Annotated in this window: 112 protein-coding genes and 3 tRNA genes (2 of these 115 cut by a window edge); 55 read left to right on the top strand and 60 right to left on the bottom strand. The window is 69.7% G+C overall.

Annotated elements, in window-relative coordinates:
• Nucleotides 1–139: the 3' end of a TetR/AcrR family transcriptional regulator gene (locus tag AB0L64_RS02290; RefSeq protein WP_363706848.1), read on the top strand. It extends 473 nt beyond the left edge of the window; 139 of the gene's 612 nt are visible here — the last part of the coding sequence; the start codon falls outside the window, past its left edge; its stop codon occupies nt 137–139.
• On the opposite strand, the gene AB0L64_RS02285 is transcribed toward AB0L64_RS02290, so the two are convergent.
• Entirely contained in the window at nt 112–876 is a 765-nt protein-coding gene (locus tag AB0L64_RS02285) for a helix-turn-helix transcriptional regulator (protein ID WP_363706846.1), read from the bottom strand. The genes AB0L64_RS02290 and AB0L64_RS02285 overlap by 28 nt on opposite strands.
• Nucleotides 877–930: 54 nt before the next feature.
• Between AB0L64_RS02285 and AB0L64_RS02280 the strand changes: the two genes are divergently transcribed.
• Nucleotides 931–2,049 carry an MFS transporter gene (locus AB0L64_RS02280; protein WP_363706844.1) on the top strand — a complete coding sequence of 373 codons (1,119 nt, stop codon included), beginning with the start codon at nt 931–933 and terminating at the stop codon, nt 2,047–2,049.
• Nucleotide 2,050: 1 nt separating this feature from the next.
• On the opposite strand, the gene AB0L64_RS02275 is transcribed toward AB0L64_RS02280, so the two are convergent.
• Nucleotides 2,051–2,416 carry a hypothetical protein gene (locus AB0L64_RS02275; protein ID WP_359934739.1) on the bottom strand — a complete coding sequence of 122 codons (366 nt, stop codon included), beginning with the start codon at nt 2,414–2,416 and terminating at the stop codon, nt 2,051–2,053.
• A gap of 145 nt (nt 2,417–2,561) precedes the next feature.
• Between AB0L64_RS02275 and AB0L64_RS02270 the strand changes: the two genes are divergently transcribed.
• Both AB0L64_RS02270 and AB0L64_RS02265 read left to right on the top strand, forming a co-directional pair.
• Nucleotides 2,562–4,013 (top strand): MDR family MFS transporter, encoded by a 1,452-nt coding sequence (locus AB0L64_RS02270; RefSeq protein WP_363706842.1) that lies wholly within the window; start codon nt 2,562–2,564, stop codon nt 4,011–4,013.
• 10 nt (nt 4,014–4,023) lie between these two features.
• Nucleotides 4,024–5,031 (top strand): GNAT family N-acetyltransferase, encoded by a 1,008-nt coding sequence (locus AB0L64_RS02265; RefSeq protein ID WP_363706840.1) that lies wholly within the window; start codon nt 4,024–4,026, stop codon nt 5,029–5,031.
• A gap of 133 nt (nt 5,032–5,164) precedes the next feature.
• On the opposite strand, the gene AB0L64_RS02260 is transcribed toward AB0L64_RS02265, so the two are convergent.
• On the bottom strand, nt 5,165–5,596 hold the full coding sequence (locus tag AB0L64_RS02260) for a MarR family winged helix-turn-helix transcriptional regulator (protein ID WP_363706838.1): 432 nt from the start codon (nt 5,594–5,596) through the stop codon (nt 5,165–5,167).
• Between AB0L64_RS02260 and AB0L64_RS02255 the strand changes: the two genes are divergently transcribed.
• Nucleotides 5,595–6,134 carry a hypothetical protein gene (locus tag AB0L64_RS02255; protein ID WP_363706836.1) on the top strand — a complete coding sequence of 180 codons (540 nt, stop codon included), beginning with the start codon at nt 5,595–5,597 and terminating at the stop codon, nt 6,132–6,134. The two genes, AB0L64_RS02260 and AB0L64_RS02255, sit on opposite strands and share 2 nt — an antisense overlap.
• Nucleotides 6,135–6,510: 376 nt before the next feature.
• Here AB0L64_RS02255 and AB0L64_RS02250 read toward each other — a convergent pair whose 3' ends face one another.
• Nucleotides 6,511–6,684: a hypothetical protein gene (locus AB0L64_RS02250; protein ID WP_355475507.1), complete on the bottom strand. Its 174-nt coding sequence runs from the start codon at nt 6,682–6,684 to the stop codon at nt 6,511–6,513.
• Nucleotides 6,685–6,912: 228 nt separating this feature from the next.
• On the opposite strand from AB0L64_RS02250, the gene AB0L64_RS02245 reads away from it, so the two are divergent.
• Genes AB0L64_RS02245 through AB0L64_RS02230 form a run of 4 tightly spaced genes read left to right on the top strand, consistent with a single transcriptional unit; the run spans nt 6,913 to nt 10,865 of the window.
• On the top strand, nt 6,913–8,208 hold the full coding sequence (locus tag AB0L64_RS02245; protein WP_363706834.1) for an XRE family transcriptional regulator: 1,296 nt from the start codon (nt 6,913–6,915) through the stop codon (nt 8,206–8,208).
• Nucleotides 8,209–8,212: 4 nt separating this feature from the next.
• On the top strand, nt 8,213–8,746 hold the full coding sequence (locus AB0L64_RS02240) for a GNAT family protein (RefSeq protein ID WP_359934749.1): 534 nt from the start codon (nt 8,213–8,215) through the stop codon (nt 8,744–8,746).
• 14 nt (nt 8,747–8,760) lie between these two features.
• Nucleotides 8,761–9,645, top strand: coding sequence for an oxygenase MpaB family protein (locus tag AB0L64_RS02235; RefSeq protein WP_363706831.1), 885 nt, complete (start codon nt 8,761–8,763; stop codon nt 9,643–9,645).
• A gap of 50 nt (nt 9,646–9,695) precedes the next feature.
• On the top strand, nt 9,696–10,865 hold the full coding sequence (locus AB0L64_RS02230) for an ROK family transcriptional regulator (protein WP_363706829.1): 1,170 nt from the start codon (nt 9,696–9,698) through the stop codon (nt 10,863–10,865).
• 37 nt (nt 10,866–10,902) lie between these two features.
• On the opposite strand, the gene AB0L64_RS02225 is transcribed toward AB0L64_RS02230, so the two are convergent.
• Nucleotides 10,903–11,499: a ParA family protein gene (locus AB0L64_RS02225; RefSeq protein ID WP_363706827.1), complete on the bottom strand. Its 597-nt coding sequence runs from the start codon at nt 11,497–11,499 to the stop codon at nt 10,903–10,905.
• A gap of 258 nt (nt 11,500–11,757) precedes the next feature.
• On the opposite strand from AB0L64_RS02225, the gene AB0L64_RS02220 reads away from it, so the two are divergent.
• Nucleotides 11,758–12,279, top strand: a complete 522-nt coding sequence (locus tag AB0L64_RS02220; RefSeq protein WP_359934757.1) for an RNA polymerase sigma factor — start codon at nt 11,758–11,760, stop codon at nt 12,277–12,279.
• The gene (locus AB0L64_RS02215; RefSeq protein ID WP_363706825.1) at nt 12,276–12,524 is read left to right on the top strand and encodes a hypothetical protein; all 249 of its coding nucleotides are present in this window, start codon (nt 12,276–12,278) and stop codon (nt 12,522–12,524) included. The genes AB0L64_RS02220 and AB0L64_RS02215 overlap by 4 nt, the downstream gene beginning before the upstream one ends.
• On the opposite strand, the gene AB0L64_RS02210 is transcribed toward AB0L64_RS02215, so the two are convergent.
• Nucleotides 12,521–13,378: an NAD(P)-binding domain-containing protein gene (locus AB0L64_RS02210; RefSeq protein WP_363706823.1), complete on the bottom strand. Its 858-nt coding sequence runs from the start codon at nt 13,376–13,378 to the stop codon at nt 12,521–12,523. The two genes, AB0L64_RS02215 and AB0L64_RS02210, sit on opposite strands and share 4 nt — an antisense overlap.
• 42 nt (nt 13,379–13,420) lie before the next feature.
• On the opposite strand from AB0L64_RS02210, the gene AB0L64_RS02205 reads away from it, so the two are divergent.
• The gene (locus AB0L64_RS02205; protein ID WP_363706821.1) at nt 13,421–16,255 is read left to right on the top strand and encodes a BTAD domain-containing putative transcriptional regulator; all 2,835 of its coding nucleotides are present in this window, start codon (nt 13,421–13,423) and stop codon (nt 16,253–16,255) included.
• A gap of 525 nt (nt 16,256–16,780) precedes the next feature.
• On the opposite strand, the gene AB0L64_RS02200 is transcribed toward AB0L64_RS02205, so the two are convergent.
• From AB0L64_RS02200 to AB0L64_RS02175, 6 genes are all read right to left on the bottom strand, one after another.
• Nucleotides 16,781–18,367, bottom strand: coding sequence for a DUF222 domain-containing protein (locus tag AB0L64_RS02200; RefSeq protein ID WP_363706819.1), 1,587 nt, complete (start codon nt 18,365–18,367; stop codon nt 16,781–16,783).
• Between the two features lie 417 nt (nt 18,368–18,784).
• A complete protein-coding gene (locus AB0L64_RS02195) occupies nt 18,785–19,738 on the bottom strand; it encodes an ABC transporter substrate-binding protein (protein ID WP_359934767.1) in 954 nt (317 codons plus the stop codon).
• Entirely contained in the window at nt 19,735–21,687 is a 1,953-nt protein-coding gene (locus tag AB0L64_RS02190) for an ABC transporter permease subunit (RefSeq protein WP_363706817.1), read from the bottom strand. Before AB0L64_RS02190 ends, AB0L64_RS02195 begins: the two co-directional genes overlap by 4 nt.
• Nucleotides 21,687–22,742, bottom strand: a complete 1,056-nt coding sequence (locus tag AB0L64_RS02185) for a glycine betaine/L-proline ABC transporter ATP-binding protein (protein WP_359934771.1) — start codon at nt 22,740–22,742, stop codon at nt 21,687–21,689. The genes AB0L64_RS02190 and AB0L64_RS02185 overlap by 1 nt, the downstream gene beginning before the upstream one ends.
• Nucleotides 22,743–22,819: 77 nt before the next feature.
• Entirely contained in the window at nt 22,820–23,278 is a 459-nt protein-coding gene (locus tag AB0L64_RS02180; protein WP_363706814.1) for a group II truncated hemoglobin, read from the bottom strand.
• A 12-nt stretch (nt 23,279–23,290) separates the two neighbouring features.
• Nucleotides 23,291–24,181, bottom strand: a complete 891-nt coding sequence (locus tag AB0L64_RS02175) for an aminoglycoside phosphotransferase family protein (protein WP_363706812.1) — start codon at nt 24,179–24,181, stop codon at nt 23,291–23,293.
• A 46-nt stretch (nt 24,182–24,227) separates the two neighbouring features.
• On the opposite strand from AB0L64_RS02175, the gene AB0L64_RS02170 reads away from it, so the two are divergent.
• The 3 genes from AB0L64_RS02170 (at nt 24,228) to AB0L64_RS02160 (ending at nt 26,015) form a co-directional block, all read left to right on the top strand.
• Nucleotides 24,228–24,935, top strand: a complete 708-nt coding sequence (locus AB0L64_RS02170) for a hypothetical protein (protein WP_363706810.1) — start codon at nt 24,228–24,230, stop codon at nt 24,933–24,935.
• A gap of 61 nt (nt 24,936–24,996) precedes the next feature.
• Complete coding sequence (locus tag AB0L64_RS02165) at nt 24,997–25,230, top strand: hypothetical protein (RefSeq protein ID WP_363706808.1); 234 nt, start codon at nt 24,997–24,999, stop codon at nt 25,228–25,230.
• A 5-nt stretch (nt 25,231–25,235) separates the two neighbouring features.
• Nucleotides 25,236–26,015: a Fic family protein gene (locus AB0L64_RS02160; protein WP_363706806.1), complete on the top strand. Its 780-nt coding sequence runs from the start codon at nt 25,236–25,238 to the stop codon at nt 26,013–26,015.
• 3 nt (nt 26,016–26,018) lie between these two features.
• Here the strand turns inward: AB0L64_RS02160 and AB0L64_RS02155 are convergent, their stop codons facing one another.
• The 3 genes from AB0L64_RS02155 to AB0L64_RS02145 form a co-directional block, all read right to left on the bottom strand.
• Nucleotides 26,019–26,843 (bottom strand): siderophore-interacting protein, encoded by an 825-nt coding sequence (locus tag AB0L64_RS02155; RefSeq protein WP_363706804.1) that lies wholly within the window; start codon nt 26,841–26,843, stop codon nt 26,019–26,021.
• Nucleotides 26,844–26,915: 72 nt separating this feature from the next.
• Nucleotides 26,916–27,947, bottom strand: coding sequence for a hypothetical protein (locus AB0L64_RS02150; RefSeq protein ID WP_363706802.1), 1,032 nt, complete (start codon nt 27,945–27,947; stop codon nt 26,916–26,918).
• A 3-nt stretch (nt 27,948–27,950) separates the two neighbouring features.
• Nucleotides 27,951–29,003 carry a hypothetical protein gene (locus AB0L64_RS02145; protein WP_363706800.1) on the bottom strand — a complete coding sequence of 351 codons (1,053 nt, stop codon included), beginning with the start codon at nt 29,001–29,003 and terminating at the stop codon, nt 27,951–27,953.
• A gap of 182 nt (nt 29,004–29,185) precedes the next feature.
• Between AB0L64_RS02145 and AB0L64_RS02140 the strand changes: the two genes are divergently transcribed.
• Nucleotides 29,186–31,801 (top strand): hypothetical protein, encoded by a 2,616-nt coding sequence (locus AB0L64_RS02140; protein WP_363706798.1) that lies wholly within the window; start codon nt 29,186–29,188, stop codon nt 31,799–31,801.
• Nucleotides 31,802–31,911: 110 nt separating this feature from the next.
• Here the strand turns inward: AB0L64_RS02140 and AB0L64_RS02135 are convergent, their stop codons facing one another.
• Nucleotides 31,912–33,036 carry an endonuclease gene (locus AB0L64_RS02135; RefSeq protein WP_363706796.1) on the bottom strand — a complete coding sequence of 375 codons (1,125 nt, stop codon included), beginning with the start codon at nt 33,034–33,036 and terminating at the stop codon, nt 31,912–31,914.
• Between the two features lie 335 nt (nt 33,037–33,371).
• On the opposite strand from AB0L64_RS02135, the gene cysS reads away from it, so the two are divergent.
• Nucleotides 33,372–34,826 (top strand): cysteine--tRNA ligase, encoded by a 1,455-nt coding sequence (gene cysS, locus AB0L64_RS02130; RefSeq protein ID WP_363706794.1) that lies wholly within the window; start codon nt 33,372–33,374, stop codon nt 34,824–34,826.
• Here cysS and AB0L64_RS02125 read toward each other — a convergent pair.
• Nucleotides 34,823–35,938, bottom strand: coding sequence for an aminotransferase class I/II-fold pyridoxal phosphate-dependent enzyme (locus AB0L64_RS02125; RefSeq protein WP_363706792.1), 1,116 nt, complete (start codon nt 35,936–35,938; stop codon nt 34,823–34,825). The two genes, cysS and AB0L64_RS02125, sit on opposite strands and share 4 nt — an antisense overlap.
• Complete coding sequence (locus AB0L64_RS02120) at nt 35,922–36,731, bottom strand: PrsW family intramembrane metalloprotease (protein ID WP_359934794.1); 810 nt, start codon at nt 36,729–36,731, stop codon at nt 35,922–35,924. Before AB0L64_RS02120 ends, AB0L64_RS02125 begins: the two co-directional genes overlap by 17 nt.
• Before the next feature lie 147 nt (nt 36,732–36,878).
• Between AB0L64_RS02120 and AB0L64_RS02115 the strand changes: the two genes are divergently transcribed.
• Complete coding sequence (locus tag AB0L64_RS02115; RefSeq protein ID WP_363706789.1) at nt 36,879–40,511, top strand: S8 family serine peptidase; 3,633 nt, start codon at nt 36,879–36,881, stop codon at nt 40,509–40,511.
• A 48-nt stretch (nt 40,512–40,559) separates the two neighbouring features.
• On the opposite strand, the gene AB0L64_RS02110 is transcribed toward AB0L64_RS02115, so the two are convergent.
• From AB0L64_RS02110 to AB0L64_RS02100, 3 genes are all read right to left on the bottom strand, one after another.
• Nucleotides 40,560–41,537 carry a helix-turn-helix domain-containing protein gene (locus AB0L64_RS02110; protein ID WP_363706787.1) on the bottom strand — a complete coding sequence of 326 codons (978 nt, stop codon included), beginning with the start codon at nt 41,535–41,537 and terminating at the stop codon, nt 40,560–40,562.
• Nucleotides 41,538–41,837: 300 nt separating this feature from the next.
• Nucleotides 41,838–43,673: a hypothetical protein gene (locus tag AB0L64_RS02105; protein WP_363706785.1), complete on the bottom strand. Its 1,836-nt coding sequence runs from the start codon at nt 43,671–43,673 to the stop codon at nt 41,838–41,840.
• Entirely contained in the window at nt 43,658–44,413 is a 756-nt protein-coding gene (locus tag AB0L64_RS02100) for an ABC transporter ATP-binding protein (protein WP_363706783.1), read from the bottom strand. The genes AB0L64_RS02105 and AB0L64_RS02100 overlap by 16 nt, the downstream gene beginning before the upstream one ends.
• Before the next feature lie 192 nt (nt 44,414–44,605).
• Here AB0L64_RS02100 and AB0L64_RS02095 point away from each other — a divergent pair, with 192 nt between their 5' ends.
• On the top strand, nt 44,606–46,354 hold the full coding sequence (locus tag AB0L64_RS02095; protein WP_363706781.1) for a GAF domain-containing protein: 1,749 nt from the start codon (nt 44,606–44,608) through the stop codon (nt 46,352–46,354).
• Between the two features lie 65 nt (nt 46,355–46,419).
• On the opposite strand, the gene AB0L64_RS02090 is transcribed toward AB0L64_RS02095, so the two are convergent.
• Nucleotides 46,420–46,503 (bottom strand) — tRNA-Leu (locus AB0L64_RS02090).
• 170 nt (nt 46,504–46,673) lie between these two features.
• Here AB0L64_RS02090 and AB0L64_RS02085 point away from each other — a divergent pair.
• The 6 genes from AB0L64_RS02085 to pknB all read left to right on the top strand — a co-directional run bounded on the left by AB0L64_RS02085 (nt 46,674) and on the right by pknB (nt 54,331).
• Nucleotides 46,674–47,516 (top strand): DUF3662 and FHA domain-containing protein, encoded by an 843-nt coding sequence (locus AB0L64_RS02085; protein WP_359934806.1) that lies wholly within the window; start codon nt 46,674–46,676, stop codon nt 47,514–47,516.
• Nucleotides 47,517–47,526: 10 nt separating this feature from the next.
• Complete coding sequence (locus AB0L64_RS02080; RefSeq protein WP_359934808.1) at nt 47,527–48,009, top strand: FHA domain-containing protein; 483 nt, start codon at nt 47,527–47,529, stop codon at nt 48,007–48,009.
• 10 nt (nt 48,010–48,019) lie between these two features.
• Complete coding sequence (locus AB0L64_RS02075; RefSeq protein ID WP_363706778.1) at nt 48,020–49,435, top strand: protein phosphatase 2C domain-containing protein; 1,416 nt, start codon at nt 48,020–48,022, stop codon at nt 49,433–49,435.
• 76 nt (nt 49,436–49,511) lie between these two features.
• Nucleotides 49,512–50,909 (top strand): FtsW/RodA/SpoVE family cell cycle protein, encoded by a 1,398-nt coding sequence (locus tag AB0L64_RS02070; protein WP_363706776.1) that lies wholly within the window; start codon nt 49,512–49,514, stop codon nt 50,907–50,909.
• The gene (locus tag AB0L64_RS02065; protein WP_363706774.1) at nt 50,906–52,360 is read left to right on the top strand and encodes a penicillin-binding transpeptidase domain-containing protein; all 1,455 of its coding nucleotides are present in this window, start codon (nt 50,906–50,908) and stop codon (nt 52,358–52,360) included. The genes AB0L64_RS02070 and AB0L64_RS02065 overlap by 4 nt, the downstream gene beginning before the upstream one ends.
• 126 nt (nt 52,361–52,486) lie before the next feature.
• Complete coding sequence (pknB, locus tag AB0L64_RS02060; RefSeq protein WP_363706772.1) at nt 52,487–54,331, top strand: Stk1 family PASTA domain-containing Ser/Thr kinase; 1,845 nt, start codon at nt 52,487–52,489, stop codon at nt 54,329–54,331.
• Nucleotides 54,332–54,391: 60 nt separating this feature from the next.
• Here the strand turns inward: pknB and AB0L64_RS02055 are convergent, their stop codons facing one another.
• Complete coding sequence (locus tag AB0L64_RS02055; protein WP_359934818.1) at nt 54,392–55,009, bottom strand: aminodeoxychorismate/anthranilate synthase component II; 618 nt, start codon at nt 55,007–55,009, stop codon at nt 54,392–54,394.
• Nucleotides 55,010–55,026: 17 nt separating this feature from the next.
• Nucleotides 55,027–55,797: a DUF881 domain-containing protein gene (locus AB0L64_RS02050; RefSeq protein WP_359934820.1), complete on the bottom strand. Its 771-nt coding sequence runs from the start codon at nt 55,795–55,797 to the stop codon at nt 55,027–55,029.
• Between the two features lie 99 nt (nt 55,798–55,896).
• Here AB0L64_RS02050 and AB0L64_RS02045 point away from each other — a divergent pair, with 99 nt between their 5' ends.
• From AB0L64_RS02045 to AB0L64_RS02025, 5 genes are all read left to right on the top strand, one after another.
• On the top strand, nt 55,897–56,157 hold the full coding sequence (locus AB0L64_RS02045; protein WP_355475546.1) for a cell division protein CrgA: 261 nt from the start codon (nt 55,897–55,899) through the stop codon (nt 56,155–56,157).
• Nucleotides 56,158–56,534: 377 nt separating this feature from the next.
• Complete coding sequence (locus AB0L64_RS02040) at nt 56,535–57,146, top strand: hypothetical protein (RefSeq protein WP_363706769.1); 612 nt, start codon at nt 56,535–56,537, stop codon at nt 57,144–57,146.
• 115 nt (nt 57,147–57,261) lie between these two features.
• A complete protein-coding gene (locus AB0L64_RS02035; RefSeq protein WP_363706767.1) occupies nt 57,262–57,786 on the top strand; it encodes an EXLDI protein in 525 nt (174 codons plus the stop codon).
• Nucleotides 57,787–57,919: 133 nt separating this feature from the next.
• A complete protein-coding gene (locus AB0L64_RS02030) occupies nt 57,920–58,864 on the top strand; it encodes an ATP-binding cassette domain-containing protein (RefSeq protein WP_363706765.1) in 945 nt (314 codons plus the stop codon).
• Nucleotides 58,861–59,646 carry an ABC transporter permease gene (locus AB0L64_RS02025; protein WP_363706763.1) on the top strand — a complete coding sequence of 262 codons (786 nt, stop codon included), beginning with the start codon at nt 58,861–58,863 and terminating at the stop codon, nt 59,644–59,646. The genes AB0L64_RS02030 and AB0L64_RS02025 overlap by 4 nt, the downstream gene beginning before the upstream one ends.
• On the opposite strand, the gene AB0L64_RS02020 is transcribed toward AB0L64_RS02025, so the two are convergent.
• From AB0L64_RS02020 to sigJ, 3 genes are all read right to left on the bottom strand, one after another.
• A complete protein-coding gene (locus AB0L64_RS02020; protein WP_355693602.1) occupies nt 59,643–60,317 on the bottom strand; it encodes a pyridoxamine 5'-phosphate oxidase family protein in 675 nt (224 codons plus the stop codon). The genes AB0L64_RS02025 and AB0L64_RS02020 overlap by 4 nt on opposite strands.
• A gap of 53 nt (nt 60,318–60,370) precedes the next feature.
• Nucleotides 60,371–61,546: an FAD-dependent oxidoreductase gene (locus AB0L64_RS02015; RefSeq protein ID WP_363706761.1), complete on the bottom strand. Its 1,176-nt coding sequence runs from the start codon at nt 61,544–61,546 to the stop codon at nt 60,371–60,373.
• 82 nt (nt 61,547–61,628) lie between these two features.
• Nucleotides 61,629–62,573, bottom strand: a complete 945-nt coding sequence (gene sigJ / locus AB0L64_RS02010; RefSeq protein WP_363706759.1) for an RNA polymerase sigma factor SigJ — start codon at nt 62,571–62,573, stop codon at nt 61,629–61,631.
• 18 nt (nt 62,574–62,591) lie between these two features.
• Here sigJ and AB0L64_RS02005 point away from each other — a divergent pair, with 18 nt between their 5' ends.
• A complete protein-coding gene (locus tag AB0L64_RS02005; protein WP_363706757.1) occupies nt 62,592–63,959 on the top strand; it encodes a PLP-dependent aminotransferase family protein in 1,368 nt (455 codons plus the stop codon).
• On the opposite strand, the gene AB0L64_RS02000 is transcribed toward AB0L64_RS02005, so the two are convergent.
• From AB0L64_RS02000 to AB0L64_RS01975, 6 genes are all read right to left on the bottom strand, one after another.
• A complete protein-coding gene (locus AB0L64_RS02000; RefSeq protein WP_363706755.1) occupies nt 63,946–64,833 on the bottom strand; it encodes a hypothetical protein in 888 nt (295 codons plus the stop codon). The two genes, AB0L64_RS02005 and AB0L64_RS02000, sit on opposite strands and share 14 nt — an antisense overlap.
• 1 nt (nt 64,834) lies before the next feature.
• The gene (locus AB0L64_RS01995) at nt 64,835–65,698 is read right to left on the bottom strand and encodes a hypothetical protein (protein ID WP_363706753.1); all 864 of its coding nucleotides are present in this window, start codon (nt 65,696–65,698) and stop codon (nt 64,835–64,837) included.
• 1 nt (nt 65,699) lies between these two features.
• Nucleotides 65,700–66,593, bottom strand: coding sequence for a hypothetical protein (locus AB0L64_RS01990; RefSeq protein ID WP_363706751.1), 894 nt, complete (start codon nt 66,591–66,593; stop codon nt 65,700–65,702).
• A 56-nt stretch (nt 66,594–66,649) separates the two neighbouring features.
• Nucleotides 66,650–67,531, bottom strand: coding sequence for a glycoside hydrolase family 43 protein (locus tag AB0L64_RS01985; RefSeq protein WP_363706749.1), 882 nt, complete (start codon nt 67,529–67,531; stop codon nt 66,650–66,652).
• Nucleotides 67,532–69,658: a family 43 glycosylhydrolase gene (locus tag AB0L64_RS01980; RefSeq protein ID WP_363706747.1), complete on the bottom strand. Its 2,127-nt coding sequence runs from the start codon at nt 69,656–69,658 to the stop codon at nt 67,532–67,534. It lies immediately after the preceding gene.
• 115 nt (nt 69,659–69,773) lie between these two features.
• Complete coding sequence (locus AB0L64_RS01975) at nt 69,774–71,261, bottom strand: alpha-N-arabinofuranosidase (RefSeq protein WP_363706744.1); 1,488 nt, start codon at nt 71,259–71,261, stop codon at nt 69,774–69,776.
• A 119-nt stretch (nt 71,262–71,380) separates the two neighbouring features.
• Between AB0L64_RS01975 and AB0L64_RS01970 the strand changes: the two genes are divergently transcribed.
• Nucleotides 71,381–72,379 carry a LacI family DNA-binding transcriptional regulator gene (locus AB0L64_RS01970; protein WP_359934839.1) on the top strand — a complete coding sequence of 333 codons (999 nt, stop codon included), beginning with the start codon at nt 71,381–71,383 and terminating at the stop codon, nt 72,377–72,379.
• Here the strand turns inward: AB0L64_RS01970 and AB0L64_RS01965 are convergent.
• Entirely contained in the window at nt 72,376–73,518 is a 1,143-nt protein-coding gene (locus AB0L64_RS01965; RefSeq protein WP_363706742.1) for an NAD(P)/FAD-dependent oxidoreductase, read from the bottom strand. The two genes, AB0L64_RS01970 and AB0L64_RS01965, sit on opposite strands and share 4 nt — an antisense overlap.
• Before the next feature lie 88 nt (nt 73,519–73,606).
• Between AB0L64_RS01965 and AB0L64_RS01960 the strand changes: the two genes are divergently transcribed.
• Nucleotides 73,607–74,167 carry a TetR family transcriptional regulator gene (locus AB0L64_RS01960; protein WP_359934842.1) on the top strand — a complete coding sequence of 187 codons (561 nt, stop codon included), beginning with the start codon at nt 73,607–73,609 and terminating at the stop codon, nt 74,165–74,167.
• On the opposite strand, the gene AB0L64_RS01955 is transcribed toward AB0L64_RS01960, so the two are convergent.
• From AB0L64_RS01955 to AB0L64_RS01945, 3 genes are all read right to left on the bottom strand, one after another.
• Nucleotides 74,134–74,928: a sugar phosphate isomerase/epimerase gene (locus AB0L64_RS01955; RefSeq protein ID WP_363706739.1), complete on the bottom strand. Its 795-nt coding sequence runs from the start codon at nt 74,926–74,928 to the stop codon at nt 74,134–74,136. The genes AB0L64_RS01960 and AB0L64_RS01955 overlap by 34 nt on opposite strands.
• 12 nt (nt 74,929–74,940) lie before the next feature.
• A complete protein-coding gene (locus AB0L64_RS01950) occupies nt 74,941–77,061 on the bottom strand; it encodes a DUF4328 domain-containing protein (RefSeq protein ID WP_363706737.1) in 2,121 nt (706 codons plus the stop codon).
• Between the two features lie 229 nt (nt 77,062–77,290).
• A complete protein-coding gene (locus tag AB0L64_RS01945; protein ID WP_363706735.1) occupies nt 77,291–78,016 on the bottom strand; it encodes a DUF4328 domain-containing protein in 726 nt (241 codons plus the stop codon).
• A gap of 109 nt (nt 78,017–78,125) precedes the next feature.
• Here AB0L64_RS01945 and AB0L64_RS01940 point away from each other — a divergent pair, with 109 nt between their 5' ends.
• Nucleotides 78,126–78,599, top strand: coding sequence for a methylated-DNA--[protein]-cysteine S-methyltransferase (locus AB0L64_RS01940; RefSeq protein WP_363706733.1), 474 nt, complete (start codon nt 78,126–78,128; stop codon nt 78,597–78,599).
• 176 nt (nt 78,600–78,775) lie between these two features.
• Entirely contained in the window at nt 78,776–79,039 is a 264-nt protein-coding gene (locus AB0L64_RS01935; protein ID WP_363706731.1) for a hypothetical protein, read from the top strand.
• A gap of 87 nt (nt 79,040–79,126) precedes the next feature.
• Here the strand turns inward: AB0L64_RS01935 and AB0L64_RS01930 are convergent, their stop codons facing one another.
• On the bottom strand, nt 79,127–79,987 hold the full coding sequence (locus AB0L64_RS01930; RefSeq protein ID WP_363706729.1) for a hypothetical protein: 861 nt from the start codon (nt 79,985–79,987) through the stop codon (nt 79,127–79,129).
• A 277-nt stretch (nt 79,988–80,264) separates the two neighbouring features.
• Here AB0L64_RS01930 and AB0L64_RS01925 point away from each other — a divergent pair, with 277 nt between their 5' ends.
• The gene (locus AB0L64_RS01925; RefSeq protein ID WP_355694291.1) at nt 80,265–80,795 is read left to right on the top strand and encodes a peptidylprolyl isomerase; all 531 of its coding nucleotides are present in this window, start codon (nt 80,265–80,267) and stop codon (nt 80,793–80,795) included.
• 60 nt (nt 80,796–80,855) lie between these two features.
• Nucleotides 80,856–81,602 (top strand): rhomboid family intramembrane serine protease, encoded by a 747-nt coding sequence (locus AB0L64_RS01920; RefSeq protein ID WP_363706727.1) that lies wholly within the window; start codon nt 80,856–80,858, stop codon nt 81,600–81,602.
• Between the two features lie 2 nt (nt 81,603–81,604).
• Here AB0L64_RS01920 and AB0L64_RS01915 read toward each other — a convergent pair whose 3' ends face one another.
• The 4 genes from AB0L64_RS01915 to AB0L64_RS01900 all read right to left on the bottom strand — a co-directional run bounded on the left by AB0L64_RS01915 (nt 81,605) and on the right by AB0L64_RS01900 (nt 85,226).
• Nucleotides 81,605–81,766, bottom strand: a complete 162-nt coding sequence (locus tag AB0L64_RS01915; protein ID WP_363706725.1) for a hypothetical protein — start codon at nt 81,764–81,766, stop codon at nt 81,605–81,607.
• A gap of 139 nt (nt 81,767–81,905) precedes the next feature.
• Complete coding sequence (locus AB0L64_RS01910; protein WP_363706723.1) at nt 81,906–82,907, bottom strand: S-adenosylmethionine:tRNA ribosyltransferase-isomerase; 1,002 nt, start codon at nt 82,905–82,907, stop codon at nt 81,906–81,908.
• A complete protein-coding gene (locus AB0L64_RS01905; protein WP_363706721.1) occupies nt 82,904–83,623 on the bottom strand; it encodes an SDR family oxidoreductase in 720 nt (239 codons plus the stop codon). The genes AB0L64_RS01910 and AB0L64_RS01905 overlap by 4 nt, the downstream gene beginning before the upstream one ends.
• A gap of 22 nt (nt 83,624–83,645) precedes the next feature.
• Nucleotides 83,646–85,226, bottom strand: coding sequence for an FAD-binding oxidoreductase (locus AB0L64_RS01900; protein ID WP_363706719.1), 1,581 nt, complete (start codon nt 85,224–85,226; stop codon nt 83,646–83,648).
• Nucleotides 85,227–85,345: 119 nt separating this feature from the next.
• Here AB0L64_RS01900 and AB0L64_RS01895 point away from each other — a divergent pair, with 119 nt between their 5' ends.
• The 3 genes from AB0L64_RS01895 to AB0L64_RS01885 are packed head-to-tail and all read left to right on the top strand — an operon-like array spanning nt 85,346 to nt 88,477.
• Complete coding sequence (locus tag AB0L64_RS01895; protein ID WP_363708077.1) at nt 85,346–85,966, top strand: helix-turn-helix domain-containing protein; 621 nt, start codon at nt 85,346–85,348, stop codon at nt 85,964–85,966.
• Nucleotides 85,963–87,495 carry a glycerol-3-phosphate dehydrogenase/oxidase gene (locus tag AB0L64_RS01890; protein WP_363706717.1) on the top strand — a complete coding sequence of 511 codons (1,533 nt, stop codon included), beginning with the start codon at nt 85,963–85,965 and terminating at the stop codon, nt 87,493–87,495. The genes AB0L64_RS01895 and AB0L64_RS01890 overlap by 4 nt, the downstream gene beginning before the upstream one ends.
• Before the next feature lie 40 nt (nt 87,496–87,535).
• The gene (locus AB0L64_RS01885; protein WP_363706715.1) at nt 87,536–88,477 is read left to right on the top strand and encodes a DUF4328 domain-containing protein; all 942 of its coding nucleotides are present in this window, start codon (nt 87,536–87,538) and stop codon (nt 88,475–88,477) included.
• On the opposite strand, the gene AB0L64_RS01880 is transcribed toward AB0L64_RS01885, so the two are convergent.
• Both AB0L64_RS01880 and AB0L64_RS01875 read right to left on the bottom strand, forming a co-directional pair.
• Complete coding sequence (locus tag AB0L64_RS01880) at nt 88,465–89,220, bottom strand: protein phosphatase 2C domain-containing protein (protein WP_363706713.1); 756 nt, start codon at nt 89,218–89,220, stop codon at nt 88,465–88,467. The genes AB0L64_RS01885 and AB0L64_RS01880 overlap by 13 nt on opposite strands.
• A gap of 4 nt (nt 89,221–89,224) precedes the next feature.
• A complete protein-coding gene (locus AB0L64_RS01875; RefSeq protein WP_363706711.1) occupies nt 89,225–90,115 on the bottom strand; it encodes an NAD(P)-dependent oxidoreductase in 891 nt (296 codons plus the stop codon).
• 104 nt (nt 90,116–90,219) lie between these two features.
• On the opposite strand from AB0L64_RS01875, the gene AB0L64_RS01870 reads away from it, so the two are divergent.
• Nucleotides 90,220–90,831 carry a pentapeptide repeat-containing protein gene (locus AB0L64_RS01870; protein ID WP_363706709.1) on the top strand — a complete coding sequence of 204 codons (612 nt, stop codon included), beginning with the start codon at nt 90,220–90,222 and terminating at the stop codon, nt 90,829–90,831.
• A 63-nt stretch (nt 90,832–90,894) separates the two neighbouring features.
• Here the strand turns inward: AB0L64_RS01870 and AB0L64_RS01865 are convergent, their stop codons facing one another.
• Nucleotides 90,895–91,533, bottom strand: a complete 639-nt coding sequence (locus AB0L64_RS01865; protein ID WP_363706707.1) for a VanZ family protein — start codon at nt 91,531–91,533, stop codon at nt 90,895–90,897.
• Nucleotides 91,534–91,804: 271 nt separating this feature from the next.
• Here AB0L64_RS01865 and AB0L64_RS01860 point away from each other — a divergent pair, with 271 nt between their 5' ends.
• Both AB0L64_RS01860 and AB0L64_RS01855 read left to right on the top strand, forming a co-directional pair.
• A complete protein-coding gene (locus tag AB0L64_RS01860; protein ID WP_363706705.1) occupies nt 91,805–92,620 on the top strand; it encodes an endonuclease/exonuclease/phosphatase family protein in 816 nt (271 codons plus the stop codon).
• A gap of 58 nt (nt 92,621–92,678) precedes the next feature.
• Nucleotides 92,679–93,092: a hypothetical protein gene (locus AB0L64_RS01855; protein ID WP_363706703.1), complete on the top strand. Its 414-nt coding sequence runs from the start codon at nt 92,679–92,681 to the stop codon at nt 93,090–93,092.
• A gap of 34 nt (nt 93,093–93,126) precedes the next feature.
• On the opposite strand, the gene AB0L64_RS01850 is transcribed toward AB0L64_RS01855, so the two are convergent.
• The 5 genes from AB0L64_RS01850 to AB0L64_RS01830 form a co-directional block, all read right to left on the bottom strand.
• Nucleotides 93,127–93,906, bottom strand: a complete 780-nt coding sequence (locus AB0L64_RS01850; protein ID WP_363706701.1) for a putative hydro-lyase — start codon at nt 93,904–93,906, stop codon at nt 93,127–93,129.
• 56 nt (nt 93,907–93,962) lie between these two features.
• Nucleotides 93,963–94,601 carry an SDR family NAD(P)-dependent oxidoreductase gene (locus tag AB0L64_RS01845; protein WP_363706699.1) on the bottom strand — a complete coding sequence of 213 codons (639 nt, stop codon included), beginning with the start codon at nt 94,599–94,601 and terminating at the stop codon, nt 93,963–93,965.
• Between the two features lie 35 nt (nt 94,602–94,636).
• The gene (locus tag AB0L64_RS01840) at nt 94,637–95,251 is read right to left on the bottom strand and encodes an FMN-binding negative transcriptional regulator (RefSeq protein ID WP_363706697.1); all 615 of its coding nucleotides are present in this window, start codon (nt 95,249–95,251) and stop codon (nt 94,637–94,639) included.
• 66 nt (nt 95,252–95,317) lie between these two features.
• Nucleotides 95,318–96,094 (bottom strand): LLM class flavin-dependent oxidoreductase, encoded by a 777-nt coding sequence (locus AB0L64_RS01835; protein ID WP_363706695.1) that lies wholly within the window; start codon nt 96,092–96,094, stop codon nt 95,318–95,320.
• 146 nt (nt 96,095–96,240) lie between these two features.
• Complete coding sequence (locus AB0L64_RS01830; protein ID WP_359934891.1) at nt 96,241–96,894, bottom strand: cutinase family protein; 654 nt, start codon at nt 96,892–96,894, stop codon at nt 96,241–96,243.
• 176 nt (nt 96,895–97,070) lie between these two features.
• Here AB0L64_RS01830 and AB0L64_RS01825 point away from each other — a divergent pair, with 176 nt between their 5' ends.
• The gene (locus AB0L64_RS01825; RefSeq protein WP_363706692.1) at nt 97,071–97,547 is read left to right on the top strand and encodes an NUDIX hydrolase; all 477 of its coding nucleotides are present in this window, start codon (nt 97,071–97,073) and stop codon (nt 97,545–97,547) included.
• A 19-nt stretch (nt 97,548–97,566) separates the two neighbouring features.
• On the opposite strand, the gene AB0L64_RS01820 is transcribed toward AB0L64_RS01825, so the two are convergent.
• Complete coding sequence (locus AB0L64_RS01820; protein WP_363706690.1) at nt 97,567–97,914, bottom strand: nucleoside triphosphate pyrophosphohydrolase family protein; 348 nt, start codon at nt 97,912–97,914, stop codon at nt 97,567–97,569.
• Between the two features lie 19 nt (nt 97,915–97,933).
• Between AB0L64_RS01820 and AB0L64_RS01815 the strand changes: the two genes are divergently transcribed.
• Nucleotides 97,934–98,599, top strand: coding sequence for an alpha/beta hydrolase-fold protein (locus tag AB0L64_RS01815; protein ID WP_363706688.1), 666 nt, complete (start codon nt 97,934–97,936; stop codon nt 98,597–98,599).
• On the opposite strand, the gene AB0L64_RS01810 is transcribed toward AB0L64_RS01815, so the two are convergent.
• Entirely contained in the window at nt 98,596–98,958 is a 363-nt protein-coding gene (locus AB0L64_RS01810; protein ID WP_363706686.1) for a VOC family protein, read from the bottom strand. The genes AB0L64_RS01815 and AB0L64_RS01810 overlap by 4 nt on opposite strands.
• A gap of 92 nt (nt 98,959–99,050) precedes the next feature.
• Nucleotides 99,051–99,416: a YciI family protein gene (locus tag AB0L64_RS01805; protein ID WP_363706684.1), complete on the bottom strand. Its 366-nt coding sequence runs from the start codon at nt 99,414–99,416 to the stop codon at nt 99,051–99,053.
• Nucleotides 99,417–99,582: 166 nt separating this feature from the next.
• On the opposite strand from AB0L64_RS01805, the gene AB0L64_RS01800 reads away from it, so the two are divergent.
• The 3 genes from AB0L64_RS01800 to AB0L64_RS01790 all read left to right on the top strand — a co-directional run bounded on the left by AB0L64_RS01800 (nt 99,583) and on the right by AB0L64_RS01790 (nt 101,873).
• On the top strand, nt 99,583–99,942 hold the full coding sequence (locus AB0L64_RS01800) for a YciI family protein (RefSeq protein WP_363706682.1): 360 nt from the start codon (nt 99,583–99,585) through the stop codon (nt 99,940–99,942).
• A 289-nt stretch (nt 99,943–100,231) separates the two neighbouring features.
• The gene (locus AB0L64_RS01795) at nt 100,232–100,687 is read left to right on the top strand and encodes a hypothetical protein (RefSeq protein ID WP_363706680.1); all 456 of its coding nucleotides are present in this window, start codon (nt 100,232–100,234) and stop codon (nt 100,685–100,687) included.
• Between the two features lie 472 nt (nt 100,688–101,159).
• Complete coding sequence (locus AB0L64_RS01790) at nt 101,160–101,873, top strand: 2-phosphosulfolactate phosphatase (protein WP_363706678.1); 714 nt, start codon at nt 101,160–101,162, stop codon at nt 101,871–101,873.
• A gap of 318 nt (nt 101,874–102,191) precedes the next feature.
• On the opposite strand, the gene AB0L64_RS01785 is transcribed toward AB0L64_RS01790, so the two are convergent.
• Both AB0L64_RS01785 and AB0L64_RS01780 read right to left on the bottom strand, forming a co-directional pair.
• Complete coding sequence (locus AB0L64_RS01785) at nt 102,192–102,878, bottom strand: HAD family phosphatase (RefSeq protein ID WP_363706676.1); 687 nt, start codon at nt 102,876–102,878, stop codon at nt 102,192–102,194.
• Nucleotides 102,875–103,720: a winged helix-turn-helix domain-containing protein gene (locus tag AB0L64_RS01780; protein ID WP_363706674.1), complete on the bottom strand. Its 846-nt coding sequence runs from the start codon at nt 103,718–103,720 to the stop codon at nt 102,875–102,877. Before AB0L64_RS01780 ends, AB0L64_RS01785 begins: the two co-directional genes overlap by 4 nt.
• Before the next feature lie 137 nt (nt 103,721–103,857).
• On the opposite strand from AB0L64_RS01780, the gene AB0L64_RS01775 reads away from it, so the two are divergent.
• From AB0L64_RS01775 to AB0L64_RS01745, 7 genes are read left to right on the top strand one after another with little or no spacing between them, the layout of a single operon-like run.
• Nucleotides 103,858–104,268, top strand: a complete 411-nt coding sequence (locus AB0L64_RS01775) for a plasmid replication, integration and excision activator (RefSeq protein WP_363706672.1) — start codon at nt 103,858–103,860, stop codon at nt 104,266–104,268.
• A gap of 15 nt (nt 104,269–104,283) precedes the next feature.
• A complete protein-coding gene (locus tag AB0L64_RS01770) occupies nt 104,284–105,759 on the top strand; it encodes an FtsK/SpoIIIE domain-containing protein (RefSeq protein WP_363706670.1) in 1,476 nt (491 codons plus the stop codon).
• Nucleotides 105,756–106,145: a WhiB family transcriptional regulator gene (locus AB0L64_RS01765; RefSeq protein WP_363706668.1), complete on the top strand. Its 390-nt coding sequence runs from the start codon at nt 105,756–105,758 to the stop codon at nt 106,143–106,145. Before AB0L64_RS01770 ends, AB0L64_RS01765 begins: the two co-directional genes overlap by 4 nt.
• A complete protein-coding gene (locus tag AB0L64_RS01760) occupies nt 106,142–106,342 on the top strand; it encodes a hypothetical protein (protein WP_363706666.1) in 201 nt (66 codons plus the stop codon). The genes AB0L64_RS01765 and AB0L64_RS01760 overlap by 4 nt, the downstream gene beginning before the upstream one ends.
• Nucleotides 106,339–107,922: a replication initiator gene (locus tag AB0L64_RS01755; protein ID WP_363706664.1), complete on the top strand. Its 1,584-nt coding sequence runs from the start codon at nt 106,339–106,341 to the stop codon at nt 107,920–107,922. The genes AB0L64_RS01760 and AB0L64_RS01755 overlap by 4 nt, the downstream gene beginning before the upstream one ends.
• Before the next feature lie 14 nt (nt 107,923–107,936).
• A complete protein-coding gene (locus tag AB0L64_RS01750) occupies nt 107,937–108,146 on the top strand; it encodes an excisionase family DNA-binding protein (RefSeq protein ID WP_363706662.1) in 210 nt (69 codons plus the stop codon).
• Nucleotides 108,146–109,375, top strand: coding sequence for a tyrosine-type recombinase/integrase (locus tag AB0L64_RS01745; RefSeq protein ID WP_363706660.1), 1,230 nt, complete (start codon nt 108,146–108,148; stop codon nt 109,373–109,375). Before AB0L64_RS01750 ends, AB0L64_RS01745 begins: the two co-directional genes overlap by 1 nt.
• Here AB0L64_RS01745 and AB0L64_RS01740 read toward each other — a convergent pair.
• The 5 genes from AB0L64_RS01740 to gyrA form a co-directional block, all read right to left on the bottom strand.
• Nucleotides 109,354–109,429, bottom strand: a tRNA-Ala gene (locus AB0L64_RS01740). The two genes, AB0L64_RS01745 and AB0L64_RS01740, sit on opposite strands and share 22 nt — an antisense overlap.
• A 9-nt stretch (nt 109,430–109,438) precedes the next feature.
• Complete coding sequence (locus tag AB0L64_RS01735; RefSeq protein WP_311136380.1) at nt 109,439–109,567, bottom strand: DLW-39 family protein; 129 nt, start codon at nt 109,565–109,567, stop codon at nt 109,439–109,441.
• Between the two features lie 34 nt (nt 109,568–109,601).
• Nucleotides 109,602–109,675 (bottom strand) — tRNA-Ile (locus AB0L64_RS01730).
• Between the two features lie 97 nt (nt 109,676–109,772).
• Complete coding sequence (locus AB0L64_RS01725) at nt 109,773–110,624, bottom strand: DUF3566 domain-containing protein (protein ID WP_363706658.1); 852 nt, start codon at nt 110,622–110,624, stop codon at nt 109,773–109,775.
• Nucleotides 110,624–111,131, bottom strand: the 3' end of a protein-coding gene (gene gyrA / locus AB0L64_RS01720) for a DNA gyrase subunit A (protein ID WP_359934921.1). It continues 2,150 nt past the right edge of the window; 508 of the gene's 2,658 nt are visible here — the last part of the coding sequence; its start codon lies off the right edge, out of view; it ends in the stop codon at nt 110,624–110,626. The genes AB0L64_RS01725 and gyrA overlap by 1 nt, the downstream gene beginning before the upstream one ends.

Genomic DNA, 111,131 nt, shown 5'->3' with positions numbered 1-111,131 from the left:
GACCGTGCAGGGTGTGCTGGACATGGCGCGCGGTCTGGGGCTGGCTGATCTGTTGACCGACGACAGTGTGCGGCGGCGGGGCATCGTGCGCCAGTGGAGCCGCATCCTCGATCAGGCTCTGCGCGACCCGGGGGTGTGACCGAAGGCGCTCTTGAAGGTGTCGATGAACGCACTCGTCGACGCCCAGCCTGTCGCGTGCGCCACCCGAGTCACGGACTCCCCGTCCGCCAACAGCACCAGCGCCTCGTGCAACCGCAACTGCGTCCGCCACTGCGGAAAGCTCATCCCCAGCTCAGCACGGCACAGCCGACTCAATGTCCGCTCACTTGCACCCACCTCCCGCCCTAGCTGAGTCAGAGTCCGCCCATCCGCGGGCTCCGCCCGCAACACCTCACAAACCGCCACAAGCCGCGCGTCCCGCGGCGCAGGCAAGTAGGTCGGCCGCTGAGCCGACCGCCGCAACTGGTCCAACAACACACGCCGCAACCGCCCACGCTCACCAGCCTCAAGGCCCTCCGAGCCATGACCAGATCCACCGGCTTCTTCTTCTGCTGCTGTGTAGGTGAGGATGAGTTCTCGCAGGAGGGGGCTGACCACCAGGGCTGAGGGGGTGGTCAGGGCGAGCGGGTTTTCGGTGAGGCCGACTGTGTGGAGGGTTGTTTCGCCGTAGGCGCGGTGTTGGTGGAGGGTGGCGGCGGGGATCCAGATGGCTCGGGTGGCGGGGGCTACCCACGTGCCGGCGTCGGTGGTGACGGAGAGGACGCCGCGGCCGGCGTACACGATCTGGTTGCGGTCGTGCCAGTGCGGCTCGATGCCGCCGCCGGACTCGATCGGGCGTCGGCCGGTGGTCGCGGGACGTTGGCGGGTTTCCGGCATCAGTTGGCACTTTATCGGAAGCCGGACACGCCTCCCGGCGGTGACGATCGACGGGTGAAGAGACCGATCGGACTGATGGCCACCGGCCACGCGTGCGTGGACATCTACCAGGGCTGCGTGCCGGCGCTCGTACCGTTCCTGGTCGCCGAGCGCGGCCTCGGGTACGTCGCGGTCTCCGGCATCACGCTCGCCGCAACCCTGTTGTCCTCGGTCGTGCAGCCGGTCTTCGGCGTCCTCACCGATCGCCGTCCGCTGACCTGGCTGATCCCGGTCGCGATGACCACCGCGGGTCTCGGCATCGCCCTGATCGGCGTCGGGCACGACTACTGGCCGACCTGGCTGGCGGCGGCGCTGTCGGGCCTCGGCGTCGCGGCGTACCACCCAGAGGCAGCCCGCCTGGCCCGGATCGTGAGCGGCGGCAGCCACGTCGGGATGAGCTGGTTCTCGGTCGGCGGGAACGTCGGCTTCGCGCTGGCGCCGGTGCTGGTCACACCGATCATCGCCGCCGGCGGGCTGTCGCTGACGCCGCTGCTCGTCGTACCAGCTGTCCTCGGCGCCACGATCACCTCATGGGCGATCCGCTCGCGTGTCGCCGCCACGGCAGCCCGCAGCCAGACCCAGGGAACGGACGACTGGCCGTCGTTCCTGCGGCTGTCGTTGATCATGATCTGCCGCTCGATCGTGTTCGTCGGCCTCGGCACGTTCATCGCGCTGTACGCCGGCCAGCGGGTCGGCGGCGGTACGACGACCGGCGGCGTCGCGCTGTTCGTGCTCTTCGCCGCCGGCGCGCTCGGCACCCTCCTCGGCGGCCGGCTCGCCACGCGCTACGGGCGGATCCGCACACTGCGCACGTCGTACGCCGTCGCCGTCCCCGCGATCGCCTGCCTGGTGTTCGTTCCGGGACCGGCGTTCTTCGGGTTCCTCGCCGCGACCGCGATCGCGATGTCGATCCCGTTCTCGCTGCACGTGACACTCGGCCAGGACTTCCTGCCCGGACGCGTCGGTACGGCGGGCGGCATGACACTCGGCCTGGCAGTCAGCATCGGCGGCGTGGCCACGCCGGTCCTCGGCGCTATCGCGGAACACACCTCGCTGCGGCTGGCGCTCAGCACGCTGATCGCGCTGGTCCTGTGCAGCACCTTGATCGGCTACGCCATCAACGAACCCGCCTGAGCTAGCGGTCGAACTTCCGGTACGAGGCGTCGAGCTCGCGCACCTCGGCGGAGGCGTGCAGCGTGACGCCGTCCTGCGGCGGGATGAACTTGCCCAGCAGCTCCAGCGTGGCCTCGGTCAGCCGCACCTTCACCTCGTCGGTGCGACCGGGCAACAGGCCGATCGTCACCTGCACCAGAGCGTGCCCTTCGTCCGCGCGGTCTTCGTACCCGAAGGCCGAGAGATTGTCGTACCTGATCATGGTCTTGCAGGCCTCGGGTTTGGCGGCCGCGATCTCGACGACGGCCTCGTGCAGTGCGCGGGTGAACCCGTCGACGTCGAAGGCGTCCTCGACCGGGTGCGAGTAGTCGACGGTGATCGCTGGCATGAGCACTCCTGTTCCACGGCGGACAACCAGAACCCTAACCTCCGGGCCTTGCAGTCGCCCCCGCTGCTTCGTCGTACGGACGGACGTCCAGTGGGCGGTCCACAGGTGGGGAACAGTTGTCGGTTCACATACATTGGTTGGTGATATGACTACCGAGCGGATCGACCGGACGAGCGTGGGGCTCCGGTCGGAACGAGGCCCGATCCTGCTCGCGGTGATGCTGAGCATCGGACTGGTCGCGATCGACGCGACGATCCTGGCCACCGCCGTACCGTCCGTGGTCGCCGACCTCGGTGGATTCACCCAGTTCCCCTGGCTGTTCTCGATCTACCTGCTCGCCCAGGCCGTGTCGGTGCCGATCTACGGCAAGCTCGCGGACCAGCGCGGCCGGAAGCCGATCATGCTGCTCGGCGTCGGGCTGTTCGTGCTCGGGTCGGTGCTGTGCGGGTTCGCCTGGAGCATGCCGGCGCTGATCGCGTTCCGGCTCGTGCAGGGGCTCGGCGCGGGTGCGATCCAGCCGATCGGCATGACGATCGTCGGCGACATCTACACGGTCGCGGAGCGGGCCAAGGTGCAGGGCTACATCGCCAGCGTCTGGGGGATCTCGTCATTCGTCGGCCCGACGCTCGGCGGTGTGTTCTCGGACTTCATCTCCTGGCGGTGGATCTTCTTCGTGAACATCCCGCTCGGGATCGCGGCCGCCTGGGTGCTGGTCCGCCGGTTCGAGGAGAAGGTCGCGGACAAGACCAGCCACCGGATCGACTACAGCGGCGCGATCCTGCTCGCGGTCGGCGGTTCGCTGCTGCTGCTCGGGTTGCTCGAGGGCGGCGTGATGTGGGACTGGGACTCGCCGGCGAGCATCGTGATCCTGGCCGCGGCCGTCGTCCTGCTGGTGGGGTTCGTGTTCGTCGAGCGGCGGGCGGCCGAGCCGATCCTGCCGCTGTGGGTGCTGCGTCAGCGGGTGCTGAACTCGGCCAACTCGGCCGCGCTGCTGATCGGCCTGCTGATGATCGGCCTGTCGACGTACGTGCCGCTGTTCGCGCAGAGCGTCCTCGGTACGTCGGCCCTCGTCGCCGGGTTCGCGCTCGCCGCGATGACGCTCGGCTGGCCGATCGCGGCGTCGTTCGCCGGGCGGATCTACCTGCGGGTCGGGTTCCGCACGACGATGCTGATGGGCTCGTTGATCGTCGTCCTCGGGTCCGGCGTACTGCTCACCGTCGGGTCCGGGAGTTCGGTCCCGCACCTCGCCGCGGCGTGCTTCGTGATCGGGGTCGGGCTCGGCTTCTCCGCGTCGCCGTCGGTCGTGGCCGCGCAGTCGTCGGTGGAGTGGCAGACGCGGGGTGTGGTCACGGGCGCGAACATGTTCGCCCGGTCGGTGGGCAGCGCGGTCGGGGTCGCGGTCTTCGGCGCGGTGGCGAACGGCGTGGTCGCCGCGCGCCTCGGCGACGACCACGCCGACCTGGAGAAGGTGCCGGCCGAGATCCTCGCGCCCGCTGTCCACGACGTGTACTACGGCGCCGCCGCGGCCGCACTCCTCCTCGTCGTCGCCGTGCTCTTCATGCCGAACCGCATCACCGAGCGCCCGCTGCGGGACTAGGTTGGGCTGTATGCGCGCGGTCGACTGTGTGGGGGCTTTGATCCGGGACGAGCAGCATTGCGTCTATCTGCAACGGCGTACGGCGGACCGGCGGTTGCTGCCGGGGATCTGGGACATCGTCGGCGGGCACCTGGAGGCTGGTGAGACTCCGGAGCAGGCGCTGGCGCGCGAGGTCGAGGAGGAGACCGGCTGGAAGGTCCGCGACATCGTCTGGACCGTCGCGGACTGGGAGTGGGAGTGGCAGGGCCGGGTACGGCGGGAGGTCGACTACCTCGTCACCGTCGACGGAGACCTCGGCCGGCCGCGCCTCGAAGCCGGCAAGCACGACGCGTCCGCCTGGGCGGGACCGTACGACCTGGACCTGCTGATGGTGAACCGGACCGACGGCGACCGGCGACTTCGGGACCTGGTCGCGCACACGGTCCGGACACGGTTCACGGACCGCCTGCGGCTCGAGCCGATCACCGGTCCGAACGGGGTGGTTCCCGGACATGCGGCGGACCTTCAGCGGATCTACGAGGACCCGTGGGTGGCCCGCTGGTACGACGAGACGCTGACGCCGGAGCAGGCGGCCGTGCGGGTCGCCGAGCACCAGGCGGGCTGGGAACGAGACGCTGCCGGCAAGTGGATCGCCTACGAGCGGGCGACCGGCGAGGCGGTCGGACGCGGTGGTCTGTCCCGTATTCCGGCCGATGCGCCGGTGGCCGCGGCGATCGCTGAACTGGTCGGCGCGGGCTGGGCCACCGACCGGCTCGAGCTCGGCTGGGCCCTGACCGAGTCGGCCCGCGGACGTGGCCTCGCGACCGAGCTCGGCCGCGCCGGTCTGGAGTACGCATTCGACACCTTGAACGCCTCGTCCGTCATAGCTTTCACCGAGCGGGTGAACGCGGCCTCCCAGGCAGTGATGCAGCGGCTGGGCATGAAGTACGCCGGAGAGGTCCGCGCCGAGGGCTGGGCTGCCGACGCCTCCGCCATCGTGCCCGACGCCCCGTTCGCGGTGTACGCCGCCGGTCGGTGACCCGTCTCGCGGTGGCGTTGCTCGGACCTGAGACAAGCAACGGTGACCTGGGACATGCAATACCAGGTCTCCGCAGACCATTTCTTGTCTCAGGTTTCGCGGACAGGCGGCGCGGCGGACCGGGGGCGGACATTTAGCGGTCCAGGGCGGTCACGAAGCGGGTCAGGAGGGTGGCGAAGTCGTTTCGTTCGTTGTGCGTCCAGTCTTCCATCGCGGCGGCGAAGCGGTCCCGGCGGAAGGCGTGGACGGTGTCCAGCTGGGCTCTCCCGGCCGCGGTGAGGACGAGGTTGGTACGGCGGCCATCCGCCTGATCGGCCTCGCGGCGTACGAGGTCCGCCGAGACCGCGGCGGCGACGAGTTTGCTCGCGCGGGGCTGGTCGACGCCGAGGGCCGCGGCGACGCCGTTGACGCCGAGCGGGCCGGGTTCGGCCGCCTCGATCGCGTCGAGGACCTCTTGGACCGGGTCGGGTCCGCCGGACTGGACGGCGAACGTACGCCGGGTCTGCCGCCGGCGGATCGCGATCATCGCCGCCTCGATCGTGGCGACTGGATCGGTCTTGTCCATGCCTGACTCCAACTATATGCTCATTGACATGTATATGTCGGATGACAACAAGCCTATCGGCTGGTGGCTGAAGGAGGTCGACCGGCTACTGGAGGCGTCGTTCGAACAACTCCTCGCCGCCGACAACCTCACCCGCCGCCAATGGCAGGCCCTCAACGCCGCAGCCACACACCGCCGGCCGCCGGAGGCAAACGCACAGAGCAACACGGCGGAGCCCTTCGCCACCGCGGAAGAGACGCCGGCATCCGCGGCGCAGGGGCTCGGATTGCCTGGGCCCGCGGCGCCTGGGTCGGGGATCGCGGAGGCGCTTGCGCCGTTTCTGAGTCGGGATCCGGCGGAGGTGGTGGCGGTCACGGGGCCGTTGGTTGCGCGTGGCTGGTTGGTTGGGGAGGCGCTCACGGCGGACGGTGCGCGGGCGTTGGAGGCGCTGAGCGTGAAGGTTCGGGCTCAGCGGCGGCGGGTGGTGGCCGGGATCTCGGACGAGGAGTACCTGGCGACGGTTGACGTGCTTCGGCGGATGGCCGGCAATCTGACGTGAGGAGGCTCCGGGTGTGACCGCCCAGGCGCGACGGTCACACTCGGAGCCGACCACCTCAAGGGGGAGGTTCCCGGTGAGGTGTCGGGAGCCTCCGGTGTCCTACCGCCCAGGACACTCGGCCCTGCCTGGCCCGAGGTGTCGGCCAGGAGGTGGGTTGGAACGGCTGGGCGGCGGCGATACAGGGAAATCAGCCGCCAGGCCCAGCCGGGTCAGGTGGGCGGTGCGGTCCGGAGCTGAGGAGTGCTCCGGACCGCACCTCGGGTTTCGTCCGGAGCTGAGGAGTGCTCCGGACCTTCCAAGCGCTGCCCCTGAACGTGAGGAGACTCCAGGGCGCAGCGGACCGGGTCTGAGGAGGACCCGGAAGCGATCAGGAGCTTCAGTCGAGCGGGTCGGCCGGGCCGAGCAGGTCGTTGGTCACCTTGAGACCGGCGAAACGGCGCCGCATCGCCTGTTCGTAGCGGGCTGCCAGCGGCGCCTCCGCGACGTACTGCGCGATCACGTGCTCGCCGAACCAGACCCGGACTCTGCGCCGGTGCTGCCTCGACGTCATTTCCGCGATGGTCACAACCTCTCACCCCGTAACTCTCAGCCCTTGCAACCAGTTGGACTTACTGGTTGTCATGGCAGTAATGGTGCACGAGCCCAACGTGACCGCTCTAGGACCTGGACCGGACCTTTGCCGGACCTCTTCCGGTCCTCTCGCGGACATCTGGGGGACAGCACCTTGTCGTGGGGCACAAGTCGAGACAACGTCTGACTGACGTGAACGGGAGGAACGATGGCGGGTAGGTACGCGCCAAAGACGGTCCTGGCGCATCTGATCCAGCGCCGGAACCAGACCTACTCCGAGATCGTCGCCGAGTTCGTCGAGCTGGGTGGAACCATCACCGAGCGGCACCTGCGTCGCCTCGCATCGGGCGAGCGTGCGGGGACCACTCCGCAGACCCGACGCACCCTGCAACGCATGTTCGGCAAGCCGGTCGAGGAGCTCCTCGCACCGTTTGCGCCGGAACAGGCCGCCCAGGTGGTGCCGGCACCTGCCGCGAGTGGACGGATCACGACAGGTAATGAGATGGAGGTTCTCGACATGGCTGCCAGCCGCGCGAGGGCGTTTGCCCTCGCGGCCCAGTCCGGTCTCGGAAGCGAGGCCATGGAACAGGTGTACGCCGACGTACGCCACGCCGCCCAGGCGTACCCGCAGCGTCCACTGCCGGAGATCCTCGGCCAGCTGGTCGAGACGCAGGACCTGGTCTTCGGTCTGCTGGAGAGCCGGCAGCGTCCGGACCACCACCGTCAGCTCTACTTCCTGGCCGGCGTCACCGGCGGCCTGCTCGCCAAGGCGTCCCACGACCTCGGCAACCCGCACGCCGCGCTGACCCAGGCGCGGACCGCGTTCATGTGCGCCGACAACGCCGACCACCACGGCCTGCGCGCCTGGGTGCGCGGCCTGCAGTCCCTCGTCTCGTACTGGGCCGGCAACCCGCACGACTCGGTGCGGTATGCACAGCTCGGCGCCGGATACGCCGAGCAGGCCAACAGCACCACCAGCGTCTGGCTGCCGGTCAGCGAGGCCCGCGCCTGGGCCGCGCTCGGCAACCCGGAGGCCACCCGGGCCGCGCTGGAGCGCGCCGAGGAGGCGTGGAACTCGGTCCACAACGACGACCTGGACGACATGGGCGGCCTGTGCACCTTCGGCCGCAACCGCCAGCTGTACTACGCCGCGGACGCGCTCGCCTGGCTGCCCGGTGAGGTCGAGCAGGCCGAGCGGTACTCGAGCCAGGCCGTCGACGCCTACACCGACCAGAACCACCCGGAGTGGGCCTTCGGCGACGCCGCCGGCAGCCACGCGGCGATGGCGATCACCCGGATCGCGAGCGGTGAGCTGGACGGCGCGGCGGACGCGCTGGCCCCGGTGCTGACGCTGCCGACCGAGCGCCGGATCAACGGCGTCGTGCACTCGGCGCGCCGGGTCCACCAGGCGCTGCGGCAGTCCGGTCGCGCCGACGACGCGCGGGAGCTGCAGGAGGAGATCGAGACCTTCACCCGGACCCCGATGCAGACCTACCCCCGTTAGCCGGATGGATCCACTCACCGGCGAACGGACCGTACTGCGCGAATTCCGGACAACCGACCTCGACGACTACCTGGCCGTCGCCGGTGACGACCGGGTCACCACCTGGATGGCCTTCGACAGCTACGACCGGGCCAAGGCCGAGCAGAACCTGGCCGGCATCCTCCAGCGGTCCGCCCAGGAGGATCGCCCCGATTACATGCTCGCCGTGACCCGGCCGGACGACGACCGCGTGATCGGGTTCGCCCGGATCGCGCCGAGCGGGGCCTGGACGGCGAAGCTCGGCTACGCGATCGGCGCCGACCACTGGGGCCGCGGCTACGCCACGGACGCGGCCCGGGTGCTGTTGCGCTTCGCCTTCGGCCCGCTCGGCCGGCACCGCGTCACCGCCGCGATCGGCCCCGAGAACGAGGCCTCGATCGCGGTGGTCAAACGCCTCGGCTTCACCTACGAAGGCCACCTCCGCGACCACGTCTTCACCAATGGCGCCTGGCGCGACTCCCTGCTGTACTCGCTGCTCGAGCAGGAGCACACCGTCTGAGCAACACTGGGGGCATGGCCGCCACCACCATCACCACGCCGCTGCGGGACAGCCTTGCCCGGATGATCCTGACCAAGGTCGCCGGGCCCGACCCGCAGACCGAGCGCACGCGGGTACACGGGACACCTGGGCCGCGCTGGTTCGCGCCGGACCGGCCGATCCGACGGGTCCACGGGGACGCGTCGATGTTCACCGGCGGGCTGCGGGCGCTGCTGCTGCAGTCGCTGCATCCACTGGCCATGGCCGCGGTCGCCGCGCACTCCGGATATCGGGGTGACCCGTGGGGACGTCTGCGGCGGACCAGCTACTTCCTGGCGATCACGACGTACGGCTCGATCCCGGACGCGGAGGAGGCGATCGCCCACGTCCAAGCCGTGCACGAGCGCGTCCGCGGGACCAGTCCGGACGGCGTGAGGTACCGGGCGTCGGACCCGCACCTGCTCAAGTGGGTGCATCTGGCCGAGGTGGACAGCTTCCTCGCCGCGCACCAGCGGTACGGCGCGCAGCCGCTCAACGCCGTGGAACAGGACCAGTACGTCGAGGACGCGGCGCTCGTGGCCGCCAAACTCGGGGTCATCGACCCGCCGACCACGGTGGCCGAGCTGCGGCAACTGCTGAAGGAATACCAGCCCGAGCTTCGCGGGACGACGGAAGCGCGTCAGGCCGCCCGCTTCATGCTGGTGCATCCGCCGGTGCCGTTCGCCGCCCGGCCCGCGTACGGCGTCCTGGCGGCTGCCGCGGTCGGTCTGTTGCCGTGGTGGACCAGGCTGCCGCTGCGTCTCCCGTACCTCCCGCTGGCCGAGCGAACCGTCGTCCGGGCGGCCGGCGACGGCCTCACCAGGACGATCCGGTGGGCGCTGACCTCGCCAACACTGGCAGAAACCGGCGCGGAGGCATGACGCGCCGGTAGGTTGTCCTCGTGCCGCTCCGTCCACATCGTCCACTCCCGATGGCCACTCCAGCGGGAGTCGAGGTGCTGACCAAGATCCTGACCCAGGGGCCGATCCCGCGGGTGGAGATCGCGCGCCGGACCGGGCTGTCCCAGGCGGCCGTCACGAAGGCGGTCGCACCGCTGATGGAGAGCGGGTTCGTCACCGACCAGGCCGCCCCGGCGGACGGGGAAGGCCAGCTCGGGATCGGGCGGCCGGTGAGCCCGCTGACCGTCGTACCGAGCAGCGTCTCGGTGATCGGCGTCAAGGTCACGCCGACCAGCCTGATCGGTGTCACCACCGACTTCACCGCCGGGATCCTGAACGTCCGGCACGACCCACTGGACGGCACCGATCCGGAGGCGGTGATCGACCAGCTCGCCGAGCACGTGAAGGCGCTGATCGCCGCGCTCAAGTCCGGGACGGCGGTCGCGGGGCCGCTCGCCGGCATCGGGATCGCGGTGTCGGGTGACGTCGACGCGGTGCACGGCGTGGTGCGGGACTCACCGCTGATGGGCTGGCGTGGCGTTCCGGTCGCGGAGCTGCTCGGCAAGCAGGTCCGGGTGCCGATCGTGGTGTCGAACGACGTCCGCGCGCTGACCGTGGCCGAGCACTGGTTCGGGGTCGGTGTGAACGCGGACTCGTTCGCGGTGGTGACGATCGGCTCCGGCATCGGCTGCGGGCTCTACATCAACGGCGAGGTGGTGTCCGGCGCGTACGGCGTGTCCGGCGAGCTGGGGCACCTGCCGCTCGCGCCCGGCGACCTGGTGTGCACCTGCGGCCGGCGGGGGTGTGTGGAGACCGTGGCGTCGTCGGACGCGATCCTGGCCCGGACGCGGGAGACGACCGGGCGGGCCGATCTGGATCTGGCCGGCGCGATCAAGCTGGCGCACGAGGGCGACAAGCACGCGCGTGAGGCGTTCGACCGGGCCGGCGAGGTGATCGGTTCGGCGCTGGCCGCGATGGTGAACCTGGTCGGTCCGGAGCTGGTGATGATCGCCGGCGAGGGCGTCGCCGAGTACGACCTGTACGAGGAGCGGATGCGGCGCGCCTTCGCCGAGCACGCGTTCGGCGCCGCCGGCGACTGCCGCCTGATGCTCCGCTCGCACACCTTCGACGACTGGGCGCGGGGAGCGGCGGCCACCGTGATCCGCTCGTACGTACGAGGCGAACCGCCGCTCCAGCGCTGAGCTAGGTCCTGTCTGGTAATTCAGCGCCAGACGGGGCCTAACTGCGGGCCGCGGCCAGGATCTTGCGCCAGACCTTCTTGTAGGACTCCAGGCCGTCGGTCGCCAGCGGGCCGGTGGGGCCGGCGGTGATCGAGACGCGCTCCGGGATGGTGCCCCAGACCGGGATGTTCTCCTGCGCGTACTGCTGCATGGCCTCCTGGTACGAGCGCGTGTAGGTCCGCGCCGAGCAGATCACCAGGCCGGCCGGGACGCCGTCCGGCACGAGCTCCAGGACGGCCTTGACGCGTGGCGTCTCGACGCCGCCGACGCGGGTCGGGATGATCACGATGCGGGCCCGTTCGAGGGCCTTGTTGAGCAGCCGCTCGTGGGACGGCGGCATGTCCACGATGCCGATGCCCTCCGGCGGGACCTTGTCCAGTGCCTTGTTCAGTAGGCGCTCGGTCGGCGCCTCCGCGATCTCGATCCGGTTCAGTTGGCCGTCCTCGGACTCCGCGATCCAGTCCGCGGCGCTGCCCTGCGGATCGGCGTCGATCAGAGTGGATGTGCGACGGTTGGAAGATGCCAGCGCGGCCAAGTACACCGACGTGGTTGTCTTACCGACCCCGCCCTTCAGTGCAGCTGTCACGATGATCATGAGAGAGAACTTACCCGGTTTTGTCCGAAATCCGGCGTGTCGTCGGCGTTGCTCCGTCACATCGTGATAGTTGCCCGTGGCCCGTGTGTACAAGCTCAAGCAGACTTCAGCGTGAATCCTTTCGCCGGCCCGGTGCCTCTTACTCCCGATATCGCACTCTGACGAAGGAGCACCTCATGATCTGGATCATCGTCGCCGCGGCCGTCGCGGTCGCGCTGCTCGGCACCTGCAGCGTCGTCGTCCTGCGCCGGCGGGCCCGTGGCTGACCTCGACGAGCACCTGATCCGCGCCGCCCAGCACGGCGACGTCGACGCGCTCACCACGCTCGTCGCCGACTCGCACCCGACCGTACGGCGGTTCGCGCGGACGCTGTGCGCCACGCCGGAGGACGCCGAGGACGCGGCACAGGAGGCGTTGATCATCCTGTACCGCAAGATCGGGATGCTCCGCGCCACGAGTGCGCTCACGTCGTGGATGTTCCGGATCATCCGCAACGAGTGCCTGCGCCGGGCCCGCACCGTCTTGCGCGACCAGCCGCTGGTCCCGGACACCGCGCCGTCCGCGGAGGAGGAGGCGCTGCGCCAGTTGGAGGCGCAGGCAGTTGCCGCGGCCATCGCGCAACTGCCTGCCGATCAGCGCAGCGTCCTGATCCTCCGCGACGTCCAGGGCTACAGCGGCCCGATGGTCGCGAAGGCCTTGGGCCTCACCGTTCCCGCCATGAAATCCCGCCTGCACCGCGCCCGGAGCACCGTGCGCGAATCTCTCGGAGCCCTGTCATGACTTTCGCCAGCGCCTCTCTGCCCCGCCATCTGCTCCGCGGCCTGATCGGCTTCGGCAGCCTGATCGCCGCCTTCGCCTTGCTGCCCTCCGTCGGCCCACTCAGCCTCCTGATGCTCCCCGTCACACTGCTGGCCTTCCGCGGCTGCCCGACGTGCTGGGTCATCGGCCTGATCGAAACCGTCTCGCGCGGCAGGCTGCAACGCGACTGCGTCGACGGCCAGTGCAAGCTGACGTCCGTCCCCTAGGGCTTGCGGACCAGCTCGACCAGCGCGCTCAGGCCGTCGGCGCCGTACCCGGCCGCATCGGCGCGGGCGAACAGCTCGGCCACGGCGCCCGGCACGGTCACGTCGAGACCTGCCTCGGTGAACGCCTGGACGGCGTGCTCGGCGCCGACGGCCTGCATGTGGAGGTTGTTCTCGGCGCCGGGGTGTTCGCCGGCTTCCAGTTCCGCGGTGAGGATGCGGAGGAAGCCCATCGGCCCGTCCGCGGTCAGGTCGGTCAGCATCGCCGCGGCGTACGGACGGAGTCGTTCGGCGCTGCCGACCAGGCTCGCCGAGTAGAAGTAGCTGATCAACGTGGTCCAGAAGATGTTCAGCATGGCTTGGTAGTACAGCATCGCCAGTCCGGGATCGCTGCCCATGTGGTCGACGCGGCCCAGTGCCTTCAGCGTCTCGCGGTGCGCCGCCACCACGTCGGCAGGACCCGCGTAGAAGGCGTACGCGCCCGGCCTTCCGATCCCCGGCGGCGGCACCATGATGCCGCCGGCGACCAGCGTCGCTCCGCGTTCCTCGGCCCACTCGCTCGCCGCACGCAATCGCGCCGGGCTGTCCGAGCTCAGGTTGACCAGCACCCGCCCGCTCAGATCCGCGTCCGCCAGGGAATCGAACATCGCCTGGTAGTCGACCTGGCTGATCACCGCCAGCCTGCTCGCGGCCACCGCCTCGGCCGCGCTCGTCGCCTCGACCGCACCGAGCCCTGCCGCCTTGCCGGGGGTCCGGTTCCAGACGGTGGTCGGATGCCCGGCGTCGACGAAGGTCCGGGCCATCGTGGAGCCCATCGCGCCGAGCCCGATCACTGTCACTGCTTCTCGTGAACTCATGCACCCGATGCTCGGAGAACGCACTACGGGTTTACTACGGGTATGTACTTCGGGGTGCTCGGTCCGCTGCTGGTGCGGACGGACGCCGGCGAACCGGTCGCCGTACCCGATCGGAAGGTCCGGACCCTGCTCCTCGACCTGCTGGCGAACCAGGGCCGGCCGGTCAGCGCCGACCGGCTGATCGACGACCTGTGGGGCGCCCGCCCGCCGCGCAACGCGACAGGCACACTGCAGGCCCGCGTGTCCCAGCTGCGGACGGCATTGGACCGCGCCGAGCCCGGTGCCCGCAGCCTCGTCCAACACAGCCCGGCCGGCTACGCGCTGACCACGGACGTTGTCGACAGCAACATCTTCGAGCAGCAGGTACGTGCCGGGCAGATACGACAGGCGCTCCAGCTGTGGCGCGGTCAGCCGTACGCCGACGTGCCTGACCACGAGTTCGCCCGGCCGGCTCGTGAGCGTCTGGAGGACCTGTACCTGACCGCGGTCGAGCACAGCGACGACGTACTGCGGCACACGACCGCACTGATCCAGCAGCGCCCGCTCGACGAACGGCTGCACGCCATCCACCTCAAGGCGCTCTACCGGGCGGGTCGGCAGCACGAGGCGCTCGACAGGTACGCCGAGTTGCGCACTGCACTGGCCGAGGAGCTCGGCGCCGACCCCGGCCCCGAGCTGACCGAGCTGCACCAGGCGATCCTGCGCCATGACCGATCCCTCCGCCGGCCCGCCACTCTCCCCGCGCCGCTCAACGACCTGATCGGACGGGAGCAGACGCTGGCCGACGCACGACAGCTCCTCGACACGAATCGTCTGGTGACGCTGGTCGGCCCCGGTGGCGTCGGAAAGACCCGTCTGGCGCTCGAGCTCGGTTCGCCCGGCGCCTGCCTGGTAGAACTCGCCCCGCTGCGACAAGACGACGTCCTGGACGCGCTGGCCGCAGCACTGGAGCTGCGTGACGAGTCGACCGACCTGCTCCCGCGGCTGCTCGATTCGCTCAGCAACAGGCAGCTGCTGCTGATCCTCGACAACTGCGAACATCTGGACCTGGCAGACCTGGTACGGCGTTTGCTCGCCGCAGCGCCCGGTCTGCGCGTACTCGCGACCAGCCGTGAGCCGCTCGGGCTGACCGGTGAACGCGTGCTCGACGTGCCGCCGCTGACCGCCGAAGCAGCGGCCGAGCTGTTCAACGCCCGCGCGGGTGTCACCGGCGACGTGACGGCGATCTGTGAACGCCTCGACGGCATCCCGCTCGCACTGGAGCTCGCTGCAACCCGCGTGCGCGCGCTCGGGGTGCAAGGACTCGCGGATCGCTTGGACGACCGCTTCCGGCTGCTGTCCGGCGGCAAGGGCGGGCCGGAGCGGCAGCGGACCCTGCGGGCAACGATCGACTGGAGCTGGGACCTGCTGGACGACCAAGAGCGACGGATGCTCCGGCGACTCGCGGTCCAGGCGGGCACGTTCTCGCTGGAAGCGGCTGTCGAGGTCAGTGAGCTGCCCGAGCACCTCCTGCTGGCTCTGGTCGACAAGTCACTTGTCGTGGCCGGCGGCGGTCGATATCGCCTGCTCGAGTCGATCGCCGCGTACAGCCTGGAGCGGCTGTCCGAGGCCGGTGAGGAGGCCGCCACCCGCCGGAGGCATGCGGATTACTACCTGGCGCTCGCGCGGCGGGCCGAGCTACGCGGCCCGGGTCAGCGGGAGTGGCTGCAGCGGCTCGACCAGGAGGCGGCGAACTTCCGAGCCGTCCCACCGTCGCTCGAGCTGGCCACTGCGCTCGCCTGGTACTGGTACCTGCGAGGTCGTCACGGTGAAGCACGCCGGTCACTCGCGGCCGCGCTCGCGGCGCCAGGCCAGGACCCGGCGCTGCGCGCGCAGGCCACGGTCTGGCTCGTCGGGATGACGGCGACCGATGCCGAGGGCACCGATGTCGCGCGCGCCGGCGAGGAAGCGCTGCGGGCCGTCGGCGACGACCCGTACGCGCTGTGGTTCCTGACCATGACCCGGTGGGCGTACGGCGACGCGGACGTGCTGTTCGGCTGGATCGACCGGGCGATCGAGACCTTCACCGACCGCGGCGACCGCTGGGGTCTCGCCGCGGCGCTGAGTACGCGGGCGCAGCTCGACATCGTGCACGCGGATCTGGCCGCGATGCGCCGGGACAGTCTGCGCAGCCTCGAACTGTTCGACGCGCTCGACGACGACTGGGGCCGGCTGCAGGCGACGTACACGCTGATCGTGGCCGCCGAGATCAGCGGCGACTATCCGACCGCCACGGCGTATCTGGAGGACGCGATCCGGCACGCGGAGGACCTCGGGCTGTGGACCGAGGTCTCGTTCCGCACCGCGGGGCTGGGCCGGATCGCGCTGCTGACCGGCGACTATGCGCGGGCCGACGAGCTGCATGAGCAGGCGCGGCGGCTGGCGGTCGAGCAGTCGAACAAGTCGGCCGAGGAGTACGCCGAAGTCGGCCTCGGCCTGACCGCCCGGCGCCAGGGCCGCCTCGACGACGCCGAGCGGTACTTCAGCAAATGGCTCGCCTGGCTGACGCAGGTCGGCGGCACCGCCGGGATAGCCTTCATCAGCAACCAACTCGGCTTCGTCGCCGAACAACGCGGCGACTACACGACGGCCCGCACCCTGCACGAACGCGGCCTCGAACTTGCCCGCGAGATCGGCGACCACCGGGCAATCGCCCTCGCCCTCGAAGGCCTCGCAGGCGCGACCGAAGACCCCGGCCGCGCCCTGACCCTCCTCGCCGAAGCAGCAGCCCTCCGCCAAGAGGCCGGCGTCCCCTGCCACCAGCCGAACGCTTCGACGTGGACCGGATCGAAGCCAGACTCAACCTGGCCTAGCAGACCTGTGGTCAACGAAAGATGAAGAAGAAAGAGATTTAGAACGGTGGCCGGCCTCGGCGGTCAGCCGTAGTTTGCCTGCGCGACCCGAGCCCGCCCACACCATCAGCACCCTCATCCTGCTGACCGTCGCGACTGTTGCACTGCTCGGCCCCTACCTCCGACAAACTTGCACGAGCGGAAACCTCGGCGTAGCCAGAAGCGGCCGAGCCGGGACCGCTGCTCGTACGGCGCTCCACAACCACCCGACCCCGGGGCAGGCCTGTTCCGCCCTCGCGGCCGACCGGTTCAGTGTCCGCCATGAGCGGCGGAGGACAGACGCCGTCGACGACACACCGGGGGCGCGGATGGCTGGTAGGGGGCGACTGGCGCGGGCTGCTGGGAAGGATTCCGGCCTCTCCTGACGCGGACAGCAGCCTGCGTGTATCGGCTGCGTTGACCTTGCCTGCACCGTTGCCGCTGGCCAACGCCAGCAACCGACCGGCCCGGCGCAGCAGAGCCGCCTCCTGCCCGCATGCCTGCGGGGAGGAGGTTGCTGTGTCGTCCGGCCTCAAGCGGAGGCTGCGAAGTCGGCCGCTTGCTGGAGGGCAGCCTCGTCGGCCCGCCATCGGGAGCGGTCGGCGACGGTCTCCACCACGTCGCCATCGACCGCCCGCAGGCCGACGTCGGCCTGCTCCGTGGGCTGGGTGGGCTCGGACTCGCGCGGGTCCGTCCTGCCGCTGGGTGGTCGAGTGCGCGGGGGTGCTGTGCGGCGCGTTGTGGCGAGGGCGGCTCCGGGTTCGGCCCAGCTGGGGCGGGCGACGTGGACGACGCCGTCGAGGATGGCGATGGTCCAGTGGCCCCTGTGCAGGTCGACGTGGTGGCGACGGCACAGCAGAGCCAGATTGTCGACCTTGGTGTCGCCGCCGTCGATCCAAGAGACCAGGTGATGGGCGTCGCACATGATCGGCGGGGCCCCGCAGACCACGCAGCCGCGGTCGCGGTGGTCCAGGGCGCGGCGCATCGCCCCGGTGACGAGCCGCACGCGGCGCCCGACGTCGAGCGGTTCGGAGTTCGAGCCGAGCACCAGCGGGATGATGTTCGCATCGCAGGCCAGCCGCCGGATCGTGGCCGCCGACAGCCCGCCGCTGTAGACGGTACGCCCGATCGCGTCCGCGGTCGCGGCCTTCAAGTCTTCGAAGCCGATCGTGACGGTGATGTTCGCCTTCGCGCCGTACCCGGCCACCCGACGATCCTTCCCCGCGCTCCCCGCACTGCCCGCGCTGCCCGCGCTACCGGTGCCGCCCGCGGCGGCCATGGCCACCGCCGTAGATCCGGTGGGCGCGGCGGGTCCCATGGTGTCCCATGCGGCAGCGGCGATGCCCAGGGCGGTGGACAGCGCGTCGGCCTGGCGCTTGTCACGGGGGCGCGGGTCGTGGTCGCCGTCGACGGTCTTGTGCGGGCGGGCGCCGGCATGGACGACGGCGCGCAGGAGTTCGGCGTTCTCGTTGGCCAGGAAGCCCTTGAACTTCACGCCGTTGTCCGCAGCCGACAGCGTCAGGGACTCCCGTTCATACGCCTTCAGCTCCTCGGGCTCGGGGCCGTCGGAGTCGAGCAGGTCGGCGATCTCCTTGGCCGCGGTCCGCAGCTCGCCCGGTGACAGGTGACCGGCCAACCCGACCAACTGCTCCGCGGCCGCGTCCAGATGCTCCACCGGCACCCGCGACCGCACCCGCTCCAGCGGAGACACGATCGCGGCCGCCTGCGCCGGCCGCAGCAGCCAGCCACCACCAGCGCCGTCCCCGGATCCGCTGTCGCCGGACCCGTTGTCGTCGAGTGCGTTGTCGTCGGGGGCGTCGGTGGGTGCGGAGGAGGCGGTGCGGTCGAGGGCGGTGGCCACGGCCGGGTAGTGCGGGGCGGTCTGGGCGAGGCGGAGGGTGCGGCGGGCGGCCGGTGGGTCCAGGCGGTAGCGGAAGCGCAGGAGTTCGGCGGTGTCGCGGGCGCCGAGCTCCTGCGCGTACCCGGTCGACTCGATGGCAGCGATCACACTCAGCCGGTAGGCCTCCAGGCGGGCGAGCTCGGCCTCCAGCGTGTCGAGGGTGGACAGCAGTTCGCCGCCACTCATCGACCACGCCGGCCGTTCGCCCAGGAGTTCCATGGCATTGACTCTAGACGGCGACACCGACAGTTTCTGAGCCGGAATCCCCTTATTTTGTGGGCTATTCGTGGGCTACCTGTGGGCCCACACCAGCACACACCCAGCAAACATCCCAGCCGACTCAGCGCTGTCCATCACCCGGTCGCGAAGCCCTCAACGAATCCCCAGCTGCGCAGATCTACCGCGCGATGTACTGCTGGAGGAACCTTGGCGCCGACGGGGAACCGTGCGGACAGCCACATCACCAGCGCCTCGGGTTCTGCCGACTCGGTTGGTGGTGCTGATGGGGGCGAGGCATCTTCTGGCATGCCGAGTGTCACCGCACCGCCAAACCAAGCCAGGCAGCCAACTTTCCCTATATCTCTTTACTGTTCTTTGTTCTTTCTCGAGCTTTTGCTGCTGTTCGACGGGCGGTGGTTACTTGCCGAGCCAGGCGTTGACCTTTGACTCGTTGGCCTTCACCCACTTCTCGGCGGCCTGGTCGGGGGTGAGTTTGTCGACCGCGATCATCCGGGCGACGGCGTTCTGGTCCTCGTTGGTCCATTGGAAGTTCTTGACCAGGTCGTAGGCCGGGCTGCCGGAGTCGGCGAACTTCTTCGAGACGATCTTGTCCAGGTCGTACGGCGGGTAGTCGCAGGCCACCTTCGCGGGCACCGCGTCGCAGCCGGCTGTGTACGCGGGCAGGTTGACCTTCACCAGCTTGACCTCGTTGAAGAACCACTGCGGCTCGTAGAAGTACGCGAGCAGCGGCCGCTTGTTCTTCTCCGCGTCCCGGAACGCCTGGATCAGCGCGGTCTCGCTGCCGCTCTGCACGACCTTGTAGTTCAGCGACAGGTTCTTCACCAGCGCCTCGTCGTTGGTGACGTACGACGGGTCGCCGTCGAGCAGCTGCCCCTTGCCGCCGGACTCCGACGTCTTGAACAGGGCGGCGTACTTGTTCAGGTTTTTCCAGTCGGTGATGTCCGGGTACTTCTCGGCCATCCACGGCGGCACGTACCAGCCGATCACGCCCTTGACGCCGGTGGAGCCCGCCTCGACTGCGACCTTGTCGGTCTCGATGTACTTCTTCTTCAGGTCCTCGTGCCCCCAGTTCTCCAGGTTCACGTCGACCTCACCGGTGGAGAAGCCCTGCCAGGCGATCTCTTCCTTGAGGTTCTTCTTCTCCACCTTGCAACCGAGGTCCTTGGTCGCGACGTACGCCACCACCGCCGCGTTCGCCTCGTACCCGACCCACGGACTGACGGTCAGGTTGAACGAGCCGCACTCCTTGCCGGCGCTCGGCTGCGGCTGCGCGCCGACCTTCTCCCCGCCGCACCCCGCGACCGCGAGCGCGACCGCCGTCAGCACACCGGCGTACCGGAGCTTCTTCACCGCTTGTCTCCTCTACCTTGGAAATCCTGGGTACGGCGTGCCGCGGCCTGCGTGACGCGGTCGAGCATGACGCCCAGCAGGACGATCGCCAGCCCGGCGGCCAGCCCCTTGCCGTACAACTCGCTCTGCGCGAAACCGGCGGCCACGTCGTACCCGAGCGCGCCCGCGCCGACCAGCCCGCCGACGACCACCATTGACAGCACGTAGATCAGGCCCTGGTTGACCGCGAGCGTGATCGCCCGCCGGGCCACCGGCAGTTGCACCTTGCTGATCACCTGCCAGGCGCTGGACCCGACCGAGTTGGCTGCTTCGACAGTCGCGACCGGCACCGCCTTGATGCCGTCGGCAACGATCTTCGTGGTGACCGGTACGGCGAACACCACCGCCGCCGCGATCGCGGTGAACCGGCTGGTCCCGAACAACGCCAGGAACGGCACCAGATACACGAACGGCGGCATGGTCTGCCCCGCGTCCAGCACCGGCCGGATCCAGCCGTCCACCCGCCGGTTCCGCCCGGCCCACACCCCGAGCGCGAGCCCGACCGCGACCACCACGACCGTCGCGAGCAGCGTCGACGCCAGGGTGACCATGCTGTCGTGCCACACCCCGGTGGCGATCAGCAGCGCGCAGCACACCGCGGCCGGGGCCGCGCCGCGCCAGCCTCCGAGGACGGCCCCCAGCGCCACCAGGACCGCACTGACGAGCCACCACGGCGATCCGGTCAGCAAGCCTTCGAGCGGGTTGAGGAGCCCCAGGGTCACCACGTCCCGGACGCCGTACGTGAACCCGCCGAAGACGTCCTGGACCCACGCGGTCACGTCCGACGCCACCACCGCGATCCGCGAGCCGATGTTCACGTCCGAGGGGAACTCGGCCGCCCACACGTAGGTCCGGGAGAACCACACCGCCACCAGCACACCGACTGCGCCGACGCCGAGCAGAACCTTGCGGCGCACGCTCGCCGTACGCCACGGCCGGTCGCCCGCCGCGGTCGTCACCCGGTCGAGCACGATCGCGAGCACCACGATCGCCAGCCCCGCGTTGAACGCGACGCCGACGTCGAGAGTCTGCAACGCCTTCAGCACGGTCTGACCGAGACCCGGCGCATCGATCAGCGCGGCCACGGTCACCATCGACAGCGCGGCCATGATGGTCTGGTTGATGCCGACGACAACGGTCGACCGCGACATCGGCAGCAGCACCTTGAGCAGCGTCTGCCCGCGGGTCGAGCCGAGTGAGCGTGCCGCCTCGACGCTCTCCGGCGGCACCGAGCGGATCGCGTGTGCGGTCAGCCGGACCGCGGGCGGAGCGGCGTAGATCAGCGTGGCGATCGTCGCCGCGGCCGGCCCGATCGCGAAGAACAAGGTCAGCGGCGCGAGGTACACGAACGTCGGCAAGGTCTGCATCAGGTCGAGCACCGGCGTCGCGACCCGGAACGCACGGTTCGACAGGCCTGCCCAGATCCCGAGCGGGATCGCGACGAGCAGCGACAGCAGCACCGCCGCGATCGTCAGCGCGAGCGTGTCCATGCTCTCCTGCCACAACCCCTGCAGCCCGACGAAGGCGAGCCCGGCCGCGGTCAGGACGGCGACCTTCCAGGTGCCGAACGCCCACGCGCAGTACGCCGCGATCGCGACCACGCCGAGCCACCCGATCACCGGCACCGGGCGGTCGAACGACGGCTGCGAGATGACGTTCTGCAGCAGCACGACGAACTGGTCGACGACGAACCGGATCGCGTCGAAGAACGCGTTGCCCTGGCCGACGTCGTCGCGGTGATCGTTCAGCCACCGATGCAGCGCGGTGGTGTCCTGGCCGCCGAGGACGAGCGTGTCGATGCCGCGCAGGACGAAGTACGCCGCGACCCAGACGACGAGCAGGACGCCGAGGACAACGCTGCGCCGAGGCCGCCGGACCTCGACCTCCACGTCGCTCGTGATGGCAGCCATCAGTGGTCCGCGACGACGGCGAGGATCTCCTCGTCGCCGATCACCCCGAGCAACGTCCCGCCGTCCACGACCTTCACCGGGCGGTCGGACTCGAGCACGAGCCGGGTCGCCTCGCGGACCAGGACGTCGGGCGCGAGCTCCGGGCCGTCGAGCGGCTCGTCCGGACGCGGATCGCGGACGATCCAGCGCAGCGTGAGGACGTCGGCGCGCGGGACGTCGCGGACGAACTCGCGCACGTAGTCGTCGGCCGGTGCGCCGACCAGCTCGTCGCCGGTGCCGAGCTGGACCGCGGCGCCGTCGCGCATCAGCAGGATCCGGTCACCCAGCTTGAGCGCCTCGGACAGATCGTGGGTGATGAACACCATGGTCTTGCCGACCTCGCGGTGCAGCCGGACCACCTCGGTCTGCATCTCGCGCCGGATCAGCGGGTCGAGCGCCGAGAACGGCTCGTCGAAGAGCAGCACGTCGGGATCGTTCGCGAGCGCGCGGGCCAGCCCGACGCGCTGCTGCATGCCGCCGGACAGCTGCTCCGGGTACAGGTGCTCGTTGCCCGCCAGGCCGACCAGGTCGATGACCTCCTGGGCGCGGCGCCGCCGGTCCGGCTTGCTTTCGCCGCGGATCTCCAGGCCGTACGAGACGTTGTCGATCACCTTGCGGTGCGGCAGCAGGCCGAAGTGCTGGAACACCATCGAGAACTTGCTCCGCCGCAGTGCGCGCAGCCGCTTCTCGTCGGCCGCGCGCAGGTCCTCGCCCTCGAAGGTGAGCCGCCCGGCCGTCGGCTCGATCAGCCGGGTCAGGCAGCGCACCAGTGTGGACTTGCCCGAGCCGGACAGCCCCATCACCACGAACACCTCGCCGGGCGCCACGTCGAAGCTCAGGTCGCGGACAGCCGCCGTACACCCGGTCTTCGCGTACAGCTCCGGACGGTCGAGGGCGGCCAGGTCCGGACGGTGCGGGATCCGCTGCGCCTTCGGGCCGAAGACTTTCCACAGGCCCTGCACGGACAGCAGCGCCTCGGAATCCTGAATGTCGGGGTACTCGAGCTGAGCGGTCACAGGTAAACCCTCGCATCCCCGCCGGCAGACACAACGTGAACCGGGACTCTACCCAACCGCCGGGCCCTCAACTCCTGTCAGGGCTGGTACGGCGGCGCCTCGCCCCAGGCCCAGTGCGGCACCGGAGCCTTGGGCGGCGGGGTCGCGCCGGGCTGCGAGTTGGCCAGGGCGATGCGGGTGCCCCACTCGACGTACGCGACGAAGGCCGAGCGGAACTCCGGGTCGTCCGGGAGGCCGGCCGGGTCGGCGCTGCGGGCGATCAGGGCGGCCCAGCGCGACCGCTGCTCCTCGGTCAGCCCGAGGCCGAGGTGGTGCGACAGCATCGCCGGGTAGCCGCCGAGCTCGTCGGTGTAGCGGCTGTGGCCGCGGAACACCTCCCCGAGCCAGATCGCCACGTGCTCGCGGTGGTTCTCGCTCATGTGCGCGAAGACCGGCGCCAGGATCGGGTCCTCGAGCACCTGGTCGTAGAAGACCTCGGTCAGCCGGCGGAGCGCCTCGTGGCCGCCGGCCCATTCGTACAGCGTTGGAGTAGTCACGTAATCATGTAATCACGAGAACAGGGCAGCGGACACCGCCGCGAGCTCGTCCTCGATCCGGGTGTCGCCGTCCTCGGTGAACCACAGAATGTTCTGCAGGATCCGCCCGGCAGTCCAGCCGAGGGCACGGTCCCGGTCGATGCCGGTCACCTCGAGCGTGAGGTCGAACCGGTTGCGGATCGCTTGCGAGAGGTCGCCGGTCGCGACCAGATCGTCCCATCGGTTCCACAACACCGGCATCAGTTCGAACGCCGGGTCCCCTGTCAGCGGCTTCGGGTCGATCACCAGCCACGGTCGCCGTTCCGCGGCCATCACGTTGCCGTAGTGCAGGTCCCAGTGGAGCAACCGGTCACCCGGCTCCGGCAGCAGCTCGGCCATCCGGTCGGCGAGGCGCCGCGCCAGTGCCTGTTCGGCCGGGTCCGCGAGCATCGGAAGCACCCGTGGCGCGTCCTCGATCATCCCGGCCGCGATGTCCGACAGTTGACGGATCCCGGGTGGCGCGGGGACGACCATCAGACGGGTCAGGAGCTCCGCGAGGATGCGCGTCGCCTCGACGTCATCGGGAACGTCGTTCAGCGTCCGGGGTTCGAGGCGCTCGAGCAGCAGGGTCGACGTCTCCGGGTCGTCCTCCAGGACCTCGACGACGTCGTCGTGGTTCCAGGTGCGCAGGGCCAGCGCCTCGTTCTCGGACTCCTCGTCGACGCGCTGCAGCTTGAGCATCGCCGCGGTGCCGTCGCGCCGTACGACGGGGACGATCAGCGACGCTTCGCCGCTCAACGAGTCGCCGGCGACGGTCAGCTGCCACTCGTCGATGTACCGCTGGACCGCCCCGGGCAGCCCGTCCAGCCAGTCGGCGGCCTTCGCGCTGTGGTTCCGGACGAGTTTCGCGGGGATCTCGATCACCCTCGGCAGAGTAGGTGCTGCGGCAGACATGTGCTTGGGTTTTCCCGTGGAGAGCAGGCATCGGCGGGCGCAGCGGTTGGTGGCAGTGGCGTACCTGGGCATTCCCGTGGTGCTGCTGGTGGTCGTCGCGGCGATCGCGGCGACGGGTCCGGCGGCCGCGTGGATCGGGTGCGTCGTGCCGGTCGCGATGCTGGTGCTCGGGTTCGTGCTGCGCCGGCGGCACCGGTACACGCCGCGCTGGTGGCTGGGCGTCGCCGGGCTGTTCGGCGGGCTGGCCGGGCTGACGGTGACGCTCTTCCCGTTGGCCGTCGGGGTGTGGTGGCCGGCGATCCTCGCCCTGCCGGGGCTGATCGTGGGCATCGTCGGCGGGCTGGCGCTCGCGCGCGCCGCCGACCGCGCCCTGCTCGTCCCGTTCGACCCCGAGCTCGCCGGTACGCCGTACGAGCTGGTCTTCCGGCTGCGTGGCATCCCGCTCGCCGCGGTGCTGGTCGGCGCGGACTCGGTCACCGTGCAGTCGCATCCGGTGCCGCGGTCGGAGCAGCAGCTCCGCACCTACCCGCTGAGCGCGATCACCGCGACGCACGAGTTCTCGCTGTCGGGTGCGGAGCGGCTCCGGTTCCCGATCGCGATCACGCACGCCGTCGCGAGCGAGGGACCGGCCGTGATCCTGCAGGTGAACGGCGAGGACTGGGTGCTCCCGACGAACCAGGCCGGTTCGCTGATCGACGTCCTCGCCGAGCGCCGCGGAGCCTGATCCGGACCCTGCCGTTCCGTAGGATGAGGTGGATCCGAGCGGAGGAGAGAGGGGCTGGGCCGTGGCCGAGCAGCTGGACGTCGAGGACCGCTGGCCCGAGCTGTTCGCTCCGCTCGACGAGGAGCAGCGGCGCGCCGTCCTGCAGTCGCTCGCGAACGCCTGGCACGAAGGCTGGGAGCCGAACCGCGAGGACGTCGAGAACCTCGCCGACCGGGCCCGCGGCGCCATCGACCAGGACGAGTACCTGCGTCGCGCCCACGCCGCCGCCCGCCGACGCGCGACGAATCAAGGCTGACGCGGGTGGCAACTGACCCGTACGTCTACCCACCGCCTCACCAGGAGACGCTGCGGAACAAGTTCGGCGAGCTCGACAGGGACACCCTGAAGGGCCTGGAGTACGCAGCGGCGGCCGAGCGCCAGCGGCAGCTGGAGTCCGGCGAGGCCGACATTCCGCGGACGTACGACGGCCGGCACGTGGAGGCGATCCACGCGCACCTGTTCCAGGACGTGTACGACTGGGCCGGTCAGCGCCGGACGGTCGAGCTGGCCAAGAGCGGCCCGGGCGGCTTCGCGCCGATCGGCCAGATCGACCGTTACCTGGCCGACGCCGCGAAGTTGATCGAGTCCGCCGACTGGGCGTCGATGGACCTGGACGAGTTCGCGGCGAAGGCCGCCGAGGTGCACGCGTACGTGAACCAGGCCCATCCGCAGCGCGAGGGCAACGGGCGGGCGGCGAAGGTGTTCATGCAGCACGTGTCCGAGCTGTCGCCGTACCAGCTCGACTTCACCAAGGTCCCGCCGGCGGTGTGGAACCAGCGCTCGATGCTGACCGATCCGGACCTCGGCAAGTACGAGCCGGTGCCCGACATGATGGTGCCGGTCTTCAAGGCGATCGCCGAGCCACGGCCCGGCGGACCGAGCGCGACGCTGCTCCCCGCGGACCTGAAGGAGGCCCGCCGCGTCGCCGGCCTCGATCCGAACGGGGCATCGGCCCGGACCACGAAACAGCAGGACGCCGGTAAGGCCGGCCGCCAGAGCGCGTCCCGTGGCCGCCCGGGCCGGACGGTCGAGCGCGACTGAGCTCTAGGAGGAACGTTCCTGGCGGGCGGTCTCGGCCTTCTCCGCCTGCCAGCCGTCCTCGTTCTTGCCGAGGCGCCAGTAGCCGGACAGGGAGACCTGGTCGCGGGAGAGTCCGCGGACCTGGAACAGGTTCTTGCGGATGCGGAACACGAACCCTGCCTCGCCGTGCACGAACACGTGCGGCGTTCCGTCGCCGAAGTCGAACGCCTCCACCGCCGCGACCAGACCGTCGCCGCGCTCGGCGCCGGCGGTCCCGCGATGGAACCAGCGCACGTCGACGTCGCCGGAGCCGCCGAACTTCTGCTCCTCGGCGCCGTCCGCCACCTCGACGAGAACGGTCGCGCGGGTTCCCGGCCGCAGCTGCTCGACCGCGGAGCCGATCGCCGGCAGGGCGCTCTCGTCACCCACCAGCAGGTGCCAGTCGGCCGCGGTGTCCGGCGTATAGGCGCCACCGGGGCCGTTGAACCACAGCACGTCGCCCGGCTGCGCCGACGCCGCCCACGGACCGGCCACCCCTTCGTCGCCGTGGTGGACGAAGTCGATCGCGAGCTCACGCGTCGCCTCGTCCCAGCTCCGGACCGTGTAGGTCCGCATCGTCGGCCACTGCTCGGCCGGGTATGTCTCCCGCACCACGCCCATGTCCAGCGGCTCGGGGTACTCGACGCCGTCCTTGCAGAACAGCAGCTTCACGTAGTGGTCGGTGTACCCGTTGTCGGCGAAGTCGTCGGACGAGAACACGACCCGGATCATGTGCGGCGTGATCCGCTCGGTCCGGAGGACGACGGCGCGCTTGCAGACGCGGTTACGGCGGGGTGCGGGAGTGGTCACGCGACGACGATCCTCTCGGGCGGGCAGGTTAGGGCAACCTAACTAACCTTAACCCACCCGCCCAAGAGCCGCTCAGGTTCCGCGGATGTAGAAGACCTTGCTGACGCCGGCCAGGTAGTTGTAGCACTTCGGGAAGTACACGCGGTACGGGATCAGTCCCTTGTACGCCGGTTGCGCGCTCAGGGTGAAGCGGCCGCTCTGGCGGATCGCGCCGGTGCCGACGGTTCGCCACTGCGAGGCGCCGTACAGGCGCTGCAGCTGGACCTTGCACGCGGACGGTGCGCCCATCACCGACCCGTTGACCGGGACGATCGTGCCGACCGGTGCGCTGGTCTTCGACGGGGCCGCGGACACGATGCCCGGCCGGACGACGACGAGCCCGAGCCCGCCGACCGACGCGGGGTTGCCGGGGAGCAGCAGGCAGTTGACCCAGTTGGCGGCATCGGCCGAGTAGGACTTCGTGACCAGGCCGTTGGTGCCGGTGAGGTTCGTGTAGCCCGGGCCGAAGTACTCGGCGCAGATGTTGTCGGTCCCGAGGACCACCCGGACTCGGCTGCCGTACGGCTTGCCGGTCTGCGCGTCGGTGACCGCCCACGTGATCTTGAAGCCGGAGCCGAACGGCACCACCTTCGGGGACACCGAGGCGGTGATCTTCGGCTGGTGCGTCCCGGTGATCGCGAGCGACGGCCCGGAGTACGGCGTCGGGTCGGTCATGCTCCCGCTGCCCGGGAAGAACGGGCCGGTCATCACGCCGGTGACCTTGAACGTTCCGTTCGCGGTGGACGGGACCTGCAGCGGGCCGCTCCAGGTCCCGTTGGCCAGCCGCGGCAGGTTGGTGGAGAACAGGGTCCGCTCCTGGCCGGTGCCGCCGGTCCGTTCGAGGATCACGTTCACCGAAGTCTTCGCGTCAGCGTCGTACGTGCCCTTGACCGTCACCGTGACCGGTACGGTGTTGAGACCGCTGACGGCGACGCTGGTCTTGTTCAGCGTCACCGAGGTGATGTGCAGGTCAGGATCGGGCTCGGCCTGCGCGACCGACGGGGCGGTGGCCAACCCCAGCCCCAGCAACGGTACGGCAAGCAGGGCGGACAGTGTTCGCTTCATGGGTCACGTCCCTCGGATGTAGAAGGTCTTGCTGAACCCCGCGACGATGCTGCCGCAGGTCGGGAAGTAGACGCGGTACGGAATCAAACCCTGGTACGCCGGTTGCGCGTTGACCGTGAAGCGCCCGGACTGCCGGACCGACGCGGTGCCGACCGACCGCCACTGCGAGGCGCCGTACAGCCGTTGCAGTTGCACGGAGCAACCACCGACGCGGTACACCGAGCCGTTGACCGCGACGATGGTCCCGACCGGGGCACTGGTCTTCGAGGGCACCGCCGAGACGATCGCCGGGTGCGCCACGAACAGCCACTGGCCGACGATGTAGTACGGGTCGGCATAGATGTGCGCACAGTTCAGGGCGCCGCCGTCGAAGGCCGTGTACGACTTGGTGATCAGGCCGTTCGTCCCGGTCTTGTACATCGGGCTGCCGCCCTCGGCGCACGGCGTGTCGACGCCGAGTCCGATCGGGATCTGCGAACCGTACGGCTTGCCGGTCGCGGTGTTCGTGACCGCCCAGGTGATCGAGTACGGCTTGTCCCACGGCACCACCTTCGGATTCACCGACGCGGTGATCTTCGGCAGGTTCGTGCCCTTCACGGTGATCGTCTGGCCGGAGTACGGCGTCGGGTCGACCGGGGTCCCGGAGCCCGGGGAGCCGTACGGGCCGGTCATCACGCCGGTCACCTTGAAGGTGCCGTTGGCGGTCGACGCCACGTTCAGCCGGCCGGTCCAGGTGCCGTTCTCGATCGTGCCGGCGGTGCGCTTCAGGTCCGCGGACACGATGCTGTCCCGCGGGCCGGTGCCGCCGGTGCGCTTGAGCAGGACGTTCAGCACCAGACCGTTGTCGCCCGGCTCACCGGAGTGGTAGCCGCCCTTCACGGTCACGTTGATCGGGTAGGTGTTCAGGCCGGACACCGCGACCGACGTACGGTCGAGGGTGACCTGGGAGATGGTCAGGTAGGGATCGGGGGAGGCCTGGGCGGCCGGCGCACCACCGAGCACGACTCCCGCAAGCGGTGCGGCCAGCAGCGCTGCGAGTACTCGTCTGATTCGCATGCAACTGAGCGTGACAGCGGTACAGGGTCGTTCCAACCTTTTCGGTCCAGGACTGCGCGATCGGGCCGGAGCGTGTAGACCGGTTGCCGCGCGCTCGGGGTTCAACTTCCGGGGGCCGACTGTTAACCGCTCGGTCACGCGTCGCCCGCGTCGGCGACGGCTACGGTCCGCAGGCTGGTGCAATGAGCCAGGTCTTCGGTACGGTCCGGCACCCGGCGTACTCCGTCACGCGGACCGACCGGCTCGGCAACCCGATCTCGCTGGGTGACGTGCTGCCGGAGAGCAAGGCGATCCTGTTCACCGGTCCGCCCGGGATGGGCAAGAGCTCGGAGCTGGACCGCGCGGAGGACCTGGCGGCCCGCCAGGGCTGGACCGCGATCCGGCTGACGGCCTCCGCGAACGTCCCGCTCGAGCACCAGCTGACCGGCGCGGTCCGGACCAACCTCGACGCGCTGCGGGCCCGGTTCCGGCGCGGAGCGGTGCGCAAGCTCAGCCGGACGGTCAGCGACCTCACCCGCAGCGGCCGCAAGACCCGGGTCGGCATCGAGTACCGGCTCGGCGGCGGTCCGATGCCGGTCGAGCTGATCGGCAAGAGCGAGAAGGACACCACGGCGTACGACGATCTCGGCACCACGCTGAACGACTTCGCCGACGAGCTCGGCAAGCTCACCGAGATCGACGGCAAGCCGATCCTGCTGCTGGTGGACAACATCGACCAGGCGTCGGAGCACGACCGGGCCGGCCTGAACGAGCTGGCGATCCATATCGAGGAGCTGAACCGTCCCGTCTGGCTGGTCGCGGCCGGCGGCTCGATGTCGACCAGCGCGCTGATGAACGCGTCCCGCCGGATGTCCGGGATCGCCACCACGATCACCAACCAGTTCGACATCCGCGAACTCGGTCCGCTGACCGACGTGCAGCTCCGGCCGGCACTCACCGAGCCGTTGGACCGGGCCGGGATCGCCTACGACCACGCCGCGATCGACGACCTGCTGGCTGCGGCCAACGGCGACCCCGGCCGGCTGCGACGGCTCGGGCAGGCCGCGGTCGCGTACCGGGACCCGGAGCGCGGGATCACGGTCGGGTCGGCCGCCACCGCGACCGCCCAGGTCAGGGCCGACACCGCGGTGATGTACCAGAGCGTGTGGGACCAGAAGGGCACCACGCACGCGCAGAAGGACCTGCTCGCGCGCGTCGCCGCCCAGAGCCCGGCCGGGCTGTCCATGCCGGCCGAGACCGGCGCCGCCGGCCCCGGGAACTGGCAGGAGATCGACCGGGCTCGCCAGGAGCTGGTGGCCCGCGGGCTGCTGCGCGAGCACGACGGCGGGGTCGTGACGATCCCCGACCGCGGATTCCGCGACTGGCTGAACGACCATCTGGGCCAGACGCCTGCGGACTCCGCCGCGCAGCCGATCGAGCCCGGCCGCCAGGAGGCCGCGCTCGCGCCGGCCCATCCGCTCGGCGACCGCGCCCTGGTCAACCAGGTGTTCGGCAACGCGCGGGAGCTCGTTCACCAGGTCGACCGCACGGACGAGCAGGGCCGACCGGTCTCGCTCGACCAGCGGACCCCGCGCGGCACCTCGGTGCTGTTCACCGGCCCGCCGGGGATGGGCACCAGCCAGGAGCTGTCCAGGACCAAGGCGTTCGCCGACGAGCAGGGCTGGATCTCGATCCGGCTGGACGCGTCCCGCCGCGAGTCGCTGGAGGCCCGCGTCATCCGCGCGGTCCAGGGACAGCTGCGGAACTTCGAGGGCAAGTACCCGGCCGGTGAGGTGAAGGAGCTGAAGCAGCTCCTGAACAAGATGGCCATCCGGACCCGGAACTCGATGCACACCGCGCAGGTCGGGCTCGGGATCGCGCCGGGGCCGAAGATCCGCGTCGGGACCGCGTGGGAGGGCGTCAAGAAGGACTCCGTCGGTACGACGCTCAACGACGTCGCCGAGCACCTCGCGAAGATGGCGCACCCCAAGCGGCAACCGATCCTGCTGATGGTCGACAACCTGGACGCCGCGTCGAAGACCGACCTGGTCGCGCTGACCGAGCTGTCGGCGCACCTGCACCGGTCGCGCAAGCCGTTGTTCCTGATCGCGGCGGGCGGCGAGGAAGCCACCAGCCGGTTGCTCGAGGCATCGGGTGGACATGCCGGCGTGGAGACCCAGGACGCCGCGCGGTTCGACGTACGGCGGCTCACGCCGCTCAGCGCCGAGGAACTGCGGCCCGCGCTCACCCGGCCGCTGGAGCAGGCCGGGATCCGGTTCGAGCCGGAGGCGGTGGACCACCTGGTCGACGCCGCCAACGGCAACCCGAGCCGGCTGCGGACGCTGACCAGCGCCGCCCTCGAACTCGCCGGACCAGAGCGGGGCATCACGACCGAGGTCGCCACGACGGCGACGAGCCGGCTCAACGCCCAGTCGCGGGCGCTGTACGACGCGGCCTGGTACAACTGCGCACCGACGGAGAAGGAGTTGCTCGCGAAGACCGCGGCACACGGCTCCCGCGGGATGCCGATCCCGTCCCGCTCCGAGGCCGCCGGGCCGGCCCGCTGGGACCTCGACAGCGCCGCGCAGAAACTCGTCTCGCGCGGCCTGCTGACCCGTACCGGTCACCAGATCCGCGTCGCCGACCCGGGCTTCCAGGACTGGGTCCAGACCCGCCTCGGCGTCGCCGCCGCCCAGTCCGGCATCGCCCGACCGGTCACTGCCCAACCACAACTCACCGCGACCGGCGGCCGCTCTCCCGAGCACCGGCCGGCCCAGGGCCAGACCGCCACTCAACGCGACCTACAGACAAACCGTTAGCCCACCCGTCCATCTGAGGGGTCAACCCCGGAGTTTGCCGGTTGCGGAGGCAGAATCCAGGTCCGCAACCGACCACCTCAGGGGTCAGCCCCTCAGATGGCACTGCCCCGTCACGGCCAGATGGAGGCGACCCACTCCGGGTGGTCGATGAACGGGTTACGGTTGTGCTGGAACTGGCTGTAGATGACCTCGTTGCGGTTCTTCTCGAACGCGTCCGGCGGGTCGGCGGCGGCCCAGGCCTTCAGCACCGACAGCTTGCCGATGTACGGCGCGGTGCCGTTGCCGACCGAGTCGTTGAGCTCGAGGTTCGCGAATCCGTCGTCGCCCTCGTACCGCACGGCCATGTAGAAGATCATCCGGGCGACGTCGCCGCGCACGGCGGCCCGCGGGGCGAACGAGTCCGAGTCCGCCGTACAGCCGGAGCACTGCGCGACCGACGTACCGCCGTTGTCGAAGTCGAGGTTGCCGCGCGCCGAGTTCACCGTGACGTCCTCGGGGCGCAGGTGGTGGATGTCGGTGCCCGGTCCGGTCGCGGTCCCGAAGTCGCCGTGGGACTTGGCCCAGACGTGCTCGCGGTTCCAGTCGTCGGCGTCACCGCCGTTGAGGCTCTTGCTGATCGAGCGGCCGGAGTAGATCTCGATGACGTTGCTGCTGTTGTTCGGGTCCTGGTCGGTGACCTTGAGCGCGTCCCAGACCTGGTCGTAGGTGAGCTTGGTCTGGCTCGAGATGATCGTGTGCAGCGCAGACTTCAGCGCAGTGCCCGTCTTGCCCTCGGCGCCGGCGTAGTAGTCGCCGGGATCACCGGGATCCGACGAGCCGCCACCGCCGGTGAACGCGGTCGCGTTCTTCAGTCCGGGGTGCGAGAAGTACGCCGTGAGCGAGCCGGTGACGGTGATCTGCCGGCCGAGCAGGCTCGGGTTGCTCTGCAGTCCGTACGACGCGCGGAACTCGGCCGGGATCTGCACGTAGAGCATCGCCGACGTACTGGTCTGGGACGCCGAGTCGGCGAGGGCCAGTGCGTAGTCGTTCGGGAAGTTGCTGCGGACAACCGTGGTGGTCGCGGTCGGCTGGCCGACGACGTACCCGGTGACCGAGGCAACTGATCCGTCCTGCCGGCCGATGGCCGTGCTGACGGAGATTGCGGTGGCGGCGTTCGACGGTGTGACGCTCGTAAAACAGCCGAGCAGAGCGAGAACGGCGGTGACGAGCAACGCCGGACGGAAGAGTCGGGACACGGCTACTCCCAGGGGCGGTTGGGGACCGGACGCAGATCAGTCTGCCCCGGATGCCGGGCCACCTAACAAACAGCAGGTGAAGAGTTGAACCGGTGGGGCGGTGAACGAGTGAGTGCCGTTCACCACCCCACCTGGGTGTACGGGCCCCCATCAGGCCGTGACTGACCGCCGCGGCCCGCTCTGCCCACACACCAGCGAGGTGCCACTGGCGGGCGGCACCTCACCGTCGAGGTCGGCGTGGAGCGGACGCCGTTTACGGACGGTACTCACTCCACCACGCGTTGTCCATGCCTCCGCCGGAGCCATCTCACTCTCCGACCGGTAGCATCGCGCGGGTGACCGTGCCGTTGCGTCTCTTCAACTCCCTCGGACGCCGCATCGAAGACTTCACACCCGCCACGGACGGTGTGGTGCGGCTGTACAGCTGCGGCCCGACGGTCTACAGCTTCGCGCACATCGGCAACCTGCGGGCCTACACGTTCGCCGACACCCTGCGCCGCGCCCTGCTCTGGAAGGGGTGGCAGGTCGAGCACGTCATCAACATCACCGACGTCGGCCACGCGGTCGCGGAGGCCGAGCTCGGCGAGGACAAGCTCGAGGTCGCGGCCGCCCGCGAACGCCGCTCGGTCGAGGAGATCGCGGCGATGTACACCGAGGCGTTCTTCGCCGACCTGTCCGCGCTGAACATCCTGCCCGCACACCACTATCCGCGTGCCACGCAGTACGTCGAGCAGATGATCGCGTTCGCGGAGCGCCTGGTCGAGCGCGGCTTCACGTACGAGATCGAGTCCGGGCTGTACTTCGACACCTCGAAGGACCCGACGTACGGGCAGCTCGGCCTGATCGACGTGAGCGGCCAGCTCGAGGGCGCGCGCGTCGAGGAGGTGCCCGGCCGGCGGGCGAAGACCGACTTCGCGCTGTGGCGGGCGGAGGCGCCCGGACAGCTGCGGGCGATGCGGTGGGACTCGCCGTGGGGCTGGGGTGCGCCGGGCTGGCACCTGGAGTGCTCGGTGATGAGCATGCTGCTGCTCGGCGAGCATTTCGACATCCACACCGGCGGCGTCGACCACCGGCAGTTGCACCACGTCAACGAGATCGCCCAGAGCGAGGCGTATCTCGGCGACGGGCAACCGTGGGTGAAGTTCTGGCTGCACAACGAGTTCCTGCAGCTCGGCTCGGCGAAGATCTCGAAGTCGGCCGGTCACATCCTGACCGTGAGCGACCTGGCGAAGCAGGGCTATCACCCGCTCGCGTGCCGGCTGTTCCTGCTCGGCGGCCACTACCGCGCTCAGCTCGAGTTCACCATGGCCGGGCTCGACAGCGCGCAGTCCGCGCTGCGCCGGCTGGCTCGTCGTACGGCGTCACTCGGCGAGCTGCCGGTGGTGACGACCGCGGACGATGCCCGCGCCGCGGCCGGAGACGATGCCGCGGCTGTCGCGGTGATCCACCAGATCGACGAGGCGATCAGCGCGGACCTCAACACGCCCCGCGTGCTCGCGCTGCTGCAGGAGGCACTGCGCGATCAGGCGCTGTCCGAGCAGGGCCAACGGGCGGTCGTGGCCGCGTGCGCCGCCGTCCTCGGGCTGCCGTTCGGTGCGCTGGACATCGACCAGGCAGCGGACCTGTCCGCGGTGGACGAGGGGGCCGTCGAGCAACTGGTCGCGGACCGCGAGGCCGCACGCGCCGCCCGGGACTGGGCGCGGGCCGACGCGTTGCGCGCGGAGCTGACCGAGCTGGGTGTCCAGGTCACCGACACCGCCGACGGCCCGACCTGGACCCGCATCACCTAGGTCAACCAGTCGGCCCAGGCCGCGAGCGCCTCTTCCGGCCCGCTGCGCCCCACTCCGAGGCGGAAGCGATCCTTCGGCGTCTCGGTCAGGTCCGACGTGTAGATACTGGCCGGCAGCAACAACACGCCCGCCTGCTCGACCAGCTCGGCGCACATCGCTTCGACGCCGTCGGGGCCGAGGTAGCGCGGATAGCAGACGCATCCGCCGTCCGGCGCGGCGAACTCGAACAGCTCGGAGTGCTGCCCGAAGAACTCCTCGAACAGGGGCAGATTGCGCGCGATGATGCCCCGGTTGCGCTCCAGGATGCGGTCTCTCGCCCGCAGGGCGATCAGCGCGAGGACCTCGCTCGGCCCCGCGTTGCAGATCGTCGTGTAGTGCTTCGCGCGTTCGAGCCGGTCCAGAACCGTGTGGTCGCGGCAGGCGATCCACCCGATCCGCAGGCCCGGCAAGCCGTACGCCTTGGACATCACGTTGAGCGAGATCGCCGTTCCCGACAGATCTGTTGCCTGAGGCAATGGATCCGCTTCGAGGCCGCGGTAGACCTCGTCCGAGAACAGGATGATGCCGCGTTCGTCGCACAGCTGGACGAGCCGCGCCCAGGCGTCCGGAGCCGGGACCGCGCCGGTGGGGTTGTTCGGGAAGTTGACCGACACGAGCTTCGTGTTCGGGCGCAGAGCGGCTGCGATCGCGTCGACGTCGAGTGCCCATCCGTCGCCGGGCTGCAGTGCCACCCCTGTCACCTCACACACGGACAGCGGGATGGTTTCTGCTGCCTGGTAGTTGGGGGTCAGCACGACAGCGTGATCCGTGGGCTCGAGGAGGGTGCGCATCGCCAGGTAGATGGCTTCCTCGGCGCCCGCGAAACAAAGGATGTCCTCGGGCTCAGCAGTGGTGTACGTCGCGGCGATCGCCTCGCGCAACGCCGGAAGGCCGCGGGTCTCGGTGTAGCCGAGGGTGAGCGAGTCCCAGCGCTCCCGGCCGTCGTCGTCGGCCAGCGCGAGCAGCTCGGACATCGGCAGCGTCTGCGCGTCGGACGCGGTCAGGTGGTAGCGCGCGCTGAACTCCCACCGCGCGAAATAGGTCTCCAGGCGGAAGTCAGGCAGGGTCGGCATACGGCTCCTTCACGACCTGCCCGAGCTCGGCACGCTGCGCGCGCTTGAGACCGTAGAGCAGCAGACCGATCGAGATCGCGCCGACCACGGCATACGTGACCCGGCCGCCGAGACCGTCCCACGTGGAGTGCAGCGCGACCGCCAACGCGTACATGCCGAGGAAGCCCGCGAAGTGCTTGCCGCTCGGCGCGGTCACGAACCGCCACAGGCCCCAGCACGCCAAACCGGTCCAGGCCGCGTGACCGGCCGGGGAGAGCAGCCCGCGGATGAACAGCGTCTGCTCGGCGGCTCCGACGTTGCCGTTCGACTGCAGCAGCGCGACGAACGCGTAGCCCATCGTCTCCAGCACGGCGAACCCGGTGCCGACCGCGACGCCGATGATGATCCCGCGCCCGATCGACGTCCGGTACCGGTGCCCGAAGAACACCACGAGGACGGCTGGTACGACGAGTTTGGCCGCCTCCTCGATCAGCCCCACCCCGACCATCGGCAGCGTCCCGAGCCGGCGCATCGCGTCGTACTCGAGCAGCCCCGCGACCAGGACGCCGACCACGCCGCCGAACAGCAGGCAGCCGCCCAGCGTCGGCCCGTCGATCAGCCACCGCCCGGACCGGCCGGCGGCGAACGTCACGAAGGTCAGCGGTACGACGAGCGCCCCGAGCAGGATCATCGTCGGGAACAGGTTCGGGTTCCCGGTATCGGTCAGGACGGCCAGTACGGCCAGGTACAGCCCGGCCCCGACCAGGAAGGTTCCGACCCAGGCCCACCGGCGGACCAGCTGCTGTGCACTCATGAGCTGAATGGTGCCGGTTCATGGCGTCCTTGCGCCATGTCGCAGGGACGGCAGCGCTGGACAGGGCGGATCGCTGTGACGGGATTGCAAACTCTGTCGGAAGAAGAGGTGCGCCTGCCCCAAGCCTCTCGAAGGAGAATCCCGCCTATGTCCTCCCCCCGACGTGCCGCCGCGCTCACCACCGCGGCGGTCCTCGCACTCGGCGCGGCGACGGTGATCCCGTCCGCCGCCGCCCCTCCCTCCGGGTCCACCGCGGTCACGACGTCCGCGGTCACCCTGATCACCGGTGACGTGGTCGAAGTGACCGACGCCGGCGGCGGCAAGAAGGCCGCCACGGTCCGGCCGGCGGCCGGCCGCGAAGGCGTCTCGTTCCACACCGTCGAGGCCGACGGCGGGCTGCGCGTGCTACCGAGCGACGCCGTACCGTTCGTGTCCTCCGGCGTCCTGGACGTGGACCTGTTCGACGTCGACGAACTGATCGCCGACGGGTACGGTGCGGCCTCCAGCCTCCCGCTGATCGTCAAGGACACGCCCGGCGCCCGCGCCGCGCAGAGCCTCGCCGGTACGACGACCACGCGGCAGCTGCCCTCGATCGGCGGCCGCGCGCTGTCCGCGGCGAAGGACCAGCTGCCGGAGCTGTGGAAATCGCTGAAGCCGTCAGTGGGTGCCCGGTCGCTGAACAGCGGCGTGACCAAGATCTGGCTGGACGGCAAGGTGCGTCCGGTGCTCGACAAGAGCGTGCCGCAGATCGGCGCCCCGGACGCCTGGAAGGCCGGGTACGAGGGCTCCGGCGTCCAGGTCGCCGTCCTGGACACCGGCGTCGACGCGACGCACCCGGACCTGGACGGCAAGGTCAAACAGAGCCAGGACTTCTCCGGCAGCGCGACCGGCACCGAGGACCACTTCGGTCACGGCACGCACGTCGCCGCGACCATCGCCGGCACCGGTGCGGGCGCCGGCGGTACCCGCAAGGGCGTCGCGCCGAAGGCCGACCTGCTGGTCGGCAAGGTGCTGAACGACGACGGATACGGCTACGACTCCTGGATCATCGCCGGGATGGAGTGGGCCGCGGCCGAGGGCGCGAAGGTCGTCAACATGAGCCTCGGCGGTGGCCCCACCGACGGCACCGACCCGCTCAGCCAAGCGGTCGACGACATCACTGCCCAGACCGGGACCCTGTTCGTGGTCGCGGCCGGCAACGACGGCCAGGACGAGTCGGTCGGTACGCCGGGCGCCGCGGCGTCCGCGCTGACCGTCGGCGCCGTCGACCGCGAGGACAAGCTCGCCGACTTCTCCAGCCGCGGACCGCGGCTCGGTGACGCCGGCGTGAAGCCCGAGATCACCGCGCCCGGCGTCGGCATCATCGCCGCCCGCGCGACCGGAACGGCGATGGGCGGCCCGGTCGACGACCTCTACACCTCCGCGTCGGGTACGTCGATGGCGACGCCGCACGTCGCCGGCGCGGCGGCGCTGCTCGCGCAGCAGCACCCGGACTGGAAGGCCGACCAGCTGAAGAACGCGCTGGTCAGCACCGCGAAGACGCAGCCGGACCAGACCGTGTACCAGCAGGGCTCCGGTCGCGTCGACCTGACCCGGGCGGTCGCGCAGAAGGTGACCGCCAGCGGCGTCGCCGACTTCGGCGTGGACACCGCGGACGCGGGCACCCGGACCATCACCTACCGCAACGACTCCGCCGCCGCGGTCACGCTGAACCTCTCCGTCCAGGTCACCAACCTCGACGACAAGCAGCCCGAGACCGACGGCTTCGGCCTGCCTGCGACCGTCACGGTCCCGGCGAACGGCACCGCCGACGTACCGCTGACGCTGGACCCGGCCAAGCTCGGCCGCGGGCAGTACAGCGGCTGGATCGTCGCCACCGGCGCCGACGGCGTCGTCACCCACACCGCGGTCGGCGCGCTCCGGGCCGGCCCCAAGCACAAGGTGACGCTGCGCGCGGTCGGCCTCGACGGTCAGCCCACCGGCGTCCCGGTGATCTCGCTGTACGGCGACAACTCGCGCTCCGACGTCCTGGCCTGGATCGGGGACGGCGAGACGTTCACCGCCGAGGTCGAGGAGGGCACCTACCTGCTGCACTCGCTGGTGGAGAACTACGACCCGCAGGACGAGCAGGTCAGCCTGTTCACCGACCCGAACATCGTGGTCAGCAAGGACACCGAGATCGTCATCGACGCGCGGAAGGCGGTCCCGATCACGATCGAGACTCCGAAGCCGTCGGAACAGCAGGCGATCCTGAGCTACTACGTGCACCGTGAGTACGGCAACGGCCGCTCGATCAGCCACGGTGTCATGCACTTCAGCACCGTCAAGCAGGTCAACGTGACCCCGACGAAGCCGGTCACGGACGGCAGCTTCGAGTTCTCGTCCCGCTGGCAACTCGTCGCACCCCTGGTCCAGGCGTCGGTGCAGGGCGTGCCCGGGCCCTTGGACATCAACCTGCTGCACCAGTCGCCGTCGTACGAGGGCAAGAAGCGGTTTCCGCTGGTGTACGCCGACTCGTCGCTGCAGGGCGTGAAGGGCGCTGTCGCGGTCCTGGACTCCAGCGAGGACGGTTGGGGGAACGGCAGCGAAGGGGACCAGATCGAGGGGGCCGCGAAGGCCGGTGCCGCCGCGGTGATCCTGGTCCGGCCGGCCGACTGGTCCGCATGGACGGTCTGGCGCCCGGTCGGCGACCGCGAGCCGATCCCGGCCATGGTGACGACGTACAACGACGGTCAGAAGCTTCTCGCCCGTGCGCGTCAGGGCCGTGCCACGATCGACCTCACGCTCACCACGTCCAGCCCGTACCTGTACGACGTACAGCAGGTCTCGACGGGGTTCATCCCGGCGAAGATCACCTACAAGGTGACGACGGCGAACAGCGCCCGGATCACCACGCGGTACGCCGACAACGGCGGGTTCAACTGGGCCAAGGAGCAGCGGTTCGGGTGGCGGCCGTGGCAGGAGTACGCGTGGAACGACTCCCAGCGGTTCGTCGAGACGCCGAAGGTCCGGGAGGAGTGGGTGACATCGGGTGACTCGCTCTGGCAGCACCGCGTGCACCACCTCTACACGTGGGACACGATGAACCCGCTGGCCGGCGGTATGACGTCCGTACCGCGCAGCTACCGGACCGGTGTGTCGGACGAGACGTGGTTCGGTCCGGTCGTACGGCCCGCGGCAGCGCCTGGCGTGCAGTCCACCCGCACCGGGGACCGGCTGTCGCTCCGCATCCCGGCGTTCGTCGACGCGGCCGGGCACTACACGATCGGTGAGACCACGTCGGCGTCGGCGACGCTGTCGCGCAACGGTCAGGTCATCGCCGAACTGCCGGACGCGTGGGAGGACGTGATCACCTCCAGCGCGGACGCGGCGTACAAGCTCGACCTCTCGACCGAGCGGATCGACAGCGAGGGCGAGTGGAACTGGGGTACCCGGACGCAGACCTCGTGGGAGTTCCGCTCGGCCAAGCAGGCCGAGGACAAGGCGGTGCCGCTCGCACTGCAGCAGATCGACTACAAGGTCCCGGTCGACCTGACCGGCCGGGTCGGCGCCCGGACGCACGTCGTCGGCCTCGAGTCGCCGCGGGCGACTGCGCTGCAGGCCTGGGCCTCGTTCGACGAGGGCAAGACCTGGACGCGGCTCGCGGTGATCGGTGCCGTCGGCCACTACCTGGCCGTGGTCCCGAACGCCCACGACACCGTGTCGCTGAAGGTCGCAGCCACCGCCCCGAACGGCGCCAAGGTCACCCAAACGGTCATCCGCGCCTACGGCGTCCGCTGACTCACACGGGCCGGCGGCGGTTCCCTGTCCGCCGCCGGCCCGCGTGGCCTACAGCCAGTCGCGCTTGGCCGCCTGGAATGCCAGGCCGGTCCTGGTGTCGACACCTGCCAGGGCCATCAGGCGGTCGAGCCGCCGCTGGACGGTCCGCCGGCTGATCCCCAACTGGTTGGCGATCGACTTGTCCGGTACGCCGCCGACCAACAGGGAAAGCAGCAACCGCTCGGAGTCGTCCAGCCCTTCCGGCTCGACAGCCTCCTCGGGCTGCAGGCGGACCGGTGTCCCCAGTTCCCAGTAGCTCTCGAACAGCGCCAGCAGCGCGTCCAGCAACTGGCCGCGGCTGATGATCGCGGCGGACGGTTCCCCGATGCTCTGCTCGTCGTCGCGGACCAGCGGGCAGATCGCCGTCGACCGGTCCACGATCGCGATCCGGACCGGGAGCGTCGGCACCACCCGCGCCTCCTCGCCCCAGCTGACCCCCTCCGCGATCGAGTCCAGCTCACCGGGCGTCTCGATCAGCGCGCGCTCGTAGATCGCCCGGTACCGGACCCCGCGGGACAGCGCGCCGTACTCCTCGGTGTTGTCGGCGCCCTGCATCGCGAGCGGGTTCGCGCGGCAGAACCAGAGGATCTCTTCGCGGGCCGCGTTCTGCAGGTCGCGCAGCCGTTCGCGGAGCGTGGTGGCGCCGACGATCACCTCGACCAGGTGGTGCGCGTCGCGCCGGCTCGCGCTGGCCCGGAACTCCTCGCTGAGCGCGGCCACGGTCTTCCGGGCCGCCTCGAGCGACTCCTGGCGCCGCAGCAGCGTCGTGCCGAAAGCCACATCCGGCGGCAACGGCCGGAACACCGGATCGTCGGCCGACTGCACCGTCACAAGTCCCTTGGCCTGCAATCGCTGCAGCACCTCGTCGGCCTCCTGCTGCGGCAGTTTGGCGACCTCGGCAAGGTCACCGGCCCTGGCCGCCGCCAGTCCGACGAGCAGCCGGTAGGCCTGCTCCTCGCGTTCGTCCAGCAACGGACCGTCCGGCATCCACCCCACCTCCGGCCACCACCTAATCAGGCTTCGCAATCCGGAAGCGAGCGCTTTCCTATTGGCACTGTCGAGCCATGGCACCTGGGTGTCATCAGAGGCCGGGTGAGCGCCCGTCACTTTCCGGTCAGACGCCAGCGGAACTCGCCGCCGCCGAGGCAACCGCCCTGGAGAAGAGACCCATGATGAGCTTCACCGACTACGCCGGTATCGCCGGCCTGATCGCCGCGGCCGCCGTCGCGATCTGGATGCTCCGCAACTACCGCGCGGTCGCCCCGACCGCCAGGCACCGCGGCGCGCCTACTCTGCGGCTGCCACGACCGACGCACCCGGAGCGCGCTTCCTCGCGCGGTAGTAGGTAAGCCCGCCGAACCCGTACATCGACAAGCCGAGCACGGCCATCACCGCGATCACGACCCACTGCCACAGCCCGTCCTGGTAGAGCGCCAGGAACCACGACTTGGTGTCGTCCTTGCCGGTCAGTTTGAAGATCGCCGGTACGAGGGCCTGCGGGAACAACGGGATCGCCCCGAACCCGAGGCAGAAGCCGGCCAGCGTACGCCGCCACCTGGGCAGCGCGTCGAGCCCCGCGGTCTTCTTGGCCTGCTCCGCGGGCGACCGGCCGTGCCTGAGCAGCGTGAGGAGCTCAGGGCCTCGTACGTCGAGACGCCGGGCCGCCGCGCGCCCGAAGTACCACCAAGCCAGTACGCCGGACGCGACGCCGACCGGCACGCCCCACCAGCCGGTGTAGAGCGCCACGACGAGCGCCGGGGCACAGGTCGTCGCGACCAGCACGAGCATCACGTAGACGATGCCCATCGTCTCACCCTCGTTCTCACCCGAGTTGAGCGGATTGCCGGACCGCTTGTGCGCATCAGTCGTCGGCACCGCGGCGTACACCGAGCACGCCACCACCAGACCGGCCGCACCTCCGAGCAGAGCCGGTAGCACGCTGAGAACCAAGGGCCATGCACTGGTCACGCCCGCCCACCACGTCAGCACAAGAGTGATCAGCAGCGTCGACGGCCCGAAGACGAGCAGGAACGCTCGCTGCCGCGCCCGTACGTCCGGCCGGCTGGAGCCAGGCGTCATCAGCGTGGTCCAGAACGCAGTACCGTCAGCGCCGTACAAGTTGGCAGCCATCGAGCCTGCCATCACCACTGCGGCCGGACCGGCCCACGGCAGCATCGATTTCAACCCGATCGCCAACGGCATCAGGCAGAAGAACAGCCCGTAGGCGATCGCAAAGACGGCCCGGTGCCCGTACAGCAGGTCACGCGTCCACGACCGCAGTTCTTTGGCAGCCGCGGCTCCTTCGGGCGACCTGGCCGTCAGCACCCGCCTCGGCTTCCGGCCGGTGAAGCTGACCGTCGTACGTCGTACCAGCAGGGCGGACCACGCCACGAGCATCGCCAGCGCAAGCACTGCGAGGCCGAGGAGCAGCCCAACTGCCTGCAGCCATTCGCCCCGACCAGCAGACTCCACCGCCACAAGACCCCACCCCGACGGAGCGATCCGCGCAGCCGTCGCGAACGCACCCTGGACGTCGGTCGACACGAAAGCGACGATCAGCGCCCACCCCTGCGCGGTGAAGGCCAGGATGAACGCATTGACCAGCGCCGCGATCACCGCACCGGCCCGCACCTGCAACAGCACGCCGTACACCGCAACGGCCAGACGCGACGCCAGGACGAAGCAGAGCAGCTGCAGCACCAGTGCGGGCACAGCAACGAGTCCAGCGACGACACCGCCGCTCGCAACCACCAGGCTGAGCAGGGCGATCAGGCTGATGGCCGGTGCGACACCAGCCAGCGCTGCCACCAGCAATCCGGTGGAGAGCGTGCGCGGAGGCAACGGCATCATCGTGAAGTACTCGGGCTTGAGCGTCTCGTCGCCGCCACCGGCGAAGAGCGGACCGACCACCCACCCGAGCATCCACAGGCCGAGGACGACGACCAGGGTGTCGTGATCGCCCCGCGCCGCCACCCAGAGCGTGCCGACCGCGAGCGCCAGGCCGACGAACCCGCCGGTGACGATCCACGAGCGCCGGAACTGGTCCTCGAACGCGTGCCGGAACGCGGCCAGCCGCATCCGCACCAGCGTGCGGGACGTCCCGTACGTCAGTGCGAGAGCCACGTCAGCCCCTCGGCACCCCGGGTCGACGCACCGACGAGCGACACGAAGGCGTCCTCCAGACTGCCGCCCGCCTGGACCTCCGCGACGGTGCCCGCGGCAACGACCTTCCCGTCGGCGACCACCGCGACGCGGTCACACAGCTGCTCGACCAGCGCCATCACGTGGCTCGACATCACCACCGACCCGCCGCCCGCGATGAACCGGTGCAGGATGGTCCGGATGGTCGCGGCCGACACCGGGTCGACGGCCTCGAACGGCTCGTCCAGCACCAGCAGCCGCGGCGCGTGCAGCAACGCGACCGCCAGGCCGAGCTTCTTCCGCATCCCGGTCGAGTAGCCGATCACCTGCTTGTCGTCCTCATGGTCGAGCTCGAGCACCTCCAGCAGCTCACCGGCCCGCGCCTTCACCTCATCCTCCGGCAGTCCACGCAGCAGGCCGAGGTACGTCAGGACCTCCCGCCCGGTCAACCGCTCCGGCATGCCGAGCCCGTCGGGCAGCACCCCGACCAGCGCCTTGGCGCGCGTCGGCTCCCGCCACACGTCCACCCCGAAGATCCGCGCCGTACCGCCGTCCGGCCGGAGCAACCCGACCGCCATCGACAGCGACGTCGTCTTGCCGGCCCCGTTCGGCCCCAGCACCCCGAAGAACGACCCGGCCGGCACCGTCAGACTCACCCCGTCGACAGCCCGCTGCTCCCCGAACACCTTGGTGAGCCCCATGAGCTCCAGCGCTTGCTCCATGCCGGCACTCTGACAGCAGCCGGCCTCACCAGCCGTCCGCCCGAGGACCGAGGCAACGTCTCATCCGGCCGTCGGATATCTGCTCCCTGGCAGACCCGGGCCGCAGAAGACTATGGTGAAGGTGCTGAAGGGTGCCCTGGACCCCGGTACCGAGTCCGGTCCGGGGAGGCGCGTGCTCACGTGGCGACGCCGATGAAGAAGCCGGCTGTCCTGTGGGACGCCGGCGCTCTCGAAGCCGACGCTCTGTCGCGCGTCCGGCTGGACTCGCTGCTGCAGGAGCTGATCGGCCGCGTCGACGAGATCCTTGACGCCCAGGAGCGCCTGCGTGAGCTGCTGGACGCCGTGGTCGGCCTCGGCGCCGACCTGGATCTCACCAGCACGCTCAAGCGCATCGTCGGAGCCGCGTGCACGCTGGCCAAGGCCAGGTACGGCGCGCTCGGTGTGATCGGCCCGGACGGCCGGACCCTGTCCCGGTTGGTCACCTTCGGCGTCGACACGGACGAGATCGCCGCGATCGGGCCGTACCCGCAAGGGCACGGGATCCTCGGCCTGCTCATCGAGCGCCCGGAGCCGGTGCGGCTCAAGAACCTGACCCAGCACCCGCGCTCGTCCGGCCTCCCGGCCGGTCACCCCCCGATGCGCAGTTTCCTCGGCGTCCCGATCCGCAGCCGCGGCCGCACCTACGGACAGCTCTACCTGACCGAGAAGACCGACGGCTCGGACTTCTCGGAGAACGACGAAAGCACCGTCCTCGCGCTGGCCACGGCGGCCGGCGCGGTGATCGACAACGCGCGCCTCTACACCGATGCCGACCGCCGTCAACGCTGGCACGAGGCCACCGCGCAGATCATCCAGGTGCTGCTCGACGACGCCGATCCCGAGGACACCCTGCGGCTGATCGTGCGGAAGGCCCGGGAGGTTTCGTGCTCGCTGGTCGGAGCGATCCTGGTGACCGAGGACGACGACCTGATCGTCAGGGCGCTCGACGGCCCGTCGTCCTTCGGTCACTACGTGGGCCGGCGGCTCCCGGGCACCGCCTCGGCGATCGCGGGCATGATGAACGGCAAGGACCGCACCGTGATCGACGACCTGGCGCAGGTGATCGCGGACCGTGGCCGGTTGCCGCTGCTGCCCGAGGTCAAGGAACTCGGGCGCACGATCATCGCGCCGCTCCCGGCGGGCAGCGACCACGCCGGCGGCTTCCTGGTGGTCGCGGCCGCCCAGGGCATCGTGCTCGGCGTCACTCCGGGCACCGACCTGCTGACGATGTTCGCGAACCAGACCACCCTGGCGCTCGACCGCGCGGTGGCCCAGGCGGACCGCTCGATGCTCACCGTGCTGGCGGATCGCGACCGGCTGGCCAAGGACCTGCACGCCTCGGTCATCGACCGGCTCTTCGGCATCGGGCTCCAACTCCAGGGCCTGCAGCGGCTGCTCCCGCCTGCGGAGGCCGAACAGGTCGCGCGCTCGGTCGACGACATCGACCTGACGATCCGCGAGGTGCGGGACACGATCTTCGAACAACGCCACGCGACCGGCCGCGGCTCACTGCGGTCCGCGGTCGAGGCGCTCGTCGACGAGTACACGGCCGCGCTCGGGTTCCGGCCTGTCTGTGCCGTCCGGGGGACGCTCGACGTCGGTGTCCGGCCCGAGACCGGCCGGCACCTGCTGGCGGTCCTCAGGGAAGCGCTGTCCAACGTCGTTCGTCATGCCCGCGCCGCGACCGTACGGATCGACATCGAGGTCACCGCCACGCACGTGACCATGCGGGTCGCCGACGACGGCGTCGGTATCGGCAGCGGCATCCGGCGCAGCGGACTGCGCAACCTCCAGGATCGGGCCGCTGCCCTGGGCGGCTCGCTCGAGCTCAGCCCCAATGGGGTACGCGGCACGGCCCTCGAACTCCGCGCTCCGCTCATCCGCCGGACGGCCGGAGAGTGACATCGCTCTCGCCGGAGCGCCCGGCAACGAAAAAGTCCCGGTCGACTCGACCGGGACTTTCGTTGTGCGCGAGGGGGGAGTTGAACCCCCACGCCCTTTCGGGCACACGGACCTGAACCGTGCGCGTCTGCCTATTCCGCCACCCGCGCGCTGCCGCCTGAGATGATCTCCTGGCGACGAGGAGAAACAGTAGCACGGGTTCTGCTCGAGCTTCACATTGCGGGTTGGGTCGAACCTCCCGATACGATCGATCGTCGTACCCGGTGTGTCCGCCGTGCCGGTGGACGACGTCCGACGTACCGACCATGGAGGAGGAGGCGTGCGACCGCTGCAGCGCTTCGAGCGACGACTGGAAGGCATTGTGAGCGGTGTCTTCGCGCGCGCTTTCAAGGGTGACGTCGAGCCGATCGAGCTGGCGGCCGCCCTCAAGCGTGAGATCGACAACACCGCGCGGATCCTGTCCCGGGACCGTCGGCTGGTGCCGAACCACTTCACCATCGAGCTGGGCCCGGACGACTTCGAGCGGCTGAACGCGTACGGCCGGACCCTCAACCACGAGCTCGCCAACGAGCTGCGGGACCACGCCGACATCCAGCGCTACACGTTCTCCGGGCCCATCGACATCGAGCTGGTCCAGCAGGATGAGCTGCCGACCGGTAAGTTCCGGGTGGTCAGCGCCACGGTCGGGACGCCCCAGCGGCGCCCGTCCTACGAGCCCCAGCCCTATCAGCAGGAGCCCTACGTGCCGCCGAACGAGCCGGTCGTGCAGACCCCGCCGCCGCCGCAGCAGTACCAGCAGCCCCCGCAGCAACCAGCCCCGCGCCGCGGTGGGCACCCGCAGGTCATGCTCGAGGTGAACGGCCGCCGCCGCCCGGTCAACCCGCCCGGCGTGGTGCTCGGCCGCGGCACCGACGCGGACATCCAGATCAACGACCCGGGCGTCTCCCGCCGGCACGCCGAGATCCGCCTGATGCCGGAAGGCCCGGGCGGTATCCGCGTCGTGCTGGTCGACCTCGGATCCACCAACGGCACCCTGGTGAACGGCCGCCGGAGCACCGAGGCCGAGCTCGTCGACGGTTCGACGGTCCGGATCGGCAACACGACCATGACGCTGCGTCTCGCGGACGAGCCGATGGCCCAGCCGCCGAGCAGCGGGTGGTGACTGACCTTCCATGTCGGAACTGACCCTGACCCTGATCAAACTGGGGTTCCTGGCCCTGTTGTGGATGTTCGTCCTCGCGGTGCTGTCCGTGATCAGGTCCGACCTGTTCGGCGCGAAGGTGGACAGCCGCGCCGCCGCTGCCGTCGTACCGCAGACCTCCCGGACGCCGAAACCCGCGAAACCGGCCAAGAAGCGCAAGGGTCTGCCCGGCTCGCTGTCCATCGCGGACGGCCCGCAGGCCGGGGTCGGCGCGTCGCTCGCCGACGAGCCGGTGATCATCGGCCGGGGTTCGGACTGTCAGATCCGCCTGGACGACGACTACTCTTCCACCCGGCACGCCCGGGTCTTCCAGTCCGACGGCCAGTGGTGGGTCGAGGACCTCGGCTCCACCAACGGCACGTACCTGGACGGCCAGCGAGTCACCCGCCCGGTCCCGGCCGAGATCGGCGGTTCGATCCGGATCGGCCGGACGACGTTGAACATCGCGAAGTAGGCCTGCCTCGATGACCCTGTCGCTCGACTACGCAACCCTCTCCGACGTCGGACGGGTGCGCCGCAACAACGAGGACTCGGCGTACGCCGGTCCGCACCTGCTGCTGCTCGCCGACGGGATGGGCGGTGCGGCGGCCGGTGAGGTGGCCAGCGCGGCGGCGGTCCAGGTGATCCGGCGGCTGGACACCGCGGAGATCAGCGGCGAGGACATGATCGAGGCGCTGGCGGGCGCCGTGCACCGGGCCAACGAGCGGCTGTCCGAGCTGGTCGAGGAGGACCCGGAGCGCGAGGGCATGGGCTCTACCGTGACCGCGCTGATGTTCGACGGCAAGCAACTCGGCCTGGCGCACCTGGGCGACTCCCGGGCGTACCGCTTGCGGGACGGTCAGCTCTACCAACTCAGCCACGACCACACGTTCGTGCAGTCGCTGGTCGACGAGGGCCGGATCTCCCAGGAGGAGGCCTTCACCCACCCGCACCGGAACCTGATCCTGCGCGTCCTCGACGGCCGCCCGGACTCCGACCCGGACCTGGAGATCCTCGACGTCCGGGCCGGCGACCGGCTGATGCTGTGCAGCGACGGCCTGCCCGACTACGTGAGCGACGAGGCGATCGCCGCCTCGATGGCCTCCGGTACGCCGGACTCGGTCGTCGTCGAGCTGATCACGCACGCGCTCGAGGCCGGCTCGAACGACAACGTCACCTGCGTCGTCGCGGACGTCGTCGAGACCGAGCCCGCGAGCGGTGCCCGGCCGCAGCTGGTCGGCGCGGCCGCCGAGCTGGCGCAGGGCAGCACGGGTCGCGGTGAGCCGACGACCGCGGTCCGCGCCGGCGGCGGTCACGGCCACGGCGGCGGCCACGGCGGTCACGGCACGGCGCTCGACCCGGAGGAGCTGCGGTACGCACCCCGGCCCCCGAAGCGGTTTCCGTGGCTGCGGCGGATCGCCGTGCTGGTCGTGATCCTCGGCCTGATCGGCGGCGGCGCCTGGTTCGCGTACGGCTGGACCCAGAAGCAGTACTACGTCGGCACCGACGGCGACTACGTGGCGATCTTCAAGGGCGTCGAGGCGGACCTGCCCGGCCTGTCGCTGTCGAAGGTGTACGAGCGGCAGACGCTGCAGGTCGACAAGCTCCCGACGTACAGCCGGGAGCAGGTGGAGGGCAACATCCAGGCGGACAACCTGGCCGGTGCGCGGTCGATCGTCGCCGAGCTGCAGCACACCGCGGCGGAGTGCGCCGCCAAGGTCAAGCCGACGCCGACCCCCAAGCCCTCGACCACGCCGGCGAAGCCCCCGGTCTCCACGCCGGTCTCGAAACCGCCCGTCTCGAAGCCGCCGGTCTCCTCGCCGCCCGCGTCGACGGCCCCGACCGGTACGGCGTCCCCGAGCACGCCGGTCGACCCCGACGACTGCGACGGAGTCCGATGACCGAGCGGAGCGACGGCATCAAGACAACACAGCGTACTCGTGCCTCATCGGCGCCCGGAGCGAAGCGAGGACGCCGATGAGTATCGCGTCCACCTCAGTCATCCAGATCATCCCGCGGACCAGACGTGGGGTGGAGTTGCTGCTGCTCGTGATCGCGATCGCGGTCTCGGTCGGCGCATACGTGAACATCGGCGTCACCGTGCAGAACGCCGTCCCGGCGAGCACCGGGTACTACGCCGCCGGGATCGGGCTGCTCGCCCTGATCGCGCACCTCGCCCTGCGGTACCGGGCGCCGTACGCCGATCCGGTGCTGCTGCCCTGCGCCGTGCTGCTGAACGGCCTCGGCGTCGCGATGATCCACCGTATCGACCTCGGCCTGGCCATCGTCGCCGAGGCCCGCGGGAACACGCCGAAGGCGGCCGCGGCGCCGCAGCAGATCACCTGGACCGCGGTCGGCATCGTGCTGTTCCTGGTCGTCATCCTCGTGATCAGGGATCACCGCCGGCTGCAGGCGCTGACCTACACCGCCGGCCTGGCCGGTCTGGTGCTCCTGGTGCTGCCGCTGATCCCGGGCCTCGGCGTGAACCTGAACGGCGCCCGGATCTGGATCCGGCTGGCCGGCATGTCCTTCCAGCCCGGTGAGTTCGCGAAGATCTGTCTGGTCGTGTTCTTCGCCGGCTACCTGGTGGTGAAACGCGACGTCCTCACGCTGGCGGGGCACCGGTTCCTCGGGCTCGACCTGCCGCGGGCCCGCGACCTGGGGCCGATCGGCATCGCCTGGGCGGTCAGCCTGGGCGTGCTGGTGTTCGAGAGCGACCTCGGTTCGTCGCTGCTGTTCTTCGGCCTGTTCCTGTTCCTGCTGTACGTGTCCACCGAGCGGGCCGGCTGGCTGATCATCGGTGGCCTGCTGTTCGCCGGCGGCGCCTTCTTCGCCTACACGACCTTCGGTCACGTGCACCGCCGGGTCACCGACTGGCTCGACCCGTGGGCGATCGACGGCGGTCAGGTGAAACTCGGGCTGATGGGCCAGGCCTGGGGCGGCATCCTCGGCCGCGGCCTCGGGCAGGGCCACCCGGAGGCCACGCTGTACTCACAGAGCGACATGATCATCTCCTCGTTCGCCGAGGAGCTCGGGCTGACCGGCCTGATCGCGATCCTGCTCGTCTACACGCTGATCATCGAGCGCGGCCTGCGTACGGCCCTCGGCTGCCGGGACATCTTCGGCAAGCTGATCGCGACCGGTCTGGCGATGTCGTTCGCGCTGCAGGTGTTCGTGATCGTCGGCGGCGTCACCGGGCTGATCCCGCTGACCGGTCTGGCGACCCCGTTCATGGCCCTCGGCGGTACGTCGCTGGTCGCCAACTGGGCGATCATCGCGCTGCTGCTGCGGATCAGCGACCAGGCCCGGCGCCCGCAGACCCCGGCCGCTCCCGTGTCCGACGAAACGATCGCAATGGCGGTGCAGAAGCAGTGAACTCGGCGATCCGACGACTGGCCGTGGCGGCGATGATCCTGATGCTCGCGCTGATGGCGAACTCGACGTACCTGCAGGCGTTCCGGGCGAACGAGATCAACGGCCGCAACGACAACAACCGAGTCCGGGACTCGCAGTTCTCGGTGAACCGCGGCCCGATCCTGATCGGCAGTACGCCGGTCGCGCAGAGCAAGCCGTCCGACGACCGGTTCAAGTACCAGCGCACGTACGCCAGCGGCCCGGTCTACGCGCCGGTGACCGGGTTCTACTCGTACCTGTTCGGCCGCGGCGGCATCGAGCTGACGATGAACGCCGAGCTGAACGGGTCGGACCCGTCGATGGCGTTCCGCCGGATCATCGACGTGATCAGCAACCGGCCGCAGCAGGGCGGCAGCGTGACCTTGACCCTGAACGCCGCGGCCCAGCAGGCGGCGTACAGCGGTCTGGCCGGGAAGACCGGCGCGGTGGTGGCGATCGAGCCGAAGACCGGGCGGATCCTGGCGATGGCGAGCCGCCCGTCGTACGACCCGAACCTGCTCGCGTCGCACGACAGCGAGAAGGTCGGCGCGGCCTGGAAGAACCTGAACGCCGACAAGGACAAGCCGCTGTCGAACCGCGCGGTGCAGGAGCTGTATCCGCCGGGGTCGACGTTCAAGCTGGTCACCGCGGCGGCCGCGCTGTCCAGCGGCAAGTACACGCCGGAGAGCAAGGTGAACTCGCCGGCCGAGCTGCCGCTGCCGCAGACCACGGTCCCGCTGGTCAACGAAGACGGCAAGAACTGTGGCGGCAGCAACAGCGCGACCCTCACGGTCGCCCTGCGCTATTCCTGCAACACCGCGTTCGGCACCGTCGGTATGGATCTCGGCCCGGACGCGCTGCGCGAGCAGGCCGCGAAGTTCGGCTTCGGCGCCCGGCCGCTGACCGAGCTGCCGAGCGTGGCCACCAGCCAGTTCCCCGGCGACCCGAACGAGCCGCAGACCGCGCAGTCCGCGATCGGCCAGTTCGACGTCCGGGCCACCCCGCTGCAGATGGCGATGGTGGCGGCCGGGATCGCGAACAAGGGCGAGGTGATGAAGCCGTACCTGGTCCAGAACGTGAAGACCCCGGACCTGAAGACGGTGTCCGAGACCAAGCCGGAGTCGCTGCACCAGGCGGTCACCCCGCAGGTCGCGTCCCAACTGACCGCGATGATGGTCGACGTCGTCGCCAACGGCACCGGCAAGCCGGGCGCGATCAGCGGCGTGCAGGTGGCCGGCAAGACCGGTACGGCGCAGACCTCGAAGGACCGCCCGCCGTTCGCGTGGTTCACCGCCTTCGCGCCCGCCGACGACCCGAAGATCGCGGTCGCGGTGCTGATCGAGAAGGCCGACGTCGCGCGCGACGATGTGGCCGGCGGCCGGCTGGCCGCGCCGATCGCCAAGAAGGTGATGGAGGCGGTGCTGAGCCAATGAGCACCATACGGAATGATGCGATCACAGCGCGTCTTTCCAACGGGGATCCGCGTGTGGCGGCCGCTACCGTGGGCAAGTTGAGTGTGGTTTTCGTGTCTAACGCAGACAGGTTGGAAGGCTGAGGTCATGACATCGCAGGCACGTCTCGTCGGCGGCCGGTACGAAGAAGGCGAACCGCTCGGCCGCGGCGGCATGGCCGAGGTCCGCAAGGGTGTCGACAACCGGCTCGGCCGGAGCGTCGCGATCAAGCGGCTGCGGATCGACCTGGCCAGCGACGCCACCTTCCAGGCCAGGTTCCGCCGCGAGGCGCAGTCGGCCGCATCGCTCAACCACCCGACGATCGTCTCGGTCTACGACACCGGCGAGGAGCCGGACCCGAACGGCTCCGGCGTCACCATCCCGTACATCGTGATGGAACTCGTCACCGGCAAGACCCTGCGGGACCTGATCCGCGAAGGCCGCAAGATCATGCCGGAGCGGGCGCTGGAGATCACCTCCGGTGTGCTCGAGGCACTCGACTACAGCCACCGGGCCGGCATCGTGCACCGCGACATCAAGCCCGGGAACGTGATGCTGACCCCGCAGGGCCAGGTCAAGGTGATGGACTTCGGTATCGCCCGCGCGGTCGCCGACACGTCCTCCACGATGACCCAGACCGCGGCCGTGATCGGCACCGCGCAGTACCTGTCTCCGGAGCAGGCCCGCGGCGAGACCGTGGACGCCCGCTCCGACCTGTACTCCACCGGCTGCCTGCTGTACGAACTGCTCACCGGCCGGCCGCCGTTCGTCGGCGAGTCGCCGGTCTCGGTGGCCTACCAGCACGTCCGCGAGCAGCCGCTGCCGCCGTCGTCGTTCGACCCCGACATCCCGCCGGAGGTCGACGCGGTCGTCCTGAAGGCGCTCGCGAAGAACCGCGAGGAGCGGTACCAGAGCGCCTCGGAGATGCGCGCCGACATCCACCGGGTGCTGGCCGGCCAGCAGGTCACCGCGCCGATGGCCGCGATCGCGGAGACCCGCTCGATGGCCCCCACCGCGCTGGCGCCGACGGCCGCGACCCAGCAGTACCGGCAGACCGCCGCGAACGACCTGCTGCCCCCGGGCGGCGACGACCTGGACGAGGAGCAGGACTCGCGCTCCCGCCGCAACCGCGGCCTGGCGTACTTCCTGCTCGGTCTCGCGATCGTCGCGGTCGCCGTCGGTGCCTACGCCCTGTTCTCGAACATGAACAAGAACGACACCGCCGGCGGCGGTACGACGGCCACGCCGCCGGCCAAGGTCGCCGTGCCGGACGTCAGCGGCAAGTCCGTCGCCGACGCGACGGCGCTGCTGTCCGAGAAGGGCCTCAAGTTCGCGCAGGGGCCGTCGGAGGCCAGCGACACGGTCGGCCGCGGTTCCGCCATCCGGCAGACCCCGCAGGCAGGCACCGAGGCCGAGCAGGGCTCGACCGTCACCGTCGTGTTCTCGTCCGGCCGGAGCGCGTTCCCGGTGCCGAACGTGATCGGCATGTCGGAGTCGAAGGCGCGGCAGGCGCTCAAGGAGTCCAGCGGCAAGTTCAAGGTCAACGACGACGTCAAGGAAGCCGACAGCGACCAGAAGAAGGGCGTCGTCATCGCGATCAACCCGGACCCGAACGGCTCGTACGCGTCGGGGACCGAGTTCACGCTGACCGTGTCCAGCGGTGTCGAGAACATCGACGTGCCGAATGTCATCACGCAGACCCAGGACGACGCGACGAAGACGCTGAAGGATCTCGGTTTCCGGGTCGGGTACGCCTCGGCCGACAACCCGAACGCGCCGGACCAGACGGTTCTCCAGCAGAGCGTGAAGGGCGGCACCAAGGCGGCCAAGGGTTCGCTGATCACGCTGACGATCAACAACCACCAGGAGCAGCCGACCCCGCCGCCGTCCTCGACGACGCCGACGGACACCCCGACGGATCCGAACACGCCGCCGATCACGATCGGCGGCTGACCCGGCACAACGACAGAACCCCCGGAGCGGTCGCTCCGGGGGTTCTTCGGTTGCAGTGGTTCAGCTGACGACCGGGGCCAGACCCGCGGAGCGGGCGACCGCGCCCTCGTCGCCGCAGATCTCGAGCCAGTTGGCGAGCATCCGGTGGCCCCCCTCGGTCAGCACGGACTCCGGGTGGAACTGCACACCCTCCACGGGGTAGTCGCGGTGCCGGGCCGCCATGATCACACCGGCCTCGGTCCGCGCGGTCACCTGAAGCTCGTTCGGCACGCTGTCCTGCGCGATCGCCAGCGAGTGGTACCGGGTCGCGGTGAACGGCGACGGGAGACCCGACAGCACGCCGGCGCCCTCGTGGAACACCTGGCTGGTCTTCCCGTGCAGCAGCTCGTCCGCGCGGCCGACGACGCCGCCGTACGCCACACCGATCGCCTGCAGGCCGAGGCACACGCCGAAGATCGGGACCTCGCTGCCCTTCTCCTTCACGATGTCGACGCAGGCGCCGGCCTCTTCCGGCGTACCAGGCCCGGGGGAGAGCAGCACACCGTCGTACTCGCCGACCTGGTCAGGGGTGACTTCGTCGTTGCGCAGCACCGTGGTGTCGGCCTGCAACTGCTGCAGGTACTGCACCAGGTTGTAAACGAAGGAGTCGTAGTTGTCGACGACAAGGATCCGCGGCATGCGAACCATTGTGACAGCTATCGGCCCGAGGCCGTGGGACTGGCCGACGGGGTGCGGTCGAAGCCTGGAACCGTGGCGCTCTGCAGGTCCAGCGTGCCCTCGTAGGCCGGCATCGAGATCGACGACTCGTTCTTCACGTCGTACCCGAGCTGGAACTTCACCACGTAGTCCTGCAGGTTCTCGATGTACTGCGAGTCGTCGAGCGCCTTCTGCAGCTTCCGCCGGTCCCCGATCGCGGTGATCTTGTACGGCGGGAGGTACGGGACGCCGTGCAGGACGACCGAGTTGCCGACGCACTTGATCCCGGTCGTCGAGATGACCCGGTGGTTCTGGATCGAGATCGCGTCCGCACCGCCGGCCCAGAGCGCGTTCACCACCGCCTGGATGTCCTGCTGGTGGATCACCAGCCAGTCGGCGTCGACGTCCGGGTTCTCCTTGACCACCTCGGACGGCGCGTCCTTCAGCGTCACGGTCAACCCCGGGCCGGTGACCGGCGTCGTGCCGACGGCGTCGGACAGGTCCTTGAGCTGCTTGGCCAGCGCCGGGTCGATCGAGCCCTGCTGCGCCTGCAGCTTCTCGATGTCCTGGGTCAGCGCCGCGTGCTGGCGGACCAGGCTGGCGCTGCGGCGGCTCTGTTCCTCCACAAGGCCCGCGAGCGTAGTGTTACGGCTGGGTCGCAGGTCGGTGCCCCGGGCGTTGGTGGCGCTGGTCGCGAACAGCAGACCGGCGCACAACAGCGCCAGTGGCGCGCCCGCGCGCCACAATGAAATCCGCCTCAACCTACGCACCCGTGATCTCCACATTGCTCTCTGCACTACGCTAACCCGGAACCGGACCCCAGAAGGTCCGCAGCGGTCAGCTTATGCGTCCTTACAAGGAGTTCAGTCGTGCCCGAGTCGAGCAGTCGCAACAAGAAGAAGACCGAGAAGGTCAAGGCGGAGAAGACGCCGAAGAAGCCGCGCACCACCAGCCGCGTGTGGGTCGCGCCGCTGATGCTGGCCTGCTGGCTGCTCGGACTCGCCTGGCTGGTCGTCTTCTATGTGGCCGGCCAGGACATCCCGGTGATGGACGACCTGGGCAACTGGAACCTGCTGATCGGCATGGGCCTGATCGCGGTCGGCTTCGTCGTGTCCACCCAGTGGGTCTGACCGACCCCTGACCGATCTCTGCAACGGACCTCAGCCGGCGACCGGGCGCACCCGGCCGAGGTCCGGACCGAGTCAAATAAGCCAAGGCTTGCCTTAGACTGCCTGGGATCTCCGGAGTTATCCACACCCGTATCCCCAGGTGTGCACACCGATTCGGGCGAGTTGTCCCCAGCTCATTCCTTACTTCTCCACCGATTCCACCGACAACCGGCCCGAATCTGTGGATAAGTCAGGTTTAGCGGCCCCGGTTTCCACACCGTTCAGATGGCCGGCCCCGGTTGTCCACCGTCGCGATCCCGCCGACGCTCGCCGCTCACGCCAGGCGGGCGTACCGTCGAAATGCCAAGTTGCGGCCTGAGAGACGGGGAGGGTCTCACATGTTCGTTCAGGTCATTCAGGGGCAGGTCACCGACGCCGACCAAGCGCACCAAGCGATGGATCGGTGGATGGAAGAACTGGCGCCCGAGGCATCCGGCTGGCTGGGGACCACGGCCGGTGTCACCGCGGACGGCAAGTTCATCGCGCTGGCTCGTTTCGACTCCGCCGACGCCGCGCGGCGGAACAGCGACAGCCCGGCGCAGGACAAGTGGTGGCACGAGTTCACGTCGCTGCTCAGCGACGGCAACGCCACCTTCCACGACACGGAGGACGTCGTACTGGACGTGCACGGGAATCCGGACTCGGCCGGCTTCGTGCAGGTGATGCAGGGCGCCGGCAACAACCCGGAGCGCGCACGGGAAGTGATGGGGCAGCACCGCGACGAATGGGCCGCGTTCCGGCCCGAGATCCTCGGCAGCGAGGTCGCCATGTACGACGACGGCGACTACACGATGGCGATGTACTTCACCACCGAGGCCGAGGCTCGCGCCGGTGAGCGCAAGGAGGTACCGCCGGAGCTGCAGGCGGACATGGACGAGATGAACAGTCTCGCCGCCGGCCCGCCGACGTTCTACGACATCGAGCACCCCTGGCTGTACTCGCCCAGGTAACCAGCCACGACCCTTTGGAGGCGGCCGGTCGCGGCCGCCTCCACTTCTACGTAGAGCTATACGTAGACATCTGCGTACCCATGTGCGTATAGTTCTACGTAGGAGGAGACAAGCGATGCCGAACAAGACGATCTACGTGTCCGACGACGACCTGCCGCTGTACAAGCGGGCCCAGGAGCTCGCCGGCAACCTGTCCTCGGCGATCTCGATCGCACTGCGCAGGTACGTCGAGATGGAAGAGGGCCGGCTCGAGGGGTACGACGAGATCACCGTGCGGGTGGGCCGGGGCACCGGCCGCAAGCAACGGTTCTCCGGCGTGCTGCTCGCCGAAGGCGGCCGGTCGAGCAAGGACGGCTACGAGGCCTTCAAGGTCTATCGCAGCCGGACCGGCAAGTTCGTCCTGCACGCGGACCGCCGCAGCCAGTTCAAGCAGAACGCCGACGACGAGCGCTACCTGACCGGGTGGCGCTCCTGGGTCGGCAACTGGAGCACCGACCAGTCCTGGAGCATGGCGCAGGGTGAGGCCACCCTGCACGTCGTGGGCACGGTCGAGGAGCTCCGTGCCCTGATCCCGGAGGACCTCTACACCCTCGTCGAGGAGGCCGCCGAGCAGCCGGCGGTCGAGGATCTCGACATCTAACTGAACCCCGCACCAGAACCGGAGCCCCGTCGCGGGCGCCCGGGTGATCAGGCACGCCCGAATCCTCCCTCAGCAGACCCGTCAACCGTCCCGGGTCAGGTTCCCCCTGCCCGAAAACCACCGAGGATCCCTCATGTCAGCAGCGATCGACGTCCGCGGACTGCGCAAGTCCTACGGCGAGAAACTCGTGCTCGACGGCATCGACCTGAACGTTGCCGAAGGCACCATCTTTTCCCTGCTCGGCCCGAACGGCGCCGGCAAGACCACCGCGGTCCAGATCCTGTCCACGCTGAGCACGGCCGACGCCGGCGAGATCCGGGTGGCCGGCCACGACTTGCACCAGGAGCCGGACGCGGTCCGCGCGGCGATCGGCGTGACCGGCCAGTTCTCCGCGGTCGACGGCCTGATGACCGGCCGCGAGAACCTGATCCTGATGGGCGACCTGCACCACCTCGGCAAGCAGAAGGCCCGCAGCCGGGCGGACGAACTGCTCGAACGGTTCGACCTCGCCGACGCCGGCAAGAAGCTCGCGTCGACCTACTCGGGCGGTATGAAGCGCCGGCTCGACCTGGCCATGACGCTGGTCGGCCGGCCGCGGATCATCTTCCTCGACGAGCCGACCACGGGTCTCGACCCTCGCAGCCGGCACCGCATGTGGACGCTGATCCGCGAGCTCGTCGCCGGCGGCGTCACGGTCCTGCTCACCACGCAGTACCTCGAGGAGGCCGACCAACTGGCCGACCGGATCGCGGTCCTCGACCACGGACGACTGGTCGCCGAAGGTACGCCGGACGAGCTGAAGCGGCTCGCGCCGGGCGGACACATCCGGCTGCGGTTCACGTCGCCCGAGGAGTTCATGCTCGCGGGCCGGGCGCTGCCGACCGCCGTACCGAACCACGAAGCACTGGTCCTGCAGGTGCCGAACGACGGCAGCGTGCACGCGTTGCGCGACCTGCTGGCCCGGATCGACGACTCGTCGCTCGAGGTCGACGAACTGACTGTCCACACCCCCGACCTGGACGACGTGTTCTTCGCCGTCACCGGTCAGCCCGCTCCGAAGGAAGTGACGGCGAAATGAGTTACGCACTGAACGACACCGCAACGATGCTGCGCCGCAACCTCCGGCACGCCCAGCGCTACCCCGGCCTGTCGCTCGGCGCCCTGGGGATGCCGGTGATCATGATCCTGCTGTTCGGCCTGGTGTTCGGCGACACGTTCGCGGCCGGCCTCGGCGGGGCCGGCGGCGACTTCGACTACATCGACTTCCTCACGCCCGGCATCCTGCTGATGTCGATCGCGTCCGGGACCATGTCGCCCGCGGTCGCGGTCTGCATGGACATGTCCGAGGGCATCGTGGCCCGGTTCCGGACGATGGCGATCTTCCGGCCGGCCGTGCTGACCGGGCACGTGCTCGCCAACGTGCTGGTGACGATCGTCAGCCTGGCCCTGGTGATCGGTTTCGCCGTCCTGATCGGGTTCCGGCCGAACGCCTCGCTCGCCGACTGGTTGCTGGCGGCCTTGCTGCTGATCGGCCTGACCGTCGGCCTGACCTGGTTCGCGATCGCGCTGGGCCTGACCAGCAAGACGCCGGAGGGCGCGAGCAACGTCGTGCTGCCGATCAGCCTGCTGCTGCCCTTCCTGAGCAACACGTTCATCCCGCTGGAGGCGATGCCGAGCGGTATCCGCTGGTTCGCCGAATACCAGCCCTTCACGCCGATCATCGACACGTTGCGGCACCTGCTGCTCGGGACGCCGATGGACAGCAGCAGCGGCTGGCTCTCCGCGGCCTGGTGCCTGGCGATCGCGTTGGTCGGGTACTTCTGGGCCCAGTCGAGCTACAACAAGGGGACCGTGGCCTAGGACTGTGCGCCCAGCAGCTTCGCGCGGGTGCGGACGTGGGCGGGGACCGGAAGGTCGCAGTCGGGGTTGGTGTCCGGATCGCCGGCCACGACCCGGAGCGGGAGCACACCTGTCCAGTACGGCAGGTCGAGGTCCCGCTCCTCGTCGTTGGCGGGCCCCGAGCGAGTCTTCACCGAGGCCTCGGTGAGCGACAGCGCGAGCACGGAGGTCTGGGCCAGTTCCTTGCGGTTCGGCGGCCGGACCTCGAGCGAACGCCCGGGGACGAGGTGCTCGACGATCCGGTTGAGCCCGTGCAGCTTCTCCTCCGGATCGGTGACGAGACGCGGGATACCGAAGATGACGGCGGACCGGTAGTTCACCGAGTGGTGGAACGCGGACCTCGCCAGCACCAGGCCGTCGGTGTGCGTCACCGTCGCACAGACGGTCTGCAGCGGGGCCGCGACCACGCTCCTGGCCGCGACCGAGCCGTGCAGGTACATCTCGCCGTCCGGCCCGCGGTCCAGGTCCACGCCGTACGCCGTTGGCAGCACCAGCGGATCACAGTCGACGATGACGCCGAGGTGGCAGAACATGCCGTCGAGCAGTACGTCGTGCAGCGCCTGGCGATCGGTGGCGGCGCGTTCTTTCGAGCGGCGCAGGGAGGTCCGGGCGGTTGGCTGCAATGCGGTCATAAGACCAGAGTCGGTGTGCAGTGGCATGGTGGCACGGGCCATTCCGCGACGAATCACCTAGTCCATTCGCGCATCGGGACCGGCTGCTCGACGACGTGGCGCCGCCGGACCGGCAGGCCGGTCATCGGGTTCTCCACACCCCACGCGGCGCCCTTGCAGATGAACTCCTTGTAGACGGCGGCCACGCGGCCGCTCAGCGTCGCGTTGATCGCGCGGTCATCGCTGGTCACGTACTGGATCAGGCCGTTCTTGCGCCCCAGCGAGATGCACTGGTTGAAGTAGGCCAGCGGAGCGTGCGGCAGCTTGCCCGCTGTCAACCGGGCCGCGATCGAGTCGGCGGCCTGCCACGCCATCGGCTGACCCGACGCGCACGACATCCGCAGCGGCTTGTTCTTCGAGCCCATCGCGTACGCCGCGTCGCCGATCGCGTAGACGTCCGGGTGCGAAACCGACCGCATGGTCTCGTCGACCACGATCCGCCCGGTGTCGCTGACCTCCAGCGTGGTCTCCCGCACGATCGGGTGGACGGCGAACCCGGCCGTCCAGACCGTGACCACCGCCGGGATCGACGTGCCGTCACCGGTCGTGACGTGATCCGCGTCGACGCCTGCGACCGCGGTGTTCTCGTGCACGGTGATGCCGAGCTTGTCGGCGACCTTCCGCAGGTGCCGGCGACCCTTGGGCGACAGCCAGTCTCCGAGCTCGCCGCGGACCACCAGCGAGACGTCGAGGTCCGGCCGCGACTCGGCCAGTTCGGTCACGAACTCCACGCCGGTGAGGCCGCCGCCGACAACGGTCACGGTCTGGCCGGCGGTCAGCGACGCCAGGCGCTCGCGCAGCTCGAGCGCGCCGGGACGGCTGGCGATCTGGTACGCGTGCTCGGCGGCACCCGGGACGCCCTGCGAATTCCAGCCGCTCCCGAGCGCGTAGACGAGCGTGTCGTACTCCAGTTCGCCGGAGTCGAGGGTGACGGTCTTGCGCTCGACGTCCACCCCGGTGACCTTCGCGATCCTCAGGTCGACGCCGGTGCCGGCGTACACCTGCTCCAGCGGGCGCGGCTTCAGGTCCCGGCCGGTGGCCAGCTCGTGCATGCGGACCCGCTCCACGAAGTCGGTCTCGCCGTTGACGAGGGTGATGCTCACTTCGCCGCGGTACAGCCGCGCGGCGAGGCGGCCGGCTGCGACGGCTCCGGAGTACCCGGCGCCGAGGACGACGATGCGGTGCTTCATATCCAAACTCCTGTCTGATGTGGTGTCAGCCCTTGAACCGGGCAGCGCGCGGTTTCATGACAGGTACGGACTGTGAAGCACGTCACAGGATGGTGGTCAGCGGCTCCCCGTGCTCGGAGGCGGCGAACAGCTCGGTCGCGCGCGCCAGCTTGTCCGGGTTCGCCTGGGTGCGGACCGCGGTGACACCGTCGGCGGTGACCTCGAGGCACATCACGCCGATGACCAGGCCGTTCACGACCACCACCAGAGCGGGTTCGCTGTTGACCGCCCAGGCGTACACCTCCGCCGCACCGCCGACGTACAGCCGCTTCGCGTCGGTCGGCTTGAACATGCCGCGCAGGAAGCGCGCGACCGCGAGCCCGCCCTCGACCGCGGTGGTCCGGGCCGCGACCTTCCCGCCGCCGTCGCCGACCGAGATCGCGTCGGCGGTCAGCAGCCGCACGATCGAATCGGTCCGGCCGCTGGTGGCGGCGGCGAGGAACTCGTCCACGATCCGCCGCGCCACGGCCTCGTCGACGTGGGTCCGGGCGCGCCCGTCCGCGAGGTGCTGCTTGGCCCGGCGGAAGAGCTGCTGACTGGACGACTCGCTGATCTCGAGGATCTCGGCGATCTCCCGATGCGCGTAGTCGAACGCCTCCCGCAGGACGTAGACGGCCCGCTCGTTCGGGGACAGCCGCTCCATCAGCGTCAGTACGGCGTACGACACCGACTCGCGCTGCTCCGCGGTGTCCGCGGGACCGAGCATCGGGTCGCCGTCGAGCAGCGGTTCCGGCAGCCACTGACCGACGTACGTCTCGCGCCGCGCGCGGGCGGAGGTGAGCTGGTTGAGGCAGAGGTTCGTGAGCACCTTCGTGAGCCAGGCCTCGGGGACCTCGATCCGGGTGAGGTCCGCGGCCTGCCAGCGCAGGAACGTCTCCTGGACGGCGTCCTCCGCCTCACTGGCCGAGCCGAGCATCCGGTACGCGATCGCCTCGAGCCGACCCCTGAACCGCTCGAAACGAGACACGTCCTCCGCGGTCATGGCCATGCTGCGATCCTAGTTGGCGTGCAGAGTTCGCTGCCGCTGACGATCGACCGGGCGTCCGGGCTGCCGTTGCACCTGCAGCTCGCGGAGCAGTTCCGGGCGGCGGTGCTGGACGGCCGGCTGCAGGCGGGCCACCGGCTGCCGTCGACTCGTGACCTGGCGCGGGAGCTCGCCGTTTCGCGATCGGTGACGCAGGCGGCGTACGACCAACTGCACGCGGAGGGCTGGATCGAGGGCCGCACCGGCGCCGGTACGTACGTCACCGACGTCGTCCCGCTGCAACCCGCCGTCCGACGTCACGTCGAGCACCGGCCCGACGCCGACACGGAGCTGCTGACGCTGCGCCCCGGCATCCCGTACATCGCCCCGGCCCCGGACCCGGGCTGGCGGCGCGCGTGGCGTGAGGTGTCCACCCAGTCGCCGCCGCGTGGGTACGACGACGCGGCCGGGCTGCCCGCGCTCCGCGCCGCACTCGCGGACCACGTCGGCCGCGTTCGCGGGATCGCCTGCGGCCCCGAGAACGTCCTGGTCACCAACGGCACCGTCCACGGCCTCCGGCTGCTGCTCACGGTCACGCGGGCGGCCGGCGACCGGATCGCGATCGAGGACCCCGGGTACCTGAACGCGGTCGTCGCCGCCCGCGACCACCAGCTCGACATCGTCGACGTCGGGGTGGACCAGGACGGCCTGCTGGTCGGGGAGCTGACCGACGACCTCGCCGCCGTCTACGTCACGCCCTCCCACCAGTACCCGCTCGGCGGGCGGCTGCCGGTTGCCCGCCGCAACGAGCTGGTCCGGTGGGCGCGCCGGACGGGCAGCCTGCTGATCGAGGACGACTACGACAGCGAGTTCCGGTACGACGTCGCGCCGCTGCCCGCGCTCGCCCAGCTCGACCTCGAGCGGGTCGTCCACCTCGGGACATTGTCGAAGACGCTCAGCCCCGCGCTCCGCCTCGGCTGGCTGGTGGCGTCCGAGGCGATGGTGGAGCGGCTCGCCACGTTCCGGGCCGATTCCGGCGACTGGCCCGGCTGGCCGATGCAGGCGGCCCTGCTTGCCATGCTCCGCGACGGGTACCTCGACCAGGCCGTACGTCGGGGGCGCCGGCTGTACGCGGACCGGCGTACCCACACCTGCGCGGTGCTGTCGCCGTACGGCCGGATCGTCGGCCAGGACGCGGGCCTGCACATCACGCTGCTGCTGCCCGACGGCGAGGACGATCTGCGGATCGCCCGCGCGGCCCGCGCTGCGGGTGTCGTGGTCGCGCCGCTGTCCGAGTACCGCCGGAGCGTGGCAGGACCGTCAGGGCTGGTGATCGGGTACGCGACGCCGTCGACGTCCGATCTGCACAAGGCCCTGACGATCCTGACCGAGGTGCTCAGTCGCCGTTGAGCGGGTCGATCGACGCAATGCCACCCCACCGGAAGTGGACCGGATCGTTGCTGACCGTGGAAACGGCCAGATGGTTGATCACCGTCGCCGTCCCGTTCGCGCGACCGACCGCATAGGTGTGCGCGGTGCTGGTGTCCTTGTCGATGCCGACCAGGAGCGTCCCGTAGTTGCCGCACTTGCTCGCCAGCAACTTCTCGAACCCTTGCCAGGTCCGCGTCCGCACCGGCTTCACGATCGGCTTCATCGGCGAGGAGACCGGGATGCGGATCGTGTAGAGCGCACCGCCGCGGGTGTTCGCCAGGAACGTGTCGTACGTCGGGGCCTTGCTGATCAGCGCCATCGACTTCACGGCGGCGAACCCGGGGGCGGATCCGGTGGCCTTCCAGGTCCAGGCGACGACTCCCCAGCGGAACAGCGTGCCGTCGCTGCGCAGTCCGTACCCTGTGGTGCGGGTGGTGAACTCGGAGACCTCGACCGCGGTGAAGTTCGACCAGCCGCCGCCGACCCGCCGCATCTCGTTCGGCTGGTCGCTGCGGATCTCGTTCATGGTGTCGATGGAGTACTCGCGGTAGTACAACGAGTCGCCTGCCACCACCCAGCCGTGGTTGGTGGCGCCCCAGTTGTCGTGGGCGTCACTCGTGAACGACGTACTCAGCCGGACCCTGCCCGGATCGAAGACACCGAAGATCGGGCCGGGCAGCCCGACGGTGCGCGGCGGGTAGCCGACGGTGATGCCCCCGTTGTTCTGCGCACCGCTCGCGAGCACGGAGCCCGGCGCGAGGGAACAAGCTACCGAAGCCGCCTGGGCAGCCGGCGCGGTGACCACACCGGCGATCAGCGCCGCGGCGCCCACGAAGGAGAACAACCGCCTCATGTCAGTCGCCGTTCAGCGGCTCGTAGGGATTGGTGGCCCACCGGTAGTACGGCCGCGCCGGGAACGAGCCGCTCCGGCGGCCGAGGCCGAGGATGACTGTGGACGTTGCGTTGGTGTGGCCGACGGCGTACTGATAGGCGGTCCGGGTGTCGAAGTCGATGCCGACCAGGAACGTGCCGTACTGACCGCACTTGGTCGCGACGAGCTTCTCGAAGCCTTGCCACGTGCGGGTCCGGACCGGCCTGACGATCGGCCTCATCGGCGAACTGACCGGGATGCGGATGGTGTACAGCGCGCCGCCGCGGGTGTTGGCCAGGAACGTGTCGTACGTCGCGGTCTTGCTGATCAACGCCATCGACTTCACCGACGCGAACCCCGGCGCCGAACCGGTGGCCTTGAACCTCCACGGGACGTTGATGTCGAAGCTCCAGCGCCTCAGAGTCCCGTCGCCGGACAGTCCGTACGCCGTGTTCCGCGCGGTCGCGCCCTTCGCCGCGAACTGCGAGACCTCCAGCGCCTTGTACGCCGACCAGCCGGAACCGACGGGCTGCGAGCCGCGCGGCAGGCCGGGGTCGACCTCGGCTTCGTTGGTGAGCGAGTAGTACCAGTAGTACGCCTTGTCGCCGGACACCACCCAGCCGGACAGGTCGAGACCGTACCCGTTCGGCACCTGAGTCGAGGTCGAAGCCAGGCGCACCGGACCGAGCCCGGTAGTCGGATCACCCTCCGGCCCGAACGAGCTCAGGGCGACATCACAGGTACCGGTCGCTCGCTCCGTAGCCGCCGACGACGCGTGCGCCGACTCCGCGGTGGTGGTTCCGGCGAACATCAGCGCGGCCACCGGCAGTGCTGCCCAGCGTTTCATGTCAGTCTCCGTTCAGCGGGTCGAGGTAGAAGACCACGCCCCAGCGGTAATAGGGGGCGTTCGGGAAGGTCCCAGCAACCTTGCCGAGGGCGTTGATCACCGTCGCCGCACCGTTCGCGTGGCCGACGGCGTACAGGTAGCCGCTCTTGGTGTCCTTGTCGATGCCGAGTAGCAACGTGCCGTAGTTGCCGCACTTGTTCGCGACCAGCGCCTCGAAGCCCTGCCAGGTACCCGCGCGGACCTTGGTGACGATCGGCTTCATCGGCGACGTGATCGGGATCCGGATCGTGTAGAGGGCGCCGGCGCGGGTGTTCGCCAGGAAGGTGTCGTACGTCGCCGTCTTGCTGATCAGCGCCATCGACTTCACCGACGAGAACCCGGGCACCGACTGGGCCCTGCCCCACCCGCCGTTCCAGCGGAACAGCGTGCCGTCGCTGCGCAGCGCGTACGCCATCCAGTGCCCGATCTTGGTCTTGCTGTCCTCGAAGTGAGCGACCTCGAGCGCGGTGAAGTTCGACCAGCCGCCGCCGATCCGCTTGGTCACGTCGATGCCGGCGTTGAAGTTGTAGGACCGGTAGTAGAGCGCATCGCCCTGCACGACGTAGCCGGTCCGGTCGATCCCGGCGACGTTGGGCTCGGCCTCGAAGGTCGAGCTGAGCCGAACCTGGCCAGGCGGGAAGGCGGGCTCGTCGACCGGGTTGGGACCCTTCATCGCCGGCGGATTGCCGGCGGTCACGGAGGCCCCGGTCTGGGCGCCGGCCGGGTCGACCGAGCCGAGCCCCACCCAGCAGGTTTCGGTCGCGGCCCGCGGCGCGGCGTGGGCTGTCGGCACGAAGGTCGCCGCGGTCAGCGCGACCGTCCCGGCCAGGCAGGCGAAGGTGCTGCGTCGTTTCATGATCTCTCCCGGATCTTCGGCCTTCACAGACCTTGATGCGGGAGGGACCGGACAAGTTATGGATTCCAGGAGCGCGGTTGTTCGACGAGCGGGCGATCGCCGTCCCAGGTCAGGCGGGACAACCACATGGTGCGGCCCTTCGGGTCGGTGCCTACCTGGGTCGGGTCCCAGGCGTGGTAGACGAACCAGTCGCCGAGGACCGTGTTGTGGCCGGGGCCGGCGGCGTCGGGGGAGGTGGACAGGATGGGGGCGCCGGACTTCACGCACGGACCGGTCGGGGACTCGCACAGTGCGTGGCCGACGGCGTACGACGCCTTGTCGAACGCGTTGCCGGAGTAGAACAGGTGGAACTTGCCTTCGCGTTCGACCATGTACGGCGCCTCGACCAAGTTGCCCTCCCACGGCAGGTCCTGCTTGATCAGCCGATGTACCGGGCCGGTCAGCGTGAGGCCGTCGGCGGACAACCCGGACACGTAGATCCAGGTGTCGGCACCGATCGCGTTGCCGTCGTTCTTCCAGTACAGCCAGCGCCGGCCGGTCGAGTCCTGGAACGGCGACGCGTCGATCGAGCCGCCCTCGGCTTCCTGGCTGATGAGCGGCTTCATCGATTTGTCGACATATGGACCTGTGGGGGTGGACGCCACCGCGACGCCGACCGCCTGCCGGCCGGCGGCGACGTCGCGGGACGTGTAGTACATGACGTACCGGTCGGGCGCGTGCACGGCGACCTCCGGCGCCCACACCCGTCCGGGCGCCGTCCAATCCGGCAAGGACGGCAGCGCGTCACCGACGGTCTCCCACGACACCAGGTCACGGGAGGTCAGCGTCTGCACGTTGCCCAGCGGCCCGTTGGTCGCGAAGGCGTAGTAGTCGTTGCCGACCGCAATGATCTGCGGATCGGCGAAGCTGCCGTCGTACACCGGGTTGGAGAATCCCATTTATCTGCTCTCGTAGAACTTCAGGTAGTCGAACGTGGCGACCGGCGGCGGGTTCGCGCCGGTGAACTCGCCGTGGGCGTAGAGGCCGACCTTCGCCGCCGACGGCAGCACCCAGGACGCGCCCCAGGTCCAGTTCTTCCCGTCCACCGACGTACCGGCGCGGTACACGTGCTCGCCGGCGGCGTTGCGGTGGTACGCGAGCCGCATCCACAACGTCGGCGCCGAGCGCCCGATCGCGGCCGCGCCGTACGACGTGGCGCCGTCCGACGGCCGGGCCACGAGTTCACGCCCGTACTCGGTCTGCCGGGTCTTCCAGATCGCCACGTTGCCGAGGCGGGCGAAGTCGCTGTCGTTCAGGTACGCGATCATCCCGGCCTGCTGGTAGTTGCGGACGTCGCCCGCGCCGGTGTCGAGGTGCAGCTTGGTCTCCGCGATCCAGCTGTCGCCGGCCGGGACCGTGTGGAACAGCAGCCCGGCGTTGTTCGACGAGCCGGTCATGTCGGCGTTCTCCAGCGGCCACGACAGCTTGCCGTCGGCAACGGTCGCCTTGGCGTCCGGCCGTACCCACGACCAGTCGGCACCGAGCGGCGCGTTGAAGTCGTCCGCACTCAGAAGGTCCCCGGTCCGCGGTACGTCGGCCATCCGCGTCACCGGCTTCGCCACCGGCCGCACGGTCAGGTTGTCGACCTCCGCCGACCCCAACCACCGTACCGGCGCGGAACCCAGCCGCAGACCCGGCACGGTCAACTGCGCCGCTCCGTAAACATCTCCCAGCCCGGCGTCATTGAGTCGTGCCGTCACGGCCGATCCGGATACCTGGACGGACAGCTTGTTCCACTGGGTGCGATCGAAGTCCGTCGGCAGGTTCACGGACGTCGTCCGCCGGCCAGCCGTCACTGTCAGACGGTTGTTCGCGACAGTCGCCACCACCTGATTGCCAAGCACTGTGCTGAAGGACGTGCCCAGGCGAACGTCCGCCTCCACCCGGAGGTCGCCGGCCGGTGCCGACTGCCGGGTTTGGGCCGCGCCGTTGATGGACGCAGTCGGCCCGCCCAGTGCGTCGCCGGGTTGTTCGGTGGCGCCTTGGAGAGCAGCGGCGGGATCCGTCGAGTCGATGCCGAGCGACGAGCCGGTGGTCGGCGCAGGCACGGGTCCTTCGAAAGGGCCGAGGCCGGCGCGCGTGCGGGGCCATCCGTCGACCCAGTCGATCCTGTCGATCAACATCGGGCGGCGGTTGATCCCGAACGGATTCGTCAGCCACGGCGTCCCGCGGTCGATCGCGTGGTAGACGATGTGGTCCTGACCGGCGACGTCGGTGATGAACGCGTGGTGGCCCGGGCCGATCCACTTGTTGCCGTTCTGCGTGATGACCGTCGTCCCGCCGACGCGGGAGTCGGTGAGCGCGGCGCCGTCGGCGTCGAGGAACGGACCGCGCGGCGAGCGCGAGCGGCCGGCGAAGACGGAGTATCCGGTGGTCGGGCCGGCGCAGCAGTTCATCGACGAGCCCATGAAGTAGTACCAGCCGTCGCGGTAGACGACGTACGAGCCCTCGTAGCGGTCGCCGATCGTGACCTGGGTCGGTTCACCGACCGCGTGCATGCCGTCGGCGCTCAGCTCGGTGACGGAGATGCCGCCGTAGAAGCCGCCGTAGTACAGGTACCGCTTGCCGTCCGCGGCGGTCAGCATCGCCGGGTCGATGGTGCCGTAGAAGCCGCCGTTGCCGTCCGGCTTCGGCGTAACGACCGGGCCGTCGGTCGCGGTCCACGGCCCGTCCGGCGTCGGGGCGGTCGCGACGCCGATGGCCGGGTCGCCGCCGGCGTTGGCGTTCGTGTCGGTGACGGTGAAGTACATGACGTAGTGGCCGTCGAAGTACCGGATGTCGGGGGCCCAGAAGAACGATCCGGGCGCGGCCCAGGCCGGCTTGGTCTGGTCGTTGAAGACCGTGCCGAGATACTCCCAGGAGCTGAAGTCCTTGGTCCGGGCCATGTGCATCAGGCCGAACGCGCCGTTCGCGACCAACGGATCGGAGGTGGCGTACGCGTACCAGTAGCCGTCGCGGCCCTGGATGATCGACGGGTCGGCGAAGGTGTCGGCGAAACTGGAGCTGATCGCGTTGGTCGTGGTCACCCCAGACGTCACCAGAGGCGCGGCCGTCGCGGCCGAGGTACCGGCTGCGACGGCAACCACAGCCAGGGCTGCGGCGAGTAGTCGTTTCGAAGGCACGGGCGGGTCCCCTCTCGAATCAACTGCTGAGCAGGATCACGTGCCACGATGCGGGCGGCAGCGTGGCACGGCAGACACCGTCGACGACCTCGGTGGCGTCGACGGCCCGGGGCTGAACCCGGTCCGGATCGTCCGAGGTGTTCACCGCGGAACGGTCCTCGTCGTACAGGGCCAGGTGCCGGACCACCTGTCCGGCCACCGGGATCTCCAGATCGATCTTGTCGGTCTCGCTCCGGTTCACCACGAAGATCGCGGTCTCCCCGGTGTCCTCGTCGTACGTCGCGGTGCTCCACAGCGCCGGGACCCGGCCGAACGCGGCCGTGGCGATCTCGGGACCGCCGCTCACCGCGGTCCGCAGCACGGTCGGACCGGCGTACCGCGCGGTCAGCGCGAACGGGTGGAAGATCGTCTGCCGCCACGCGCGGCCGCCGGGCTCGGTGCGGATCGGGCCGATCACGTTCACCAGTTGCGCGAGGCAAGCGATCTTCACCCGGTCGGCGTGCCGGAGCAGCGTGATCAGCAGACTGCCGACGACGACCGCGTCGTCGACGGTGTAGGTGTCCTCGATCAGCGGGCCGGCCTCGCGGATCGGCAGCCCGAGCTCGCCAGGGAAGTGCTGCTGGTACCAAACGTTCCACTCGTCGAAGGACAGCGTCAGCTCCTTGTCGCTGCGCCGCAGTGCCTTCACGTGGTCGGCGGTGGCGATCACCGACGAGATCATCCGGTCCATCTCCTCGGCGGCGGCGAGGAAGCTCGTCTGGTCGCCGTCGCGCGGCTCGTAGTACGCGTGCAGGCTGATGTGGTCGACCAGGTCGTAGGTGCGTTCGAGGACGACGCGCTCCCACTCGCCGAACGTCGGCATCCCGGCGTTGCTCGATCCGCAGGCGACCAGTTCGAGGCCCGGGTCGACGCGGCGCATCGCGTTCGCGGTCTCCTCGGCGAGTCGCGCGTACTCCTCGGCGGTCTTGTGGCCGATCTGCCAGGGGCCGTCCATCTCGTTGCCCAGGCACCAGATCCGGATGTCGTGCGGCTCCGGGCTGCCGTTCGCGACCCGGCGGTCGCCGAGCGCGGTGCCGGCCGGCAGGTTGCAGTACTGCAGCAGGTCGACCGCCTCGCGGATGCCGCGGGTGCCGAGGTTGACCGCCCAGATCGGCTGGACGCCGGCCCGGCGCGACCAGGCGACGAACTCGTCGGTGCCGAACTGGTTCGGCTCGATCGCCCGCCAGGCCAGGTCGAGCCGCCGCGGCCGCTCGTCCTTCGGGCCGACGCCGTCCTCCCAGTCGTAGTTCGAGACGAAGTTGCCGCCGGGGTAGCGGATCGCGGTCACGCCGAGCTGCCGGACCAGCTCGAGCACGTCCTGCCGGAACCCGTCCGCGTCGGCGGCGGGATGCCCCGGTTCGTAGATCCCGGTGTAGACACAGCGGCCCATGTGCTCCACGAACGAGCCGAAGACACGCCGGTCCAGCGCGCCGACCACGAACGCCGGGTCCACCACTAGCCGCGCCACAAGACCTCCACAGGGCCGTTTACAACGTTTAACGTGGATGTCTACAACGATTGACAATCGGTGTAAAGGGTTCGGCGGTGGCACACTCGGGCGACAAGTCGGTTACAGGAGGTTCTCCGATGGCGACCAGGCTGAGTGACGTGGCCGCACGGGCCGGGGTTTCGGTCAAGACCGTCTCGAACGTGATCAACGACTACCCGCACATCACCGCCCGCACCCGGGCCAAGGTCGAGGCCGCGATCGCCGCCCTGAACTACACGCCGAATGTCAGCGCCCGCTCGCTGCGCAAGGGCCGCTCGGACTTCATCGCGCTGGCGATCCCGGAGATGGGGTCGCCGTACTTCGCCGAGCTCGGCGCGGAGATCAGCCGGGCCGCGAAACGGCGCGGGATCACCGTGCTGATCGACCAGACCGAGGGCGAGGCCGCCGCCGAGCAGTTCGTGCTGGACGGGATGCGCGGCCAACTGATCGACGGCATCATCTTCTCCCCGCTCGCCACCGCCCCGGCCAAGCTCAGCTCGGCGGACACCGGGAAGCCGCTGGTGCTGCTCGGCGAACGACCGGCCGGCGGCCAGTTCGACCGGGTCGCGGTCGACTCCGTGCAGGCGTCGTACGACGCGACCACGCACCTGGTCTCCCTGGGACGGCGCCGGATCGCGGCGATCGGCGTCGGCGGGACCGGCACCGGCGCGGTCCGGCGGAAGGGGTACCGCAAGGCGCTCAAAGCGGCCGGGATGCCGCACGACCCGGCGCTCGAGCTCGCCGCGGCCGGCTACCACCGGCTCGACGGCGCCACGTCGATGCGTGAACTGCTCGCGCTGCCGGAGCCGCCGGACGCGGTGTTCTGCTTCAACGACCTGCTCGCCCTGGGCGCCCTCCGGACACTGGCCGACGCGGGCCTGCGGGTGCCCGAGGACGTTGCCGTGGTGGGCTTCGACGACATCGAGGACGGCCGGTACCACTCGCCGACGCTGACCACGATCTCGCCGGACAAGGAGTGGCTGGCCGACAGCGCCGTCAGCTTGCTCCTCGACCGCATCGCCGGCAAGACCGACTCGACGCACCGCGATCTCAGCGTCCCGTACACGCTGGAGGTCCGCGAGTCCACGGGCGGTTAGCGCTCCGGGAAGCCGGCGAGCTGCTTGGCCAGGCCGTTCTGGGTCTTGCTGACCCGGCCGATCAGGCCAAGGACGGCGTTGCGCACCGGGCGGATCGCGTGCGGGACGTTCGCGAGGCGGGTCAGGCGGTGTGCCAGCCCGATCACCCGGACCGCCTCCTCGCGGCTGTTCTCGGCGTACGCGTCCAGGCCGGCCTCGGCACCGTTCAACGCCTGCGACAGCGCGTCGGCGAGCGTCACCGCGTCACGCAGCCCGAGATTCATCCCCTGGCCGCCGGCCGGGCTGTGCGTGTGCGCCGCGTCGCCGGCCAGCAGCACCCGGCCCGCGCGGTACGAATCCGCGACCCGCTCGTGGATCCGGAACCGCGAGCCCCACACCACCTCGGTGACCTCGGGGTGCGACTTCCGCGGGCCGCGGTCGGCCAGCAGTCGCTGGGCGTACGCGAGGTCCGGGTGTTCCGGCGCGTCGGGCACCTCGGCCACAAGCCGGAAGCTCCCGTCCGGCAGCGGCGCCACCACGAGCAGCCCGGCGGAGGCGAAGTACAGCGCGACCTCGTCGACCGGCAGGCCGCCGTCGACGCGCACGTCGACCAGGCTGCAGGAGATCTGCAGGGTGTTGCCGGGCATCCGCAGGCCGGCGAGCTCGCGGATCGTGCTGTTCATGCCGTCGGCCGCGACGACGTACCGAGCCGTGATCACGTCGCCGTTGTCGAGCGTGACCTCGGCGCCGTCGGCGGTCTGGGCCAGGCCGGTCGCGGCATACGGACGGAGCACCGCGCCGCCGAGCTCCTCGAGCCGCTCGAGCAGGACCTGCTCGGTGACCGGCTGCGGGATCATCGTGACGAACGGGTACTCGGTCGGCAGGTCCGCGAAGCCGACCGGGACCAGCAGGCGGTCGTCGGCGCGGATCGCGAAGTGCTGCAACTCCAGGCCGAGATCGACGAGCCGCTTGGTCACCCCGAGCTGCTCCAGCACCTCCAGCGTCCGCGGGTGGATCACGCAGGCCCGCGAGGTGTTCGCACCCTCGGCCTGCTGGTCGACCACCACCACGTCGCGTCCGTGCAGCCGGAGACCGACCGCCACCGCGAGCCCGACCGGACCCGCACCCACCACCACGACCTCTGCCTGCTTCGGAGTCATCGTCACTCCTCCTTTATCAACGCTTGTTGACTTTTACGCTAGAACTCTCGGCTCGAAAAGTCAACACGTGTTGGCATATGCTGCGGGCATGACGGAGAAGAAGTCCGACCGGACCCGCGCGGCGATCCTCGCGGCGGCCCGCGAACGGTTCGCCCAGGACGGGTACGAGCGGGCGACGATCCGGGCGATCGCGGCGGACGCGGCGATCGACCCGGCGATGGTCATGCGGTACTACGGCAACAAGGAGAAGCTGTTCGCCGCGGCGGCGGAGTTCGACATCCGGCTGCCGGACTTCGACGGCGTACCGCTGGAGTCGCTCGGGCAGGTGCTGGTGCGGCACTTCCTGGAGCGATGGGAGGCGGACGACTCACTGCGCGTCCTGCTGCGGACCGCGGTCACCAACGAGGTCGCGGTCGAGCGCATGCGCGGCATCTTCGCCGCCCAGCTCGCACCCACACTGCGGGTGCAGGCGGTCGACCAGCCCGAGGTCCGGGCAGGTCTGGTCGCGAGCCAGGTGCTCGGCTTCGCGCTGTGCCGCTACATCCTCGGCTTCCCGCCGATCGCGAAGATGCCCGACGACGAGGTGGTCGCCTGGCTCGGGCCGACGCTGGCCCGCTACCTGACCGCGCCGGATCCCAGCCAGGCGTGAACGGCGGGCAGGGTCTCGGCCAGGGACGGCAACTGCGGGTGCCACTTCAGCTCCCACTCGAGTGAGAGCGGGTAGTCCGTACCGTCGAGCACAGTCATCAGCTCGCCGATCGGGAAGTCGCCGGCGTCGATCGCGACCGGACGGTAGTCCTGCCCCGAATCGGCCTGCTTGAACTGGACGACCTGCAGCCACGGCCGCAACAGCGCGAACGACTCGGCGAGAGTCTCGCCGTGCGACCAGGTGTGCGAGCTGTCCCAGAGCGCCTTGACGTTGTGGCCCGGGACATCGGCGTCGAGCAGCGCGCAGAACGCGGCGACCTGACGGGCGGTCGAGTGCGAGTCGTGCGTCTCCAGCAGGATCGGTACGTCGCGCGGCGCGGCCGTGACGCGATCGAGCGCGCGGATCTCGCCGGCGCTCGGGTCCTCCGCCGTACCGTCGCCTGTCTGGTCGTCTGTCTGGTCACCCGGGAACACCCGGACGCCGAGCGCACCGAGATCGGCGGCCAGCTCGAGATGCGCCTCCAGCGGCTGGTCCTCCACCGCGCACAGCTTCACGTAGCTGCTGATCGCGAAGATCTCCAGGCCCGCGTCCTCGATCCGGGTCCGCAGCTCCCGCCGCTCGGCCGCGGACAGCCCGGTGTGCGTGAACTCGTCCGGCGCGGCCCGCAGCTCCAGACCCGTGAACTTGTTGTCCCGGGCAAGTGCCAGGACGTCGTCGAGTGGAGCTCCGGGACAACCGAGGGTGGCGAAACCTAGACGCATACCGCTATCAGATCAGACGCCCCAGCGACCACGGCGACCGTGTGTCCGAGGACCGGTCGGCTGGTCGGAGTCAGCAGGCTGCTGCTGCTCGTACTGGTACGGCGACTGCTGCTGGTACTCGGTCTGCTCCGGCTCGTACTGCGACGGGTACGACTCGGTGGCGTAGTTCGGGCTGTACGTTTCGTACGTCTCGGTGCTGTTGTACTCGCTGCTGTAGCTGTCGTACTCGTAACCGTTCGAGCCGTTCGAGGTGTTCGAGCTGTACGACGACGAGTAGTCCGGCGTGTACGACGAGCCGTAGTCGGTGTAGTCGTTGTTCGACGAGTACGTCGGCTCCGGACCGTACGACGGCACCGGCGGGAGCGGCTTCGACGGGGTCAGGAAGTCGTCCTGCTCCTGGTGGCTCGGGGCCGGCGCGGGCTCGTAGTACCCGGACGAGGCGGACACGTGGGACGACGGCTGGGTGTGCTCGGACCGGCCGTAGACGTTGTGGTCCGAGTACGCCGAGTAGGTCTCGGCAGGCGCCGCGTGCGTCGTGTTGTCCGGGACCGCCGGCTGGATCGCCGACGGGCTGTCGACCGCGACCCGAGCGGCCCGGCGGCCGGCGCGCGCAACAGGCGCGGGCTCAGGCTCGGGTGCGGTCTGCGCCTCCACGGGGGAGGCCGTCGAGGTGAGGTAGTCGGACTCGTAGGAGTACGGCTCGGAGTAGCGCGCCGCCCACGGCTCCTCGGCGGGCTGCGGAGCCGGCTCCGGCTCCGGCTGGTACGCGTAGGGGTCCGGCTGGACGACCGTCATCGGGGCGGCCTCGTCGCGCCAGCTGCCCGTCGTACCGAGCACGTCCGCGGTGACCGAGCTGCGGTAGTCCTCCCAGCTCTGCTGCGGAGCCTCGTACGTCGTCTCCTCGACCGGCTTCTCGTCCCGCCACGACTCGATCGGGCTGAACTGCTCGGTGGCCGGACCGGCGTCGTCGTCGCGCCAGTTCTCCACGACCGGGGCGAACGGGCTCCACTTCGGGCCCTCGTCGAGCTGTGGGTTACCCGCGAACGCGGCCGGTGCGGCCGCGCCGTCACCCGGGAAGTTCTGCGGCGCGAACGGGCTCTGCACGGGCGCCTGCTCGGCGGCCGGCGCGTACGGAGCGGGAGCCTGCGGCGCGGGAGCGTACGGCGCGGGGGTCTGTGGGGCGGCGGGGGCCGGAGCGAAACCGGTCGGCGCGAACGGCGTCGTGGCCTGGGCGGCCGGGGCGAACGGGCCGGCCGCCTCCGGGGCACCGGCCATCTGCAGCTGCGGCTCGCGGACCAGGCCCAGCGCCGGACCGGACGCGATCGGCTCGGAGATCGCCGGCTGCTCGTCGGTGTCGTCGTTCGCGTACGACGGGACGGCGGCGGACTCGTACGCCGGGACCGCGCTCAGCTTCGGGCCCTGGTCCCACCACGGCACCCACTTGCGGGTGGTCTGCATGTGGTTGATCTTGCGGATCACCATCGTCGCGGCGATCGCGGAGACGACCGTCAGCACGAGCGACGCCGTACCGGCCAGGGCGATCCCGCGCAGCGATCCGACGGTGGCTTCCATCCACATCAGGAACCGGCGGACCACGACGTCGAACGCGAGAGCGCCGATCCAGGCGACCCACCACACGGAGGTGAGGGTCGGGGTCCTGAACCGGCGCAGGTCGTCGCTGTACACAGGGGTCTTCGGATCGCTGGCGAGCCACACGTCGTCGACGATCTGTTTCGGGTACCAGAGGTTCGGGCCGGGGCAGAACCAGCTCGCCAGCACCCAGCCGTGGCTGCGGCGGTGGTCCGCCTGGCAGAACACCTCGGAGTTGACCCGGGCCCGCCACAACCAGATCACGAAGACGACCGCGGCCGCGACCGAGACGACCACATTCGGGATCGCGGTGACCTTGGCGATCGCGTCGGCGCGGTTCAGGTCCGCGTCGTCGACGTTCGGCATCCCGCCGAGATAGCGGTGCACCACGGAATACGTGTTCCAGTCGGACCAGGTGGACAACAGGTGGGTGACCGTCGAGGCCCCGAGCAGTCCGATGGCGATCTTCCCGACCGTCCCGACCTGCTGGAACTCCTCAGCCGCGTGCGGCTGCCATTCTTCCTGATCCTCGACAGCAGTCATCAATGCCTGCGGGTGGCTCACGTCTCGCGTCCCTCGCGTTGCTGGAACTCCGTCGTCTGTCCGGCTTGTCTGCCTGGCCCTGCCCCCGCGTGACCGAGCCACATTGATACCACGAAGTAGGTATGCCAGGGCAGTCGGCCCCAGCACGGAGGGTGTCGACTTAACGTGTTCTTTTCGTACGCCCATCACCATTGGTAACGAGGCACCGGACGGGGCGTGACGGTTTGGTTTACCGCGCAGGGGGTTGGAAGCCACTGTGCGGTGTCCCGACCGCCCACCACGGCACCCAGGGACGCTGGGTCTGCAGCTCGTCGATCCGCTGGACCAGGATCACCGCGAAGACGGCCGCGGCGGTGGTGAACAGCGCCGAGACGGAGGACAGTATGACGTTGGTCCGCAGGTCTCCCAGCTGCGACGCGCCGACGAGGACGCCTCTTTGCACGATGTTTCCGGTGACCAGGCCGACCACCCAGGTCAGCCACCAGGCCCACACCAGCCGGGTGCCCGGGATGTCCTTGAGCGCCGGCGTCAACGGGTCGGTGCGCGGATCGCTGGCCGCCATCACGTCGTCGACGACCTGTTTGGGGTACCAGAGATTCACCACCGGGACGAGCCAGCAGCCGATCACCCAGCCGCGGGTGAAGCGGTGCTCGCCGCGGCAGAACATCTCCGCGTTCCAGCGGACCCGCCAGAGCCAGACGATGAACACCACGGCCGCCGCGAGCAGCGCCAGCGCGGCGACGATCCCGAGCGAGCCGGAGATCAGGTCCGCCTCGGCCAGTTTGCCCGGCCGGTCGGCGTACAGCTTGCGGGTCCGGTACAGGTTCCAGTCCGACCACGCGGTCGACCACGTGGTGACGGTGACGAGTCCGATCAGGATCGAGGCACCCATACCCATCGCCCGCTCGGAACTGAACCACCGGTCCAGCGGTACTTGCGACGCCCGGCTCGGCATGGATCAGGCATAGCACAACAGGGCGTGACCGGGCGAGAACATCCGGTTGCGGCCGGTCCGTGGCGCATTCCTGCCAGAAAATGTCGGTCCGGGTGGGGAGGATGGTCCCATGGACTGGTCCGTGGTCGACTCGCCGATCGGCGACCTCACGCTCGCGGTCGACGAGACCGGGCTCTGCCGGCTGCACTTCGGGGCCACCGACCGGCGGCTCGGCACCGACCCGCTGCTGACCGAGGCCGCCGAGCAACTGAAGGCGTACTTCGCCGGTGAGCTCCAGGAGTTCACCCTGCCGCTGTCGGTGCGCGGCGGCTCCGACTTCGAGCGCGCCGTCTGGAAACAGCTCACCCGGATTCCGTACGGCGAGATGCAGACGTACGGCGACGTCGCGAAGGTCGTCGGCGACGCCGGCGCCGCCCGCGCCGTCGGGACGGCGTGCAACCGCAACCCGATCGCGATCGTCGTGCCCTGCCACCGGGTGGTCGGCGCCGGCGGGAAGATGGTCGGCTTCGGCGGCGGCATCCCGACCAAGCGCCACCTGCTCGAGCTCGAGGCCCGGGTCACCCTCGAGACGCTGTGGAACTAACGAAGATCTGACACCCGGGCGGGTCGTCTCGGAGCGCGCCTGACATTGCGGGGCACTAACGTTTGAAGCGAGTGATTCAGTGCCATCCGTCAGGCGTCCTCCCACCTGCCTTGGAAGACATACAAATGAACAAAGCCCGCACCACTGACCACCTCCACCCCGACCTCAGTGCCCTGATGAACAAGAGTGCCGAGGAATGGTCGGCCCCGGAGATCCAGGACGCCGCGCGCGCGGCGCTCCGGATGCACGCCCCTGACCGGGAGCCGTTGACCTGGACCAAGCGCCTCAAGGTCGTCCCCTGGCTGCACCGCAACGACGCGGTCTGCCTGAGCTGCGGCGGCACCTACCCGTGCATCACGCACCGGTACGCGACCCAGCTGCTGTCCGCCGGCCGTTACACGATCGCGAAGTCCGGCGACCCGGAGCCCGAGGCCAACTGACGTCGTTCGCGCAAGGCGACGTCCGGACCCGGACAGACGAAGGTCCCGAACCCACCTGGGTTCGGGACCTTCGCCGTTGCGGTGGTGTCAGGAGTCGCTGGGCTTGGACTCGCTGGAGCCCGTCGACTTCCTGGTCGTGGTCTTCTTCGCAACGCCGTTCGAAGCGGCCGTGACGTCATCCTTGGCCTCGTCGGCCTTGGCCTCCGCCTTCGGGGCCTCGGCCTTGGAGGCGTCGGGCTTGGCTGCCTCTGTCTTGGCTGCCTCCGTCTTGGCGGCGTCGGTCGTGGCGGCGTCCGGCTTGGCCTCGGAGCCCGGCTTCGCATCCGTCTGGCCGTTGGACGACGTCGTGGTGTCGGTCGGGCGCGACGCCGTCCCGGCCGGGGCCGAACTGTAGTCGCGACCGCTGGTCGGCGTGGACTGCCAGGCCGGCTCCGGCGGGGTCAGCAGCTTCTTCACCGCTGCCGCGGCCAGTGCGCCGAGACCCAGGAACAGCGCCACGTTGCGGAGCTTGTGGCTCTTCTTCGGCACGTCGAGCTCACCCTTGAGCGCGGCCTTGGTGGCCTTGCCCCGGCGGGCGGTCTCCTCGACGACCGGCTCGGCGGCGGCTGCCAGGGTCGCCAGCGCGGCGGTCACCTTCGGCAGCAGGTCGTCGTTCAGTCGCTCACGCGCCTTCTCGGCCGCGTGCTCGGTCGCCGGTCCCACCTTGGCGAGTGCGTCGTCGAGCACCGGGCCGGCCTTCTCCACCGCCTGGCTGGCGAGGTGCGCGCCCCGCTCGACGGCCTTCTCGGCGTACGGCGACACCTTCTCCCGTGCGGTGCCCACAGCCGGTGCGAGGTGCTCACGGACCTGGCCGACGGCCGGTCCGAGCTTCTCCGACGCCGACTCGGCAAGTGGCCGGACCCGGTCCTTGGCGGTCTCGACCCGGCCCTTGGACTTCCTCAAACCCACGGTTCCCTCCTCGGTGCCACCCGCCCCAGCGGACAGCTCTCCCGCCCATCGGCGACATGGGCTCCATCTGGTTACGGCTCTGGACAAATCCGGCTTCATCTGCATCGTACGACGTCACGAGCCGATAACCCGGTGCCCCCACCGCACTCTCCGTACACATCGTGCCGATCCGGGCGTCCTGCTCCGCCGGTCGATGCGGTTGTTCTTGAACTCACATGACAGGATCGAGGGGTAAGCCGTTGTATTCCGACTAGGAGTGACTCCCGTGGCCGAAGAGCTGTACGCAACCCTGCAGACGAACAAGGGCGACGTCGTCATCAGGTTGTTCCCCAACCACGCGCCGAAGACGGTGAGCAACTTCGTCGGCCTGGCCGAGGGCACCAAGGAGTGGACCGACCCGGAGACCGGCCAGCAGGTCACCCGCCCGTTCTACGACGGCCTCGGCTTCCACCGGGTGATCGACGGGTTCATGATCCAGGGCGGCTGCCCGCTCGGCACCGGCACCGGCACGCCCGGGTACCAGTTCGACGACGAGATCCACCCGGAGCTCCAGTTCGACCGTCCGTACCTGCTCGCGATGGCGAACGCCGGCATCCAGTTCGGCCGCGGCACCAACGGTTCGCAGTTCTTCGTGACTGTGGTGCCGACCCCGCACCTGAACCGCAAGCACACCATCTTCGGCGAGGTCGTCGACGACGAGTCGAAGAAGGTCGTGGACTCGATCGCCACCGCGAAGACGGCGCCCGGCGACCGGCCGCTCGAGCCGATCGTCATCAACAAGGTCGTCGTCGAGCGCAAGAACGCCTGAGTTTCCCGCGGGGCCGGCGCACCGTCGGCCCCGCGCTTCCAGGGGAGGGACGCAACCCGCGTGACCGAGACCGTCTGCTACCGGCACCCGGATCGGCCCGCCGGGGTGCGCTGTCAGCGCTGCGACCGGCCGATCTGCCCGGACTGCATGAACAGCGCCGCCGTCGGCTTCCAGTGCCCGAACTGCTTCAACGAGGGCGTTCGCTCGATCCCGCGCACGCGGACCTCACTCGGGGGCATCCAGCGCGCCGGCAGCCAGCAGGTCGTCACCTACACGCTGATCGCGCTGAACCTCCTGGTCTTCATCGCCGTCCGCGTCGGCAGCCCGCAGCTCCTGGGCGACCTGGTGATGGTCCCGGTCCTGGTCGAGACCGAGCCGTGGCGGATGCTCACCTCAGCCTTCACGCACTGGCAGTTCTTCCACATCTTCTCGAACCTGTTCATGCTCTGGCAGCTCGGCCCGCCACTGGAGCGGATGCTCGGCCGGCTCCGGTTCACGCTCCTGTACCTGCTGTCGGCGATCGGCGGCAGCGTCGCGGTCTGGCTGCTGTCGTCCCCCGGCGGCGCGACGCTCGGTGCCTCCGGCGCGGTCCTCGGCCTGGTCGGCGCCCTCCTGGTGATCAGCCGCGCCCGCGGCCTCGACATCACCTGGATCATCATGTACGTCGCCGTCACCGCGTTCCTGTCCTTCGCCATCCCGAGCGTCTCCTGGGAAGGCCACCTCGGCGGCTTCGTCACCGGTGCCGCGATCGGCTGGATCTTCGTCCGGCTCTCAGATCACAACCGCCGCGACAAACAGAACGCCTGAGCTCAGGAGGCGGCCTTGGTGGGCTGCTTGTGCTCGGAGATGCGCTTGGGGTGATCGGCGGCCTGGAGCGCTGTGACTGCGCTGGGCGTCTCCGGCGCGGCCGGCTGCACGGCCTGATGCTCGTTGCCGGGGCGGGCCCGTTTGTCCACTGCGCGTGGGCTCATGTGGATGTCCTTACCAGTTGGTCCCCCGTCGGGACGTCACCTGATTAGACGAGTACCGCGCCCGGCCTGTCACCAGGTTTTACCCAACTGAGCACAATTTGTGGCCTAGGCCAATTAGTTGCACTTTGAACCGCCAACGTCAGCGGAGGAGCAGGCAGCTGTCGCCGAACTCGTGCCAGAGGTAGTGGTGGGCGATCGCGGCGTTGTAGGCGTGCTGGACCCGTTCGGGGCCGGCTACCGACTCCAGGAGGAGTAGGTGTGAGGCCTCGGGGGCGTGCCAGCCGGTGATCAGGCCGTCGACTACATGCGGCGGACGGTCCGGGCTCAGAATCAGGTCGGTCCAGCCGTGGGACGGCGTGACTGTGCCGTCGGCGGTGGCGGCGGTCTCGATGGCGCGGACGGCGGTGGTGCCTACCGCGATGACGCGGCCGCCGTTCGCCTTGACCCAGTTGACGAGGCGAGCCGTGTGCGCGGGTACGTCGTACCGCTCCGGCTGCGGCGGCTCGTGGCTCTCCAGCGAGGACACGCCGCAGTGCAACACGATCGGCGCGATCAGGACGCCCTCCGACGCCAAGTGACTCACCAGCTCGAAGCTGAACGGACGTGCGGCGCTCGGCATCTCCGCGCTGCCGGGGTCGCGCGCGAAGACGGTCTGGTAGGACGCCGGCGGCCACCGCTTGCCGACGTAGTCGTACGTGATCGGCCGCCCATGCCGCCGCAGATAACTGAGCACATCGTCGACCGGCGGCTTGGCGATCCACAGCCGATTGCCGTGGTACGGCGCCAGCAGCGTCAGCGCGCCTTCGGGCAACTCCACGCGCTCGCCCGCCGTACCGTCGAACATCGGACGACCGCCGTTACGCAGCTCGACGACCCAGGTGCCGTCGTCGAGCGGCGTCGAGAAGTGCACGGTGTACGGCGTGCCGTCGACGGCGGCCGCCAGGGTGGTCGACGTGTTGACCAGCAGCAGGTCGCCGGGCCGCAGATGGTCGCCGATCCGGTCGAAACGGGTGTGCGTGACGGTCGACCCCTCCGCGACCAGCAGCTTCACCTGGTCCCGCGACAGGCCGCGGGCTTCCGGTGGTTCGCCGGCGTTCAGCGCCTCCGGCAGCACGAATCGGGTGTGCGGGTGCACCTTCACGACGCCACCGCCGGCGCGAACTCGGCCGCTCGGTACCTGCCGCTCGCGGGCCGGCTGTCCAGCAGGTTGAGGAACGCCGGTACGACGGTTGCGGGCTCGGGCCGGTCGGAGATGTCCTCACCGGGGAACGCGGCCTGGTGCATCGCCGTCCGCAGATCGCCCGGATCAACGGCGTACACCGCCAGCGCCGGGTGCTCCGCGGCCAGTACGCGGGTCGCGTGGTCGAGCGCGGCCTTGGCCGAGCCGTAGCCACCCCAAGTCTCGTAAGCCTCCACGGCCGCGTCGGAGCTGATGTTGATCAGCACGCCGGACGCTGTGGTGAGTGCAGGGAGCAGGGCTTGCGTCAGTGCGATCGGTGCGAGTACGTCGACCTCGTAGACGCGGCGGAGCTCGTCGAGGTCCGCCGAGCCGAGTGCTTGCAGCGGGCTCGGCCCGAGGTAGCTGGCGTTGTTGACGAGCAGATCGAGCCGACCGAGTTCGGCGATCGCGTCCACCAGGTCGGCGCGGTGATCCGGGTCGGTGACGTCGCCGGCGAGCGGTACGACGTCCGTACGGTCGGCCAAGGCGTCGGCGGCGTCCTTGAGCGCTTCGGCGCCGCGGGCGTCGATGACGAGCGCCCAGCCGCGATCGGCCAGCCCGTGCGCGAGGGCGAGCCCGAGGCCGGCGGACGCACCGGTGATGAGAGCAACGGGACGATCGGACGGTTCAGGAGTCATGCCGCCACCGTCGTACCTCAAGTCAACTTGAAGTCAAGCGCCGCTCTTCGGGGAGCAGGATGCCTGGATTCATCACGTTGTGTGGGTCGAGCGTGTGCTTGACGGCCTGGAGGGCCTCGATCGCCAGCGGGCCGATCTCTGCCGCATAGGCGTCGCGGTGGTCGGTGCCGACGCCGTGGTGATGGGAGATCGTGCCGCCGGCCGCCGCGATCGCCTGGTTCGCCGCCTGTTTGGCGGCGTGCCACTGCTCCACCGGATCGTCGGCCTGGGCGCAGATCACCGTGAAGTAGAGCGAAGCGCCGGTCTCGTACACGTGAGAGATGTGGCACAGAACCAACGGCGGCGTCGCGCTCAGCGCGCCGGTGACGGCTTCGGTGACGGCCGCCTTCAGGGCAGGGATGCGCGACCAGAACGCGGCTGTCTCGAGGGTCTCGACGAGCGCGCCCTCGTCGAGGAGGGGATCGCGCAGGTACGGCGCGCGGTAGCGGCCGGTCCGCCAGGTCTCGCCCGGTCCCTCGCCGAGGTTCTGCCCGCCGGCCGCGGTCAGCACGTCCGCCGTCGCCTGGTTGTACGGGCCGTCGAAGCCGATGATCGCCAGGACGCCGCCGGATCCGCCGCCGAGCACGTCCGGGTCGGCCAGGTTCACCGCCGTTTCGACCTCGTCCGACAGGCGGAGCACGGTCGGCAGCGGGCCGTCCTGCGCGAGTCGCCGGACGGCGGTCAGGCCGGCGTGGAACGTGTCGAACCGCCAGCCCTCGAAGTGCCGCTCGGTCGGCCGCGGGCGGACCCGTACGACGACCGAGGTGATGACCCCGAACGCGCCCTCGGAGCCGAGCACGAGCTGGCGCAGGTCGGGGCCGGCCGCGGACATCGGGGCCCGGCCGAGCTCGATCGTGCCGCTCGGGGTGGCGACGGTCAGGCCCACCACCATCTGGTCGAAGCGGCCGTATCCGGCGGAGGACTGACCGCTCGAGCGCGCCGCCGCGTACCCGCCGATCGATGCGCCTTCGTACGACTGGGGAAAGTGGCCGAGCGTGTAGCCGCGCTCGGCCAGCAGCGCCTCGGCTGCTGGGCCGCGGACGCCCGCTTGGAGCGTGGCTGTTCTCGAGACCTCGTCCAGCTCGAGCAGCTGGTCAAGGCGCTTGAGGTCCACCGTGATGAAGCGGCGAGTGGGCGCGAGCCCGCCCACGACCGAGGTGCCGCCGGCGTACGGGACCACTGCCAAGTCGCGCTCCCCGCAACCTGCCAGAAGCTCTTGCACTTCGTCGTGTGTGCCGGGGTAGACGACCGCGTCCGGCATGTCCGAGGTGTCGCCGGCGCGGAACCGCAGCAGGTCTGTAGTGGAGTACCCCCGCGTGTGCGCCCAGCGAGAGTCCCAGTCGGACGCCACGTGCTCAGAGCCCACAACAGCCGTCAAGAACCCGAGCTGCGATGCAGACAGCTCACTCTCACCACCGGCCGCTGCGCTGGGTGCTGGGGCGGGGCGGTGGACGCCTAGGTGTTTGAGGGCTTCCCGGGCGGCTGCGGGGAGGTCGACCGGGTGGGCGGGGTCGCCCCAGCGGCCGGGCGTGAGTTGCACCACCGGGAGGTCGGATTCGGTCATCGCTGACTCCCTTTCAGGTGGTGCGGCGAGGTAGCGTCCAGGGGAGGTGGGACCCCCTGGCTCCCACCTCCCCTGGACAGTTCCGGGATGACAGAGTCGCTGATACACTCTGACGTGTGATGTCTCAGCGTAGCAGCGAATCGGAGCAAGAGACCAGCACGCGCCCGACGCCGGCGAACGCGATCGGCGAGGAGCGGATCCTGGACGCGGCGTACGAGTTGCTGCTCGCGATCGGGATGCGCCGGATGACGATGGCCGACATCGCCCGGCACGCCGAGGTCTCCCGCGCGACCCTCTACCGGCGCTGGCCGAACGTGCAGGCCGTGGTCGCCGCGTTGATGACCCGGGAGTGGACGATCGCGCTGGTGTCCGCGTTCCAGCCGGACGCCGTCGACGGTCGCGCCCGCCTGGTCGAGGGTGTTGTCGAGGTGGTCGCGAAGACCCGCGTGCACCCGTTGATGCGGAAGATCATCGAGCTCGACCCCGAGTTCCTCACGCCGTACCTGCTGGAGCGACGCGGCAGCAGCACGGTCGCGCACCTGGCGCTGGTCGAGGAGGGCATCCGCCAGGGTCAGGCCGACGGCTCGATCCGCGACGGCGACCCCGTGTGGCTGGCCCGGCAGATCATCCTGGTCTCGCTGGCGTCCGCGGTGTCCGGCCCGGTGATGGCCGAGAAGGACGAGTACCCGAAGCTCGACGAGGAACTGCGGACGATGCTCACGAGGTACTTGACGCCATGATCTCCGTAGGCAACGCGAGTCTGAACGCGGCACGACGGGCCCGGGAGCTGAGCGAGCTCCGCGCGGTCGACGTGCTCGTGATCGGCGGCGGGGTCACCGGCGCCGGCGTGGCGCTGGACGCGGCCGCGCGCGGACTGAGCGTTGCCCTGGTGGAGAAGCACGATCTGGCCTTCGGGACCAGCCGGTGGAGCTCGAAGCTCGTGCACGGCGGACTGCGGTACCTGGCGTCCGGCCATGTCGGGATCGCGTACGAGAGCGCCGTCGAGCGCGGCATCCTGATGAAGTCCACCGCGCCGCACCTGGTGCACCCGGTCCCGCAGATCGCGCCGTGGTTGCCGCAGGCAAGTTTCGCGCAGGCCGCGATGCTGCGGTCGGCGTTCCTCGGCGGCGACGTCCTGCGCACGTTCGCGCGCACCAGCGACGACTACCTCCCGCACTCCCGCCGGATCGGCTCGGCCGAGATCCTCCGGTACGCGCCGACGCTGCGCCCGGACGGGTTGCGCGGCGGTTTCCTGACCTGGGACGGCCAGTTGTACGACGATGCGCGCCTGGTCGTCGCGATCGCCCGCACCGCGGCGCAGTACGGCGCCCGGATCCTGACCCGCGTCGCCGCGACCGAGGTCACCGGCCGGGGAGCGGTCCTGGTCGACCAGCTGACCGGGGACCGGCGGTCGGTGGACGCGCGGATCGTGATCAACGCGGCCGGTATCTGGGCCGACCAGGTTGCCTCCGGCATCAAGCTCCGCCCGAGCCGCGGCGCCCATCTGGTGTTGCCGCAGTCCGTGTTCGGCGGGTTGTCCGCCGTCCTCACCGTGCCGGTGCCGGGCGAGCTGCGCCGCGTGGTGATGGCGATCCCGGCGCCCGACGACCGGGTGTACGTCGGCCTCACCGACGAGGAGGCGCCCGGCCCGGTGAGCGACGTACCGCGGGCGAGCGACGCGGAGATCGACTTCCTGCTCGGCACGATCAGCGCGGCGGTGCAGCAGCCCGTGACCCGCGCGGACCTACTCGGCACGTACGCCGGGCTGCGGCCGCTGCTCGACACCGGCCACCACAAGGGCGAGGACAAGACCGCCGACATCTCCCGGCGGCACGCGGTGATCACCAGCCCGGACGGCGTGGTGACGATCGTCGGCGGAAAGCTCACGACGTACCGCCGGATGGCACAGGACGCGCTCGACACAGCGCTCGCGCAGTCGACGCTCGAGGTGCGGCGGTCCTGTGAGACGCATCGGATCCCGTTGGTCGGCGCGGCCGATCGCGTGCACCTGGCCGCGGTGAGGGCGCCCGCCCGGTTCGTCCAGCGGTACGGCGTGGAGGCGCCGCAGGTGATCGCCGGACCGCCCGAGTTGCAGGCCCCGATCGCGCCGGGGCTGCGGACGACGTACGCCGAGGTGAAGTTCGCGGTCCGGCATGAGGGGGCACTGACCGCGGACGACGTACTGGATCGGCGGACGCGGATCGGGCTGTCGGCGGCGGACCGGGAGCTGGCTCTGCCCGCGGTGCTGGAGGCCTTCGCGGCGGTGTGACTCCAGCCGTGGGGTTAACTTGGCTCCGGGGAGGTGGAGTGTGACGCAGCCGTATCCGGGGCCGTACCAAGGTCCGGGGCCGTACCAGCCGATGCCGTACCGGCCGATGCCGGTCGTGCCGCAGTACCGGCCGTTGCGGGCGCTGGCGATCGTGAGCATTGCGCTGATGGGGGTGACCGCGCTCGGCGCCGTGATCCAGTGCGTGCTGATGTGGCGCTCGTACGGCGAGGTGAAGCGGTTCGTGTACGGGCTGCTCTCCGACGAGGAGATCGACCGCGGCCTCGAGTCGATCGCCGGCAGCGGACCGCTGCTCGACCTGGTGGGCTACCTGCTGGTCGGGACCGGGATCGCGTTCCTGGTCTGGCTGTGGCGGGCCCGCGACAACGTCGACTTCCTCTACTCGCCGTTCTCCCCGACCCCGACCGTGCCTGTCCAGCGCATGCACCGGAGGTCGCCCGGTTGGGTCGTCGGCTCCTGGTTCTGCCCGATCGTGCAGTTCTGGTACCCGCTGCAGGTCGTCGAGGACGTCGCACGCGCCAGTGAGCCTCCCAGCCGGCCCGGTGTCGCGCGATCCGGCCGGATCCGCGCCCTGCTCTACACCTGGTGGGTCTCGTGGAGCGCCTTCTGGGTGATCATCGTCGGCGGCGGTGCGGCCGGGGTGATCGGGATGATCGTCTGGATCGTCCGGCTGGTCAACGCCGCCGACAGCGGCGATCCGAACAGCTCGTACGTCGACATCTACGACCTGCAGGACTTCATGGTCCGCCTCGCGCTGGGCGTCAACATCGGGTTCACGGTGGCGGCGGTGCTGCTGGTCGTCGCGGCGGTCACGGCCGCGCTGCTGCTGCTCCAGGTCGGAAGCTGGCAGCAGGAGCGCCTCGCGCCGCCGCGGGTCCAGGACTTCGTGTCCCCGCCCCAACCGCCGCAGTACGCCCCGCGCCGGCAGCACCCCGGTCCGGGTTTCCCGACCTACGGTCCCTGAAGCAGGACGGCGCTCGCGTCGTCGTACCGCTTCCACCGCGGTGTGGCGCAGGCGGCGTCGTGTTCCCGGACGCGGTCGATCAGCCGTCGCGGACCGTCGACGGTGAGTACGTCGAGCAGCTCGTCCCACGAGTGCCCGTAGCGTTCGGTGAAGCGGGACGCGCCGTCGGAGAGGATCGCGATCACGTCGACGTCGGCGCGGTCCGTCGTCCCGGTGACTGCCTGGTACGCCGCCTCGGGCACCGTGCTCGCCGCCCAGAAGCCGCCGGGCCGATTACGCGACCGGCGGACCGCCTCGAGGGTCCGCTCCGGGAGCCGGTCGATCCGGTCGTCGCTGTGGACGGTGACCTCACCGTCGGGGGAGCGCATGACCACGGGCGAGTCTGCCAGGACCAGATGCTCGACGTGATCCGCGTGCAGGCGAACCATCGAGACCGTGGACGACGGGCTGTCGGGATTACTGACGTCGCAGGTGTCCGCGTGGGAGGCCCGGACGTCGGCGATCGCGTCCGCGAGCACGTCGGGCAGCGATGCGGACGTCTGCGTGAGCAGCGGAGGCGCCAACTGCTGCGCGAGCTGCTGCACCAGCCACGGAACATCGTGCCGGCAGCCTGACTCGACGCCCTGCGGAGCAGTAGCCCCGTCCAGTACGACGGCGAAGTCGGGGCCGGTCACCACGAGATCCTCGTTGACGGCCGGCGGAACCCGATCCGGCGCGGCCTCACTGAGCGAGCGGATCTCCACGCACCTAGTCTGACTCAGCCCAGCTGTCGGCGAGGGATTGGTCCAGGGAGATCTTCGGTGACCAGCCGAGCTCGTCCCCGATGCGTGTGGTGTCGGCCTGCTGCCACGGTGCACCGAGTGCGGTCTCCTGTCCGGTGTCGTCGACGATCGTCGCCGGCTGGCCGCTGAGCTCGAACAACTGCCCGGCGACGTCCCGCGCGAGCGTCGCCCGGCCGGTCCCGACGTTCAGCACCGGCGGCAGCTTCCGGTCCGCGAGCGCGACCGCGAGCACCGCCTCGGCGACGTCCCGGACGTCGACGAAGTCGCGCCACACGTCCAGCGACCCGACCTCGATCAACTGGCGCGACCGCAGGTCCCGGATCACCCGGCCGGTCAGCGTGCTGGCCGGAGCCGCCGGTCCGATCACGTCGAAGATCCGCAGGACGACGGCGTCGGCACCGGCCCGCTGTGCCCGGAGGACGAGCTCGGACCCGGCGAGCTTGGTGATGCCGTACGGGCCGGCCGGCCGCGGCGCGCTCTCCTCGGACAGGCTGGTGCCGTGCGGCGCCCCGCCGTACTCCGCGGCGGAGCCGAGCTGGACGAACCGGGCATGGTCGGCCTGGCTGCGGACCGAGGCGAGCAGGCCCTCGACCGCGATCACGTTCGCCCGGACCAGGTCGGACGGCTCGCCGACCGTGGCGCCGACCGCGTTGACGATCACGGTCGGCTTGTACATCCCGATCTGGGTGTCGAGCGCGTACGGGTGCACCGCGGCCAGGTCGCAGCGCCGGTACGGCTCGCTCCGGGTCCGGCTCAGCCCGCGGTACTCGATGCCCCGGTCGGCGAGCAGCGCGCAGATCCTGGCGCCGAGGAAGCCTCCCGCGCCGAACACCATCACCCGCTCAGTTCCGGTCACTCCTCCATCGTGCGGCCCGTATTTGTCGGTCGCGTGGGAGTTCTCCGTCGTCAGCATCACAACTGTGTCCGTATCTGTCCGTACGGCGTGGCACTCTGGGCGCCATGGCCGATCGAGTGGACGGGCGTCCGGCGGCGCCGACCGAGTCGACGATCCGGGACTGGGACGACGCGGACCCGTCCGGACAGACGTACCGGCGGGTGCTTTTCGTGGACTGTGACCTGACCGAGGTGGACAACCGCGGCGGTGTGTTCGACGAGTGCACGTTCCGCGGGGTGCGCTTCAACGCGTCGACGCACGCCGACGCCGCGTTCGTGAACTGCACGTTCGTCCGGTGCTCGCTGTTCGACACGACCTTCGCCCGGTGCAAGTTCGTCGGCAGCTTCTTCGACGACTGCACGTACAGCCTGATGAAGGTGTCCGGCGGCGACTGGTCATTCACCGGACTGCCCGGTGCGGACCTGAAGGGCGCGGAGTTCACCGGGGTGAAGTTCCGCGAGGCAGATCTGAGCGGCGTCCGGGCCCCGAAGGCGGTACTGCGGGACCTCGACCTGTCCGGGGCGTACCTGCAGAAGGCCGATTTCACCGGCGCCGACCTGCGTGGATCCGACCTGTCGACGCTCGACCCGGTGACCGTCACACTCCGGGACGCCCGCATCGACATCACCCAGGCGATGGTCGTCGCGGCCGCTCTCGGGCTCGACGTCCGACCCTGAGGCTGTGGATATCCCCAGGTGGCCAGGCGGTCATCCACGGTCCTATCCACAGCCTGTGGATAACTATCCGGATAACTGTGTGCTCGTACTGTGATATCGCACCGGGCGAGTGAGGGTTCCCCGGCGGTGCCGGGCCGGATGCCGCGGCCGCCGGACGACGAGCATCGCGGCGTGTTCGACCACCGCCGGGCTGACGACCAGGAAGCCCGGGTGGACGCGTCGGCTCAACGTCTGGACGCCGGCGGCCAGCCCGACTCCGCAGACGGCGCCGAGCGAGTTCGCGATCAGGTCGTGCAGCTGGCAGGACCTGCCGAGTTGCGGCACGAGCGCCTGGACGGCCTCGACGGCGGCCGACAGCCCGATGCCGGCGGCGATGCCGTCACCGGGGCGACTGCTGGCCAGCGTCAGCATGCCCGCGGCCGGCACGAACAGCACGACGTTGAGCAGCCCCTGGAGCGACGTCAGCCCGCCGGTGGTGGTGAGGTGCGTGCCGCACTGGCCGATCTGACCGAGCCGGTGGGTCGTCGGGCTGAGCGTCGCCGCGATCACCAGCGCGAACGTGGCCGGTACACAGAACGCCGCCAGCCGGGGGACCACATCGCCCGGGCGGCGGAGCGAGGACAGCGCCACCGGCAACGCCATGCCGGTCAGCACGAGCCAGGTGTCCAACAGGTGTGGGATCCCGCGATAAGTCTCGAGCACGTGTCCGGACCCTCCCGTGGTCGACCTGACTCGAACTCTTCTCGACTTCCTGACTCGACGATCAGCCGACCGCCGGTACTGCCGCCAGCCCTGTCCGGACATCTGCACGCAGCCGTAAACCCGTCGTGACAGTCTGTGATACTCCGTGCACAAATTGACACGGAAGGAAGGTGCTTGAGGCAACGATCGTGTGCGGGCCGGAGGTGGGTACAGGAGGTCGGTCACAGCCGATTCGGAGGGAACAGCCGTGGTCGATCCGCAGCTTCGCGCGATGACGTGGAACATCTGGTGGCGGTTCGGCCCGCGCTGGCGGGAGCGGCAGCCGGGGATCCTCGCGACGATCGAGCGGTTCACGCCAGACGTGATCGCCCTGCAGGAGGTGTGGGGCGGCGACGGCACCACCCAGGCGGACGAGTTCGCCCACGCGCTCGGATTCCATGCGGTCTTCGCGTCGCCGTCGTACCCGCGGTCCCCGGATCCGGCGCAGGCGCCCGACCACGCCGGGGTCGAGCTCGGCGTCGCGCTGCTGAGTCGCTGGCCGATCGTCGAGCAGGAGACGATCCCGATGCCGGCCCGCCATCGATCCTGGGATCCGGTCGCGCTGCGCGCCCGGGTCGCTCATCCGGCGGGTCCGCTGCCGGTCGTGGCGGCCTGCCTGGAACATGCGACGACCTTCAGCGACGACCGGCTCGCCCAGGCGACGCTGCTCGCCGACCTCGGCACCGATCCATCGGCCGACGGGCCGTGCCCGTCCTTGGTGATGGGCGATCTGAACGCCGCGCCGGACAGCGCCGTACTGCGTCCGCTCCGCGACGTGATGATCGACGCGTGGACAGCGGGCAACGGTGTACCCGATGCGGTGACGCTGCCGTCGACGCATCCATCCGCACCGCTCGAGGCGGGCCCGGAGCTGGTCGACCAGCGGATCGACCACATCTTCTACCGGCCGGGCCACGAGGACCAGCTCGTCAACGTCGAGTCGGCCGTCGTCGCGGGCGACGCCGTCGACGGCATCCATCCCTCCGACCACCGCGCGGTCGTCTGCGATTTCCGCTGGCGGCACCGAGGGAATCCACCGATCGGTTGATCCGGATGGAGCCGAGCGGGCGATGTGCCCGCCACGGCCACAGCGGGACAGTCGAGACATGACTACTCCAGTGAACGTCGAACACCCGCGCAGCACGGCCGCGCTGCGGAGCGTGCAACTGCTGACCGGCGGGTATCTCGCGATCAGTGTCCTGACGCTCGCCGCGATCGTTGCCCTCCGCCATCATGCGTCCGTCGTGAACGATGCCGTCTGGGTCCGCGGCACGATCGTCGTCGCGAGCGCCCTGCTGACCGTTCTGTTCGCCCGCAGTGCGTCCCGAGGTTCGCGGCGGGGGTTCCTCCGGCTCCGGATCGTCTCGGCGGCGATGCTGGTCGCGATCGTGGTGATCATCGCGCTGCCGGGCACCTTCCCGCTGTGGCTGAAGGGCGAGCAGGCCGTGTGCGGTCTGCTGCTGCTCGGCGTCGCGTTGCTCGTCAACGGCAAGCACTTCCGCGCAGTCTTCACCGGGTGACATGAGCGAGCGGGTCTGGCCGCTGCGGTCTGCGCTAGAGGCGGTAGTCGCTGTCGCGGCGGTCGGTGATGAACATGTAGCCCGGCGCGTGGGTGATCGCGTACGGCGGCCGGGACGCCATCAGCGCCGCCTGCGGCGTCACGCCGCAAGCCCAGAACACCGGTACGTCGCCGTCGGCCGCGTCGACCGGATCACCGAAGTCCGGCCGCGCCAGGTCGGTGATCCCCAGCGCAGCCGGATCGCCGATGTGCACCGGACCGCCGTGCACCGCGGGCATCGCTCGCGTGATCCGGACCGCGTCGTCGACGCGATCGGCGGGGATCTGGCGCATCGACACCACGAGCGGACCGTGCAGCCGTCCGGCAGGTTCGCACTCGCGGTTGGTCACGTACATCGCCACGTTCCGTCCCTGCTCGACGTGCCGCAGCGGGATCCCGTCGGCTGCCAGCGCGCTCTCGAACGTGAAGCTGCAGCCGAGCGAGAACGCGACCAGGTCGTCTCGCCACGCCTCGGTCGCATCCGCCACCTCGGCCACCAGTTCGCCGTCGCGCCAGATCCGGTACTGCGGGAGGTCGGTCCGCAGGTCGGCGCCGCGCGCGAGTCGCGTCGCCGGGTCGCCGGGGTCACTGACGTCGAGCACCGGGCAGGCCTGGGCGTTGCGCGTGCAGAAGAGCAGCACGTCGTACGCCCAGTCCGCGGGGACCGCGATGAGGTTGGTCTGCGTGTAGCCGCCGGCCCAACCGGTGGTGGGCCCGCTGTAGTCGTCCCGGAACAGGGACCGCGCCTGGGCCGGAGTGAGCGTTGCGATCGTCATGAGACCCCCTCTCAGGTAATCTCACGATAGAGATTGTTGAACAATACGACAAGAGGTCAGACGACGAGTTCGTGGATCCATTCCGCCGGAGCCTGCTGGTGGAGGCGCCAGTAGTGGTTGGCGATGTCGTCCGGGTCCCAGAGACTGCCGGGAGAGACGCCGCCGCTGATGGTGACGCTCGCGGCGTGGACGCCGGCCGCGCCGTACTGCTGGTGGAGCAGCGTGACGACCGCGCGCACACCGGCCTTGCCGAGGGACAGGCTCGCGTAGTCCGGCTTCGGCACGGGCATGCCGCCGGTGATCAGGAACGACCCGCTGCCACGCTCGGCCATCGCCGGCGCGAGGTGGGCAGCGGTGGTGATCGCACCCACGACATTCACCGCGAACGCGTCGAGGTGCTGCTGGGCGGTGAGGTCACCGATCCGGTCCGACCGGATCATTGCCGCGTTGTAGACGACCACATCCGGTACGCCGTACGCGTCGACGATCCGGTCGAGTGCCGCACGCAGCACGCGCTCATCGGTCACGTCCGCGGTCACCGGGAGCACGTCGGCGCTTCCGAATTCCTCGGCGGCCGACTTCACCGTCGCGTCCGACCGCGCGATCAGGCCGGCGCTCATCCCCTCCCGGACGAACCGTCGCGCCACCGCCAGGCCGATTCCGGGCCCCACTCCCACCACCACGACTCCAGACATGATCCGGAGGATAAACGTTGCCCCCAAGGGCAAGGTCAAACTGGGCGATGGTGCTCCACCGCGGCAGCCGACCGGTCGTCACCGTCGGCCCGGAGGCCGGCGATCACGCCGTCGACGTCTGCGGCCGGACGGTTCTGGCTGAGCTTGAACTTCGCTTCGATCCGCTGGATCGCGATCTCCACGCCGACGATCGCGCGGAGCTGACCGCTGACGAAATTCGCCGGCGCGTCGTCCACCGACCACGGCTCCGCGCGCCCGGACTCGTGCCGGTCCGACAGCCGCCGTACGACGTCCTCCACCCAGGCAGGGTCGTCGTGCACGGTCATCGTGCCGTGGATGTGAGCGGTGATGTAGTTCCAGGTCGGGACGACGCGGCCGTGCTCCTGCTTGGAGGCGTACCAGGTCGGGGAGATGTACGCGTCGGGGCCGCGCATGATCACCAGCGCGTCGCCGATCACCGGGAGCTTCCAGTGCTCGTTGTTCCGCGCCAGATGGCCGAGCAACACATTCCGCTCCTGGTCGTACAGGAACGGCAACATCGTTGCCACCAGCCCCTCCGGCGTGGCCGTCACCAGATCCGCCGCCCCACGGCTGTGCAGCAACTCCTGGACGGCCTCGTCCTCACCGGCAAAGTGCGCAGGAACATACATGGAACCAGTTTCCCTACCGACGCCTCGGCCGGACAGGTCCAATCGATCGGCCTTCCATCAGCCCACTCAGCCGCGGTGGTAACGGTTGCGAAGCTCTGCGGCCTGGTCGTAGTCGCGGTGCCAGTCACCCGTGGGCGGGAGGATGATGCGCTCGACGCCGGCCTCCTCGTACGCGGCGAGCTGTTCGATCGGCTCGCCGTCGAGCTGCGGCGCGACCACGGTGGCCTTCAACTGTTTGCCGTCGGCAAGTTCGTTGATCCGCTTCAGGTTGATGCGTACCTCGTCGGGCGTCATCGCGATCGTCGCCCACCCGTCGCCGTACGTCGCCGCTCGCCGGTGCGCCCGGGCGCCGTTGCCGGCCACGAAGATCGGCGGCACCTTCGCGCCGGGGGAGATCTGGAAATCCGGGCTGGTGCCCGCGATCAGGTCCGGCAGGACGGCGAGCGCCTCGTCGGTCAGCCGCCCGCGCTCGGCGAACTCGACACCGGCCGCCCGCCATCCGGCATCGCCGTGCGCGGGATTGCCCGTCCCGACACCGAGCACGAGGCGATCGTTCGAGACCAGCTGCAGCGTGCTGATCTGCTTCGCCGCCCACGCGACCGGCCGCAGCGCCAGCAGCATCACGTTGTATCCGATGGTGATCCGCTCGGTCACCGCGGCCGCCGTCGCCAGCACGACGGAGCTCTCCAGCATCGGCGCACTGGCGATCAGATGATCCGTCGACCACACCGAATCCAGCCCGGCCTCCTCGGCGTACCGCGCACTCTCGCGCACGTCGCCGAGGATCGGCCGCGCCGGATCCGGCGAGGACGTCGGCAGGATGACTCCGATCTCAATCGTCATACCCGTCGCAACCCTGCTCGAGGCGGGCCGCATTCCCTGCGGGCCCTTTCGACAGGAGGTGTCCTGCGGTCAGGTAGTGCACCTAGACGTGGCCGCGCTCATGCGTACGGTGTCTCGCTGGTGCACTACCTGTCGAGCGGGCACGGTCAGGGGATGTAGACCCCGTTGAACCACTGGCCGCGGGCGTCGTCGGTGTACACGTCGACGTTGAAGTTGTAGTTGCCGTGCCTGCCTTCCCACAGGTATCCGGGCAGGCCTGACGCCGCGTTGGCGTCGCAGATGATGTCGTCGGTGCACAGCGTCAGCGTCGGGATGTCGCCGAAGAAGTTGTCAGCACCGGCCAGCGGCGCTCCGACGACCGGCGCAACCAGTGGGTGGGCAGCGGCGCCCGCCGAGCCAGGACCTGCCGCGCGCTTTGGATCGGCGATCAGTACCGCATTGACGTTGTCGATCGTCTGCCAGTTCTCGGTCACCCAGGTGTGCACGACCGCGGCGCCGAGCGAGAACCCGACCGCCTTCACGTGTTGGTCGGGACAGGCGTTGCGGTGATCGCGGATCAGCCGGTTCAGCTCGTTGACGCCCTGCCGCGCGTTGTAGCCGATCGGCTGGGCCGGGTACCCGACTCGCTGGCTGATGTTTCCCTGCCAGTACGGCGCGTTGGAGTCGTTGTCGCCGGTGCCGCCGACGACGATCGTGTACGTCCCGCCGCAGTCAGCCGCCTGCGCCGCGGGCGCCGCCAAGACGTAGACCCCGCCGGCCGCCGCGACCAAGCCGGCCACCAGGGCCGCAAGTTTCCGCATCAGTCCTCCTCAGTGATGATTGCTTATTGTGATCGTACGATCACTAAGGGGCGACATTAGTTGCGGTCGGTCACATCCTCCTGGCGTGTGCGGATGTGGCCGGCGCTTGGCCGGATGCGTCCACCGCGAGACCGCTATTGCCCGAGGCAACATGTCCCGCGGGTTAAGGTCCGGGGATGAGTCGACGGGTGGCGGCGTACGCGGTGTGTGTCGAGGGCGGGCGAGTGCTGCTGGCGCGCTACGTCTCGCCGTACGGCGACGGGAGCTGGTGGACGCTGCCGGGCGGCGGCGTCGAGCCGGGGGAGGATCCGTTCGACACCGTGACCCGTGAGGTGGCCGAGGAGACCGGGTACGAGTCGGTGGTCGAGCAACTGCTGGGCGTCGACTCGCGCATCGTCCCGGCCGCCGTACGCCGTCGTCCGGGGCCGGACGATCACCAGAACATCGGCATCTTCTACGCCGTCCGCATCACCGCCGGCACCACCCGCCCCGAGCCCAACGGCGAAACCGCCGAATCCGTGTGGACACCGCTGACCGACGTCCCAACCCTCCGCCGCGCCGCCCTCGTCGACGTCGGCATCGCCCTGTCCCACTCACGCCCACCCACCGGCCACGTCCCACCCGTCCACGCCGGCGGCCTGATCGAGCATTAGCCATGACGCCGTCGGCTGATCAGCGGTGGTCGCCGTCGCCGTGGAGGACGCCGCGGGAGGCGCGGTCGGCGATCTTGGCGATGTTCTGTTCGGCGACGTCCTCGAGGCTGATGCCGAGCCTGGTGCACAGCTCGGACAGGTACCAGAGCACGTCGCCCAGCTCGAGCGTCAGCGCCTGCCGGTCGGCGTCGGTGATAACGCCCTGCCGGTCACGGAAGATCTTCTTCACCTTGCCGGCGACCTCGCCCGCCTCGTTCACCAGCCCCAAGGTCGGGTACACGATCGGATGGTCGGTCGCGACCAGCCCGGCGGTCCGCGCCGCCGCCTCCTGGTAGCCGCTGAAGTCGAACCCACCCTGATCAGTCACGCGCGTCAGTCTGCCAGGCATGGAATACTCGCTGCGCATGAGCGAGCTCGCCACCGAGATGTTCGAGTACGACGGTGGGCGCCAGGTCGCCGTATACGTGCCGTCGGATCCGCCCGAGGCGGTCGTGTTCGCGGGTGACGGCCAGCTGATCTCGCAGTGGGGCAGGGATCTCGAGCGAGCCGACGTACCGCCGACGCTGGTGGTCGGTGCGTACCGGACCGACGATCCGGACGAGATGGCACGGATCGAGGAGTACTCGCCGTCGTTCAACCCGGAACGGTTCGCCGCGCACGAGAAGTTCTTCGTCGACGACGTCGGCGACTGGGTGCGATCCCGCTTCGGAGTCGCGTTTCCCGCCGAGCGGACCGCGGTGTTCGGCGTGTCCGCGAGTGCCGAGCTCGCGCTCGCCATAGGCCTCCGGCATCCCGACATCTACGGCGCGGTCTTCGCCGCCTCACCCGGCGGCGGCTACCGCCCGCCGGACGTCATGCCCAGCAGACTGCCGCGCGCGTATCTGGTGGCCGGCACCGAAGAGCCCTGGTTCATGGAGAACGCCGCCCGCTGGGCAGACGCCCTCCGCGACGCCGACGCGGACGTCGTACTCACCGAGCGCCAGGGCAATCACGGCGACCCGTTCTGGCAAGCTGAGTTCCCGCGGATGGCAGCCTGGGCCTTCGGCCGCTAGCCGTCCTTGTGCCCGTTGACGTTGATCAGATTGCCGTCGGGCGCGCGGACGAAGAACCGCCGGATCCCCCACGGCTCGGTCGTCAGCGGGTACACGATCTCGAAGCCGCGCCGCTGCGCCTCCTCGTACGCCTCCTCGATGTCGTCGCCCACGGCAACCGAAAGCACCGAGTCCGCCGGCGCCGTCGCGTCGCGCGTGACGAGTTGTACGGCGGCCTGTCCGTCCGGCGTCTGGAACCTGGCGACCCAACTCAGCTCGGTCAGCCCGGCGTCGCTGAGACCCAGGTAGTCCACGTAGAACCCACGAGCCTCGTCGATGTCCGGAACCGACAGATTCGCGAACAGATGCGTCACCTGCACGAGCATCTCCTTCCCTCGCCGGCCAGTCTCATGCTCTCAACCTGCCCAGTCCAGGGTGGGTCACGCGCCGCGCCTGACCCACCCCGCGTGGCTCACGGGCGGTTGTGGCGCTCGCTGCCCGGGAAGCGGTGGACCTCCTGCGGCCAGTCGAGCGCGACGGCGAGGCGGCCGGCCCAGTAGCGGGCGGTCTCGTCGTCCGGCACATTGACGACGCAGAAGCCGCCGAGGTGCTCCTTCGTCTCGACGTACGGCCCGTCGCTGAAGATCGGCTCCCCGTCCTTCGCCTCCACGCTGCAGATCGCGGTCGAGGCGTCGATACCCCCGTCGCTGAACACGAAGACCCCAGCAGCCTCCATGTCCGCGATCACCGCCCGCCCCGCGATGCTCTTCGCCCCCAACTCCTCACCCGTGTGCTCAGGCACCCACTCGTCGTTGAACGAGATCAAATACTGCGCCACAGCCGTCTCCTCTCAGTCCGGCGACCAACCAGCCGCCACACCAACACCACGAACAGCACCACCCGAATCCGACAAGACTCTTGCCGATGGCTGTCGGATTCGCCCGGGGTTGTTCGTAGCGTAGGTGGAAGCGGACACCGGGTTCGCTCAAGCCGAGGGAGCAGGGATGCCCGAGTACCTCATCTACTTCAACCAGCAGTGGGTCGGCGACCACCCCGAGGAGTGGTACCACGGCCGCGGTGACCGTGCCCGGGCCGTGACGGAGGAGATGAAGGCCGCCGGCGTGTACGTCTTCGCCGGGGGACTGGAGGAAGAGGACGGCCCGATCTACAACGCGGACCCGACGAGCGGCGAGGTACTCGTCACCGACGGCCCGTATGTCGAGACCAAGGAGTACCTGGGCGGCTTCGCCCTGTTGAGCGTCGCCGACGACGACGCCGCCAAGATGTGGGCCGCCAAGGTAGCCGAGGCCTGCGGCTGGCCCCACGAAATCCGCCGCTTCAAACCCCGCCGCCACCTTCAATAGCAGCAGGACCAGCAGCGCAATGGCGCCGTCGGAGTCAGGGAAGCCGGATGCGGCCGGTAGCCGTGAGCGGGGCTTCCCTCGCTCCGACGAGCTACACCGAGAGTGGTGGAGACGAGGGGACACCCCCTAACCCCTGTCTTGCAAAGGCGGTTGTCGCGCTTCCGCTCACCTGAGCGCCGGATCGCCAAGCGTCGGTTCGGCCAGTTCCACCCCCTGAGTGACCGGCCGAACCCGTTGCTGCGTTCCCATTGGGGCACGCGGAGGGCACGACCTCCTAGACTGCGTAGCTGTGCGATTGGTAGACGGCGACGGGCTTGGTCTCGATCTTGGCGTCACCGGCTATCAGTTTCCTGACGCGGCCGACCCCGGCAAGCGGTTCAGTTGGCACATGGTCGAGGGCGCGGCGTTCGCGCCAACAGGTCGTTGGCAGTTCCGGTATCCGGCGCTGACCTGTGACGAGACGCCGCGTGTTTCCGCATGGCTACGTGACGCGGCGATAGGCGGCGGCCAACCAGGGCTCGCGTTCACTGAGCCAAATCTGGCGTTCCGAGTTGTCGGTCGATCCTCGGGCCAAGTCACGCTGAACATCGAGCTGGATCTGGAGTTCTCGCCACCTTGGGAGCGTCGTCGCAGCGCGGGGGACCCTTTCATCCTCGCCGTCAGCATCCCTCGACAGGGCCTAATCGTTGCTGCGGATGCCTGGGATCAGGAGACGGCACCCTTCCCCGATGGTCTCGCACCATGATGGGGTCGACCACGTAGCTGAAGGCCAAGACCACCACACCTGCCCCGTCCCCCTGATAGCTGCCAACCCAGGCCAGCACGGCGCACGTCAAGAGTCGGCTTGCCGATCCCGCAGGGACGCGTAGCGCTCTTGATGTGGGTCGTGGTGGCCGTACGATCGAGCGGCCAGGGGGACGTGGCTAACCGGCGGTCAGATGCCAGGACTCGGCTCGTGGGCAGTTGGGATCGCGTGAAACAGGAAGCGTCCTTCTGACCTGCGTGAACGTGATGGTGGAGACGAGGGGACTTGAACCCCTAACCCCTGCCTTGCAAAGGCGGTTGTAGCGCTTCCGCTGGCTTGAGCGCTAGATCGCTGAGCCCGGGCTCGACCGGCTCCACCCCATGAGTGACCGGTCGAGCCCGATCGCACGTTCTCCTTAGGGCACGTGGAGGGCACGGCCTGCTGCGGCCCGATTTCGAGGCATGATGTGCCAGTGCGTTCGACCTTCATTGGTATCGATGACATCCGCGAGACGCCGAAGACCGCCGTCGTGATCGATGTGATGCGAGCATTCACGGTCGCTGCGTGGGCGTTCGCCCGAGGTGCTCAGAGGATCGTCTTTGCGGAGACGTTGGCTTCCGCTCGCGAGCTGAAGACTCGGCATCCGGACTGGCTGGCGTTGCAGGATGGAGCGCCACTACCGGGCTTTGACCTAGTGAACTCCCCTGGGCTGCTGCGATCAGTCGACCTTCAAGGTCGGACGGTCATTCAGAAGACCACGGCGGGGACTGTTGGCGCTCTGTCGGTGGCCAATGCCGACGTCGTCTTGTGCGCGAGTTTTGTCGTCGCAGATGCCACAGCCCGCTTCCTACTTAATCATCGGCCCGACGACGTGACATTCGTTGTTACCGGTGACGCCGGCCACGCGGAGGAAGACTTGGCGTGTGCGGAGTACATCTCAAAGCGAGCAACAGCCTCGGTGGTTCAGGCAGCGCCGTACATCGAACGTGCGAGGGACTCCATTGCGGCTGCCAGACTGACTGACGGCGTGCTGCGGGGCCACGAGGGCATCCATCCGGACGACGTCGACCTCTGCCTGGATCTGAATGCGTTCTCATTCACCATGTTGGCCACGAGAGAGAACTCCCACATGGTGCTGCATCCAACCCGCCCGGTCGCGGACTCCACACCTGCCCCGTCCCCCTGATAGCTGCCAACCAAGGTCAGCGCGGCGCGGGTCAAGAGTCGGCTTGCCGATCCCGTAGGGACGCCGCAGGCGCTCTTGATGCGCGTCGTGATGGCCGTACGATCGAGCGGCCAGGGGACGGGGCAACCCCACGGTCAGACGCCAGAACCTCGGCTCGTGCCGGTTGGATTGCATGGGTCGAGAAGCGTCCTGCTTCTGGGCTCCGGCGAGGACGGCGCCCAAGCGCCGCCCGCAGCCGGGGCCGCGCGCCGAAGGCGCGCCCTTGATCCATAAGAGCCCAAATCGGCAGAGAGAGACGGGGACAGGGCCTCCGGCCGACTAGTTGGCGCGAATCGCCTCGGTCAGCTCGTCGATGTGGGCGATCACGGCATCGGCTCCACTAGCGGCCAGGTCGTCGGCCTTGCCGGGCTTGTTGGCGTAGCCGATGCTTGCGGCTCCGATTGCTCGGGCGGCCTGCACGTCGGTGGTCTGGTCGCCGATCAACGTGCAGGCGTCGGGTTCTACGGCGAGGGCCTGGGCGGCCTTCTCGACTAGGTGCGGGCTCGGCTTCATGAGCGCCGGGTCGGATGGGTCCCTGGCCTCGATGTGGTCAACCAGCTCGGTCAGGCCGACTCGGTCGAGGTACGCCCGGACCGACCCGCCAGCGTTGTTGCTGACGATCGCGAGTTGCCGACCAGTCGCACGGCAAGCCCGCAGAAACTCCTCGACACCGGGCGTAGGCGTGGCGCTCTCGACAGCCTTCGTCTCGGCGGTCTGAAGCGCCTCCTCGACGTGGCGAGCCAGCTCCGCGGAGACCTCGGCGGATGCGATCAGGAACTCGTGCGGACTGGTGATCGCGGACATAGCCGGCGGGAGCTCGTCGACCTGGTCGAGCGCGAGAGCGCGCAGTTCCTCGGTGATCTGCGCTGCCGGATACCCGGCGAACACGGAACAGACCGGGCCGTCGAAGTCGAGCAGGATGACGGGGCTGCGGCGCAGGATGGCGGCCAGCGCTTCGGCGGTCACGGCTCGTAGGTCCGAGCGATCGTTCCCCAGAGGCTGTCGAACCACTTGCGCGCCTGGTCAACGTACTGCGAACCGGTGGCTCGGTCGTCGTCGCTGACTGAGTGGTGGAACAAGACGGTGTCCTTGCCGACGGCATCGAAGATGGGCACGTTCTTGCCGCCAATCTCGACCTCGCGCTCGACGACCGGGTAGAAGCCGAAGAAGACCTCCTCGTCGTTCAGGAGGTACATCTTGAACATCATCGGCAGCGGGATGACCCGGGCGGACACGTCGACCTTCTGGACCAAGCCCAGCTCGCCGAGCTCCCCCACGGCTTCCAGGATCTCTCCAGCCGATCGGCGGGCAATGTTCGCCACCCGCTCGCGGACTGCCGGGTCATCCCCCGGCTCGGAACCGGCACGCGAGGGAACCGCGACCGGCTGGGACATGTCCGACAGCATCAGCCGGATTGTCACCGACTCCGGCGTCAGTCGACCACGCCGGATGCGTTCGATGGGTTCCTCAAGTGCGCCGAGCAAGGTCTCACCGGTCAGGCCCGCGAAGTCGATCGTGACGCGGGTCTTCTCGAACGCCTGCTCGATGTGGGGACGGAGACCGACCGCCTGGTCGGCACGGTCGCGGACGTAGACCCCGCTGCCGACCCTGGACACGATCAGACCCTCGTCACGGAGCAGCTTCAGCGCCTGCTGGATGGTCATCCGAGCAACGCCGTACTGCGTCGCCAGCTCCTGCTGGGACGGCAGCTTCTCGCCCGCGTTGAACCGGTGCGTGAGTATCCCGGCGCGCAGGGAGTTCGCCACCTGCTTGTACGGCGGTCGCGGGTCGTTCGGGTCTAGCTCCATGTCTCCAGCGTAGTGCCTGGCTAGCCAGCCTAGGAATTTCTCTGTCCGAATGCTTGACCTGGCTAGCCAGGCTGGTTAGATTAGCCATATTCCGACCTGGCTAGTCAGGCTAGGCAAATCACTCGAAGGACAGAGACATGGCGATGCCCCGCAAGATCAACATCCAGTTCGGCGAGGTCTTCCCGCACGGCGTGTACGCCGTCTCGGAGGTCACTCAGGTCCGCGACTTCGACCGCTCGACGAAGGACCGGCCGGTCTACTCGGTCGACGAGGACTCGGGCCTGAACGTCTGGTCGGTCGACGTGATGGACGGCGACCCGGAGGCGCGCAAGGCCGACCGGCAGCTCTCGATCAAGATCCTGTCCACGCAGAAGCCGGTGTTGCCGTCGTCGAACGGTCTGCCCTTCACGCCGGTCGAGTTCGACGGCATGACCGCGACTCCGTACGTGGCCGAGAACGGCGGCCGTCCGCGTCTGGCGTGGTCGTTCCGGGCCATGGCGGTACGGGCTCCGAAGAACGCCCCCGGCCAGAGCAAGCCTGCGGCGTAGGGCGGGTGACGAGACGTGTTCAGCATCCGGGGGACCGAGGTCAAGGAAGGACCGCTTCGGTTCAAGACGCCGGGCATCGCGATCCGTCTGCGGTGGTGGCTGCTGTGGGTGTTCCTGTCCTGGCTGGTGCGGCTCCCGGTCGTGCTGGTCAGGCACCCGCGCACCACCGGCACCGTCCTCGCCGGGCTGCTGGCGTGGAAGGCCTGGACGGTCTACGGACCTTGGCGGCTCGCTGCTGCTGTGGCTGCTGCGGTCCTGCTCGGCCTCGTGTGGTGGTGGCGCTGGCCGGAGTCGTTCGCGCAGCGGATCGTTTGGCGGGCGCGTGGATGGTGGCGACGGTTCGCCGTGTATCGGGGCCTGTGGCAACCGACCATGACCACCCTCAAACTGACGTCCAAGCTCAATGACGCGGTGTACGTGCCGCGCATCGTCCGTGTCCGCTCGACCGGTCGAGTTGACCTGGTCACGGTCCGGCTGCTGCCTGGCCAGATCCTGACCGACTATGCCGAGGTCGCCGAGCGGCTGGCGAAGACCTTCGGCGCGACCGACTGCCGGGTCCGCTCGCACAAACGCAACCGGCGTCAGATCGTGTTGTGGTTCCTGGTCGACGACCCGCTCACCAAGCTGGTCCCGCCGATTGCGCCGGCCGATTCGATCGACCTCAAGGCGCTGACGGTCGCGCTGCGCGAGGACGGCCTGATGTACCGGCTGCGCCTGCTCGGCACGCACCTGCTAATCGCGGGAGCGACCGGTGCGGGCAAAGGCTCGGTGCTGTGGTCGATCATCGCCGCCCTCGGCCCCGGCATCCGGTCCGGGCTGGTCCAGGTCTGGGCGCTGGACCCCAAGGGCGGCATGGAGTTGGCCGCTGGGCGGCGGTTGTTCGCGAAGTTCTGCTACGGCGGCGACGACACAGTCGGATGGGAGTCCGCGTTCGCTGAGGTCCTGGACGAGGCCGTGGAGCGGATGCGTGCCCGGCAGGCGAAGATGCGCGGGTTCTCCCGGCTGCACAGGCCGACGACCGAGGAGCCGTTCATCGTCCTGGTCGTCGACGAGCTGGCCTCGCTGACCGCCTACGTGACCGATCGGGATCTGAAGCGCCGGATCGCCGCCGCGTTGTCGCTGCTGCTGTCGCAGGGCCGTGCGGCCGGTGTCACCGTCGTCGGTGCGCTTCAGGACCCGCGTAAGGAGGTGCTGCCGTTCCGGGATCTGTTCCCGACCCGGCTCGCGCTCCGGCTGGCTGAGGCTGCTCAGGTCGGGTTGGTCCTGGCCGAGGGTGCCCGGGCTCGGGGTGCTCGCTGCGACGAGATCCCGGAGTCGCTGCCAGGAGTCGGGTACGTCGGCATCGACGGTGAGGCCGAACCGGTCCGGGTCCGCTTCCCGTTCCACTCCGACGATGACGTAGCAGAGCTGGTCGAGCTGTACTCGCCTGACGCGACCGGCAAGGACCGTGAACCGTCATCCCTGCGGCCGGTCGAGGAGGTGGCGGCATGACCCGCCCGCCGATCCCCGGACAGATCGAGCTGGTCTTCGACGTACCCGAGCTGACCAACGAACTGCGCGCCGACCTGGCGGCCCATGTCCTGCCCGACTGGCAGTCGATGGGCGCATGCCGATCCGTTGCCGACGACACCTGGTTCCCCGAGGACACCGAGACCGCTCGCAAGGCGTCTGCGATCGATCGGTGCGGCTTCTGCCCGGTTCGCCGCTCCTGCCTCGCCTACGCACTGTCAGCCGGTGAGGAGTACGGCGTCTGGGGCGGCACGACCGAGCTGCAACGCGACGTGCTCGTTCGGGACCTGGTCGACGGCGCCAACGTGGTCGACGCACTCGACGGCGCAACCCTGCTACCCGAATTCCTCTGGCGGCAGGCGTCATGACGGTCAAGCTCCGCGTCTCCGGTGACCCCGAGGAGATCGAGGTCATGCTCAAGGTCCTGGGCGTGGTGTTCGACTTCACCGGCTCCGGCCGGATCTTCCCCAACTACGGGTCTGCGGGTGTCCGCGTCTACCTCACGGCGCGGATCCCGTGGGCCGGTGAACGAGACCAGCCACGCCGAGGAGATGGTCCCCGATGATGTCGAGCCTGGGTCAGGTCGCGCCCGACGTGCTGCACGACCTGGCGGTCCGCAATGGTGTCTGTGTCCGTCCGGTGCTGTCCCGGATGACTGACACGACCACGGGTGAGCAGTCCGTCGTGCCGATCCCGTGCGGGTCGACCCAGGAGCGGCAGTGCCCGCCGTGTGCCGAGCGTGCCCGCAAGCTCCGGATGCAGCAGTGCCGCGAGGGCTGGCACCGTGACGACGAGGTCCCGACTGTTGAGGGCGAAGCCGCGGAGCACTCCGACGACTTAGGCGATGCGGCCGCTGTCGAGGATGAGGACCAGGTCGAGGACGAGCCGAGCGAGGAGCCGACGCGTCGTGTTCGTTCGACCCGTCGCCGCCAGGACGCTCCCGACCTGCCCCGGGTGCCGATGGACAACCGCACCGTGGGCTCGACGTTCACCGCTCCGAACGGACGCACCTACCGCCCGTCGATGTTCCTGACCCTCACGCTGCCGTCCTACGGCAAGGTCGGCCCGGACGGCACACCTCGCGACCCCGAGTTGTACGACTACCACCGGGCCGCGATGGACGCGCTGCACTTCCCCAAGCTGGTCGACCGGTTCTGGCAGAACCTGCGCCGCTGCGCCGGGTACAAGGTCCAGTACTTCGCCACCGTCGAAGCCCAGCACCGCCTCGCACCGCACCTGCACGCCGCCGTCCGGGGCGTCATCCCGCGCCAGGTCGTCAAGGACGTTGCCGCCGCGACCTATCACCAACTGTGGTGGCCGCAGTGCTCCGAACCGGTGTACGTGGGCGACGAGCTGCCGCGCTGGGATGAGTTGGCCGGCGCTTTTACCGACCCGCACACTGGGGCTCCGCTGCCCAACTGGGCTCAGGCGCTCGACGCGATCGGCGACGACCCGGCCGCGATGCCCGCGCACGTGGTGAAGCTCGGAACCCAGCTTGACTACCAAGGCATCATCGCCGACGCCGAGGACAAGGTCGGCAAGGCAATCGGCTACCTGACCAAGTACCTCGCCAAGTCCATCGCGGACACCTACGGCGACGACGACACCATCACGCCCCGGCAGGCGATGCACCTGGACCGGCTGCACCGCGAGGTCCGCTGGCTGCCCTGCTCACCGTCCTGCTCGAACTGGCTCCGTTTCGGCGTCCAGCCTCTCGGAGCGGAACCCGGTATGCGTCCCGGCTGGTGCCCGTCCAAGGCTCACGACCGGCACCACCTCGGGCTAGGTGGCCGCCGCGTCCTGGTCTCGCGTCAGTGGACCGGCAGGACCCTGACCGACCACCGCGCCGACCGCGCCGAAGTTGTCCGCCAGACCCTCGCCGCCGCTGGCGTCGACATGCACGACACCGATCGCTACGCCGCCACCGCCCAGCTCGAGGACGGCTCGCCCCGCTTCATCTGGTCACCCGTCGACCGGGCCAACGACGACGACCTCCCAACCTGGCACGGCGTACTCACGAGGGGCATCGCCGAGCGCATCCGCTGGCGAACCGAGTACGAGCAAGCCAAACAGCAGGCCCACGCACCACCCGACAACACCTGTTCGACAACCAACAACGACGACACCGCCGACTCGGCGGCATGACCTGGGGAGACAAGATGGACAAGCTTCTGACGTACGCGGAGGCCGCCGAGCTGCTCGGGACCTGGTCGACGAGCGGGCCTCGATTCCCTCGGCGCCTGGTGGAGGAACGGCGCATCCGGTTCGTCCGGGTCGGCCGGTACATCCGTATTCCGGAGTCGGCTGTTCGGGAGTACATCGAGCGCCGGACGGTCGAGCCGGTTGTGATCCGGGGAAGGGCTGCCTGATGCCTCGTCGACGCTCATTCGGCAGTGTTCGGCAACTCGCCTCGGGCCGTTGGCAGGTTCGGTACTACGGTCCCGACGGACTACGCCGGTCAGCTCCGACGACGTACGAACGCAAGCGCGATGCCGAGCTGCAGTTGGCCAAACTCGAAGCCGACCTCTCACGCGATGACTGGTACGACCCGGACGCCGGAAAGATCAAGCTGGGTCCGTGGGGACGGGCCTGGCTCGCCGAGCGCCCGCTGAGCAAGACCACCCGCGAGCGGTACGAATTCGCCTTCCGTGGCTACATCGAACCCGCGTTCGGCAATCGCTCGATCAACGAGGTACGGGAGGCCGACGTACGATGCTGGTACGCCGGAATGCTCGATGGTGGTACCGGGAGGCCGAGTGCTGCGAAGGCGTATCGAGTCCTGCGGGCGATGCTAAACACGGCGCTCGACGACGGCATGATCAAGCGCAACCCGTGCCGGATTCCCGGGGCTGGCGACGACAAGAGTGCGGAACGTCCGGTGCTCACGATCGACGAGGTCTTGCGGGTGGTCGACGCGATGCCGTCTCGGCTGCGAATGATGGTGCTGCTCGCGACGTTCACGAGCCTGCGGTTCGGTGAGCTGGCGGCACTGGCTCGGCGGAACGTCGATGTGTCCACAGGGTTTGTCACAGTCGTGGAGAACCAAGCCCAACTGAGCAACGGCGAGCTGTACCTGAAGGACCCGAAGTCAGCCGCCGGTCGCCGCGCTGTCCCGGTGCCCGATGATCTGCTGGACGAGCTGAAGCAGCATCTGGCGGAGTACGCCGAGCCGGGGGAGGACGGTCGGGTCTTCATCGGACCGAAGGGCGGCAAGCTTCGTCGCCAGAACTTCCGGAAGATCTGGGTCAAGGCGCTGGCGACCTCCGGCGTACGCTCGGTGCACTTCCACGATCTCCGGCACACCGGGAACCAGTTCGCGGCGGACGACGGTGCCAGTCTGCGCGAGCTGATGGAGCGGATGGGGCACGCCAGCCCCCGCGCCGCGATGATCTACCTGCACGTCTCGAAGGGCCGTTCCCGGGCCATCGCCGACCGGCTCGGTGCCCGGCTGCGGGAGGCTCGCCCCCAGGTCGACAACGACACGTTGGGGCACGCGGAGGGCACGCAGACCCTCAACGAAGCAAAGGAGAACGGCGGCGCGAGCGGCGAATCACGCTCTGACCTGCAAGAACTTCTTGGTGGAGACGAGGGGACTTGAACCCCTAACCCCTGCCTTGCAAAGGCAGTGCTCTGCCAGTTGAGCTACGCCCCCGTGGGGTGGTCAGTGGCCCGGGGTTACCGGGTCGGCGACCTCGGCCCAGAGGTCCTTTTCGGCGCGGGACTGCTGGGTCTTCTTGTAGACGAAGTAGCCGCCGACGCCGGCCAGCAGCACCAGCATGATCTTTCGCAGCACTGGGACTCCTTGGGTCGGGCTTCGAACAAAGTGGGCCTAACTGGACTTGAACCAGTGACCTCTGCCTTATCAGGGCAGCGCTCTAACCGTCTGAGCTATAGGCCCGCGAACTGCGGTGTCGAACCCGGGAGAGATTACCGCACCAAGTGCCGTACTCCCAAACCGGTTCCGGCCGGGCCTCATCGGGCCCGGCCGTCGCTGGTCAGTCCTCCGACGCGAGGGTGACTTCGAGGCCGCCGAGGAGCGTCGCGGCGATGTTGTAGAGGAAGGATCCGAGGGTCGCGAGCGCGGTGATGATCAGCACGTCCGCGCAGGCCAGCAGCGTGGTGAAGCCCATCACCTTGCCGGTGTTGATGTAGTTCTCGACCCGGAACGGCTCGCCGGCCGGCGTCCCGAGGACTTCCTGGACGGTCGAGTTGATGTTGTCGAACACGCCGGCCGCGCCGATCGCGGACCAGACGATGAAGACCGCCACCCAGGTGACGATGCCGAACGCGATCGCCAGCAGGAACGCCGTCTTCATCACCGACCAGGGGTCGATGCGGGACATCCGCAGCCGCGCCTTCCGCGTCTGGTGGCGGCTCGAGGTCTTCGCCTCCTTGGCGTCCTTCGCGGCGAGCCGGGTCTGCCGGGTCTCGGCGCGCTCCGTCTTGGCGTCCTTGACCGAGTTGGCCTTGTCCAGCACCGCCTGACGCGCCGCGTTCATCCGGTCACCGAGCGACTCGGTCTTCGCCTCGCCACCGCCGTACGGCGCGGCACCGGCGGCGGGTGCGCCTGCCGAAGGCTCCGACCACGGCTCCGGGCGGCCGGGCGTACTCGGCGCAGGCTGCTGCGGGCGCGCCGGGGTGGCCCCGGGAGTGGCCGGTCTCGCCTGCGGGCGGTACTCGGACGGCCGCTGGCCGTTCGGCGTACCTGTCCTCGGCTGGCCGTTGGAACGACCGTTGGAGGCCGGGTTGGCCGGGGCGGCAGACGGCTTCCCGCCCGGCGCCGTGCGCTGGGAGTTGGAGCTGTCGGCCGCACCTTCAGGCCATGTCGGCCTCGCGCGGTTGGTCATCAGTCACCCTCCTGGCCGGCTTCGTCGCTTTCGACGGTAGCCGCGCCGTCCACGTCCGTCGAACGCTCGTCATCATTCTGGACGCTCTCAGAGGTGGATTCGGTTGTCGATCCATCCACATTCTGGGCATCAGCCGGTTCTGTACCCGCTTCCGCGCCTTCCGACTCCTCCAGAGCCACGGTCAGATCGGTGTTCCGGGCGATCGCGACCACGGCGTCGGACTCGGCGACGCCGGCGAACCGGACGCCCATCGTGTCGCGGCCCTTCACCGGGACGCTGTCGACGCGGCTGCGGACGACCTGGCCGCTGGCCTTGATCGCCAGCACCTGGTCCTCGTCGACGACGATGATCGCGCCGACCAGCGAGCCGCGCTCGTCGTTCAGCTTGACCGCCTTGATGCCGAGACCGCCGCGGCCCTGCTGCCGGTACTCCGACACGCGCGAACGCTTGGCGTACCCGGCGTCGGTCACCGTGAAGACGAACTGCGTGTCCTCGTCCGCACCGGCC

This window comes from Kribbella sp. NPDC051936, assembly GCF_040680955.1.
In the GTDB taxonomy this organism is placed as follows: Bacteria; Actinomycetota; Actinomycetes; order Propionibacteriales; family Kribbellaceae; genus Kribbella.
This window is presented reverse-complemented; position numbering and strand designations above follow the sequence as displayed.

What these genes read in the sequence shown, in the direction of transcription:
- AB0L64_RS02115 (WP_363706789.1), top strand. Translation starts at nt 36,879, where the DNA reads ATGTCCTCCCCCCGACGTGCCGCCGCGCTCACCACCGCGGCGGTCCTC.
- pknB (WP_363706772.1), top strand. Translation starts at nt 52,487, where the DNA reads ATGACATCGCAGGCACGTCTCGTCGGCGGCCGGTACGAAGAAGGCGAA.
- AB0L64_RS02030 (WP_363706765.1), top strand. Translation starts at nt 57,920, where the DNA reads ATGTCAGCAGCGATCGACGTCCGCGGACTGCGCAAGTCCTACGGCGAG.
- AB0L64_RS01970 (WP_359934839.1), top strand. Translation starts at nt 71,381, where the DNA reads ATGGCGACCAGGCTGAGTGACGTGGCCGCACGGGCCGGGGTTTCGGTC.
- AB0L64_RS02035 (WP_363706767.1), top strand. Translation starts at nt 57,262, where the DNA reads ATGCCGAACAAGACGATCTACGTGTCCGACGACGACCTGCCGCTGTAC.
- AB0L64_RS01835 (WP_363706695.1), bottom strand. Translation starts at nt 96,094, where the DNA reads ATGACGATTGAGATCGGAGTCATCCTGCCGACGTCCTCGCCGGATCCG.
- AB0L64_RS01895 (WP_363708077.1), top strand. Translation starts at nt 85,346, where the DNA reads ATGTCTCAGCGTAGCAGCGAATCGGAGCAAGAGACCAGCACGCGCCCG.
- AB0L64_RS01780 (WP_363706674.1), bottom strand. Translation starts at nt 103,720, where the DNA reads ATGGAGCTAGACCCGAACGACCCGCGACCGCCGTACAAGCAGGTGGCG.
- AB0L64_RS02055 (WP_359934818.1), bottom strand. Translation starts at nt 55,009, where the DNA reads ATGCCGCGGATCCTTGTCGTCGACAACTACGACTCCTTCGTTTACAAC.
- AB0L64_RS01825 (WP_363706692.1), top strand. Translation starts at nt 97,071, where the DNA reads ATGAGTCGACGGGTGGCGGCGTACGCGGTGTGTGTCGAGGGCGGGCGA.
- AB0L64_RS02265 (WP_363706840.1), top strand. Translation starts at nt 4,024, where the DNA reads ATGCGCGCGGTCGACTGTGTGGGGGCTTTGATCCGGGACGAGCAGCAT.
- AB0L64_RS01755 (WP_363706664.1), top strand. Translation starts at nt 106,339, where the DNA reads ATGATGTCGAGCCTGGGTCAGGTCGCGCCCGACGTGCTGCACGACCTG.
- AB0L64_RS02020 (WP_355693602.1), bottom strand. Translation starts at nt 60,317, where the DNA reads ATGACCGCATTGCAGCCAACCGCCCGGACCTCCCTGCGCCGCTCGAAA.
- AB0L64_RS02245 (WP_363706834.1), top strand. Translation starts at nt 6,913, where the DNA reads ATGGCGGGTAGGTACGCGCCAAAGACGGTCCTGGCGCATCTGATCCAG.
- AB0L64_RS01945 (WP_363706735.1), bottom strand. Translation starts at nt 78,016, where the DNA reads ATGCCGAGCCGGGCGTCGCAAGTACCGCTGGACCGGTGGTTCAGTTCC.
- AB0L64_RS02140 (WP_363706798.1), top strand. Translation starts at nt 29,186, where the DNA reads ATGAGCCAGGTCTTCGGTACGGTCCGGCACCCGGCGTACTCCGTCACG.
- AB0L64_RS01800 (WP_363706682.1), top strand. Translation starts at nt 99,583, where the DNA reads ATGCCCGAGTACCTCATCTACTTCAACCAGCAGTGGGTCGGCGACCAC.
- AB0L64_RS01955 (WP_363706739.1), bottom strand. Translation starts at nt 74,928, where the DNA reads ATGCGTCTAGGTTTCGCCACCCTCGGTTGTCCCGGAGCTCCACTCGAC.
- AB0L64_RS02070 (WP_363706776.1), top strand. Translation starts at nt 49,512, where the DNA reads ATGAGTATCGCGTCCACCTCAGTCATCCAGATCATCCCGCGGACCAGA.
- AB0L64_RS01905 (WP_363706721.1), bottom strand. Translation starts at nt 83,623, where the DNA reads ATGACTCCTGAACCGTCCGATCGTCCCGTTGCTCTCATCACCGGTGCG.
- AB0L64_RS01990 (WP_363706751.1), bottom strand. Translation starts at nt 66,593, where the DNA reads ATGAAACGACGCAGCACCTTCGCCTGCCTGGCCGGGACGGTCGCGCTG.
- AB0L64_RS02125 (WP_363706792.1), bottom strand. Translation starts at nt 35,938, where the DNA reads ATGCCGACCCTGCCTGACTTCCGCCTGGAGACCTATTTCGCGCGGTGG.
- AB0L64_RS02250 (WP_355475507.1), bottom strand. Translation starts at nt 6,684, where the DNA reads ATGACGTCGAGGCAGCACCGGCGCAGAGTCCGGGTCTGGTTCGGCGAG.
- AB0L64_RS02040 (WP_363706769.1), top strand. Translation starts at nt 56,535, where the DNA reads ATGTTCGTTCAGGTCATTCAGGGGCAGGTCACCGACGCCGACCAAGCG.
- AB0L64_RS01915 (WP_363706725.1), bottom strand. Translation starts at nt 81,766, where the DNA reads ATGAGCCCACGCGCAGTGGACAAACGGGCCCGCCCCGGCAACGAGCAT.
- AB0L64_RS02205 (WP_363706821.1), top strand. Translation starts at nt 13,421, where the DNA reads ATGTACTTCGGGGTGCTCGGTCCGCTGCTGGTGCGGACGGACGCCGGC.
- AB0L64_RS01765 (WP_363706668.1), top strand. Translation starts at nt 105,756, where the DNA reads ATGACCCGCCCGCCGATCCCCGGACAGATCGAGCTGGTCTTCGACGTA.
- AB0L64_RS02190 (WP_363706817.1), bottom strand. Translation starts at nt 21,687, where the DNA reads ATGGCTGCCATCACGAGCGACGTGGAGGTCGAGGTCCGGCGGCCTCGG.
- AB0L64_RS02255 (WP_363706836.1), top strand. Translation starts at nt 5,595, where the DNA reads ATGCCTGACTCCAACTATATGCTCATTGACATGTATATGTCGGATGAC.
- AB0L64_RS01900 (WP_363706719.1), bottom strand. Translation starts at nt 85,226, where the DNA reads ATGACCGAATCCGACCTCCCGGTGGTGCAACTCACGCCCGGCCGCTGG.
- AB0L64_RS01935 (WP_363706731.1), top strand. Translation starts at nt 78,776, where the DNA reads ATGAACAAGAGTGCCGAGGAATGGTCGGCCCCGGAGATCCAGGACGCC.
- AB0L64_RS01870 (WP_363706709.1), top strand. Translation starts at nt 90,220, where the DNA reads ATGGCCGATCGAGTGGACGGGCGTCCGGCGGCGCCGACCGAGTCGACG.
- AB0L64_RS02025 (WP_363706763.1), top strand. Translation starts at nt 58,861, where the DNA reads ATGAGTTACGCACTGAACGACACCGCAACGATGCTGCGCCGCAACCTC.
- AB0L64_RS02150 (WP_363706802.1), bottom strand. Translation starts at nt 27,947, where the DNA reads ATGAAGCGAACACTGTCCGCCCTGCTTGCCGTACCGTTGCTGGGGCTG.
- AB0L64_RS01745 (WP_363706660.1), top strand. Translation starts at nt 108,146, where the DNA reads ATGCCTCGTCGACGCTCATTCGGCAGTGTTCGGCAACTCGCCTCGGGC.
- AB0L64_RS01890 (WP_363706717.1), top strand. Translation starts at nt 85,963, where the DNA reads ATGATCTCCGTAGGCAACGCGAGTCTGAACGCGGCACGACGGGCCCGG.
- AB0L64_RS02225 (WP_363706827.1), bottom strand. Translation starts at nt 11,499, where the DNA reads ATGATCATCGTGACAGCTGCACTGAAGGGCGGGGTCGGTAAGACAACC.
- AB0L64_RS02200 (WP_363706819.1), bottom strand. Translation starts at nt 18,367, where the DNA reads ATGGAACTCCTGGGCGAACGGCCGGCGTGGTCGATGAGTGGCGGCGAA.
- AB0L64_RS02075 (WP_363706778.1), top strand. Translation starts at nt 48,020, where the DNA reads ATGACCCTGTCGCTCGACTACGCAACCCTCTCCGACGTCGGACGGGTG.
- AB0L64_RS01840 (WP_363706697.1), bottom strand. Translation starts at nt 95,251, where the DNA reads ATGTATGTTCCTGCGCACTTTGCCGGTGAGGACGAGGCCGTCCAGGAG.
- AB0L64_RS01940 (WP_363706733.1), top strand. Translation starts at nt 78,126, where the DNA reads ATGGACTGGTCCGTGGTCGACTCGCCGATCGGCGACCTCACGCTCGCG.
- AB0L64_RS02240 (WP_359934749.1), top strand. Translation starts at nt 8,213, where the DNA reads ATGGATCCACTCACCGGCGAACGGACCGTACTGCGCGAATTCCGGACA.
- AB0L64_RS02230 (WP_363706829.1), top strand. Translation starts at nt 9,696, where the DNA reads ATGGCCACTCCAGCGGGAGTCGAGGTGCTGACCAAGATCCTGACCCAG.
- AB0L64_RS02100 (WP_363706783.1), bottom strand. Translation starts at nt 44,413, where the DNA reads ATGGAGCAAGCGCTGGAGCTCATGGGGCTCACCAAGGTGTTCGGGGAG.
- AB0L64_RS01830 (WP_359934891.1), bottom strand. Translation starts at nt 96,894, where the DNA reads ATGCGGAAACTTGCGGCCCTGGTGGCCGGCTTGGTCGCGGCGGCCGGC.
- AB0L64_RS02285 (WP_363706846.1), bottom strand. Translation starts at nt 876, where the DNA reads ATGCCGGAAACCCGCCAACGTCCCGCGACCACCGGCCGACGCCCGATC.
- AB0L64_RS01855 (WP_363706703.1), top strand. Translation starts at nt 92,679, where the DNA reads ATGACTACTCCAGTGAACGTCGAACACCCGCGCAGCACGGCCGCGCTG.
- AB0L64_RS01750 (WP_363706662.1), top strand. Translation starts at nt 107,937, where the DNA reads ATGGACAAGCTTCTGACGTACGCGGAGGCCGCCGAGCTGCTCGGGACC.
- AB0L64_RS01850 (WP_363706701.1), bottom strand. Translation starts at nt 93,906, where the DNA reads ATGACGATCGCAACGCTCACTCCGGCCCAGGCGCGGTCCCTGTTCCGG.
- AB0L64_RS01845 (WP_363706699.1), bottom strand. Translation starts at nt 94,601, where the DNA reads ATGTCTGGAGTCGTGGTGGTGGGAGTGGGGCCCGGAATCGGCCTGGCG.
- AB0L64_RS02120 (WP_359934794.1), bottom strand. Translation starts at nt 36,731, where the DNA reads ATGAGTGCACAGCAGCTGGTCCGCCGGTGGGCCTGGGTCGGAACCTTC.
- AB0L64_RS02210 (WP_363706823.1), bottom strand. Translation starts at nt 13,378, where the DNA reads ATGAGTTCACGAGAAGCAGTGACAGTGATCGGGCTCGGCGCGATGGGC.
- AB0L64_RS02215 (WP_363706825.1), top strand. Translation starts at nt 12,276, where the DNA reads ATGACTTTCGCCAGCGCCTCTCTGCCCCGCCATCTGCTCCGCGGCCTG.
- AB0L64_RS01960 (WP_359934842.1), top strand. Translation starts at nt 73,607, where the DNA reads ATGACGGAGAAGAAGTCCGACCGGACCCGCGCGGCGATCCTCGCGGCG.
- AB0L64_RS02260 (WP_363706838.1), bottom strand. Translation starts at nt 5,596, where the DNA reads ATGGACAAGACCGATCCAGTCGCCACGATCGAGGCGGCGATGATCGCG.
- AB0L64_RS02235 (WP_363706831.1), top strand. Translation starts at nt 8,761, where the DNA reads ATGGCCGCCACCACCATCACCACGCCGCTGCGGGACAGCCTTGCCCGG.
- AB0L64_RS02270 (WP_363706842.1), top strand. Translation starts at nt 2,562, where the DNA reads ATGACTACCGAGCGGATCGACCGGACGAGCGTGGGGCTCCGGTCGGAA.
- sigJ (WP_363706759.1), bottom strand. Translation starts at nt 62,573, where the DNA reads ATGGCCATGACCGCGGAGGACGTGTCTCGTTTCGAGCGGTTCAGGGGT.
- AB0L64_RS01995 (WP_363706753.1), bottom strand. Translation starts at nt 65,698, where the DNA reads ATGAAACGCTGGGCAGCACTGCCGGTGGCCGCGCTGATGTTCGCCGGA.
- AB0L64_RS01775 (WP_363706672.1), top strand. Translation starts at nt 103,858, where the DNA reads ATGGCGATGCCCCGCAAGATCAACATCCAGTTCGGCGAGGTCTTCCCG.
- AB0L64_RS01760 (WP_363706666.1), top strand. Translation starts at nt 106,142, where the DNA reads ATGACGGTCAAGCTCCGCGTCTCCGGTGACCCCGAGGAGATCGAGGTC.
- AB0L64_RS01725 (WP_363706658.1), bottom strand. Translation starts at nt 110,624, where the DNA reads ATGACCAACCGCGCGAGGCCGACATGGCCTGAAGGTGCGGCCGACAGC.
- AB0L64_RS02275 (WP_359934739.1), bottom strand. Translation starts at nt 2,416, where the DNA reads ATGCCAGCGATCACCGTCGACTACTCGCACCCGGTCGAGGACGCCTTC.
- AB0L64_RS02095 (WP_363706781.1), top strand. Translation starts at nt 44,606, where the DNA reads ATGAAGAAGCCGGCTGTCCTGTGGGACGCCGGCGCTCTCGAAGCCGAC.
- AB0L64_RS02080 (WP_359934808.1), top strand. Translation starts at nt 47,527, where the DNA reads ATGTCGGAACTGACCCTGACCCTGATCAAACTGGGGTTCCTGGCCCTG.
- AB0L64_RS02110 (WP_363706787.1), bottom strand. Translation starts at nt 41,537, where the DNA reads ATGCCGGACGGTCCGTTGCTGGACGAACGCGAGGAGCAGGCCTACCGG.
- AB0L64_RS01950 (WP_363706737.1), bottom strand. Translation starts at nt 77,061, where the DNA reads ATGACTGCTGTCGAGGATCAGGAAGAATGGCAGCCGCACGCGGCTGAG.
- AB0L64_RS02145 (WP_363706800.1), bottom strand. Translation starts at nt 29,003, where the DNA reads ATGCGAATCAGACGAGTACTCGCAGCGCTGCTGGCCGCACCGCTTGCG.
- AB0L64_RS02015 (WP_363706761.1), bottom strand. Translation starts at nt 61,546, where the DNA reads ATGAAGCACCGCATCGTCGTCCTCGGCGCCGGGTACTCCGGAGCCGTC.
- AB0L64_RS02000 (WP_363706755.1), bottom strand. Translation starts at nt 64,833, where the DNA reads ATGAGGCGGTTGTTCTCCTTCGTGGGCGCCGCGGCGCTGATCGCCGGT.
- AB0L64_RS01965 (WP_363706742.1), bottom strand. Translation starts at nt 73,518, where the DNA reads ATGACTCCGAAGCAGGCAGAGGTCGTGGTGGTGGGTGCGGGTCCGGTC.
- AB0L64_RS01985 (WP_363706749.1), bottom strand. Translation starts at nt 67,531, where the DNA reads ATGGGATTCTCCAACCCGGTGTACGACGGCAGCTTCGCCGATCCGCAG.
- AB0L64_RS01815 (WP_363706688.1), top strand. Translation starts at nt 97,934, where the DNA reads ATGGAATACTCGCTGCGCATGAGCGAGCTCGCCACCGAGATGTTCGAG.
- AB0L64_RS01860 (WP_363706705.1), top strand. Translation starts at nt 91,805, where the DNA reads ATGACGTGGAACATCTGGTGGCGGTTCGGCCCGCGCTGGCGGGAGCGG.